Origin of the sequence: Streptomyces roseolus, from assembly GCF_014649855.1 — a bacterium.
In the GTDB taxonomy this organism is placed as follows: Bacteria; Actinomycetota; Actinomycetes; order Streptomycetales; family Streptomycetaceae; genus Streptomyces; species Streptomyces roseolus.
In genome coordinates this window covers 129,292-240,546 of the sequence record NZ_BMTV01000005.1, presented here as the reverse complement: position 1 = coordinate 240,546, position 111,255 = coordinate 129,292, and the positions used below count along the sequence as shown (strand labels likewise).

The window sequence follows — 111,255 nt, the reverse complement described above, 5'->3', positions numbered from 1 at the left end:
GTCCGCGCACCGCTTCGAGAAGGCCCGGGCGGCCCTCGGGGAGTGAACGGCCGGGCCGGGCGCCGCCGGTAGCCTTGCCCGCATGTTCGTACTGGAATTGACCTACACCGCGCCCGTCGAGCGGGCGGACGCCCTCATGGACGCGCACATCACCTGGCTGGACGAGCAGTACGCCGCCGGGGTGTTCCTCGCGTCCGGGCGGAAGAACCCGCGCGACGGCGGGGTGATCCTGGCGGCCGGGGTCGACCGGGCCGCGATCGAGCGGATCGCGGCGGCCGACCCCTTCAGCTCCGAGGGCGTGTGCGCCTACCGGATCACCGAGTTCTACGCGTCGAAGACGGTCGAGGGCCTGGCCGGCTACCGCGAGCAGCCGCCGGCCTGACCCCCGTCCCTCAGCCGCGGGCGAGCCGGGCGACGCGACCCTTCTCGCCGGAGGCCCAGCAGCCGCCGTCCGGGGCGCAGTCCACGGTGTCGTACGAGCCGGTGTCGACGGTCCGCCAGGTCCGGCCGCCGTCGCGGGTGAGGTCGGTGCCGGTGGGGCCGACGGCCAGGGCCGCCGTGCGGGAGTGCGGCAGCCACGCGACGCCGGAGCGGTACGCGGGCGGCGGCGTGCCGGCCGGGGTCCAGGTGCGTCCGCCGTCGGCGGTGACGGCGGCGGCCCGCGGCGAAGGCTGCCCCGGCCGGTAGTCGCCGCCGACGGCGAGGCCGTGGTCGCGGTCGCGGAAGGCGAGCGCGAAGACGCCCCGGGCCGGGCCTCCGGCCGGGACCGGGCCGTCGGTGACGGTCCAGGTGCGGCCCCGGTCCGCGGAGTGGAAGATCCGGGCGGTGGCGGCGCCGCCGGTCGCGAACCAGACGTCCTTCCCGCCGCCGGGGGCCGTGACGAGGCACTGCCCGCTCGCGGCGAAGCCCGCCTCGCCGGGGAGGGCGGCGGGCATCCCGGCGTCCGGCAGGACCTCCCAGCTGCGGCCGCCGTCGCGGGTGGCGAGGATGCGGAACCTTCCGTCGACGGGGTCGCTCAGGGCGAGGCCGTGGCGGCGGTCGAGGAAGGTGACGCAGTCGTAGAAGGCGCGCGGGTCGGTGTTGCGGAAGGCCTCGGTCCAGGTGGCGCCGCCGTCCTCGGTGCGCAGCAGCCGGGACGCCTCGCCCTCGCCGATGGCGAGGACGACGGCCCGGCGGGCGTCGAAGGCCTCGACGTCACGGAGCTCCAGGCCTTCCCCGCCGGGCGGCGAGACGTCGCGCCAGCCGCGGCCGGCGTCGGTGGTGCGCAGGACGGTGCCCCGCGAGCCGGCGGCCCAGGCGGTGCGGCGGTCGACCGCGGCCAGGCCCCGGAAGCGGACGTCGGTGCCGGTCGGGGTGAGCTGCCAGCCGGCCTCGGAGGTGGCGGCCGCGGGGGCCGCGGGGGTCTCCCCGGCCCGCGCGGGGGCCGCGAGGGCGAGCGCCAGTGCCGCCCCCACCAGTCCCGCCGTCATCGTGCGTCGCGCCGTTCGCATCTTTCGCACAGGTGTCATGGCGCCGGAAGCTAGCGGCGGCGGCCCGGACCCGTCCAGAGGGCCTCACGGCCCGCGCCGGAGCGCGGGGCGCGGCGGGCGTTCCCGGGCCGGGCCGGGCGCATGGCCGGGGGGACAGCGGAGCCGGACGCCGGGGCCCCGGTCGCCGGCGGGCCGCGGCCGAAGGAGTACGACGGTGAGGGCGTCACCGTCACGTTCGAGCCGCGCCGCCGTCCGCACGCGGCCGACCGCGTCCGCGGCCCGCCGGAGGTCTTCGGCCTCTCCCGCCGCCCGTGGGCGCGGCCGCCGCTCCTCCGTCGCGTCCCCCCTGTCCTTCGGTGACGCACCTCACGTGGGTCACCGGTGCACGTTCCGGCGGTTCCGCTCGTCTTCATGGGTGTCAGGTGCCCCGGTGTCGGGGAGACGCACAGGATCACAACCCGCGCGAGAGGAGTCCGCCGTGTCCGCCGTGATCGAGCAGCCCGTCCAGGCCCGTCTGGTCGCTTCCGCTCCCCGGATGGAGACCGTCCCCGCCACCCTCCGCTACGACCGCGAGGACCCCTACGCGGTCAGCATGGCCTTCCCGCCGCCGGCGACCCTGGAGGGCGTCGAGGTGTCGTGGGCCTTCGCCCGGGACCTGCTGGCCCAGGGGGTCGACCGGCCCGCGGGCGACGGCGACGTACGGCTGCGTCCGTACGGCTACGACCGCACGGTGGTCGAGTTCCACGCCCCGGAGGGCGTGGCGATGGTCCACGTGCGCACCTCCGAGCTGCGCCGCTTCCTGGAGCGCTCGGAGCACCTGGTGCCGGCCGGGCGGGAGCACCAGTACCTGGACTGGGACCGGGACCTGGCCGAGCTCCTGGGCGGGCTGCCGTAGGCCCGCCGCGGTAATTCGGTTGCCCGCTCCTCCGGGCGGCTTCTACGGTCGACGGGTCGCATCGCCTCCCGATCGGAGAAGGAACGTTGTTCATCTGAGGTCCCGAGACACCGTGCCGCGCGTGGCCCCCGTGCCCTGCGCGCCGTTCTCGACCTCGGTGGACGAGCCGTTCCCCACGCTGCCCGCGCCCCGGTGTCTCACGCGTCGCACCACGCCCACGCCCACACCCGTGCTCGCGGCACGCACCGGAGGCCCTCATGTCACATCGACCCGTCTTTCTCTCCGCCACCTCGCTCTCCTTCTCCTGGCCCGACGGCACCGAGGTCTTCGACGACCTCAGGATGACGGTCGGCCCCGGCCGCACCGGACTGGTCGGCACCAACGGTTCGGGGAAGTCCACCCTGCTCGAACTGCTCGCCGGGCGGCTCGCCCCCACCGGTGGTTCCGTCACGGCGTCCGGCGAGATCGGCCACCTGCCGCAGAACCTGGTCCTGGACACCGGTCGGCGGGTGGACGCGATCCTCGGGATCGACCGGAAACGGGCGGCGCTGCACGCCGTCGAGGCCGGGGATCCCGCCGAGGAGCACTTCGCCGTGATCGGCGACGACTGGGACGTGGAGGAGCGGGCCCGCGCCACCCTCGACCAGCTCGGGCTCGGCGCGATCGGTCTGGACCGCACGGTCGGCGAGGTGTCCGGCGGCGAGTCCGTGCTGCTGCGGCTCGCCGCGCTGCTGCTGGCCCGGCCGGACGTGCTGCTGCTCGACGAGCCGACCAACAACCTGGACCTGTACGCCCGTTCGCGCCTGTACGAGGCGGTGGAGGGCTGGTCGGGGGTGATGGTGGTGGTGAGCCACGACCGGGAGCTCCTGGAGCGGGTCGACCGGATCGCCGACCTCCACGACGGCGGGGTGAGCTGGTACGGCGGCCCCTGGTCGGCGTACGAGGAGGCGCTCGCCGCCGAACAGGAGGCGGCGGAACGGATGGTGCGGGTCGCCGAGGCGGACGTGCAGCGGCAGCGGCGGGAACTGTCCGAGGCCCAGATGAAGCTGGCGCGCCGCCGGCGGTACGCGCAGAAGAGCTTCGAGAACAAGGCCGTGCCAAAGGTGGTGGCCCACACCCGGCGGGGCCAGGCCCAGGTGTCGGCGGGCAAGCACCGCAATCTGCACGCGGACCGGCTGGCGGAGGCGCGGGAGCGGCTCGACGTGGCGGTGGAGGCGGTGCGGGACGAGGACGAGATCCGCGTCGAGCTGCCGCGCACCCAGGTGCCGCCGGGGCGCGAGGTGTTGCGGCTGACGGAGCTGGAGCTGCGGTACGGCGCCCGGGTCGAGGGCGGTTTCGAACTGAGGGGGCCGGAGCGGGTGGCGCTCGTGGGCCGCAACGGGGCCGGGAAGACGACGTTGCTGCGGACGGTCGCGGGTGAGCTGGAGCCGGTGTCGGGGGAGGTGGAGCGGCTGGTGCCGCTCCGTTTCCTGCCGCAGCGGCTCGACGTCCTCGACGACGGGCTGAGCATCGTGGAGAACGTCGCCCGGTTCGCGCCCGCGGCGTCGGGGAACGCGATCAGGGCGCGGCTCGCGCGGTTCCTGTTCCGGGGCGCCCGGGCGGACCAGCGCGTGGGCACCCTGTCGGGCGGCGAGCGGTTCAGGGCCACGCTGGCGGCGCTGCTGCTCGCGGAGCCGGCTCCGCAGCTGCTGCTGCTCGACGAGCCGACGAACAATCTGGACCTGGCGTCGGTGCGGAAGCTGACGGCGGCCCTCCACGCGTACGAGGGGGCGCTGGTCGTGGCCAGTCACGACCTGACGTTCCTGGAGTCGCTGGGGATCACGCGCCGGGTGCTCCTCGACGGCCGCCTGCGGCCGACGTCGGCGGAGGAGCTTCGGGCGCTGTCGGCGTCGACGGTGCGGTGAGGTCGACGCTGCGCTGCTGTCAGCGGTGCGGTGGGGTCACCCGGGTGGTGACGTCACCGGTGCGGTGAGGTCAACGGTGCAGTAAGGCCCAGGACTTGGTCCCGCCCTCCGCGGTGAGGGCGGGTGCCAGTCCCCAGTCACCGCCCTGTTCGCCGACCGCCGCGGCCAGCAGCCACATGCTGCGGCTGCGGCGTTCGCGGCAGCGTTCCGCCTCGTCCGGCCGCGGGTGGGCCGGATGCTGGTCGTAGAGGACGATCCGCAGGGCGTCGTACTGCCAGCGGACGCGCAGCGCCATCTCCCGGTCGGGGGTGAACCGGTAGGCGGCGCCGACCAGTTCGGAGACGGCGAGACGGGCGGTGTCGCGGAGTTCGGCGAGGCCGTGGCGGGCGAGGAGGCCGTCGACGGCCTGGCGGGCGAGGCCCGCGCAGTAGGCGCCACCGGGGAGCAGCATCGAGTAGCTGAGGTTCTCCGTGGCGGGGGGTATGGGCCTGGCCGCCGCGGTGACGGCGGCGGCCGGAAGGCAACGCAGGGCGCCCTTCATCGGATCGCTCACATTTCCTGTACGTGGGGGTGCTCTGCACACGGTCGCGGTCGCCCCGTGTGAGACTTGCGCTACCGACCGTAGCGCAGATGCGGAGCACGGTGCTACTACTTGCGGGTAGTGGCGCCGTTTCCGGCCAGGGGGCGATGCGGCGACGCGGGAGCGGGGACGGCAGGGGGCCGCCCCGCAGGACGAGGGAGAACGACGTGCCACCCAGGACCAGCCCCACCGCGCGCCAGCAGCGACTCGGGGCCGAACTGCGCAAGCTGCGCGAGCAGTCGGGGATGTCGGCCCAGCAGGCCGCCGCCCTCCTGGGCGTCGACCGCACCCGCATCCCCAACGTCGAGTCCGGCCGCTTCGGCATCAGCCCCGAGCGGGTGCGGACCCTGGCCTTCAACTACGGCTGCCCCGACACGGGCCTGGTCGACCTGCTCGCCGCCATGGCACAGGAGCGCGACCGCGGCTGGTGGGAGGAGCACCGGGGCCTCCTGCCGCCCGCCCTGCTGGACATCGCCGAACTGGAGCACCACGCGGCCGAGTTGGCGACGGCCGTGACCACCCACGTCCCGGGCCTGCTGCAGACCGAGGAGCACGCCCGGGCGGTCTTCGACACCGCCGTGCCCCCGCTGCCGAAGCCCGACCTGGAGGCCCGGCTCGCCCTGCGGCTGCGCCGCCAGGAGGTCCTGGACCGGCCGGTGCCGTACGAGGCGGTGATACACGAGGCGGCGCTGCGCATGCAGTTCGGCGGCCCGAAGGTGGCCCGCGCACAGCTGGAGCACATCCTGGAGCAGTCCGAGCGGGCGACCGTCACCGTGCGGGTGATCCCCTTCGCCGCCGGGGGTTTCCCCGGGGCCGGACAGTCGTTCACCTATGTGTCCGCGCCGGTGCCGCAGCTCGACACCGTGCAGCTCGACTCCTCGCACGGCTCGCTCCTGCTCGATGCCGACATGAAGCTGCGCCGGTACCAGGGGCTGCTGGAACGGCTGCGCGGACTCGCCCTGTCCACCGCCGACTCCCGCGCGTTCATCCGCTCGACAGCCCAGGACCTGTGAAGGACCCCCACCCATGGACGTCACCAGCACCCCCTCCTCCCCCGCCGCCGCCCGGATCGCCTGGGGCGACGCCTTCTGCAGCGAGGGGGCCAACTGCTTCCGCTTCGGCCTCGACGACGCCGGCCGCGCCTACATCGGCTCGACCCTCGCCCCCGGCGAGTACGTCAGCGACTCGGTGGAGGCGCTGCGCGCACTGATCTCCGCCGTGAAGTCCGGCGCCGCCGATCATCTGCTCTGAGTAGCCGATCAGTTGTTCTCGGGTGACCACCACCGAGGTGACCTGCGTCTCTTTTCCCGGCCCGAGCTGCGTACATAACGGAACGTAACCGGACAACGTTCGATCGGGGCTTGGACGCCGCCTTACGGAGCCTTAACCTACGGTCTCGTAACCTACGAGTCCGTAGGTAGTTCTGTTTGCCCTTCTCCGTCCCCCAGGAGTCCCCGTGACGCTCACCTCTCCCTCCCTCGGCAGCTCGGCAGGGTGGACCGACGCCCGCTTGCTGTACGCGCTGGAAGAGGTCGTGGAGAAGGAGCTCGACCGGCACCTCAAGGTCGCCAAGGACTGGATGCCGCACGAGTACGTGCCGTGGTCGGACGGCCGGAACTTCCCCGGCTTCTTCGAGGACGGAGAGGCCTGGGACCCGTCCCAGTCGAAGGTCACCGACATAGGGAAGACCGCCCTCGTGGTCAACCTCCTGACCGAGGACAACCTCCCCAGCTACCACCACGAGATCGCCAGCCTCTTCGGCCGCGACGGCGCCTGGGGCACCTGGGTGCACCGCTGGACCGCGGAGGAGGGCCGGCACGGCATCGTCATGCGCGACTACCTGCTCGCCTCCCGCGCCGTGGACCCGGACAAGCTGGAGCAGTTCCGGATGGCGCACATGAGCGAGGGCTTCGAGTCGGACAACCGCCACTCGATGCTGCACTCGGTCGCGTACGTGTCCTTCCAGGAGCTCGCCACCCGCATCTCGCACCGCAACACCGGCCACCAGTCCGGCGACCCCGTCTGCGACCGGATGCTCGCCCGCATCGCGCTGGACGAGAACCTCCACATGATCTTCTACCGCAACCTCCTGAAGGCCGCGCTGGAGATCGCCCCCGACCTCGCCATGCAGGCGGTGCGGGACGTGGTGGTCGGCTTCCGGATGCCCGGTCACGGCATCCCGGGCTTCGAGCGGGCCGCCGCGCAGATGGCGATCGGCGAGATCTACAACATGCGCATCCACCACGACGACGTCCTGGAGCCGGTGCTCCGCCACCTGAAGGTGCTGGACATCGACGGCCTGGGCCCCGAGGGGCTGCGCGCCCAGGAGGAGCTGGGCCTCTACATGAACGGGCTCGACGCGGAGGCCGCGAAGTTCGACGAGAAGCTCGCCGCCCGCAAGGCCCGGATGGCCGCCCGCGCCGCGGGCTGAGCCCCACCGCAGCGCCGGGTGCGCCGCGGGCCGAGCCCGGGAGCGGTTCAGGAGCGCCGCGTGCGCCGCAGCCTGAGCCGCTCCTTCTCGGAGAGCCCGCCCCACACGCCGAAGCGCTCGTCGTGCGCGAGCGCGTACTCCAGGCAGGCCACGCGTCCCTCGCAGGCTCCGCAGAGCTGCTTGGCCTCTCGGGTCGAGGAGCCCGGGGCGGGGAAGAAGAACTCGGGCCCGGCCTGGGCACACAGCGCGTCCTCGCGCCAGGCGAGGTCGGCGGCGGGGCGGGGGGCCGGGAAGGTCAGGACTGCGGTCTCGGTCTGCATGGCTCCACCCTGACGGGGGCCGCTAAACACACCGTCAACGTCCGATCAATGCGGCGCGTCGGGCGCGTCGGAACCGTTCCCGTCCGGCTTCCTCGCCCGGCTCGGCCGGACCCGCTTCGGCTCCCCGGGCATCTTCGGGTGCTCCGGCGGATAGGGCAGGTCCCCCAGGCCGTGCTCGGCCTCGTCGCGCCGGGCCAGTTCGAGCAGCGGCTCCAGGTCGAAGCGCTCGTCGTCCATGTCGGCGTGGACGTCGCCCCGTTCGGCGTACCGGGCCGGCATGGTGCGGATGTCGAAGTCCTCCGGCACCGCGTCGTCGATCTCCTCCCAGCGCAGCGGGGCGGAGACGGGCGCGTGCGGCTTCGGGCGAACCGAGTAGGCGGAGGCGATCGTGCGGTCGCGGGCCGCCTGGTTGTAGTCGACGAAGATCCGCTCGCCGCGCTCCTCCTTCCACCACTCCACGGTCACCCGGTCCGGCATCCGCCGCTCCAGCTCCCGCCCGACGGCGATGGCGGCACGGCGCACCTGGACGAAGGTCCAGTCGGGGCGGATGGGGACGAAGACGTGCAGCCCGCGTCCGCCCGAGGTCTTGGGCCAGCCGCGCAGCCCGTGCTCGCCGAGGACGGCGCGCAGTTCGTGGGCGGCGCGGACGGCGTCCGCGTAGTCGGTGCCCGGCTGCGGGTCGAGGTCGAGGCGCAGCTCGTCGGGGCGGTCGGTGTCGCCGCGTCGCACCGGCCAGGGGTGGAAGGTGACGGCCCCGAGGTTGGCGGCCCACAGCACGGCGGCCGGTTCGGTGGGGCACAGCTCGTCGGCCGAGCGGCCGCCGGGGAAGGTGATGCGCGCGGTGGGGATCCAGTCGGGCAGGTGCTTCGGGGCCCGCTTCTGGAAGAAGGACTCCCCCGTCACCCCGTCCGGGTAGCGCTCCAGGGTGGTGGGCCGGTCCCGCAGGGCGCGCGTGATGCCCTCGCCGACCGCGAGGTAGTAGTTCACCAGGTCCAGCTTGGTGTAGCCGGGCTCCGGGAAGTAGACCTTGTCCGGGTGGGAGACGCGGACGGTGCGCCCGCCCGCCTCCACTTCCACCGCTGCCGTCCCGCCTGCCATGAGCGCCACCCTAGGGCTCGCCCATATATGGCGCATGCCGGACAATTCGATCCATGGATCTGCCGGTGATGCCGCCCGTGAAGCCGATGCTCGCCAAGGTCGTGAAGAAGATCCCGTCCGGGATGCAGTACGAGGCCAAGTGGGACGGCTTCCGGGCGATCGTCCACCGCGACGGCCCCGAGCTCGTCATCGGCAGCCGCACCGGCAAGCCCCTCACCCGCTACTTCCCCGAACTCGTCGAGGCCCTGCCGGAGCGGCTGCCCGAGCGGTGCGTGGTGGACGGCGAGATCGTCGTCGAACACGGCGGGCGGCTCGACTTCGACCGGCTCGCCGAGCGGATCCACCCGGCCGGCTCCCGGGTCCGGACGCTCGCCGCGACCACCCCGGCCCGCTTCGTCGCCTTCGACCTGCTCGCCCTCGGCGACGACGCCCTCCTCGACACCCCGCTCGCCGAACGCCGCGCGGCCCTGGAGCGGGTGCTCGCCGGCGCCACCGCCCCGCTCCACCTCGCCCCCGCCACCCGGGACCCGGAGCTCGCCGCGCGCTGGTTCGAGCGGTACGAGGGGGCCGGCCTCGACGGGGTCGTCGCCAAGCCGCTCGATCTGCCCTACCGGCCCGACGCCCGGCTGATGTACAAGATCAAGCACGAGCGGACCGCCGACGTCGTCGTGGCCGGCTACCGCTTCCACAAGAGCGGCCCCGTCGTCGGCTCGCTCCTCCTCGGCCTGTACGACAGCCGGGGCGCCCTCCAGCACGTCGGCGTCTGCGCCGCCTTCACCGCCAAGCGGCGGGCCGAGCTGGCCGAGGAGCTGGAGCCGCTGCGGATGGACCCGCCCGACGGCCACCCGTGGGCGGCCTGGGCCGAGGAGGCCGCGCACGAGGAGGCCAGACTGCCGGGCGCGCCGAGCCGCTGGTCCGGCAGGAAGGACCCGTCGTGGGTGGCCCTGCGGCCGGAGCGGGTCTGCGAGGTGGGCTACGACCACATGGAGGGCGACCGCTTCCGGCACACCGCGCAGTTCAAGCGCTGGCGCCCGGACCGCACCCCCGGGTCCTGCGGCTACGCGCAGCTCGACGAGCCGGTCTCGTACGACCTGTCGGACGTCCTGGGCTGACGCTCCGGGAGACGGGCCGGCGGGACGGACCGACGGGGCCGGCCGACGGAACGAACCGACTGAACGAGCCGACGATCTTCCCGCTCCTGGCGTCCATGCGCCACGTGATTTCCTTCACACCGTTAGTGCCGTCATGGGTCTTGCGCGTCCCGCCGACGGGCCCGGCGCCGTCCCTCCGCACGCGCGATACGCAGGGTCCCTGCGCCCTGCGCCTGCGGCGACGCGCCCCGTACCTGCGGGAACGCCGCGACGGAAGATCACCGGGGTCACCCGGTCCGGGGCGGGTGCGCCCGCGCACCCCGTGCGGGGCGGGCGCCCCCGGCGCACTCCGGCACCGGGGCCGTACCGGAACCGCTCCCGCCATCCGGTACGTATGGAGGTGAGAGCCCTTCCCGTCCGCCCCCACGAACCGCTAGGACTGATCCGTGATCGCCTCGCCCTCCCCCCTGGTCCCCGTCCCGATCCCCGACCGCGTGGCCGCCCTCATCGGCGCCTGTCTGCCCGCGCACGTCCTCCAGGCGGAGATCGAGGCGGACTGCGCGGCGCGCGAGGTCTACCGCTTCCGGGGCCCGCTCTGCGCCGAGGACCTGGCCGACCGCGAGCACGCCCTCGCCGCGCTCGCCCGGGCCAACAAGATCCTGGCCAAGCACCACCCCACGCTGCCGGTACGGCCCTGAGGACCCGCCCGGGGGTGTCGCCCGTCCGGGTGCGTCCCACGAGCAGCGGAGGCGGCACGGTGTGACGCTGCGAACGTGACCACGACCAGCGACGCAGCACCCGCCGCCCCGGCCGCGCCCGCACCGCCCGTGCTCGACGGCCGCCGCCGCAACATCGTCTTCGGCACGATCATGCTCGGCGTGCTCCTCGCGGCACTCGACCAGACCATCGTGGGCACCGCCCTGCCCACGATCGTCTCGGACCTCGGGGGCGCCGCCCACATGTCGTGGGTCGTCACCTCCTACCTCCTCGCGGAGACCGTGGCGACGGTCCTGGTCGGCAAGTTCGGCGACCTCTTCGGCCGCAAGCTGATCTTCCAGATCTCCGCGGTCGTCTTCATCACCGGCTCCTTCCTCTGCGGCCTCGCCACCAACATGACGCTGCTGATCGTCTGGCGCGGCCTCCAGGGCATCGGCGCCGGCGGTCTCATGGTCACCTCGATGGCGCTGATCGCCGATGTGATCCCGCTGCGCGAACGCGGCAAGTACCAGGGCGCGATCGGCGCCGTGTTCGGCGTCTCCACGGTCATCGGGCCGCTGCTCGGCGGCCTGTTCACCGACCACGCCAGCTGGCGCTGGGCCTTCTACGTCAACGTCCCGATCGCGATCCTCGTCGTCATCGCCGCCGCCCGGACCATTCCCTCCGTGCGCTCGGCGAGCCGGCCCGTCATCGACTACCTGGGCATCGCGCTGGTCGCGATCGGCTCCAGCGCCCTGATCCTGGCGACCAGCTGGGGCGGCAACGAGTACGCGTGGGGCTCCGGCGTCATCATCGGCCTCTTCGCCGGCGGCCTGATCGCCCTCGTCCTGTTCTGTCTGGTGGAGCTGCGGGCCGCCGAACCCATGCTGCCCATGCGGCTGTTCCGCAACCCGGTCTTCACCGTCTGCTCGGTGCTGAGCTTCGTCGTCGGCTTCGCGATGCTCGGCGCCATGACCTTCCTGCCGACCTACCTCCAGTACGTGGACGGGGATTCGGCGACCGTCTCCGGCATCCGGACCCTGCCGATGGTCGTCGGCCTGCTGATCGCCTCGATCTACAGCGGCAACGTGGTCAGCAAGACCGGGCACTACCGGATCTTCCCGATCATCGGCTGCGCGGTGATGGGCGTCGGGCTCTACCTGCTCTCGCTGATGGACCGGAACACCGGCACCTGGCTGGAGTCGCTGTACATGTTCGTGCTCGGCGTCGGCATCGGCCTGTGCATGCAGGTCCTGACGATCGCCGTGCAGAACACCGTCGACTACGCCGACCTCGGCACCGCCACCTCCGGCGTCACCTTCTTCCGCACCCTGGGCAGCTCCTTCGGCACCGCCGTCTTCGGCACGATCTACGCCAACGCCCTCAGGCCCCGCCTCACCGACGGGGTCGCCGAGGCGTCCGCGCTCGCCGGGCCGGCGGGGCTCGACCCGGCGTCGGTGCCGGGGGCCGCGCAGAGCCCGCAGGGGCTGCACGGACTGCCGGACGGGGTCGCCGCGCCGATCGTCCAGGCCTATGCCGACACCCTGCACACGGTCTTCCTGTGGACCGTGCCGGTGGCCGTCGTCGGCTTCGTCGTCGCCCTCTTCCTCCAGCAGGTCACGCTGCGCGACTCGGTCCGGGAGACCGCCCCCGACATGGGCGAGGGCTTCGCCTCACCCACGGTCGGCGGCGACTCGGCGAAGCTCCTGGAACTCTCCGTGGGACGGCTGCTGCGCCGGATGGACATGGACACCGCCCGCCGGATCGTCGCCGGCTCCGACACCCGGCTGGACACGGCCGGCGCCTGGGCGGTGATGCAGGTGGAGCTGCACACCCGGACCGTGGGGCACGCGAGCCTCGGCCTGATCGCGGCGAGCCGCCGCCTGCCGCCGGAGGTCCTCCTCCCCGCCTTCGACCGGATGGTCGACGAGGGCTTCCTCACCCGGGACGGCAACCTCCTCTCGCACACGCCGGCCGGCGCCCGCGAGGCCGAGGTCATCACCCGCGCCTGGGGCGACTGGCTCTCCGCCCGCCTGGAACAGGAGCGCGGCCGGCCCAGCGGGCCCGAGCTCCGCGCCGCCGTCGACGCCATCGCGAAGAAGGCCGTCGCGGAGGACCTCTCCACCGGCGTCCCCGCCGGCCGCGCGGACGGCCGGACGGCGGTCGCGGCCCGGTCGTGACCCGCCCGGGGACCGAAGGGACCGCCGCGCGAGGGACGTCGGCGGCGGGGTCCCCGTCCGCCGGCACCGGCCGTCCGGCCGGTCAGTGCTCCGGGAAGTCGCCGTCGACGTAGACCCAGGCGCCGTCGTGGCGGGTGAAGCGGCTGTGCTCGGTGAGGGCGCCGGACTCGCCGCCGTGCGCGTACCGGGCGGTGAAGGTGACGGTGCCGCGCTGGTGGAAGGCGGTGCCGTCGGTGGTGCCGAGGATCTCCAGGCCCGTCCACCGCGTGCCGGGGTCGAGGTCGAGGGTGCCGGGGCGGGTCTCCGGGGCCCAGGTGCGCAGCAGATAGGCCGCGTCGCCGACGACGAAGGCGCTGTAGCGGGAGCGCATCAGCAGTTCGGCGGTGGGGGCGGTGGCTCCCGTACCGGCGTGGAAGCGTCCGCAGCAGGCTCCGTACGCGGCGTCGAGGCCGCAGGGGCAGGGCGTGTCGGCGGTGACGGCCGGGGCGGGCGCGGGCGTGCGGCGGGGGCCGGTCTTGCGTCGGGACATGCGGTCATTCTCCCCCAGGAGCCGGGCGGTCCCGCGGGCCCGGCCGAGTAGCGTACGGCCCATGCGACTGACGATTCTCGGCGGCGGCGGTTTCCGGGTGCCGCTGGTGTACGGCGCGCTGCTCGGCGACCACGCCGAGGGGCGGATCACCCGCGTCACCCTGCACGATCCCGCCGGGGACCGGCTGAGGGCCATCGCGCGGGTGCTCGCCGAGCAGGCCGAGGGGGTGCCGGACGCGCCCGTCGTCACGGCCACCACCGACCTCGACGAGGCGCTGCGCGGGGCGGACTTCGTCTTCTCCGCGATCCGGGTCGGCGGTCTGGAGGGCCGGGCCGCCGACGAGCGGGTGGCGCTGGCCGAGGGGGTGCTCGGGCAGGAGACGGTGGGCGCGGGCGGGATCGCGTACGGCCTGCGGACGGTGCCGGTCGCGGTCGCCGTCGCCCGGCGGATCGCCGCGCTCGCCCCGGACGCCTGGGTCATCAACTTCACCAACCCGGCGGGAACGGTGACGGAGGCGATGTCCCGGGTCCTGGGCGACCGGGTCGTCGGCATCTGCGACTCCCCCGTGGGGCTCGGCCGCCGGGTGGCGCGGGTCCTCGGCGCGGACCCGGACCGGGTGGGGATCGACTACGCGGGCCTCAACCACCTGGGCTGGCTGCGCGGGCTGCGGGTCGACGGGCGGGACGAGCTGCCCCGGCTCCTCGCGGACGACGCGCTGCTCGGCTCCTTCGAGGAGGGGCGGCTCTTCGGCACCGAGTGGCTGCGCTCGCTCGGCGCGGTGCCCAACGAGTACCTGCACTACTACTACTTCAACCGGGAGGCGGTCGCGTCCTACCGGGACGCGGAGAAGACCCGGGGCGCGTACCTCCTGGACCAGCAGGCCGGGTTCTACGCGGAGGCCTGCCGGCCGGAGGTGCGGGCCCTGGACGCCTGGCACCGCACGCTGGCCGACCGGGAGGCCACGTACATGGCGCACAACCGGGAGGCGGCCGGGGCCGGCGACCGGGCGGCGGAGGACCTGGAGCCGGGCGGCTACGAGAGGGTGGCGCTGGCGCTGATGCGGGCGATCGCGCGCGGCGAGCGGGCCACCCTGATCCTGAACGTGCGCAACGGCACGGCGCTGCCCGGGCTCGACGCGGACGCGGTGGTCGAGGTGCCGTGCCTGGTGGACGCGAACGGCGCCCGTCCGGTGGCGGTGGACCCGCTCCCGTACCACGCCATGGGCCTGGTGACGGCGGTGAAGGCGGTGGAGCGGGAGGTGCTCGCGGCGGCGGAGAGCGGCTCGCGGGCGAGCGCCGTGAAGGCCTTCGCGCTGCACCCGCTGGTGGACTCGGTGGGCGTGGCCCGGCGCCTGCTCGACGGCTACACGGCGGCGCACCCGGGGCTCGCGTACCTGCGGGCGTGAACGCGCGAGGCCCGGGGGGGTCCTCCCCGGGCCTCGCGCGGACGTACGGGTCAGGGCTTGCGGGCCACCGCGGCCCAGCCGGGGATCGGGTCGTCGCCCTGGACCGGCACCGGCTCGCCCAGCTCGGGGTGCCACTCGGCGGTGAGCGACACCCCGGGCTCGACGAACTCCAGGCCGTCGAAGAAGGCGGCGAGCTCGTCGCGGGAGCGGGGGCGCAAGGTCAGGCCGCGGGCCTTGTACATGCCGACGGCCTTCGCCGCGCCCTCGGGGTCGAAGTCCCCGGTGACGTGCGAGAGGACCAGGTAGGAGCCGGGGGCGAGCTGGTCGACGAGCTTGGCGACGATGTCCTGGGCGCCGTCCTCGTCCCCCAGGAAGTGGAGCAGGGCCAGCATCGACAGCGCGATCGGCTTGTCGAAGTCAAGGACCTTTCCGGCCCTTTCGAGGATCATCTCGGGGTCGCGGGCGTCCGCCTGGATGTACTCGGTGGCCCCCTCGGGGGTCGAGCGCAGCAGGGCGGCCGCGTGGGCGAGCACGATCGGGTCGTTGTCGCAGTAGACGACCCGGGACTCCGGCGCGGCCCCCTGCGCGATCTGGTGCAGGTTGGGCTCGGTCGGGATGCCGGTGCCGACGTCCAGGTACTGGCGCACGCCGTGGGCGCTGAGCCAGCGGATGGCGCGGTGCATGAAGGCGCGGTTGACCCGGGCCATGTCCCGGCCGCGGGCGTCGACGGTGAGGAGCTGGCGGGCCATCTCCTCGTCGACGGGATAGTTGTCCTTGCCGCCCAGGAACCAGTCGTACATCCGCGCGGGGTGCGGCTTGCTGGTGTCGATCCGAATCTCGCGGGATGCGGGGTCCTGGGTCATCGTCGGCTCTCCTCGTAGGGACGAACGGGTGGCGCTGCCACAAGAGTTACGTGACGGTAGGGGCGTGACGGAAGGGGTCAGGTGAGAAGGAAGTCAGCCTGGCCGGATTTGGCGCCCGCGATGAACGCGGCGATCTCTCCGTGGGTGTAGATGAGGGCGGGACCTTCAGGGTCTGCGGACTGTCGCACGGCGACCCTGCCGTCGGCCAGCTTCATGGCCTCCACGCAGTTGCCCCCGTTCCCGCCGCTCCAGGGCTTGTGCCATCCCTCGGCACCGAGCTCCGCGGCGGGCATGCCGTTGTATATGCGATCCATTCACAGCTCCTTGCGGAGATCCCGGAGGATCTCCTTCGTGCGTTGTGCAGTCGCGGCCTGCGCCGCCATACGGTCCATGACCTCCAGGTGGGACGCCACCTCGGGGCGCGCGTCGAGGTAGACCGCGCCGGTCAGGTACTCGCTGTAGACCATGTCCGGGAGTTCGGGCATGGCGAAGCGGAAGAGGACGAAGGGACCGTACGTGCCGGGGTGGTGGCCGGACGCGAACTCCGCGATCTGCAGGGTGACGTTCGGCAGCTCGGACACTTCGAGCAGCCGGTCGAGCTGGTCGCGCATCACCTCGGGCCCGTCGCCGACCGGCCGGCGGAACACCGTCTCGTCCATGATCACCCAGAACTTCGGGGCGTCCTCCCTGGTCAGCAGGGACTGACGCTCCATCCGCAGGGCTACATGCCGATCGATGTCCTCCTCGCGCGCGGCGTCACCGCCGCCGCCGACCGCTCCGCTGCGCAGAATGGCGCGGGCGTACTCCTCGGTCTGGAGCAGACCGGGGACGAACTGGGGTTCATAGGCGCGGATGAGGCTCGCGGCCCCCTCCAGGCTGACGTACATGGAGAACCAGCCGGGCAGCACGTCGTGGAACCGCTGCCACCAGCCGGGAAGGTTGGCCTCCTCGGCGAGGGCGACGAAGGCCTCCGCCTCGGGTCCTTCGATGCCGTACGCGGCCAGCAGCAGCTGGACGTACGGGATCTTCAGCGCGACCTCCGCGGTCTCCATGCGGCGGATGGTGGCCGGGGCGACGTGGAGGACCTTGGCGGCCTCCTCCCGCTTGAGGCCCGCGCGCTCGTGCAGGTCCTGCAGACGCCGACCGAGGACGACCTGTCCCACCGTGGGGGCGGACCGCGGCTCGCTCACTCTCAGACCTCCCCGACGCGCTGTTTCGACGAGTGTGCCACGAAGCCAGGCCAGAGAGAACAAGGCACTCTGCATTTTTCAGAGTGCCACTTGCCAAGTGTCCGAGTCAGGAGGACAGTGTTCCGGTGAACCAGTACGGACTGTCGCCGGTGCCCCCGGGCCCCGGCGACAGCGACGTACGGCAGCCCTGCCCACTGTTGTGAGGAACCGGTCGTGGCTTCTGGTAACGCGCAGCCCTCAGGTCTCATGAGCCCCAGAGTCATGGCCCAGCGCCCCAAGGCCCGCCACGATCCCGCCCACCGCTTCGCCTTCGAGCTGCCCGCCCGCACCGAGTCCGTGAGCCGCGCCCGCCACCTCACCGAGGAGCGGCTGCTGCTCTGGGGCCGCGGCCCCGAGATACGCGACACGGCCGCCCTGGTCGTCTCCGAGCTGGTCACCAACGCGGTGCTGCACACCGCCAGCAGCCGGATCGTCTGCGAACTCCGCCAGGGCGCCGACAGCCTCCGCATCGCCGTCCGCGACGAGGGCGGCCCCGCCGGCCCCCGGATACGCGACTGCGGCGCGGACGAACGCGGCCGCGGACTCCTCATCGTCGACGCGCTCTGCGAGGCCTGGGGCGCCGAGCGCACCGGCCACGGCACGGCGCAGATCGTCTGGGCGGAACTCCCGCACTCCCTGGGGGAGCCATGCTGAAGTCGATGGCCGGCCTCCTCGCCCCCCGCGCCCGCCGCTCCCCCGAGAACGGCCCCGGCCTCCGCCCCGCCGTCCCCGCCACCCGCCTCGCCGTGCCCACCGGTCTGACCACCGGCCTCGGCTGCGACGCCGTCGGCGTCCCCGCCCGCTTCGGCTTCAAGATCCTCTCCCGGCTCCCCGCCAAGGGCTGCGTGTACGCCGACACCGACTGGTGGTGGTGGCTGGTCCCGGCCGGCTCCGACCTCGACCTCGTCTGGCCGCTGCCCGCCTGCTACGCCCGGGGCGCCGAGATCCCCGACCGCGGGCCGCGCCTCATCCACCACCCGGACGGCACCTCGCCCTACACCCCGCCGATCCCCCTCTACCTGCTGACCTGCCAGCTCACCGGCATCGCCCCGGCCTGGCCGGCACCCCAGGTGCGCACCGCCCTGTGACGCCCCGGGCCCTCCGCCGCATAGAGTCGGCACCATGTTCACCCCGCAGGGCCCGACCCTCCGCGAACTGACCGTCCAGGCCCTCTCCTCCGTCGAGCACGGCTACGACCTCCTGGCGCCGAAGTTCGAGGCGACGCCCTTCCGCACCCCGGACCGGATCCTCACGGCGGTGGCCCGCGCCCTGGAGGAGCTCGGCCCCTTCGACACGGGCCTGGACGTCTGCTGCGGCACCGGCGCCGGCCTCCCGGCCCTCCGCGCGGTCTGCGCGGGCCGGGTCACGGGCGTCGACTTCAGTACGAACATGCTGGCCGAGGCGCGCCGCCGGCACCCCACCGCCACCCTGGTGCGCGCCGACGCCCGGGCCCTCCCCTTCACCGCCGCCTTCGACCTGGCGGTCAGCTTCGGCGCCTTCGGTCACTTCCTCCCGGACGAGCAGCGCACCCTCTTCGCCGGCGTCCACGCCGCCCTCCGCCCCGGCGGCACCCTCGCCTTCCCCCTCCCGGCCCCGCCCCCGGTCGGCTCCCGCGCCTACTGGGCCCTCTGGGCCTTCGACGCGGCGATGCGGGTCCGCAACGCGGTGTGGCGCCCGCCGTTCGTCATGTACTACCGCACCTTCCGCCTCGCGGACGTCCGCGCCCGCCTGGAGGAGACCGGCTTCCGCGTCACCCACCAGCCCCTGACCGCCTTCGGCACCCGCCCGGACGGCAGCCCGAACTGCCGGCTGGTGGTGGCGCGGAAGGAGTGACGGCGGGGTCTCAGGCGAGCTCGCCGGTCCAGTGGACGGCGTCACCGTCGAAGCCGACGCTCACGCCCATCTCCAGCGTGTTCCCCGCGCCGGGCGGGAGGTCGAAGCCGTACGCGGCGACGGTCCTGCGTCCCGGGAGGAGGTCTCCTTCCAGGGGCATGACCACCTGCTCCGGGTCGAAGACCTGGGCGGTCTCCCGGCCGTCGCCGTCCCGGCCCCGCACGACCACCGTCACGAGCTTGATCCGCTCGTCCGAGCCGTTGCGGACGGTCACGTCGACCTTCACGGCGACGTTCCCGTCCTTGTGCCCGGCCGACGACTGGGCGGGGGTGAAACGCTCGGGCGGCGACACCGTCACCTCGACCCCGCCCGCGAACCGGTGGGTCCGGCCGAACGGCAGCAGGCCCGCGCTCTCCGGCGGCGGCGTGCTGGACCCGCGGGCCGGGGACGCCGTCGGCGAGGCCGGCCCGGACGGGGTCCGGGCGGACGGTGGCGTCGAGGCCGTGCCGCCCCCTCCGCCGTCGGCGTCCCCGAACGCGCCCGCGCCGACGAGGAGGCCGGCGACGCCGACGGCGAGGACCAGCACCCCGGCCAGGACGAGCAGCCAGGTGCGGCGGTGCGGCGGCGTGGGGGCCGGTCCGCTCAGCGGGCCGGGCGGCGGGCCCTCGGGAGGGCCGTCCGGAACCGTTCGCGTCGCTCATGGCACGCCTCCGCCGTCCCCGAGGGGTTTTCCTCAGGGTAGGCGCGGCATGCGGAAAGCGCCGGTCGATGAGATCGACCGGCGCTTCCGTGTGGTGTCCGAGGGGGGACTTGAACCCCCACGCCCGATAAAGGGCACTAGCACCTCAAGCTAGCGCGTCTGCCATTCCGCCACCCGGACAGGGTGTGTGTCGTCCTCGGGGGTGTTCCCCGCGGCGACATGGATAACTCTACCAGGGGTTCGCGGGGGCTTTCACCGGCGTTTTCCGTGGTCAGTCGCGGGGTGGCCGGAGGGGGAGGTCCCGTGCGCCGGTGGACCCCGGGTCGTGACCGGACGCACGGGGACCGCCCATCCCCTGGAGGATGCCGCCGTGGCGGCCGGGAGCCGGGCGCCCCCCGACGCCCGCTCCGGGGACAACGATGGCTCCGAGGGGTTGGTCCAGGCCAGCCCGTGTCCGGAATACGTCAGGTCAGGCGCGGAGGCCGGTGAGGCGGGCGGAGACGACGACGTTTCCGGTGTAGCCGGTGGCGCGGGTGTAGGGGCCTCCGCAGGTGATCAGGCGGAGTTCGGGGGCGCGGGTGGAGGCGTAGACGCGGTCGGCCGGGAAGTCGTCCTTCGGGAGGAGTTCCACGGCGTGGACGGTGAAGACGGCCGTGCGGCCGTCGGCGCGGTGGACCTCCACGGTGCGGCCCCGGGTGAGGGCGCCCAGGGCGTGGAAGACGGCGGGGCCGGCGGGGGTGTCGACGTGGCCGGTGACGACGGCGGTCCCGGGTTCGCCGGGGGTGACCGAGCCCGCGTACCAGCCGGCGCGGCCGGGGTGTTCCGGCGGCGGGGCCTCCAGCCAGCCGTCCGCGTCCAGGCCGATCCGGGTGAGGGGGGCGTCGATGCCGATCGCGGGGATCGTGACGGCGAGCGGGGCCGAGGCGGGGAGGCCGGCGCGGGGCGGCGGCGGGGGTGCGGCGGGGGCCGGGGCGTCGGCCGCGAGGGGGCGGGGCGGGCCGGGGGCGGTGAGCTGCTGCGTACCGCCGCGGACGAGGTGGACGCCGACGAGGAGGAGGACCGCGACGAGGCCCCAGGCGCCGCGCCGGCCGTACGCGCTGTCCACCGCCTCGGGCCTCCTCTCCTCGGATGGGTGCTGGTCGCCCCTCCGTCCCGGACCTCGTCACACCGGGACGGAGGGGCCGTCTCAGGGGCGGCGGCGGGCGAGGACGAGCGCGGAGCCGGCCGCGGCGGCGATGAGGACGGCGCCGGCGGCCAGTTCGGCCGCGCCCAGCGCGTCGGAGCCGGTGGAGCCGCCGAAGCCGGCCTTCACGCCCTTGTGCGGGGGTGTCGGGTGCGCCGGGGTGACCGGCGCGGGCGGCGGGCCGGAGGCGCGGGCGACGGTCAGGGTGGTGGTGCCGCGCTCGCCCTTGCAGTCGAAGGCGATCTCGTACGCGGCGCCGGCCTCGGCGTCGAGGTCGACGGTCGCCCGGCCGGGGCGGCCCTCGGTGAGGGTCACCGTGTCGAAGACGCCGGACGTGACCGTCACGGAGGGCACCTCGCAGCCGTCCGCGGTCAGGGTGACGGTGCCGCCGGGGGCGACGGTGCGGGGCGTGACGGAGAAGCCGAAGGAGGTGATGCCCGCTCCGCTGCCGGCGCCCGGTCCGATGTCGGCTCCGGCGCCCGGGCCGGTGTCGGTTCCGTCGTCCGCGGAGGCCGCGGGGGCGGCGGACAGCGCCAGGGCCGCGGCGGCGGTCAGGGCGGCGGGAACGGTACGTATCGCGCGCATGCGGTCCTCCGGTTCGCGGCGCGGGCTCGGGCACCCCCACCGCGATCGAAGCTAGGCGCGCCCCGGGGGCGCCGCCACCGGGCTCCCCCTCGCACTCCGCCGAACGGGGTCGTTCAGGGCAGCCGGACGACCTGGCCGGCGTAGGAGAGGTTGCCGCCGAAGCCGAAGAGGAGGACGGGGGCACCGGACGGCAGCTCGCCGCGCTCGACGAGCTTGGCGAGGGCGAGCGGCACGGAGGCGGCGGAGGTGTTGCCGGAGTCGACGACGTCCCGGGCGACGACCGCGTTGACGGCGCCGATCTTCGCGGCGAGGGGTTCGATGATCCGGAGGTTCGCCTGGTGGAGGACGACGCCGGCGAGGTCATCCGGGACGATCCCGGAGCGGGTGCAGACCTCGCGGGCGAGGGCCGGGAGCTTCTGCGTGGCCCAGCGGTAGACGCTCTGGCCCTCCTGGGCGAAGCGCGGCGGGGTGCCCTCGATGCGGACCGCGTTGCCCATCTCGGGGACCGAGCCCCACAGGACCGGGCCGATGGCGCCGGTGTCCGTCTCCGTCGCCTCCACGATGACGGCGCCGGCGCCGTCGCCGGTGAGGACGCAGGTGGTGCGGTCGGTCCAGTCGGTGACGCCGGTCATCTTGTCGGCGCCGATGACCAGGGCGCGGCGGGCGGCGCCGGCGCGGACCGCGTGGTCGGCGGTGGCGAGCGCGTGGGTGAAACCGGCGCAGACCACGTTGAGGTCGAGGGTGGCGGGCGAGGCCATGCCGAGGCGGGCGGCGACCCGGGCGGCCGTGTTGGGCGAGCGGTCGATCGCGGTGGAGGTGGCCACGATGACGTAGTCGACGTCTCCGGGGGCGAGGCCGGCGGCGGCCAGCGCCTTGCCCGCGGCGTGCGCGGCGAGCTCGTCGACCGGCTCCTCGGGCCCGGCGACGTGCCGCGTGCGGATGCCGACCCGGCTGAGGATCCACTCGTCGCTCGTGTCGACCAGCTCGGCCAGGTCGTGGTTGGTCAGTACCTTGGCGGGCTGGTAGTGCCCGAGCGCGGCGATGCGAGTGCCCGTCATCCCGGGACCCCCTCGATGGTTCGTTCAGCGGCAGGAACCACCCAGTGTTGCCAGCGACTGATGGGTAACAGGTGACGTAAACCACCAAGATTCACCCGGATGGCTTGGCCGACCGTGACAAGGGGTCAGGCGGCGCACCGGATCCGGCGGCCCGGGCGGGGGTGGCGCAGAATGACACGGTCAGGGGCAGGAACACCGGAAGAATCGAAGGCGGCGGGGATGGGACGGGTCACCGAGCGACGGCGGGTCACACGCATCCGGGGCGGCGCGGTGAGCACGCGGCCGGACACGCTGGTGGCGGAGGAGCCGCTGGAGATCCGGCTGAACGGCAAGCCGCTCGCGATCACCATGCGGACGCCGGGCGACGACTTCGCGCTGGCGGCGGGCTTCCTGGTGAGCGAGGGCGTGCTGGCCTCCGCCGCGGACGTGCGGTCCATCGTGTACTGCGCGGGGGCGAAGGAGGACGGGACCAACACGTACAACGTGGTGGACGTGAAGCTGGCGCCCGGGGTCGCCGTCCCCGACATCACGCTGGAGCGGAACGTCTACACGACCTCGTCGTGCGGGCTGTGCGGCAAGGCGAGCCTGGACGCGGTGCGGACGACGGCCCGCTTCCCGATCGCCGACACCCCGCCGGTACGGGTCTCCCCCGCGCTCCTGTCCGGGCTGCCGGACCGGCTGCGGGCGGCGCAGAAGGTCTTCGACACGACGGGCGGGCTGCACGCGGCGGCGCTCTTCACGGAGGACGGCGAGCTGCTCGACGTACGGGAGGACGTGGGGCGGCACAACGCGGTCGACAAGCTGGTCGGCCGCGCGCTGCGGGAGGACCTGCTCCCCCTGGACCGCGCGGTCCTGCTGGTCTCCGGCCGGGCGTCCTTCGAACTCGCGCAGAAGGCGGTGATGGCGGGGATCCCGATGCTGGCGGCGGTCTCCGCGCCGTCGTCCCTGGCGGTCGACCTGGCGGCGGAGGCGGGCCTGACGCTCGTCGGCTTCCTCCGCGGGCCCGACATGAACGTCTACACGCACCCCGACCGCGTGATGGTGTGACGCGCCTGCGGCCGGGGCGGAACGACAGCTTCTGCGGGTGCCTCCGCACCTGCACCTGCACCTGGACCCGCACCGGTACGGCGCCGCACTCGGGGTGCGGGTTCAGGCGCAGGAAGCCTTGGCCCGGCAACGGGGCGCCCTCCCTGTGCCCACCCGTCCCGCCCTAGCGGGACGTATGCCCACAGGGACGGCGGGCGCGGTCGGCGCGCAAGGCCGGTTCCGCGTGCCGGGCCCGGTGTTTCGCCAGGGGGGCGCAGGTCATGAGTTGGAGCTGGTGGTAGAGCATCAGGGGGAGGACCGCGAGCGAGGCGTGCGGGCCGAAGAGGACGCTCGCCATGGGCAGCCCCGCGGCCAGGCTCTTCTTCGAGCCCGCGAACTGGATCGCGATCCGGTCGGCCCGGTCGAAGCCGAGGCGGCCCGCGCCGTACCAGGTCAGCGTCAGCATCACCGCCAGGAGGACGGCCTCCGCCGCGAGGAGGAGGGCGAGCCGGCCGGGGGTCACCAGGTGCCAGATGCCCGCGACCATGCCCTGGCTGAAGGCCGTGTAGACGACCAGCAGGATCGAGCCCCGGTCCACCTGCCCCAGCACCCGCTTGTGGCGGAGCAGGAAGCCGCCCAGGCGGGGCCGCAGGAGCTGGCCCAGGAGGAAGGGGGCCAGGAGCTGGAGGGCGATCCTGAGGACGGAGTCGGCCGACAGGCCCCCCGTGCTGCCGCCCAGCAGCGCCGCGGCGAGCAGCGGGGTCAGCACGATCCCGGCGAGCGAGGAGAAGGAGCCCGCGCAGATCGCGGCGGGGACGTTGCCGCGGGCGATCGACGTGAAGGCGATCGAGGACTGGATCGTCGACGGCACCAGGCAGAGGAAGAGGAAGCCGGTGTACAGCTCGGGGGTGAGGACCGTGGGCACGAGGGCGCGCGCGGCGAGGCCGAGCAGCGGGAAGACGAGGAAGGTGCAGCCGAGGACCGTGAGGTGGAGCCGCCAGTGGCGGAGGCCGTCGAGGGCCTCGCGGGTGGAGAGCCGGGCGCCGTAGAGGAAGAAGAGGAAGGCGACGACGGCCGTCGCGGCCGACTCGGCGACGGTGGCGCCCGTCCCGGAGGCGGGCAGCAGGACGGCGAGGCCGACCGTGCCGAGCAGCGCGAGGAGGTAGCCGTCGACCGGCAGCCAGGGAGGCGGGAAGGTGCGGCGGCGGGTCATGGCTCCACGGTGGTTCTCGGGGGGAGGGGGCGGTTCGGTGTCCATCCTGGTCCACGGCGGGGTCATCGGGAATCCCGTACAGCGCACTGACTGTCATCACGGATCGCGATAGCCTCGTCCCGTGTACGAGCCCGCCCAGCTGCGCACCTTTCTCGCCGTGGCGCAGACGCTCTCCTTCACCGGGGCCGCCCGCAGGCTCGGGGTGCGGCAGTCGACCGTCAGCCAGCACGTGCGACGCCTCGAGGAGGCGGTCGGGCGGCCGCTGTTCACGCGGGACACGCACAGCGTGGAGCTGACCGGGGACGGGGAGGCGATGCTGGGGTTCGCCCGGGCGATCCTCCGGGCGCACGAGCGGGCGGCGGCCTTCTTCGCGGGGACGCGGCTGCGCGGGCGGCTGCGGTTCGGGGCCTCGGAGGACTTCGTGGCGACCCGGCTGCCGGAGATCCTGGAGTCCTTCCGGCGGGCGCACCCCGAGGTGGACCTGGAGCTGACCGTGGAGCTCTCGGGGACGCTGGAGGCGCGGCTCGCGGCGGGCCGGCTCGATCTGGTCCTGGCGAAGCGGGGCGCGGGCGCGGACGGCGACGGCGGGCTCCTGGTGTGGAGCGACGTCCTGGTGTGGATCGGGGCGCCGGGGCTGCGGCTCGACCCGGAGCGGCCGGTGCCGCTGATCGTCTACCCGCCGCCGGGCATCACCCGCGCGCGGGCGCTGGCCGCGCTGGAGGCGGAGGGCCGGGCCTGGCGGATCGCGTGCACGAGTTCCAGCCTGAGCGCCAACGTCGCGGCGGCCCGCGCGGGGCTCGGCGTGATGGCCCACACGCGCGGCCTGGTGCCGCCCGGGCTCGTCCCCGTACCCGCCAGGGCCGGGCTGCCGGAGCTGGGCGGGGTGGACTTCGTGCTCCGGCACGGGCGGCGGGGCGGGGCGACGCAGGAGGCCGCGGACGCGCTGGCGGAGGCGATCCTGGAGGGCGGCGACGGCCTCCGGCGCCCCGACGAACGGCACCCGCCCGGCGTGTGACCGTTCGGCCCGTGACCGCCCGGCCCGAGCCGGAGGCCCGGGCGGCCGGGCCGGGCCGTCGGGCCCTCCGGCCCGGACCGGCTTCGTCGGATACCGGCCGGTCACGGCGGCGTGCGGGGGCGGTGGGGGTTCCGTGGAGACTTCGGGACGACCGGACCTACCGGACGGTACGCGACCGGGGACCTTCGCCGGTCACTTGCCCGCCCACCCGCCCTGACCTGTACGAACGGTGAATGTCGCGGCTTGGTGAAGGTCCTGCCGCGGGCCGCCCGGTTGGGGTACGGTCACGGCGCCGCAGCCGTCGCGGCGGCCCCTTTCAGCCACCGAGCCGTCGAGGGAGGAGCAGGTCCGTGCGTGAGTTCACCGTGCCACCCGTCGAGGCGGCCCCGCTCGGCGGCGGGCTCGCGGACGCCGTCTTCACCCGCGCCGACGCCACCCCCGACGCGATCGCCTTCGGGCGCCGCACGCCGTACGGGGAGTGGGAGGACGTCAGCTGCGCCCGCTTCCGGGACGAGGTGCTGGCGCTGGCGAAGGGGCTCGTCGCGCACGGGGTGCGGTTCGGCGACCGGGTCGCGATCATGTCCCGTACCCGCTACGAGTGGACGCTCTTCGACTTCGCGCTGTGGACGCTCGGCGCCCAGCCGGTGCCGGTCTATCCGACCTCCTCCGCCGACCAGGTCCACTGGATGCTGCACGACGCCGAGGTCACCGCCTGTGTGGTCGAGCACGAGGACCACGCCATGACCATCGGGTCCGTGGTGGACCGGCTGCCCAGGCTCCAGCGGCTGTGGCAGCTCGACCCCGGCGAGGACGCCGGTCCCGGCGCGGTCGCCGAACTGACCGCCGCCGGAGCGTCCATCGACGAGGACGTCGTGCACCGGCACCGGCGGGCCGTGACCCCCGAGTCGGTGGCGACGGTCATCTACACCTCGGGCACCACCGGCCGGCCCAAGGGCTGCGTGCTCCACCACGGCCACTTCATGGTCGAGACCGACGCCCTGCTCGCCGGCTGGGAACCGGTCTTCCGCTCGCGCCCCGGCGACCAGGCCTCCACCCTGCTCTTCCTGCCGCTCGCCCACGTCTTCGGGCGGATGGTGGAGGTCGCGGCGGTGCGCGGCGGGGTGAAGCTGGGCCACCAGCCGTCGATGACCGCCTCGGCGCTCCTGCCCGACCTGGTGTCCTTCCGGCCGAGTTTCGTCCTGGCCGTGCCGTACGTCTTCGAGAAGATCTTCCACGCGGCGCGCCGCCGGGCGGAGGCGGACGGCCGGGCCGGCGTCTTCGACAAGGCGGTGGACGTGGCCGTGAAGTACGCGGAGGCGCTGGAGCAGAAGGCGTTCGGCCTCGGCCCCGGCCCGTCGGCGGCGCTGCGGATGCAGCACCAGTTCTTCGACAAGACGGTGTACGGCAAAGTCCGCGAGACGCTCGGCGGGCGGATCCGGTACGCGATGTCGGGGGGTTCGGCGATGGACCGGCGGACCGGGCTCTTCTTCGCGGGCGCCGGCGTGACCGTCTTCGAGGGGTACGGCCTGACGGAGACGACGGCGGCGGCGACCGCGAACCCGCCGGGCCGGGTCCGGTACGGCACGGTGGGCCGGCCGGTGCCGGGCACGACCGTGCACATCGCGGAGGACGGCGAGGTGTGGATCCACGGCGGCCAGGTCTTCGCCGGCTACCTGGGCGACCCGGCCGCCACCTCGGCCGTCCTGAACGACGGCTGGCTCGCCACCGGCGACCTGGGCGCGCTGGACGCCGAGGGCTATCTGACGATCACCGGGCGGAAGAAGGAGATCCTGGTGACGTCCGGCGGCAAGAGCGTGGCGCCGTCCGGCCTGGAGGAGCGGGTGCGGGCGCACCCGCTGATCGCCCAGTGCCTGGTCGTCGGGAACGACCGTCCGTACATCGCGGCCCTCGTCACCCTGGACCAGGAGGCGGTGGACCACTGGCTGGCCATCCAGGGCCGGGCGCCGCTCTCCCCCGCCGAGCTGGTCCGCGACCCGGACCTGGAGACGGAGATCCGGCGCGGGGTGGTGGCCGCCAACACGCTCGTGTCGCAGGCCGAGTCGATCCGTACGTTCCGCATCCTCGCCCGGCCCTTCAGCGAGGAGCACGGGCTGCTCACCCCGTCGCTGAAGCTGAAGCGGAAGGCGATCGAGCGGGCGTACGCCGCGGAGGTCGAGGCGCTGTACGGCTGACGGAACGGCCGTACGGCCGTGGCGCGGTGGCCGGAATGATGTCGGGCGCGTGATCGTTGGGGTCGAGGGGCGGTCGTTCGCGCGCCCGCCCGCGCACGAGCCACGAGCACGACGACGTAAGGACCCATCCCACGTGAGCACGGACAGCAAGATCCCCTCGGTCACCCTGAACAACGGCGTGGCGATGCCGCAGCTCGGCTTCGGCGTCTGGCAGGTCCCGGACGACGAGGCGGAGAAGGCGGTGGCCACCGCGCTCGAAGCCGGCTACCGGTCCATCGACACGGCGGCGATCTACGAGAACGAGCGGGGCACCGGCAAGGCCCTGGCCGCCTCCGGGATCCCCCGCGAGGAGCTCTTCGTCACCACCAAGCTGTGGAACAGCGACCAGGGGTACGACTCCGCCCTGCGGGCCTTCGACGCCTCCCTGGAGCGGCTCGGCCTCGACGAGGTCGACCTGTACCTGATCCACTGGCCGACCCCGGCGAAGAACGCGTACGTCGACAGTTACCGGGCCCTGGAGAAGATCCTCGGCGAGGGCCGCGCCAAGGCGATCGGCGTCTCCAACTTCCTCCCCGAGCACCTGGAGCGGCTGACGGCCGAGACCGGCGTGGTGCCGGCGGTGAACCAGATCGAGCTGCACCCGCAGCTGGCGCAGGCCGAGTCCCGCGCGCTCCACGCCGAGCTCGGCATCGCGACGGAGGCGTGGTCGCCGCTGGGCTCGGGCCGCGGCCTGCTGGAGGTGCCCGCGATCGTCGCCGTCGCCCGCAAGCACGGGCGGTCCCCCGCGCAGGTGGTGCTCCGCTGGCACCTCCAGACGGGCAACGTGGTCATCCCGAAGTCGGTGACCCCGTCCCGGATCCGGGAGAACGTCGACGTCTTCGACTTCGAGCTGGACGCGGAGGACATGGCCGCGATCGCCGCGCTCGACGAGGGCCGGCGCCTCGGGCCGAACCCGGCCGAGTTCAACGCGGGCGCCTGAGGCCCGTGGTGCAGGGGAGGGTCGACGGGGGCACCGCCCCCGTCCAGGACGGGCTGTACCGGCTGCGGAACGTGGGCAGCGGCCTGGTCCTGGAGGTGTACGCGGGTTCGCGGCGCGGCGGTGCGAAGGTGCAGCAGGGCGCCGGGACGGACGCGCCGGGGCAGCGGTGGCAGGTGTCCGCGGTGCCGAACGGCGGCGGGCTCTACCACCTGGTCAACGCGGCCAGCGGGAAGCGGCTCGACGTCGTGAACGCCTCCACGGAGCCGGGCGCGCTCATCCAGCAGTGGCGGGCGAACAACTTCGGCGCCCAGGAGTGGATCATCGAGCAGGACGTCGAGTCGCCCGGGACGGTCACGCTGGTGAGCTTCATCAGCGGGCTGCTCCTCGAAGTGGCCGACGGTTCGACGGCCGAGGGCGCCGACATACGCCAGGGGGAGGACACCGACTCGCCGTTCCAGTGGTGGCGGCTGGAGCCGGTGCCCTCCTGAAAGCCCCCGGGCGGTCAGCCCTTGCGGGCGGTGTGGACCGTGTGCGCCGTCAGGTGGAACAGGTCCGTGCGGTGGTGCAGGGACTGCTCGTCGGCCGGGTCGAGGAGCCGGTCGAGGGTCGCCCGGTCCTCGGCGTCCAGGTGCTCGCCGAAGCCCTCGCGGAGCCGCCCGAAGTGACTGACGGCGAGCTCGCGCACGACCTGCGGGACGGGCGCGGGCACGTCCACCAGGAAGGTGCGGGTGCCGGCCGGGGTGAGGCCCGCGGAGACGAACAGGGCGCGCCAGTCGTCCGGTTCGCGCGTCGAGCCGGGCAGCTCGGCGCGCATCCGGGCGAACCAGTGGGCGTGCTCGGCGTCGAAGCGGGCCTCCAGGCCGGGGCGGCCGATGCCGATGTCGCGGGGCAGGTGGCGGGGGGTGAGCCCGCCCTCGACGAGGGCGATCAGGCCGCCCGGGCGGATCAGCTTCGCGAAGTCGGCGAGGGCGGCGCGCTGGTCGCCGATGTGGTGCAGGGAGTTCCCGGCCCACAGCAGGTCGGCCTCGCCGAGGCTGCCGGTCTCCTCCGGGAGCTCGGCCCGCAGGGTGCTGACGCGCGCGCCGAGGCCCTGGGCCTCGGCGCGGGCGCGGGCCCGCTCCAGGAGCTCCGGGGTGCCGTCGACGGCGACGGCCTCGGCGTACGGGAACGCGTCCGCGAGCACGGCGGTGATGACGCCGGGGCCGCTTCCGACGTCGAGGAGCCGGCGGACGCCGCTCGGGGGGACGAGGGTGCCGAGCCAGGCGGCGGCCTCGCGGTAGGCGCCGCCCGCCACCTCGGCCTGTGCCTCCAGGAGCGGCGCGAGCCGGCCCCAGTCGAGCCCGGTGTCGTGCCCGTGGGAGTGCGCGTGCGTGTGGCCGTGGGTGTGGGAGTGGCCGCCGTGGTCGCCGTGCGGCGCGTGGGTCTCGCGATGCTGGGTCATGGCACCAGCGTGCGCCGGGGCGGCCGGAAGCGCGAGAAAATTTGCCGGTACGGCAAACGTGTCGTGCCCCGTGAAAAAGGGCGGCGCCGGGACGCGGGGGGCTGTTAGCCTCGACGTATGGGTGCGTTCCACTACTACTTCCTCTGATTCCGGGTACCGGCCCGGCCGCCGTCGCGGCCGTGGGCCGGCTTCGTGTGCCCTGATTCCGCGAACCCACCAGAGGAACACCCATGCGCGAGCGCGCTCAGCTCACCCTCCGTCACGTCGGCGTCGCCTTCGGCGACCGTCGTGTCCTCGACCAGGTCTCGTTCACCGTCCGCCCCGGCGAGAAGGCGGTCGTCGTCGGCGAGAACGGCTCCGGCAAGTCCACCCTGCTCCGGCTGCTCGACGGCGGCCTGTCCCCCGACGAGGGCGAGGTCCTCGTCCGCTTCCCGGGGGCCGTCGCCCGGCTCGCCCAGACCCTGCCGGAGACGTACCCCGTCGGCCCCGACGACACCGTCCAGGACGTCGTCGACCTCGCCCTGCGCGAACTGCGCGCGATGGAGGCGGAGCTGCGGGCCGCCGAGGAGCGGCTCGGAGAGGCGGGCGCCGAGGAGCTCGCCGCGTACGGGGAACTCCTCGAACGCTTCGAGGAGCGCGGCGGCTACCGCGCCGACGCCGAGGTCGCCGCCTCCCTCCAGGCCCTCGGCCTCGGCCACGTCACCGCCGACCGGCCGCTCGCCGGACTGTCCGGCGGCGAGCAGGCCCGGCTGGCGCTGGCCTGCGTGCTCTCCTCCGGCGCCGAGCTGCTGCTGCTCGACGAGCCGACCAACCACCTCGACCGCGACGCCGTCGACTGGGTGCGCGGGCGGCTCGCCGCGCACCGGGGCACCGCGCTGGTCGTCACCCACGACCGCTCCTTCCTCACCGGTTTCGCCACCACCGTCCTGGAGGTCGACCGGGACCGGCGGACCGTGCTGCGGTACGGGGACGGCTGGGCCGGCTACCGGGCCGCGAAGGCGGCCGAGCGGCGCCGCCTGGCGCAGGAGCACCAGGAGTGGCGGGAGGAGGTGGCCCGCACGGAGGAGCTGGTGGCGGCGGCCGGGCAGCGGCTGGCGGTGACCGGGAAGGATCCGCGCCAGGGCTTCGGCAAGCACCGCCGCTCCAGCGAGAACAAGCTCTCCGGGCAGGTGCGGACGGCCCGCCGCCGCCTTGAGGAGCTGCTGCGGGAGCCGGTGGCCGCGCCGCCCGAACCGCTGCGGTTCGGCGGGCGGTTCACCGGGGACGGGACGCTCGCCGACGTGCTGGTGGAGTGCGAGGGGGTCCGGGTCGGCGAGCGGCTCGCCGTGGACGGGGTGCGGATCGGGGCCGGCGAACGGGTGCTGGTCTCCGGGCCCAACGGGGCCGGGAAGACGACCCTGTTGCGACTGCTGGCCGGTGAACTCGCCCCGGAGGAGGGGGTGGTGCGGCGCACCGGCCGGGTCGGTTACCTCGCGCAGGAGCTGCCGCACTCCCCCACCCGGCGGACCGCCCTCGCGGTCTGGGCGGAGGGCAGGCCCGGGCCGCCCGAGGAGCACGCCCCGGAGCTGCTGGCCCTCGGACTGCTGCGCGAGGAGGACCTCGCCGTCCCCGTGGCCGCGCTCTCCGCGGGCCAGCGCCGGCGCCTCGAACTGGCGCTGCTGGTCTCCCGCCCCGCGGACCTGCTGATCCTGGACGAGCCCACGAACCACCTGGCGCCCGCCCTGGTGGAGGAGCTGGAGGAGGCGGTGGCCGCCTTCCCCGGCACGGTCGTCGCGGTCTCGCACGACCGTGAGTTCCGCGACCGCTTCGGCGGCCGCCGGCTGGAGCTGGCCGGGGGGCGGGTGGCGGTCCAGGAAGGGACGGGCTTGGCGTAGGAGGTCAGGCGGTACTCCGGGGCCGGGCGGGGACGGGCCTGGTCCGGGAGGGCCGCCAGGGCGGTCGCCAGGGAGTCCGTCGTCGCCCGGTCGCCGCGGAACCAGGAGGCGTAGTGGCCGGCCCGGAGCTTGCGGGCGGTGCCTTCCGGGGTGGCGCCCTGGCCGTGGCCGGTGAAGGCGGTCGCGCCCGCGGGGGCGAGGCCGTGCGCGGCGGCGAGGGCCTCGACGCGTCCGGCCCGGTCGCGGGCGGCGCCGGACGCGCGGTGCGGGCGCAGCAGGGCGTCGATGTCGCTGCCGACGTCGTGGGCGGCGTCCTTGTCGACGGTGACGGCGAGGACGCCGCCGGGGCGCAGCACCCGCGCGGCCTCGGCGACGATCTCCTCGGTGAACGGCACCAGGTGCAGCAGCCACACCGCGCTGACCGCGTCGAGGCTCGCGTCGGGGAACGGCAGACGGCGGGCGTCGGCGCGCAGGACCCGGCCGGGGAGGCGCCGTCCGGCGGCCAGGAGCATGGCGTGGGCGGCGTCGACGCCGAGGACTTCGAGGCCGGGCCGGGCGATCCGTTCGGTGACGAGCCCGGTGCCGCAGGCGAGGTCGAGGAGGGTGCGGGCGCCGGGCGGCACCAGGCGCAGCACGGCCGCGGCCGCCGCCTCCGCCCGGGGCACGCCGCCGCGGGTCTCGTCGTAGTGGGCCGCCTCGGTCTCGTAGTCGAGCAGGGTGTCCGCCATGGCGGCGATCGTACGGGGTGGCTTCCCCGGGTGACGTCGCGTCAGTCGGCGGCGTGGCCGGGGGCGAGGGCCTCGACGCGCTCGGCGAGCGCGAAGTCCTTCTCCGTGAGGGCGCCGCCGGCCGAGTGGGTGTGGACGGCGAGGGCGACCGTGTCGTAGCCGAGCGTCAGGTCCGAGTGGTGGTTCAGCTCCTGCTGGACCTGGGCGATGTGGACGACGAGGGCGGTGGCCGCGAAGTGGTCGGGGAGCCGGTAGGAGCGGACCAGGCGGGCGTCCTCGACGGACCAGCCGGGGAGCTCCCGCAGGCGGTCCTCGATCTCCTTCTGCGACAGCGGCTGCGTGGACACAGGGGTGCTCCCTCCGGTCGGTCGTGCGCGGGGCGGGGTTCGTGGTGCGGACGCTCCCCAGGCGTACGTACCCGGGTCGCCCCTCTGGGATACCGTCTGCGCATGACGACAGTGGTGAGCGACACGGGCGTCGGGCCGCTGCTGCGCGGCTGGCGCGAGCGGAGGCGGCTCAGCCAGCTGGAGCTGGCGCTGCGCGCGGACTCCTCGGCCCGGCACATCTCCTTCGTCGAGACGGGTCGTTCGCGGCCGAGCGAGGAGATGATCCTGCGGCTCGCGGAGCACCTGGACGTGCCGGTGCGGGACCGCAACGCGCTTCTCCTCGCGGCGGGTTACGCGCCCCGGTACGCGGAGTCGACGCTGGACGCGCCGGAGCTGGAGACGCTGCGGGAGGGGATCGCGCGGCTGCTCCGGGGGTACGAGCCGTATCCGGCGCTCGTGGTGGACGGGGCGTACACGGTGGTGGCGGCCAACCGGGCGATCGGGCTGATGCTCGGCGGGCTGCCGGAGCACCTGCTGACGCCTCCGATGAACGTCATGCGGATCACCCTGCACCCGGAGGGCCTGGCGCCCCGGATCCACAACCTGCGGGAGTGGCGGGCGCACCTGCTGGCCCAGATGGAGCGGCAGATCGCCTTCGCCCGCTCGGACGCGCTGCGCGCGGTGTACGAGGAGGTGAAGGCGTATCCGCTGCCGGAGCCGCGTCCGGAGGACGTGCCGGACCCGGAGCCGTACCCGTACTTCGCGCTGCCGCTGCGGATCGAGCACGACGGCCGGGTGCTGTCCTTCGTGTCGTCGATCTCGACCTTCAACACGCCGATGGACGTGACCGTCGCCGAGCTGGCCATCGAGACGCTGCTCCCGGCGGACCCGGCGACGGTGGAGCACCTGAAGTCGCTGGACTTCTGACGGTTCTTCAGTCGGTGGCGGCGCGCAGCGCGGTCCACTGGAGGAGGGCGAAGCCGGCGACGGTGCCGGCCTGCATCGGGGTCCAGACGAGTCCGGCGGTGGTGGGCTCCAGCCAGGCGACGAGGGCGACCACGCTGAGGGCGGCCCACAGCAGGTTGGCGTCGACGACGAGCTTCACGGCGGGCGCCGGGGGCTGCGGGCGGCTCGCGAGCCAGGCGACGCCGGCGGCGTACGCGGTGAGGAAGAGGCCGAGTCCGAGGAGCAGTCCGGCGTCCACGCCGAGGAGTTCGCCGAGCGGGCCGGAGGCGAGGACGTAGGCGAGGCCGTTGGCGCCGGTGACGACGGCGTCGAGGGCGAGGAAGCGGCGGAGCGCGGTGGTCGGCCGGGTGGTGCGGGCGAGACCGGCGAGCAGGGTCTGGGACATGGCGGATCACCCTCCAGAGGGGTCGTCCGGGGACGGGGGCCCGGCGCCCGGGCGGAGTGCGCCGCCCGGGTTCCGGTGCTTCAGAGCTTGCCGCCGGGGGCCGGTGCGGGTCGATTACCTGAGAGGTCATGCCGGGGCGCCGGGGCCCGGGGGGCCGCCCGGCCGTCGACGGCTCCGGCGCCGTGGTGGTGGCCGTGCGGGCGTCGGGGCCGTGATGCCCCGAGGGGTCCGGCCGCCGGGCGACCGGACCCCTCGGGAGCCGGTCGGTCAGCGGGCCGGGCGGTCCCGGCGCGGGCGCGGGCCGGGTGCTTCGGGGGCGGGTTCGGGGGCCGGCGCGGGGGCCGGTTCGGGCCGGGGGTCGGCGGACCGGTGGCCTCGGGCGGCCTCGGCGCGCAGCAGGGCCTGGAGGACGGCGTACGGATCGGTGGGCATGGGGTGCTCCTCGCGGACGCGGGGTGGGGGTGGGTGCTGCTGGAGGCGGGGCCTGTCAGCAGCGCAGCACCACCCGGCGGTGCGAGGACGGGCGGGGAGCGGGGACGGGGACGGGGGCGCCGCCGCGCGGCACGCGGCGGCGGCGCGGGCCCGGCGGCACGGCGGTCCGGATCCTCGTCCGGCGGCGCCGGGTACGACCGGGCAGACCCGCTTCGGCGGCCCCCGGCTCGTACGTCTCCCCCGCGGGGTCGGGCAGGGCGGGCGCCCCGGCCGGCCGGGGCTCGACGCCGGGTCCGGCGAGCGCCCCCGCCGCCCCGGGCGCGCAGAGCGCGGCGAGGACCGCGACCACGGCGAGGACGAGGAGCATCCCGCGGAGCGGGGCCGGCACCCGCCGGGCGCGCGCCGGGTGCCCCGCCGGGGCGGCGGGGGCGGCGGAGGGCCGGGGGGCGGGGCTCACGGTGATCCGTACTGCCCCGCCCGCGGGGGGCGCGCTCCGGGCGGGCGGGAGATCCGCCCTCCTGGGCTACGCCTCCGGGGCCGGATTCACCGCCTCGGCCGCACCGGCGGCCGTCGCGCGCCGGCGGCCGGCCATCCAGGCGTACACGAGGACGCCGGCGAAGAGGAAGAGGACGCCCTGGTAGACGGCGGCGTAGCCGGAGCCGGCGACGAGCCAGAGGGAGAAGCCGAAGGCGGCGAGGGCGAGGACCGCGTCGCGGACCAGCCGGGGCCGGTGGACGCGGTCGGCGCGGCCGGAGAGCAGGAAGTAGATCTGGGCGGCGGCGGAGAGCAGGTAGGGGACGGTCGCGGTGAAGGTGGTGACGAGGACCAGCATCTCGAAGACGCCGCTCGGACCGGCCGTGTAGTTGTACACGGTCAGGAGGGAGGCGAGGACGACGGTCACGAGGACGCCGGCGGTCGGCACCCCGCGCCGCTTCACGGTGAAGACCCGCGGGAAGAGGCCGTCGCGGGCGGCGGCGTACGGGGTCTGGGCGCTGAGCAGGGTCCAGCCGTTGAGGGCGCCGACCATGGAGACCAGGGCCATGCAGGCGACGGCGGCGCCGCCCCACGTGCCGCCGAACATGAGGTTGACGGAGTCGGCGAAGGGAGCGCTGGAGGCGACGAGCGCGTCGTGCGGGACGGTGCCGAAGACGGAGACCATGGTGAGCAGGTACAGCGCGGCGGCGGCGAGGGTGCCGAGGACGGTGGCGCGGCCGACGTTGCGGCGCGGGTCGCGGACCTCGCCGGCGCTGACGGTGGCGGACTCGACGCCGAGGTAGCTGAAGAGCAGGATCGCCGCGGAGGCGGAGACCGCGCCGAGCGCGCTCTCGTCGCCGGCCCGGAAGGGGCCGAGGTTGGCGCTGTCGAAGAAGAAGAACCCGCCGACGGCGACGAGCAGCAGCGGCACGAACTTGAGCACGGTGGCGACGAGCTGGACGGCGCCGACGTACCGGGTCCCGGCGAGGTTGGCGAGGGCCGGCAGCCACTGGATCAGCAGGGCGGCGCCGATGGTGGCGGCCTTCGACCCGTGGAGGGGCACGAGGACGTCGAGGTAGCCGACGGCGGCGACGGCGAGGGCCGCGTTGGAGACCCAGGCGGTGATCCAGTACGACCAGGCCGCCAGGAAGCCGGCGAAGTCTCCGAAGGCCTCGCGGGCGTAGACGTACGGGCCGCCGGTCGTCGGGTGGCGGTGGGCGAGCCGGCCGAAGACGAGGGCGAGGGCGAGCGCGCCGAGGGTGAGGACGCCGAAGGCGACCAGGCTGATGGTGCCGAAGGGGGCGACGGAGGCGGGCAGCAGGAAGATGCCGCCGCCGATGATGTTGCCCATGACCAGGGCCGTCGCGATCGGGAGGCCGAAGCGGCGGGCGTGCCGCCGGCCGGGGTCGCCGGTCCCGTCCGTGCCGTCCGTGCCGTCCGTGGGGAGCGTCGGGGCCTGCGGGGCCGTGGGGGCCGTGCTCATGGGGTGGTGCGCCTTCCGTCGTGCGGTTCCGGACAAGCCTCCGGAACCGGACCATGGTCGGGTACGGCGAACACCCGTCCAAATCAGTGGTTTTTGTCCGGCGGGACCGGCCACTCCACCGGAATAACTGATTCCGTTTCCATCCCGGACGGGGAAATCTCCGGGGCGTCCACCGGGTCCGCGGACGGACCGAGCGGCACCTGGGGCCCCTCGTCCTCGCGCAGCCAGCGCCGCAGCACCCGGTGCACCCGCTCGGCGCCCACCAGCTCCTCCCCCTCCGCGACCGGCGGCGACAGCTCCGGCGGCGAGAGCAGGAAGGGGTGCGACTGCGCGCCGCCCAGACCGCCGTGCGAGCCGATCTGCTCCTCGAAGGCGTGCACGGTGCCGGTCTCCGGGTCGTACACCGAGTTCACCATGACGTCGGCGACGTGCGGGAAGCCGTCGGTGCGCCGCACCGCGTCGGCCGCGCCCCGGCCGAAGCCCGCCAGCGGCCCCTCGCCGTCGGCCAGCTCGGCCACCGGCACCTCGACGCCGTCCGCCGCCAGCACCACCGAACCGTGCGCGGCGCTCGCCACCAGCAGGAACCCGATCCCCGGATGCTGCGCGAGGGTCCGCAGCAGCGCCGGATGACGCCGGTCGATCTCCTCCCGCGTCATCCGGTGCGGCACGTCGGGGAAGGAGACCAGGCCCAGATTGCCCGAGGCGAGGACGACCGGCTCGGACGGCCGGGCGGGCAGCTCCCGCTCCGCCTCCTCGCCCGTCTCCACCGGCCGGTGCAGGGCGCTGCGCAGCGCGTCCCGGGCGGCGTCCCCGGCCTCCGCGCCGCTGCGGGTCCGGCCGGCCCGGCGCGGCACCGGCAGCCCGCAGCTCGCCCGCACCAGGTCCTTCAGCGTCAGCCCGTACGCGCCCTCGAAGGTCTCCCCCGGGCTCTGCCCGTGGTCCGAGAGGAGCACGATCCGGTACGGCCGCGGGGCGTGCTCGGCGACCCGGGCGATCAGCCCGACGGCGCGGTCGAGGCGGCGCAGCACCTGGTCGGTGTCGCGGCCGCTCGGTCCCGAGTGGTGCGCCACCTCGTCGTACGCGACGAGGTCCGCGTAGACGGCGGTGCGGCCGGCGAGCATGTCGCCCATCACCGCCGCGACCACCACGTCCCGCTCGACGACGGTCGCGAAGGCGCGCACGAAGGGGTACGTGCCGCCGCGCCGGATCCGGGGCGTCTCGCGGCGCAGCCGGGCCCGGGTCGACTGGGCCACCTCGCGGACCACCTCGTTGACGAGGGAGCCGGCGGTACGGACCGCGTTGGCCGGATCGGAGAAGTACGCGAAGTAGCCGGCGCGCGAGCGGTTGCGGCGGCCCCGGCGCGCGGCGACCGTCAGGACCAGCGCCACCTGGTCGGCGCCGCCGCTGAACAGGTTGCCCCGGGAGGCGCCGTCCAGGCTGAGCAGCCCGCCGTCGCCGGTGCGGCGCACCGCCCGCCGCTGCAGCTCCACGGCGCTCGCCGGCCGGTTCGACACCATCAGCCGTCCGGTGTCCTTCTCGTACCAGCGGAAGGCCGGTACGTCCTCGTTGCTGCCGTGCAGGATGCCGAGCTGGCTGGCACCGGTCTGGCTCGACCAGTCCGTCCGCCACGGGGTGAGCCGGTACCCGGCCTCCAGCCACCCCGCCACCGTCGGCATCAGGCCGTCGTCGACGGCCCGCCGCAGCACCTCGTGCCCGACCCCGTCGAGCTGCAGGAAGACCGTGCCGGGCGCGGGCTCGGGGGCGGACCGGGGGTCGCGGGGACGGGTCCGGCCCGTCAGGCGGTACAGCCGGCGGCGGTAGGCGTCGTCGTCGCGCACGGCGAGCGCGGTCGACGTCGCGGACGCCACGGCGGACATCACGGCGGCGACGACGACGGCCGTCTCCGGGTCCGCCGCTCCGCGGCCGTCCGGGATCAGCCACAGCGCGACGAGCAGCAGCGAACCGTTCAGGAAGAACACGAGCAGACCGAGCACCAGGGCGGGCACCAGCAGCAGGGCGCGGACGACGAGCGGCCAGACGAGCGCGGTCAGCAGGCCGAAGGCGCCGGCGGCCCAGGCGGCGGTGAGGGCCGTACGGGTGAAGGTGTCACCGCCCGGCGACTGCAGCTGGAAGTCGGGCAGGAGCCCGGCGAGCGCGAGGAGGGTGACGGTCGACACCGCCCACACGCTGACCACCCTGACGGCGGCCCGCCCCGCCCCGCGCCATCGCCCGTACCCCACGCCACCCGACCTTCCGCCCAAACGTCTCCCCACCCTGACATACCCACACAGGGGACGACACAGCCGGGCACGGGCCCGACAGGGGGGCGGCGGAGGTCAGGTGCCGTCGTAGCCGGCGGTGGGCATGGAGAGGCGGCGGTGGACGGCCGCCTTCGCCGCGGAGTCGTACCGGGGCGGGGGCCCGTCCGCCGTCTCGACCCGTACCCCCCGCCGCGCGCACTCCGCGCGGAAGGCCGGCACCGAGGTCAGCGCCCGCGCCAGGACCCGCTCGTTCGCCGCGACGAAGACGTCGACCTCGCCGGACTCGACGTCGGCCCAGAGCGCGTCGTGGTCGGGGCGGACGCCGTAGCAGTGGAGCTCGCGCGCGAGGACGTACCCCCGTTCCACCGCCCAGCGGGCGCACACCGCGTGCTGGCCGCGCGTGTCGACGAGGAAGGGGTCGGAATCGAGTTCTTCGAGCGGGGTCAGGCTGGCGATCGCCGCGACCCGGACGTCGTTCATGGGCAGACCCTACTGCCCGGCGCAGCCGCACGGGAGGGTCGGCGGGCCTCTACCCTCGGGAGGGAGAGCGCGCGGGCGAGGGAAGGGCGGCATGCCGGTGGAGGTCACCTGGTGGGGGCACGCGACCTGCACGGTCGAGGACTCCGGGGTCCGGTTCCTCACCGACCCGCTGTTCGCCCGGCGGCTCGCGCACCTGCGGCGGCGCCGGGGCGCTCCGCCGCCGCCGGAGGCGGCGGTCGCGGAGGCCGTGCTCGTGTCGCACCTGCACTCCGACCACCTGCACCTGCCGTCGCTCGCGCGCCTCGCGCCGGGCACCCGGCTCCTGGTGCCGCGCGGCGCGCCGGAGGCCGTACCGGGGCTGCGGCGCCTCGCCGGGGCGGGGCTGCGGCTGACCGAGGTCGCGCCGGGCGACGAGGTGGCGGTGGAGGGCGTGACCGTGCGGGCGGTGCCGGCGCGGCACGACGGGCGGCGGCTGCCGTTCGGCCCGCACCGCTCCCCCGCGCTCGGGTACGTCGTCGAGGGCGAGGCGCGGACGTACTTCGCCGGGGACACCGGGCTGTTCGACGCGATGGCGGAGGAGGTCGGACCGGTGGACGTGGCACTCCTTCCGGTCGGCGGCTGGGGCCCGTACCTGGGGCAGGGGCATCTGGACGCGGGGCGGGCGGCGGAGGCACTGGCGGCGCTGTCTCCTGCGGCGGCGGTGCCGGTGCACTACGGGACGTACTGGCCGATCGGCCTGGACGGGGTGCGGCCGCACGAGTTCCACGCGCCGGGCGACGAGTTCGCGCGCCACGCGGCGCGCCTCGCGCCGAAGGTGGCGGTGCACCGGCCGGCGCACGGCGAGCGGGTGCGGCCGGAGGTCGCCCGGTGACGGGTGCCCTGCTGGCGGCGGTCCGCGATCTGCCGCCGGAGTCGACGCAGCAGGCGGTCGGCTATCCGTCGCTGTTCCTCCTGGTGGCGCTGGGCGCGCTGGTGCCGGTGGTGCCGACGGGCGCGATCGTCAGCTCCGCGGCGGTGGTCGCCTTCCACCAGGCGTCGCCGTTCTCGCTGCTCGTCGTCTTCTTGCTGGCCTCGGCCGCCGCCTTCCTCGGCGACCTGGCCCTCTACTGGCTGGGGCAGCGCGGGGTGCGGTCGCGGAACGGTTCGCGCCGGCTGGCCGCCCTGCGCGCCCGGGTGACGGCGGACCGGCTCGCGCAGGCGCAGGAGCGGCTCGACACCCATCAGGTGTCGGTCCTGGTCCTGTCCCGGCTGGTCCCGGCCGGCCGCGTCCCGGTCATGCTGGCGTGCCTGCTGGCCCGGATGCCGCTGCGCCGCTTCGCCCGTGGCGACGCGGCGGCGTGTCTGGCGTGGGCGGCGACGTACCAGCTCATCGGCGTCCTCGGCGGTTCCCTCTTCCCGGAGCCCTGGCAGGGCGTGGTCGCCGCGGTCGGCCTGACCGTGCTGATCAGCGCGGTTCCGGCGGTGTGGCGGCGGCTGCGGGGCGACGGCCGGCGGGGGGACGGCGAGCGGCCGGGCGGGCTACGGCACGAGGACGCGTGAGCCGCCGACCGGGAGGGTCCACAGGTCGTCGGCGGGCAGGCCGGCGTGCGCCCAGGCGGCGCGGACCCGGGTGAGGGGTTCGAGGACGGGCTCGGAGGAGAGCACGAAGGTGGCCCAGTGCATGGGGGCCATCCGGCGGGCGCCCAGGTCCTGGAGGGCGCGGACGGCCTCCTCGGGGTCGGTGTGGACGTCGCGGAGCCACCAGCGGGGGGCGTAGGCGCCGATGGGGAGGAGGGCGAGGTCGATGCCGGGGTGGCGGCGGCCGATCTCGGCGAACCAGTGGCCGTATCCGGTGTCCCCGGCGAAGTGGACGCGGCGCCCGGCGGGGTCGGTGAGCACCCAGCCGCCCCACAGGGAGCGGCAGGTGTCCAGGAGGGTGCGCTTGGACCAGTGGTGGGCGGGGACGAAGTCGAAGCGCACGCCGTCGAGTTCGGCCGCCTCCCACCAGTCGAGCTCGGTGACCCGGGTGAAGCCGCGGCGGACGAACCAGCGGCCGAGGCCGGCGGGGACGAGGACCGGGGTGGCGCGCGGGAGGCGCCGGAGGGTGGGGGCGTCGAGGTGGTCGAAGTGGTTGTGGCTGATGACGACGGCGTCGACCGGCGGCAGGTCCTCCCAGCGGACGCCGACCGGGGTGAGCCGGGCGGGCGTGCCGAGGATCCGGCGGGACCAGACGGGGTCGGTGAGGACGGTGAGGCCGCCGATCCGGAGGACCCAGCTGGCGTGCCCGGCCCAGGTGACGGCGACCGTGGACGGCCCGGCGGGCGGCAGCGGCCCGGGCTCGAAGGGCAGCAGCGGAGCGTCCCGCAGGCCCTCGGGACGGGGCCGTACGGCCCCTTCGCGGGCGAGCCGCGCGAGCGCCCGCACACCGGGCAGCGGGGCGGTCAGCCGGTCGGCGAAACTGCGGGGCCAGTCCGTCCGCAACCGCCCGAGCGGCTGGAGCACGGAGGTGGGGAGCGCGGGGGCGCCGGCCGGACGTGGGGGCCCGGCGGGCGCGGCCGGGCCCCGGGGGTCGGCGGGCGCGGCCGGGTGCGGGGCCTGGGTGGCCGGGGCGGGGCGGGCCGTCCGTTCGGTCATCTGCGGGCTCCGTTCTGCGCGGCGGGGTGGGCCAGGTCGTCGAGGACGGCGGTGAGGGCGGCCAGGGCCCGTGCCGTCTGGGGCAGTCGTTCGGGCGTGCGGGAGGCGAGGGTCTCGGCGCGTTCGGGCGGGGTGGCGCCGAGCAGCGGGCCGGTGTCGAGGCGGACGCGCAGGGCGACGGGTTCGTCGCCGAAGCGGTGGCCTCCGGGGACGGGGGTGCCGAGCCGGTCGGTGAGGTACTGCTCCAGTTCCAGGGAGTCGGCGACGCCCCGGGCGGCGAGTCCGGCGCGGAGCGGTCCGAGGTCGGCGTAGAGGTGCCGGCCGGCCTGCGGGGGCCGGGCGAGGCCGCCGGCGGCGAGGACGGCCCGGTGTGCGGCGGCGGCAAGCCGGCCGTGGACGGCGGCGGCGCGCAGGGCCGGGACGAGGACGTCCTCGGGTTCGTCGAGGGCGTGGGCGGCGGCGGGCGCGACGGGGGCGGGGAGGACGGCGCCGAGGGCGGTGAGGACGTCGAGCGCGCGGGCGCGGGGATCGCCGTACCGGTCGGCGCGGTCGGGACCGGCGGGCGGGAAGCGGGCGACGGCGCAGGGCCAGGAGGCGGGAACGAGTCCGCCGCCGGCGAGGTCGGCGAGGACGGTGACGTCGTCGGGGCACATCTCGGCGGGGCTGACCAGGACGGTGTCGCGGGGGTGGTGGAGGGTGTCGCGCCAGGTCTCGTCGCTGATGACGTGGAGGCCCTCGGCGACGGCGGCCTCGCAGCTCTCGCGGACGAGTTCGGGCGGGGGGACGGTGGCGGTCGGGTCGTCGGCGACGGAGAGCAGCAGCACCCGGGGATCGCCGCCCTCGGCGCGGACCCGGCGGACGGTCTCCAGGAGGGCGTACGGGTCGGGGACGCCGCCGGCCTCGGCGGTGGTGGGCACGTGGTACGCGGGCCGGCCGAGGAGCCGGATCTGCGGGGCCCACCAGGCGGGGCAGGGCCGGGGCAGCAGCACGTCGCCGCCGTGCGCGGCGAGGAGGGCGAGGAGCAGGGCGGGGGCGCCGGGGGCGGCGAGGGCGTCCTCGGCGTGGCCGCGCAGGCCGCGGCGCCACCAGTAGCCGGCGGCCGCCTCCCGCAGGACGGGTCCGCCGCCGGGCGGTTCGGGGTCGGTCCGGCCGGCGGCGGCCGCGAGGAGGGCGGCGAGCCCCGGGGGGACGGGCCGGCCGCTCCCGGGCACGGGGGGTCCGTAGCGCACCGGGCCGCGGCCTTCCGGAGCCGTCTCCCGCATGTCCCGTACCTCCTGAGCGCGCGGGGCGCCGGGAACGGCGTCCCCGTGCCCTTTATACGGAGGTTCGCCCGGACCCGCCCGTTCAGGCGACGGTGATCGGGTGACGGACGACGGCGTCGAAGAGGTAGCCCTGGGTGTTGTGGACGGCGGTGGCGGGCTGGACGTTCCCGGCGGCGTCGGCGGTGCGGGAGAGGAGGGTGGCGGGCCCGGTGGCCGTGGGCCGCCAGGGCAGCGACCAGCGGACCCAGGCGCCGCGCCGGGGGCCGTCGTGGAGGCGGGCGGGGCGCCAGGTGCCGCCGCCGTCGGTGGAGACGTCGACGGAGCGGACGGGCGCGTGCGCGGACCAGGCGCGGCCCGTGAGCCGGTGGACCCCGCCCGCCTCCAGGGTGGCGCCGAAGGGCAGCTGGAAGCCGGATTTGAGGGTCTGGCGGGTGATCGGGGCGCTCCCGCCGGCCGGGTGGGGCTCCCCGAAGAGGCGGTACCAGTCGGTGGACCAGGGGCTGGCGAGGGGACGGGTGGCGACCTCGATGTCGCCGAGCCACTTGATCGAGGCGATGCCGACCCAGTGCGGCACGATGAGCCGGACGGGGTGCCCGTGGTCGTACGGGAGGGGCTCGCCGTTCATCTCGTACGCGAGGATCACGTCGTCCAGCGCCTTGGCGACCGGCAGCGGGCGGCGGACCCGGCCGTGGTCGGTGCCGCCGGAGACGTACGGGTCGTCCAGGCCGCGCGGCAGCAGGTCGACGGCGTCGTGGGCGAGTCCGGCGCGGCGCAGCACCTCGGCGAGGCGGACGCCGCGCCAGCGGGCGGCTCCGACGGCGCCGAGCGTCCAGGGGGTGCCGGAGACGGGCTGCCCCTGCTGGGTGGCGTAGAGGCTGCGGCCGTTGCCGGCGCATTCGACGAGGGCCGTCCGGGTGACGGAGGGCAGGTCGCGGAGCTGTCCGTAGGTGAAGTGGACGGGGGCGCGGCCGTGGAGTCCGTCGCCCCAGAGGGTGAGGCGCCAGTCGGCGGCGTCGAGGACGGGGGTGGAGGTGTGGTTGCGGACGAAGAAGCGGTCGGCGGGGGTGAGGGACCCGGTGTCGCCGAAGGCGTCGAACCGGGCCTCCGCGTTGGTTCCGCGCACGGTGAAGTACGCGTCGGGCAGTGACTTGACGATGCCGGGCGCGGCGGAGGCGACGGAGGCGGCTGCCGGGGCGGCGGGGGCGCCGAGTGCGACGGCGGCGGCCGGGGTGGCGGCGAGGGCCTTCAGGAGCGTTCGGCGGGCGGGCGCGGACGGGTGCGGCACGGGACTCCTCGGCACGGTCACGGGTCGGTCCGCCGGACGGCGGCGGGCCGATCGTAGGCGCGTGCGGGGCGCTCGGGCCGGGGTGGCGGAGGCCTGTTCACGAGGCTGTCACGAGAACGGCCGGAAAGACGCGGCGGCGGCCCGGTCTCCCCCACGGTCCGGGCCGCCCCGCGCGGTACGCGCCCCCGTTGCGCGTCCCCCCGCACGGAACGATATAGAAGTCGCTTCTAGAAACCAACTTCAATTCATCCGCTCCCCGTCACGACCTGGCGGGAACCCCTCCGAACTCCCCTCCTGCCAGCGAGCGTTCACGGCCCGCCCCCCTCGATTCTGTCCGCATCGCAAGACAGCAGTCTCACCATGCGGTGATCAGCCGTACGGTGGACCCACCACCCACACCGAGGGAGACGGTTCCATGACGCAGCAGCCCGTCGTCTACACCCATGGCCACCACGAGTCGGTCCTCCGTTCCCACACCTGGCGCACGGCCGCCAACTCGGCGGCCTACCTGCTGGGCGAACTGCGCCCGGGGCTCGACCTGCTGGACGTCGGCTGCGGGCCCGGCACGATCACCGCCGACCTGGCCGCGCTGGTCGCCCCGGGGCGGGTGACCGCCGTCGACACCTCCGAGGAGGTCCTCGCGAAGGCGCGCGCGACGGCGGCCGAACGGGGCCTGGAGAACGTGGAGTTCGCGGTGGCGGACGTCCAGGCCCTGGACTTCCCCGACGACTCCTTCGACGTCGTCCACGCCCACCAGGTGCTCCAGCACGTGGGCGATCCGGTGGGCGCGCTGCGCGAGATGCGCCGCGTCTGCCGGCCCGGCGGGATCGTCGCGGCCCGCGACAGCGACTACGGCGCGTTCGCCTGGTACCCCGAACGGCCGGTGCTGGACGGCTGGCTGGAGCTCTACCACCGGGTGGCGCGCGCCAACGGCGGCGAACCGGACGCCGGGCGGCGGCTGTTCGCCTGGGCCCGGAGCGCCGGATTCACCGACGTCGCCGTGACGACGACCGCCTGGACCTTCGCCACCCCGGAGGAGCGGGCCTGGTGGAGCGGGCTGTGGGCGGACCGCACCACCGCCTCCTCCTACGCGGACCTGGCGGTCGAGGGCGGCCACGCCACCCGGGCCGAGCTGGCGGAGATCGCCGCGGCCTGGCGCGAGTGGGGCACCCGGGAGGACGCCTCCTTCATGGTGCCGCACGGAGAGGTCCTCTGCCGCGTCTCCTGAACCGGGCGGTCCCGCCGTTTATTGGCGCGCGCCCGGCCCCGGCCCCTGCCTAGGGTGGAGGGCCGTCCGCCGCCGGGGCGGGCGCCGGGAGCGCCACGGGAGTACGAGAGATGGGCACGCCACACACCTACCGGGTCATCGTGCGGGGGACCTTCGACGGGCTGACGCCGGAGAGCCGGGAGCGGCTGCTCGCCGGGGTGGAGGAGCACGGCCTGGCCGCGATGCGGTTCACCGAGGAGGGCTCGCTCACCTACGACCGGGCGCTGAAGCACTTCTCGTACCGGCTGGTCGTCACCTCGGACGCCGAGGACGGCGACGAGATGGCCGGGGCGCTCGCCGAGGAGCGGGTGGAGGCCGCGCTGGCCGCGCTCGGCCACGGCTACCGGGGGCTGAAGTCCACGGTGACCGACCTCGACACGATGAAGATCAACCGCAAGGGTCGGTGATCGCCCAGCGCTCGTGGTCCCGCCAGGCGCCGTCGATGAACAGCATCGCGGGCGAGAAGCCCTCCAGGCGGAAGCCGGCCCGGCGGACCAGGGCGCGCGAAGGGGCGTTGCCCGGCTGGATGTTGGCCTCCAGACGGTGCAGTCCCATCGACCCGAAGGCGTGGGACAGGAGGAGGCCGAGGGCCTCTCCCATCAGGCCGCGCCCGGCGGCGTGCGCGAAGGCGCCGTAGCCGAGGGCGCCGCTGCGGAAGGCGCCGCGGACGATGTTGTTGACGGTGAGGAAGCCGGCGATGCGGCCCGCCTCCCCGTGCTCACAGACGAGGAAGCCGGCCCTGGCCGGCTCCTCGATGAGCGCGCCCGCGTACGCGGCGTAGTGCTCGGCCGTCCGGGGCGGGAACAGCCACGGCCGGTGCAGTGCGACGCTCTCCTCGGCCCGGGCGGTGAACTCCTCGGCGTCGTCGAGCGTGAACGGCCGCAGGCCCACGCGGGGCCCGGCCGTGAGGAACCGGTCGAGTTCGTCGGGCATGCGCCCAGGCTAACCCGGCCCGCGCGCGGGACTTCGGAGCCGTACGCGACCGGCCGCCGTACGGGACCCGCCACGAACACCCCGGTGCCGTACGCCCGGGTGCCGTACAGCCCGGTGCCGTACAGCCGGGTCCCGTACGCCCCGCCACGAACGATCCGGTGCCGTACAACCCGGTGCCGTGCGACCAAGTGCCGTGCGCCCGGGTGCCCACCCCCTCCTTCCGGTGTCCGGACGCCCCGCGGCCGCGCGCGCCCGCTCAGCGGCGGGCCGCCGTCACGCGGACCGGGCAGGGTTCGCCCTTGCGCAGGACGCCGATGACCACCGTCGTGCGGCGGTCGAGGCCCGTACCGGCGGAGGGGTACTGGGTGCAGACCCGCCAGCGCGGGGGCCACAGGACCCGCCGGTCCCGGCCGCTCGCGTCGTGGACGTCGAGCCGGGTGCGGTGGTCCAGGCGGGTGAAGACCCGCCACAGGCCCCCGCCCCGGAAGTCCGGCATCGGCGGCCACGCGCGGGCCGACGCCCGCCGGGCCCGCCGGGTGTCGGCGTCTCCCGCCGCCCCGGCCGCCACGGCCGCGAGGGCCAGCGCCGCGCCCGCCCCGATCAGTGCGCCGCGCTTCACCGGCCCCTCCGGGCCGCGTACCAGCCGCAGGCCGCGCCGAGCAGCGCGGTCGCCAGGAGGGCGAGGTAGAGCGGCATCGTCACCTCGGGGACGAGCAGCCGGATCTTGACGTCGCGGGTGTTCTCGAAGATGAAGACGAGCAGGAGGACCGCGACGACCGCCATCCCGATCCGTCCGGGGGTGAGGGCGCCGAACCTGTCACCTCTCCGCGTGCCCGCCGTGTCCTTGGGACTCATGCCCGCCGCCTCCTCCGTCGTCCGTCCCGGGCGTACCCGTGGGACCAGAATGGGGGGACCGGCACGTCGAGGGGGCGGTCGACGACGCCGTCCGGGTGACTTGTCAGACAACCAGGACCGTTACGGTGGTGGGGACCGGGCGCGGGACGAGACGGTACGAGGAGGGGCCTTGACGGCCAGCGGGCACCGGCGGCGACCTGTGGTGGCGCTCTACGAGCGGATCGCGGACGCCGTCCACGACGGCACCTATCCGCCCGGCTCCACCCTCCCCTCCGAGCCGAAGCTCGCCGCCGAGCTGGGGGTGAGCCGGCCCGCGCTGCGCGAGGCGCTGCTGCTGCTCCAGGAGGACGGGCTGCTGACCGTGCGCCGGGGCGTGGGCCGGACCGTGAACGCGCGGCCGCCGCGCCGGGGCTTCGAGCAGGTCCAGCCGCTGGAGGAGCTGATCGGCGGCGGCACCGGGCCGCGCGTGCGGGCCCTGCTGCGCACGGTGGAGGAGCCCACCGACTTCACCACCCAGCACCTGCTGGCCCCGGCCCGCGCCGAGCTGCGGTTCTGGGAGTCGGTGCTCGGCGGCGAGGCCGGGCCCGCGGCGCTCTGCCACGAGTGGGCCGCCGACGACGAGGTCCTGGACCGCGTCCACCCGGCCTTCGCCGCCGCCCTGCGGGAGTGCGGGTCCGCGCCGGCGGCGGGCCCCGCCGTGTCGATGCTGTCGGTCCTGCTCGGCGCCTCCCGCGAGGTCGCCCTGCACGCCCACAGCGGGATCACCGCCACCCTGCTCGGGCGGCGCCGCGGCGAGCAGCTGGGCCGCCCCGCCGACACCGCCGCCGTCCTGGTCACCCAGGTCGTACGGGTCGGGGACACCCCCGTCCTGGCCGCCAAGCACATGCTCCCCACGGGCGCGCCCGCCCTGCCGGTCCTCCAGTCCCACTGAGCCCCGCCCCGCCGCCCGGCACCCCGCCCCGGCGGGCCCGCCCGACCGCCCGGCGCTCCGTCCCGGCGGGCCCGGTCGGGTGCGGAACGCCCGCCCTCGGAGCCGTACGGAATCGTTCCTCCGGCATCCGCGTCCCCGCCGGGCGCGTCATGACGTACACTTCCCGGCCATGCACTTGTCTGACAACCCTGCCACGCCTGCCCGGCCCGCCGTCTCCGACTGGATCCGCCGCGCCCCGAAGGCCGTCCTCCACGACCACCTCGACGGCGGGCTCCGTCCCGCCACCATCGTCGAGCTGGCCGAGGAGTGCGGCTACACCGCGCTGCCGACCGAGGACCCGGCCGCGCTCGCGGTCTGGTTCCGGGAGGCCGCCGACTCCGGCTCGCTGGAGCGCTACCTGGAGACCTTCGCCCACACCTGCGCGGTCATGCAGACCCGTGAGGCGCTGGTCAGGATCGCCGCCGAGTGCGCCGAGGACCTGGCGGCGGACGGGGTCGTCTACGCCGAGGTGCGGTACGCCCCCGAACAGCACCTGGAGGCCGGCCTCACCCTCGACGAGGTCGTCGAGGCCGTCAACGACGGCTTCCGCGAGGGCGAGCGCAGGACCGGCGGCCGGATCACCGTCCGCGCCCTGCTCACCGGCATGCGGCACACCGACCGCTCCCTGGAGATCGCCGAGCTGACCGTCGCCCACCGCGACAACGGCGTCGCCGGGTTCGACATCGCCGGCGGCGAGATCGGCAACCCGCCGACCCGCCACCTGGCCGCCTTCCAGCACCTGAAGCGGGAGAACTGCCACTTCACCATCCACGCCGGCGAGGCCGTCGGCGCGGAGTCGATCCACGAGGCCGTACAGGTCTGCGGCACCGAGCGGATCGGCCACGGCGTGCGGATCACCGACGACATAGCGGAGGACGGCACGCTCGGCCGGCTCGCCGCCTACGTCCGCGACAACCGGATCGCCCTGGAGGTCTGCCCGACCTCCAACCTCCAGACCGGCGCGGCCGAGGACTACCGCTCGCACCCGATCGACGAGCTGCGCCGGCTCGGGTTCAGGATCACCCTGAACACCGACAACCGGCTGGTCTCCGGCACCACCATGAGCGAGGAGTTCCAGCACATGGCGGACGCCTTCGGATACGGCCCCGAGGTCTTCGAGGAGTTCACGGTCGCCGCCCTGGAGGCCGCGTTCCTGCCGCTGCCCGAGCGCGAGCGCCTGATCGAGGAGCTCGTGCGCCCGGGGTACGCGGCGCTCTGACGGGCCGGCCGCGCGGAGGGAGGGCGGCGGTCGCCGCCCTCCCCGGTGGAAGAATGGCGGCCATGACAGCTGCTGAGGAGTTCAGGCCCGAGTCGGAACGGATCACGCGCACCCTGCGCGACCAGATCATCGACGGGACCCGGGCCCCCGGCAGCCGGCTGGTGGAGCGGGAGATCGCGGCCGAGCTGGACGTGAGCCGGCTGCCGGTCCGCGACGCCCTGCGCGACCTGGTCAACGAGGGTCTGGTGACGCCCCGGCCGCGCACCTGGGCGGTGGTCCGCGAGTTCACCGCCTCCGACATCGCCGACCTCGTCGAGGTGCGCTCCGCCCTGGAGATCCTCGCCTTCCGGCTCGCCGCCCAGCGCCGCACCCGCGCGGGCCTCGCCAAGCTGCGCGCGGTCCTCGACGCCGAGCAGGCGGCGGCGGCCCGCGGCGACGGCGCGGAGGCGCGGCGGGCCGCGGCGGACTTCCACGAGACGGTCACCGAGCTCGCCGACAACGCCCTGCTCGACGAGTTGGAGGGCACCCTGCGCAGCCGGATGCGGTGGCTGCTCGGCCAGCACGACGACTTCGCCGTCGTGGCCGAGGAGCACGAGGAGCTGTTCCGCGCGATCGAGGCGCGGGACGTCGATCGCGTCGAGGAGCTGGCGCTGCGCCACCTGGAGACCAGCCAGAGCAAGGCGACCGAACACCGGCGCAGGCTGGCGGCGGAGTAGCCGGCCCGGCCGTCTCCGCCGCCCGGCACCCGGTTCCCACGGCGCCCCCGTCCCCCGTCCGGGGCGGGGGCGCCCGGCCGTGTGCCGGGGCGGTGGTCAGAGCAGGGCGGGTACGTCGAGGGCGAGCGTGCCCGCGTCGGCGTCGAGGACGGCCGGGACGCCGAGCGGCACGGTCGGCGCGGCGGGGTCGTGGCCGAAGCCCAGCCGCTCCACGACCGGCACGCCCAGGCCGCCGAGCCGGTCGGCGAGGAGCGCGCGGACCTCCTCGTACGGGCCGCACTCCTCCCAGGAGCCGAGGGCGATCCCGGCGACGCCGTCGAGCCAGCCGGAGCGGAGCAGTTGGGTGAGGATCCGGTCGAGGCGGTACGGCTCCTCCCCCACGTCCTCCAGGAGGAGCAGTCCGCCGCGGGCGGAGGGCCGGGCGTGCGGGGTGCCGAGGTCGGCGGCGAGCAGGCTGGCGCAGCCGCCGAGGGTGACGCCGGCGGCCCGGCCGGGCACCAGCGCGGTCCCCGTCGCCGGGGTCCGTACCGTCTCGGGCGCGAAGAGGGTGGCCCGCAGGGACTCCCGGGTGCGCGGCTCGCCGAGGAAGGCGGCGGTCGCGATCATCGGGCCGTGCAGGGTGGCGAATCCGGCGCGGACGGCGAAGGCCTCGTGGAGGACGGTGACGTCGCTGTAGCCGATGAAGGGCTTGGGACCGGCCGCGCGGATCGCCGGCCAGTCCACCAGGTCGACCATCCGCTGGGCGCCGTAGCCGCCGCGCGCGCAGACGACGGCGGCGACGGAGGGGTCGGTGTACGCCTCCGTGAGGTCGCGGGCCCGGGCCTGGTCGGCGCCCGCGAGGTGGCCGAGGGCCGGGTGGGCGTCGAGGACGTGCGGGGCGACCACCGGTTCGAGGTCCCAGCCGCGCAGCAGGTCGAGGCCGGTGCGGAGCCGCTCCTCGGGGACGGGGCCGCTGGGGGCGACGACGGCGATCCGGTCGCCGGGGCGCAGTCGGCCGGGCCGGGCGAGCGCGGGAACGCCGGCCGGGGCGGCGGCTCCGGAGGGCGGGATGCCGGGTCCGGGGGCGGGGGCCGTCATGTGCGCAGCTCCAGGGCCGGGACGTCGGGCCGCTCGAAGCCGAAGACGCGCGCGTAGAGGGCGAGTTCGGCCTCCAGGGCGCGGATCATGGTGTCGGCGTGCCGGAAGCCGTGGCCCTCGCCGGGGAAGGCGAGGTAGGCGTGCGGGACGCCCCGGCCGGCGGCGCGGGCGAGGAACCGCTCGGCCTGGGCGGGCGGGCAGATGACGTCGTCGAGCCCCTGGAGGAGCAGGAAGGGGGCGGTGATCCGGTCGACGTGCTCGATCGGGGAGCGCTCCGCGTACCGCTCCGGCACCTCGTCGAGGCGGCCGATGAGGCCGTCCAGGTAGCGGGACTCGAAGTCGTGGGTCTCGTCGGACCAGCCCGTCAGGTCGAGGACGGGGTAGATGATCGTGCCGCAGGCGTAGACGTCGGTGCGGACGAGGGAGGCGGCGCTGGTCCAGCCTCCGGCGCTGCCGCCGCGGATCGCGAGCCGGGCGGGGTCGGCGGTGCCCTCGGCGGCGAGGGCGGTGGCGACGGCGGCGCAGTCCTCGACGTCGACGACCCCCCACTCGCCGCGCAGCCGCTCGCGGTAGGCACGGCCGTAGCCGGTGGAGCCGCCGTAGTTGACCTCGGCGACGCCGATGCCCCGGGAGGTGAAGTAGGCGGTCTCCAGGTCGAGGACGAGGGCGGAGTGGCCGGTGGGGCCGCCGTGGGCGCGGATGACGTAGGGCGGGAGCTCGCCGGCGGGTCCGCCGGCGGTGGGATGGCGCGGCGGGTGGACGTGCGCGTGGATGTCGCGGCCGCCGGGCCCGGTGAAGGTGCGGACGACGGGCTCGGGGTAGTGGGCGGGGTCGACCCGGTCGGTGTGCGGGGAGCCGATGACCCGGGTGCGTCCGGTGCGGGTGTCGAGCTCGACGACCTCGTGGCGGCGGTGGGCCGCGGCGGCGACGCCGAGGACCCGGGTGCCGTGGACGGCGAGGGTGGCGGTCCAGACGGTCCAGGGCCCGGGGGCGTCGACGAGGGTGCCGGTGTCGGGGTCGAGGATGCCGAGGACGGCGTCGCCCCGGCCGTGGAGGACGGCGACGGGCCCGGTCTCCAGGGCCTTGAACCAGGTGAGCCCGGTCTGCCAGAGGGGCCCGGCGAACTCCTCCTCGCGGGGACAGAGCGCGGTGACCGGGCCGAGGGTGCCGTCGGCGGCGACCTCGGCCCGGTAGAGGTTCCACCAGCCGCTGCGGTCGCCGGCGAAGAGCAGCCGGCCCGCCGCGTCCCAGTCGGCCTGGGGCACCGACTCCTCCGGTCCGCCGGCGACGGTCCTGGCGCCGGCGAGGGTGCCGTCGGCGGTGATCTCGGCGAGGACGGCCTCCGTGCCGTCCCACGGCATCCGGGGGTGGTCCCAGCCGAGCCAGACGGCCCGTCGCCCGTCGGGCGAGATCCGGGGCCCGGTGACGAAGTGGTGGCGTCCGTCGGAGAGCTCGCGGACGGCGGCCCGGTCGTCGGCGGCGGAACCGTCGAGCGGGACGGCGGCGAGGACCCGGCGGACGTCGGTGGGTGCGGGGCCGGTGAACTCCTCCAGGACGCACCAGACCTCGCCGCGCTCGGGCACGAGCACCGGGTCGGTCCAGCGCAGCCCGCCGCCGAGCCCGGAGACGGGGGTGAGCGGCCGGGGCTCCGCGCCCGGCCCGGCGTCGGGCTCGTGGGCGTACAGCCGCTGGTCGGGGAAGTGGCCGAAGACCACGAGGGGCCCGCCGGCGGGCCGTTCGGCGGCGGCCCAGGGGCGGCCGCCGTACTCGAGGACGCGGTTGCGGACGTTCCACGGCGCGGGGAGCAGGGTCTCCTCGGTGCCGTCGGCGCGCCGCCGGACGAGGGTCCGGCGGCCGCCTTCGGCGGGCCGGGGCGCGGTCCACCACACCTCGTCGCCGACGGCGGCCACGTGGTCGGGCCGTCCGTCGTCGGCGGCCGCGAGCGCGGCGGTGACGGGCGACGGCCAGCTGCCGTGGGCGGCCGTGTTCTGCATCCTCGAATCCCCCCGGGGTTCCGGTCCGGTCGCACGCGGACGTCGGTGTCCGCGCGGTCTGCGGAGCGCTGTGCGGTCCGCGGAGCGCTACGCGGTCTTCAGGTAGTGGTCGAGCACCCGCACGCCGAAGTGCAGGGCGTCGACGGGGACGCGTTCGTCGACGCCGTGGAAGAGCGCGCCGTAGTCCAGGCCCGGGGGCAGCTTCAGCGGCGAGAAGCCGTAGCCGGTGATGCCGAGCCGGGAGAACTGCTTGGCGTCGGTGCCGCCGGACATGGTGAAGGGCAGGGCGTGCCCGTCCGGGTCGAAGCGCTCGACGGCGGCCCGCAGCTTGGCGAAGGTCGGGGAGTCGACGGGTGCTTCGAGGGGCACCTCGCGGTGGTGGAACTCCCACGCGACGTCCGGCCCGGTGAGCAGGTCCATGGTGGCCGCGAACTCGTCCTCGGTGCCGGGCAGCACGCGCCCGTCGACGTAGGCGACGGCCTGGCCCGGGATGACGTTGCACTTGTACCCGGCCTGGAGCATCGTCGGGTTGGCGCTGTTGCGGACGGTGGCCTCGACGAGGGCGGCGGCCGGCCCCAGCTTGTCGAGCAGGAGCGGCACGTCGGACTCCGGGTCCCCGGTGTCGGCTTCGACGCCGTGCAGCGCGGCCAGTTCGGCGAGGGCGGCGCGGACGGTGGCGGTGAGCCGCACCGGCCACGTGTGGGCGCCGATGCGGGCGACGGCGGCGGCGAGGCGGGTGACCGCGTTCGCCTCGTTGACCTTGGAGCCGTGGCCGGCCCGGCCGCGGGCGGTGAGCCTGAGCCAGGCGGTGCCCCGCTCCCCGGCCCCGATGGGGTAGAGCGTCATGCCGGGGTGCGGGTGGAAGCTGAAGGCGCCGGACTCGCTGATGCCCTCGGTGCAGCCCTCGAAGAGCGCGGCGTGCCGGTCGGCGAGGAAGCCGGAGCCGTCCTCGGCGCTGTCCTCCTCGTCGGCGGTGTAGGCGAGGACGATGTCGCGGCGCGGCCGGATCCCCTGGCGGGCCCAGGAGCGGGCGACGGCGAGGACCATCGCGTCCATGTTCTTCATGTCGACGGCGCCGCGCCCCCAGACGACGTCGTCGCGGACCTCCCCGGAGAAGGGGTGGACGGTCCACTCGGCCGGGTCGGCGGGCACGACGTCGAGGTGGCCGTGGACGAGGAGCGCGGGTGCGGTGGGGTCGGTGCCGGGAATGCGGGCGACCACGTTGGTCCGGCCGGGGGTGCGCTCCAGGAGGGTCGGTTCGATCCCCGCGTCGGCGAGCCGTTCGGCGACGTACTCGGCGGCGGGGCGCTCGCGGCAGTCGCCGCCGCCGCGGTTGGTGGTGTCGACGCGGATGAGGTCCGAGGTGAAGGCGACGACCTCGTCGAGCGCCTTCGCGTCGGGCCCCGCGAGGGACGACGCGTTGTCGGGGGACGTGCTGTCGGGGGACGTGCTGCTAGCCATACTGCTCCTCCACGGCGGCCGAGACGATCGTCGTGACCGCCTTGAACGTGCGGATCGCCTCGTACATCGTCGCGCTGGTGTAGGCGACGCGCCGCTCACCGCTGCGCGCCACGCCGGGAACCACCGTGGCGGCGGCGCCCAGGTGCTCGGCGTCGAACTCCACCTGGACGGTGTGCGGCCCGGCGTGCGCGGGCTCGTGACGGACGGCCAGGGCTGCGGCCTCACGGGCCGCGGCCCGGATGTCGGCGGCGGTGCGGGCCGGCGTCCGGCACACGGCCGCGTACCGCGAGACGTGGTCCTTGACGGCGACCTTGAGCGCCTCGGGGGCGTAGTCGAGGGCGTCCTCGCAGGTCAGGTCGTCGCCGGTGACGAGGACGACGGGGACGCCGTACTCGGCGACCACGTGCGCGTTGAGCACCCCCTCGCTCGCGCGGAGGCCGTTGAGCCAGACGCCGGTGATCGAGTTGGCGAGGTAGGTGTGGGCGAGGACGCCCTCGGCGCCGGCGCCCGTGTGGTAGCCGACGAACGCGATCCCGTCGACGTCACCGTGCTGGACGCCCTCGACCATCGACAGCGCCTTGTGCCGGCCGGTGAGCATCTGGACGCGGTCGTCGAGCCGCTCCAGGAGCAGGTTCCGCATCGTCCAGTGCGCCTCGTTCACCAGCACCTCGTCGGCGCCGCCGTCGAAGAAGCCGAGCGCCGCCGCGTTCACGTCCGAGGTGAACAGGGGCCGGCAGCGCTCCCACTGGGGCGTGCCGGGCAGCACGTCGGCCGGCCAGGTGACGCCGGTGGCGCCCTCCATGTCGGCGCTGATGAGGATCTTCATGGGGGGAACCGTACGCTCCGCCCGTCGGCCGTACCACCCCTGTGGACAACCGTCGTTGGAGTGGACCAATGGTGCTGCCGCGACGGCGGTACCGGCACGTCAGGGCCGTGCGGCGAGGGTCCGCGGATCCGTTTCGGACATGCGGCGCAGCGCGTCGGCGGCCCGTTCCACGGGCGGTCTGCCGCCGTCGGGAAGGTGCCACCGGAACTGGCGCGGGTGTCGAGCAGGAGGTGGGTGACGGTGTCGCGCGCCTCGTTGTACGGCATCCTACGCGGCGGGCGGGCCGCGTCGGGGAGGGGATGGCCGCCCCGGGGCGGCGGGCTGCCGGGTGTGGCGTCGCGCAGGCTCCTGGCGTACGGGGAGGGGGCGGGCGCCGGCCGCTGGTGCGGGGCGCTCAACGGGCGGGGCGGGGCTCGATTCGGTGGATCAGGGAGGCATGGTGCCGGTGGCCCTCCCGGGGCGCCGTCCCTTGTCTCCGACGGTCCGACTCCAGAATCGGGCCAAATATCGTCAAGGGGTGTGTATAGGCTGTCGGCCGCAGTTGTCCCGCCCGACCGACCGGAGTGCTCTCGGTGACCATCGCCCTCGATCCGTCCGACACCACCCCCGCCCCCGACTCCTCCGAGTCCTCCGAGTCCGGGGAGAACTTCTGGGTCCCGGAGGTCTCCGCCGCGCCGGAGGCGCCCGAGGAGGCCGCCGAGGAGGAGACCGGTGGGGAGGAGGCCGGCGGTGAGGAGGCCGCCGCCGACCGCGCCGACCACGACCCGGTCGTCGTCCGGGACGCGCGGGACTTCGGGGTGTACGCGCGAACCGGAGGCTGGACGTTCGCGCTCAAGGTGGCGCGCAGCGTGCGGCCCGGCGGCCAGCCGGCCGAGGGCACGGCGCGGAAGGTGTCGGCGCGGGCGTTCGCCGCGCTGGCCGGCTGCTCGGCGGAGCGCGTGATGCGCCACTACAAGGCGTGGGACATGGCGGCGGACGACGGTCTGGTGCCGCAGTTCGAGGTCCTGGAGCCGGGCGTCGACATCGAGCTCCCGGACGCCGACGCGTGGCTGTCGTACTACACCTCCCGCAACAGCGCCTCCTCCGTGCGCGGCCAGGCGATCAGTGCGGCGGCGGAGGCGGAGGGCATCCGGCCGACGAAGGCGCTGGAGGTGGCGGAGAACCCGACGGCGCTGCGGGCCGCGATCCTCGCCGACCCGGGGACGGCGGAGGCGGCGCGCGGGGCGCTCCTCGACCGGATGAAGGAGGACCCGGCGCTCCAGACGGAGATGGCCCGGGCGATCGCCCGCACCGACGACCTGAAGAAGGCGGTGGCGAGCGAGGCGAAGGTCGCCGACCGGGTCGGCTACGTCCGGCAGATCGTGGAGAGCGGGCAGGTCAGGACCCCCGCCGGGCAGACCGTGGCGGCCCCGGCCGAGGTGCGGGCGGAGGCCGAGCGCCATCTGTCGCTGATCGACGAGCTGGACGACTCGGAAGAGGCCGGCGAGTGGGCCGGCGAGGCGTACGAGTCGGTGAGGGGGCTCGTCGCCAAGGCCGTCGAGGAGGACCCGGCGCTGCGGGTGCAGGAGCGCAGGACCCGCTTCTACAGCTCCCTCCAGAAGGCAACGAAGGTCTTCGAGGAACTGACCCTCGACGAGGTGATGGAGGAGGAGATCTACGAGGAGGACATGCTCCAGCGCCTCGAAGCCCTCCAGGAGGCGATCGGCAGCTGCATCGCCGCCCTGCGCAAGGCCGCGCCGACCGCCTCCTGAACGACGTGAGGGGCGGTGCCGGGGTGACCGATCACGCGCCGCCCCTCACGGGCCCGCCCACACCACCTCAGGAGAGGGTGGCCGCAGCGTTCCTCGGGTCGCCTTCAAAACCCCCGCACGCCCGAAGCGTGCCGTGCACGACCGTGATCGTGTAGGAGCCCATCAGAGTCACCGGCTCCCTGCTGTCGTAGGGCTGCGGCAGGTCCGCCGCGGCGAGGACGTCGGGCCATCGGAAGGACCACTCGTTCTTTCCCTCGGGTACGGGGATCTCGATCTCCTCTCCCTTCGGGAGCTTCATGTAGACGGCGACCGGCTCATCCGCCAGCCGGTCCCCCGGCGTCCTCACACCGACCGTCGCCCGGGAGACGAACCGGTCGCGCGAGGCGAGCGGCCTGACGGAGACCGTGTAGGCGTCCGTGTTGCTCACCGGCAACCCCTCGTCGCCCATGCCGTCGCCTTCCAGGGCGCACTGACCCCGCACGGGGTTGAACGCCAGCGAACCGACGAGGGTCGCCACCCGGTCTTCCATCAGAGGGACCGTGGGCTCGTCCTCCGGGGTCTCGGACGGGGGCACATCGGCCGCCTGCTCGACGGGCGGGTCCGTTGTGGCGGCAGCCGCGTCGGGCATGGGGGCGGAGTCCGGCACCGACGGAGCCGCCACGGGCGTGCCGCCGTGGTGGTCGGGCAGGAGCCAGGGGCCGAGAGCCAGGCCGAGAGCCAGGGAGGCGGCCCCCACGGCGATGAGTGTCTTCCTGCTGCCCCGGGGGCGGTCCGCCCGTCCTGCGGCGACCGTGGGCGTGCCGCTCGCGGTCGTTCCGTCCGCGGCATCTGCTGCGGACGGGCGCCGGAAGGCCGCCACCGTTCTCTCGTGGCCGTAGGAGCGCAGCGACGTCAGGTGGGCGAGGATCGCGCTCAAGGGCGGCCGCTGCCGCGGGTCCTTGTCCATGCAGGCGGCGATCAGATCCCGCAGCTCTTCGGGAACCTCACCGAGCTGCGGCTCCTCGTGCACGACGTGGTACTGCGCGGTAAGGGGCGTGACCCCCCTGAAGGCGTGCCCTCCGGAGGAGGCGAAGGTCAGCACCGCCCCCAGGGCGAAGACGTCGGAGGCGGGGCTGACGGGCCTGGCCTGCACCTGCTCGGGGGAGAAGTAGCCGGGTGTGCCCAGCACGGCCCCGGTGTGAGTGGCCTGGCTGAAGTCGGTGGCGTACGCGAGCCCGAAATCGATGATCTTGGGGCCGGCATCCGTGAGCAGGATGTTCCCGGGCTTGAGGTCGCGGTGGACCAGGCCGGCCTTGTGGATCGAGGACAGTCCGAAGGACAGCCCCAGAGCGAGATCGACGACGGCCGGCAGCGCCAGCGGGCCACGCGTCTGTACGTGGTCCCTCAGCGAGGGCCCCTCGACGTACTCGGTGGCGAGCCACGGCTCGCTGCCCTGGGTGTCGAAACCCACCACGCGGACCGTGTACGGACTCCTCACCGAACTGGCCGCCGCGGCCTCCCGGGCGAACCGGCGCCGGAAGCCCTCCTCCATGGCGTGATCGCTCCTGATGGTCTTCACGGCCACGTGGCCGTCCCGCCCCTGCCGGGTGGCCAGGTAGACCGTTCCCATGCCGCCGCTGCCGAGCCGGGCGACCAAGCGGAACGAGCCTATCTCCGCCGGGTCGCCGTCCTCGAGGTCCCACATACGTCCGCTCCCTCACTCCGTGACGGGCGCAGACGATAGCCCGTCGCCGGGCGGCCGCATCGCGGTCGCCCGGCAACGGAGCCGTCTTGTGACGGAGTTGGACCGATCACCGACCGGAACACGCCACCCTGACGCGATGTCACCTACGTCAGGCGTTCCGGCCGAGGACGGGCTCGGGCCCGGGTCAGTCCTGGTGGCCGAGCTGGAGGTCGCGTTCGGTGCGGCCTCCGCCGGCCACCTGGAGGACGGTGGCGACGGGCGGGTAGCCGGCGGCGATGACGGTGTACTCGCCGGAGGACAGGTCGACGAAGCGGAAGGTGCCGTCGGGGCCGGTGGTGAGGGTGTCGACGACGTTGCCGGCCGCGTCGAGCAGGGTCACGCGGGCGTCCTCGACGGGCCTGCCGCCGCCGGCCCTGACCGTGCCGCGCAGGACCGCTCCGCCCGCGAGCTCGATGTCCTGGCGGGTCTCGCGGGAGGACTGGACGCTGACCGGGACGGCGGCGGGCCGGTAGGCGGGGGCGCTGGCCGCGAGGGTGTACTCGCCGGCGACCAGTTCGGTGATCACGTATCCGCCCTCGCGGCCGCTGCGGGTGGAGGCGACGACCTCGCCGCGGACGTCGGTGAGGGTGACGGCGGCGTCCCTGACGGGGGTGCCGTCGGCGGTGAGGACGCTGCCCGCCAGGCGGCCGGCGCCGCCGAGGACCACGTCGAGTTCGACCGGACGGTCGCCGACGGTCACGGAGACGGCCTGCGGCTGGTGACCGCCCGCGGCGGCGATGAGCACGTACGAGCCGCCGCCGGGCACGCTGAGCGCGTACCGGCCGTCCTCGCCGCTGGCGCCGCGTCCGATCTGGCGGCCGCCGACGTCGATGAGGGTGAGGGCGGCGCGCGGGACGCGGCTGCCGTCGTGGTGCCGGACGGTGCCGCAGACCGGCACCCCGGTGTGGGGCGGCAGGGCGACGGGGGCGGGGGCGGCGTGGCGGGCGTGCGGGACGGCCGGGCCGTGGCCGGTGTCGAAGGGGGCGTCGGTGGCCTCGGGGGCGGGGGTGGGGTGGGACACCAGCGGTTGCTCCTTGAGGAAGAAGGCGAGGACGAGGCCGAGCACGAGGACCGGCACGAGGTAGAGGAAGATCCGCGGCATGGCGTCCGCGTACGCCTGGACGTAGAGGTCGCGCAGGGCGGGCGGCAGCGCGTGGACGGTCCCTGGGGTGATCGCCTCGGCGGGCGGGATGGCGGCCCCCTGGACGCCGGGGTCCTGGACCGACGGGAGCCGGTCGGCGAGGGCGGAGTCGAGGCGGGCGGCGAAGACGGTGCCGAAGATCGCGGCGCCGACGCTGCCGCCGATCTGGCGGAAGTAGTTGTGGGCGCTGGTGGCGGTGCCGAGGTCGGCGGGGCGGACGCTGTTCTGCACGGCGAGGATGAGCACCGGCATGATCAGGCCGATGCCGGTGCCGAGGACCGCCTGCCAGAGGCTGTGGGTGAGGCGGGGGGTGCCGATGTCCATGCGGGAGAGCAGGCCCATGCCGAGGACGGCGAGGGCGGAGCCGAGCACCGGGTAGATCCTGTAGCGGCCGGTGCGGCTGATGAGCTGCCCCGAGACGACCGAGGCGACGACGATCCCGCCCATGAGCGGGAGCATCAGGAGCCCGGACTCGGTGGCGGTGGCGCCCTCGACCATCTGGAGGAAGCTCGGCAGGTAACTCGCGGCGCCGAAGAGGGCGATGCCGACGACGGCGCCCACGAGGGCGGTGACGGTGAAGACGGAGTCGCGGAACAGCCGCAGCGGGATGAGGGGTTCGGGCGCGAAGTGCTCGACGACCAGGAAGAGCAGGACCGTTCCGGCGGCGCCGCAGCCGAGGCCGATGATGACCCGGTCGTCCCAGTCGTACTCCGTCCCGCCCCAACTGGTCAGCAGGACCAGGCAGGTGGAGGCGGCGGCGAGGAGCAGGGTGCCGAGGACGTCGAAGCGGGCGCGGGCCTTCGGCTTGGGCAGCTTGAGGACGACGGCGACGACGGCGAGGGTGACGAGCCCGAAGGGGACGTTGAAGTAGAAGCACCAGCGCCAGGAGACGTGGTCGGTGAAGAAGCCGCCGAGGAGGGGTCCGGCGACCGAGGCGAGACCGAAGGCGGCGCCGATCAGGCCCATGTAGCGGCCGCGTTCGCGGGCCGGGACGATGTCGGCGATGATCGCCTGGACGCCGATCATGAGGCCGCCGGCGCCGACGCCCTGGAGGGCGCGGAAGGCGATGAGCTCGTCCATGCTGCGGGACCAGCCGGCGAGTCCCGAGCCGATGACGAAGACGACGATGGCGAAGAGGAAGACGCTCTTGCGGCCGAGGAGGTCGCCGAGCTTGCCGTAGACGGGCAGGCCGATGGTGGAGGTCAGCAGGTAGGCGGTGATCGCCCAGGACATCCGGTCCAGGCCCTGGAGTTCGCCGACGATCTTCGGCAGGGCGGTGGCGACGATCATCTGCTCCAGGGCGGCCAGGAGCAGCGCGAGCATGAGGCCGAAGAAGACGAGCCGGACGCGGCGGGGGTCGAGCGGGGTCTCGGCCGGGGCGGGCGGCGGGGGTCCGCCGGGCGGGCCGTCCTCGGGGAGCGCGGGGGCTCCCCCGGCGTCCTTCACCAGCGCGATCGCACCCACGTACGGCTCCCCTCGTCATGGCGTCGCCCCCGGCGCGGCGGCCTCGGCGCGAAGGCGCCCTCGGGGACGCGCCATTCTTCGCATCAGGCGCGAAGCGGGAGCAAGTCGGGCGCAGGGGGCGGGAGGTGGCCCTGCGACGGGCCGCGGGGGGCGTGCGGCGGGGCACGGAGGGGTGCGTGCGGCGCTCATCAGCGCGTTTGCGGAACTCCCCGCGCCCCCTGGGCACTTCGGGCGCCGGTACGGGGGCGGCGGGGAATCCACTCGAATCGGTGAACGCCCTGGGCGTTACTTCTCGGTCTCGGCCGCGAGGTTGGCGAGGATCGCGTCGTAGATCCGGGCGAGGCCCTTGGGGGCGAAGGCGCGCTCGAAGAAGCCGCCGACACCGCCGGCGCCGCTCCAGACGGAGGTGACGACGGCGCGGGACTTCCCCTCGCCGGCCGGGGTCACGGTCCAGGTGGTGACCATGGAGGAGTTGCGGTCCTTCTCGACGAGCTGCCCGTCGGTGGGCTCGGTGACCTCCAGCAGGCAGTCGCGGACGCGCTTGCTGGTGGCCTGGAGCTTCCAGTGGACGAGGGTGCCCTCGCCGTCGCCGCCCTCGCGCACCTCGTACTCGCTGAAGTGCTCGGGCAGCAGCTTCGCGCGCGCGCCGCTGTAGTCGGCCAGCGTGTCGAACACGGTCTCCGCGTCCGCCGCGATGATCCGTTCCGTCGTGGCCTCGACCTGCGCCATCGCATTTCCTCCAGCTCATGGTTCTTCGGGGGTGTTTCGGGGCTGCGGGCCAAGCGAACCACGAGCCCCGCGGCGGGCGAAATCGGGGTCGCGACGATCAAGGGAACAGTTGTTCTATTCTAGTCCCCACAGAAGTCGAACATGCGAACGAAGTCGATCGAGGAGGCGCCCATGCGCTGGGACCATCTGGGCGACACCCCGTCCGCGCCCGCCGACGCCGCCCTGTTCGGCGCGGACGCGGTCACCACCCGGACCTTCGACACGCCCGAGTTCCGCGGCATCACCTTCCACGAGGTCCGGGCCCGGTCGATCCTCAACCGCGTCCCCGGCGCCTCCCGGATGCCCTTCGAGTGGACCGTGAACCCGTACCGCGGCTGCACGCACGCGTGCGTCTACTGCTTCGCCCGCAAGTCCCACGGCTACCTGGACCTCGACACCGGCCTCGGCTTCGACACCCAGATCGTGGTGAAGACCAACGCCCCCGAGCTGCTCACCCGCCAGCTCGCCTCCCGCCGCTGGCAGGGCGCGCACATCGCCATGGGCACCAACGTCGACTGCTACCAGCGGGCCGAGGGCCGCTACCGCCTGATGCCCGGCATCCTCACGGCGCTGCGCGACCGGGCCAACCCGTTCTCCCTCCTCACCAAGGGCACGCTGATCCTGCGCGACCTGGAGCTGCTCACCCAGGCCGCCGAGGTCACCGAGGTCGGCGTCTCCGTCTCGGTCGGCTTCACCGATGAGGAGCTGTGGCGGACGATCGAGCCCGGCACCCCCTCCCCGCGCCGCCGCCTCGACGTGGTCCGCACGCTCGGCGACCACGGCATCGGCTGCGGCGTCCTCATGGCCCCCGTCGTCCCCTTCCTCGGCGACTCCCCCGAGCAACTGCGCGCCACCGTCCGCGCGATCGCCGAGGCCGGCGCCGTCTCCGTCACCCCGCTCGTCCTCCACCTGCGGCCGGGCGCCCGCGAGTGGTTCACGAGCTGGCTCGCCCACCACCACCCCGACCTGGTCGGCCGGTACGAGCGGATGTACGCCGGCGGGGCCTACGCGCCGACCTGGTACCAGCGCCACATCACCCGTCAGGTCCACGAGCTCGCCGCCGAGTTCGGCATCGGACCGGCCCGTCGGGACGCCCCGCGCCGCATCGCGCGCCCGCGCGAGGACCCGCCGGACGCCGCGGCGAGCGGACCGGAGCAGCTCACCCTCCTCTGAGCCCGCCGACACGCCGCGAGGTCACCTGACACGCCGTCGGCGCGCCCTCCGTTCGGGTCGTTCCCGGGCACAACAGGTCGTGTCCCGCGCCCGGCGGGGCACTCCAGGCTCCATGACCACCCGCGCAGGAATGCTGATCGCCGCTGGGGCGCTGGTCGCCGGGACGGTCGCCGTCCTGCCCGCGTCCGCCGCGGGCACCGGTGAACCGGTCCCCCGCCCCCTCCCCCCGCTCACCTGGACCGACTGCGGCACCAAGGCGTACCCGAAGCTCCAGTGCGGCACCCTGAAGGTGCCGCTCGACCACGACGACCCGGCCGGCCGGAGCATCACGCTCGCGCTGACCCGGATCCCGCACACCGCGAAGACCTTCCAGGGCCCGCTCCTGGTCAACCCCGGCGGCCCGGGCGGCAGCGGCCGCGGCATGGCCGGCTACGTCGCCGCCTCGCTGCCCGCGAAGGTCGCCGCCCAGTACGACGTCATCGGCTTCGACCCGCGCGGCGTCGGCAGGAGCGAGCCCGCGCTCGACTGCCGGCCCGGCCACTTCGACCCGGTGCGCCCCGACTCGGTGCCGCGCGGCGCCCGGGCCGAGCGGACCGCCCTGGAGCGCGCCCAGGCCTTCGCCGCCGCCTGCGACAAGAAGCACGCCGACGTGCTCCCGCACATCGACACCGTCTCCGCCGCCCGCGACCTCGACCTGATCCGCGCGGCGGTCGGCGCCGAACGGATCAACTACCTCGGCTACTCGTACGGCACCTATCTGGGCGCCGTCTACGCCCGGCTGTACCCGGAGCGGGTGCGGAGGATGGCGCTGGACTCCGTGGTCAACCCCCACGGGGTCTGGTACGAGGACAACATCGCGCAGGACTACGCCTTCGACACCCGCCACAAGGACCTCATGGCCTGGGTGGCGAAGCACGACGACGCGTACGGGCTCGGCAAGGATCCGGCGGCGGTCGAGGCCGCCTGGTACCGGATGCGCGAGGAGCTGCGCGACGCGCCGGCGGGCGGCAAGGTCGGGCCGGGCGAGCTGGAGGACACCTTCCTGCCCGGCGGCTACTACGACGGGTACTGGCCGAAGCTCGCGAGCGCCTTCTCCGCGTACGTGAACGAGCGGGACACCGCCCCGCTCGTCGCCGCCTACGAGAAGTACGGCGAGGCCGACTCCGCCACCGACAACGGATACTCCGTCTACACGGCCGTCCAGTGCCGGGACGCCGCCTGGCCCAAGGACTGGAACGTCTGGCGGAAGGACAACTGGGAGGTCCACGCCAAGGCGCCCTTCTCGACCTGGAACAACGCCTGGTACAACGCGCCGTGCGCGTTCTGGCCGGTGGAGCCGCTCACCCCGCCGGACGTCACCAACGACCAGCTGCCGCCGGTCCTCGTCCTCCAGGCCACGGACGACGCCGCCACCCCGTACGAGGGCGGGCTCGCCCTCCACCGGATGCTGCACGGCTCCAGCCTGGTCGTCGAGCAGGGCGGCGGGAACCACGGCGTGACCCTGGCCGGCAACGAGTGCCTCGACGGGCACCTGAGCACCTATCTGGCCACCGGCACCGTGCCGCGCGGCGAGGGCGGGTCGGAGGTGGACGCGGTCTGCGCCGCGCTCCCGGCCCCCGAGCCCGCCCCGGCCCCGAAGCCGAAGACCGGGAAGGAGACCGGCAAGGAGACGCGGGAGCGGGTCGCGGCCGTCGACGGGACGGCCCTCGGGACCACCCTCCACGGGCTGCTCGGCCACGTGCGCTGATCCGTGGCCCCCGTCGCTCCCGGCGCCCGCGCCCCGGAAGGGCGCGGGCGTCGTCGGTGACGCGGGCGGCGGGCGGTCAGGCCCCCGGGCCGCCGAGGAGGGTCAGGGAGCGTTCGGCGGCCCGGCCGAGGCGGGGATGCGGGAGGGCGGCTTCGAGGACGTCCCGGGCGGCCGGGTCGCCGAGGGCGCCGAGGCCCTCGACGCAGGCGAGGCCGACCCGCCAGTGCGGGTCGCCGGCCACGAGGCGGCGCTCCAGGACGGTGACGAGGGCGGGGACGGACTCCGGCGCGCGCAGGTCGGCGAGGAGCCGGACCGGCAGGAGGGCGTAGGCGGCCCGGAGTTCGTTGGTGGCGAGGGCGGCGGCGGCGCGTGCGGTGCGCGGGTCGCCGAGCCGGACGAGGGCGTGGGCGGCGGTGACGCAGCGCTCGGGGTCCCGGTGGTTGAGGAGGAGGACGAGGGCCTCGAAGGCGCGCGGGTCGCCGGCCGTGCCGAGCCGGTAGGCGGCGATCTCGCGGGCCCAGAGCGGCTGCCCCGGCGCGGTGAGGAGCCGGTGGAGTTCCTCGGGGTCCGCGGTGCGGGCGAGTTCTCCGAATGCGGGAGGGAGCTTTCCTTCTTCGTTCTCGATCTGATCCCTCAATCGATCGATCATCGAGCAGAATTCCGGATCTCCGGAGTCGATCTCGGAGTTGCCCTCGGCGATTTCCATGAAACCGAGGCTATCCGCGATCCACATCACATTTTCTCGACTTCCCAGGACTGGCGCGCTCGTTACCGGCCGGTTAATCTCAAGTGAGCGGGGAACCCCCGCACTTCTCGCCGCGGCCTGGTGACGCAGCCGTGGCGAGCGCTGGTCGGTTCGGCAGTTCTCGACGTGGCTCAGGGACAGAGCCCGCGTCCTCCCTCTTTTCCCAAGGCCCTCACCGCCGTGTGCACCGGGGCCGCATCCCCGTACACGGCGGAGCCGTCTCCGCGTTCCGTGGCGCCGCCCTCCGTGCGGCCGGCCGCGTTCCCCGGCATTTCCCGCGCCCTTTTCCCCGTGCGCGCGCACCGCCTTCAGTCGTCACTCTTCCTCCCAGGAGTCCCCTGATGGACACCCCTCTCTCCACCATCGCCGTCGTCGGTCTCGGCACCATGGGCACCGGTATCGCCGACGTCCTCGTCCGGGCCGGCCGTGAGGTCGTCGGCATCGACGTCAGCGAGTCCGCGGCCGCCCGTGCCGTCGCCGCCCTGGAGGCGTCCACCGCCCGCGCCGTGGCCCGTGGGCGCATCACCGAGGACGAGCGGCAGGACGCGCTGGCGCGCTTCCGGGTCTACTCGGACCTCCAGGCCGCCGCCGCGGCCGACCTCGTCATCGAGGTGGTCCCGGAGACGTACGAGACCAAGCAGGAGGTCTTCCGGGCGCTCGACGGGATCGTCCGGCCGGACGCCATCCTCGCGACCGGCACCAACGCCCTCTCGGTGACCCGGCTCGCCGCCGACTCCGCCCGCCCGGAGCGCGTCCTCGGCCTGCACTTCTTCGCGCCGGTCCAGGCGATGAAGCTGGTCGAGGTCGTCTCCTCGGTGCTGACCGACCCGCGGGCCGTGGAGGCGGTCACCCGGCTCGCCGAGGACCTCGGCAAGGAGCCGGTGGCGGTCGGCGACCGGGCGGGCTTCATCGCGGACGGGCTGCTCTTCGGCTACCTCAACCAGGCCGCCGCCATGTACGAGGCCCGCTACGCCTCCCGCGAGGACATCGACGCCGCCATGAAGCTGGGCTGCGGCCTGCCGATGGGCCCGCTCGAACTGCTCGACCTGGTGGGCATCGACACCGCCCGCACCGTCCTGGACGCGATGTACCAGGCCTCCCACGACCGGCTGCACGCCCCCGCGCCGATCCTGAAGCAGCTCTCGGAGGCCGGTCTCACCGGCCGCAAGGCGGGCCGCGGCTTCTACACCTACGCGGCGCCGGGTTCGGCCGAGAAGGTCGCCGACGCGCCGGCCCCGGCGGCCGCGGGCGCCGGCGGCACGGGCCGCGAGGTCCGCTCGGTGGGCGTGGCCGGCTCGGGCACGATGGCCTCCGGCATCGCCGAGGTCTTCGCCAAGGCCGGGTACGACGTCGTCCTCGCCGCCCGCTCGCAGGAGAAGGCGGACGCGGCCAAGGCGTACATCGCGAAGTCGCTGGCCCGCTCGGTGGCCAAGGGCCGGATGACCGAGGAGGCCCGCGAGGAGACGCTGGCCCGGATCGCCCCGGCCGGTTCGCTGGACGCCTTCGCCGAGGTCGACCTGGCGGTCGAGGCGGTCGCCGAGGACCTGGCGGTCAAGCAGGAGCTGTTCGGCCGGCTCGACAAGATCTGCAAGCCGGGCGCGGTGCTCGCCACCACGACCTCCTCGCTGCCGGTCGTGGCCTGCGCGAAGGCGACGGACCGTCCGCAGGACGTCATCGGCATGCACTTCTTCAACCCGGCGCCGGCGATGAAGCTGGTCGAGATCGTCCGGACGGTCCTGACCGCCGACGACGTGCACGCCACCGTCCGCGAGGTCACCGCGAAGATCCGCAAGCACGGGGTGGACTGCGGCGACCGGGCCGGCTTCATCGTGAACGCGCTGCTGTTCCCGTACCTGAACAACGCGGTCAAGATGGTCCAGGAGCACTACGCGACGCTGGACGACATCGACACCGCGATGAAGCTGGGCGGCGGCTACCCGATGGGGCCGTTCGAGCTGCTCGACGTGGTCGGCCTGGACGTCTCGCTGGCGATCGAGAAGGTGCTGCACCGCGAGTTCCGCGACCCGGGTCTGGCCCCGGCGCCGCTCCTGGAGCACCTGGTGGCGGCCGGCTGCCTGGGCCGCAAGACGGGGCGCGGCTTCCGCGAATATGCCCGGCGCTGAGCCCGAGGAGCCCGCGCGGGGGTGGGGAGGGCTCCTGGAGCCCTCCGGCGGTCCGCCCCCGCGGGCGCGCCTTCCTGCACGGATGCAGTACGTTCGGGTCATGCCCAAGGCCGTGAAGACACCCCGTGCCACCTCTCCGTCCGACGCTCAGGAGAGCGCGGCGGGGACCCGTGCCGCCGCACAGCGGCTGAAGATGCGGCGGGAGCTGGCGGCCGCCGCGATGGAGCTCTTCGCGACGAAGGGGTACGAGGCCACCACCGTCGACGAGATCGCGGCGACGGCCGGGGTGGCCCGGCGGACCTTCTTCCGCCACTTCCGGTCCAAGGAGGAGGCGATCTTCCCGGACCACGACGACACGCTGGTGCGGGCGGAGGCGGTGCTGAACGCGGCGCCGCCGCACGAGCACCCGCTCGACACCGTGTGCCGGGGCATCAAGGAGGTCATGAAGATGTACGCGGGCGCGCCCGCGATCTCCGTGGCCCGCTACCGGCTGACCCGCGAGGTGCCGACGCTGCGGGAGCGCGAGATCGCCTCGGTGGCCCGCTACGAGCGGCTCTTCACCCGCTATCTGCTCGGCCACTTCGACGAGCGGGACCACCACGACGGCAACGACGACCCGCTGCTCGCCGAGGTGGCGGCCTCGGCGGTGGTCACCGCGCACAACCACGTGCTGCGGCGGTGGCTGCGGGCCGGCGGCCAGGGGGACGTGGAGACCCAGCTGGACCACGCCTTCGCGATCGTCCGGGAGACCTTCGGCTCGGGCATAGGCGCGGGCCGTCCGGCCCCCTCCCACCCCTCCTCCCCCGCCGCCCCGCAGGCCGTCAGGCCCCCGCAGGAGGCGCCGGCGGCACGGGTCTCCGCGGCGGGTGACGTGGTGGTCGCCGTGGCACGTACCGACGCTCCGCTCGACGAGGTCATGCGGACCATCCAGCAGGCACTCACGAAGGGCTGAGACCCGCTTCTCCCGCACCTTCGAAGGTCTGGCACGAGGGCCGCCCCCGGTTTCCCGGGGGCGGCCCTCTTCGCGTTCCCGCAGCTCAGAGCGGCATTCGATCGATCATCGCTCATCCGTGAGCACCTTTTCGCATCTGAGAGAAATTGTTGGCACGCAGTGCCTTGTCACGTGACACGGCGTGCCATACGTTGATCTCGTCCGGGTGGCCGGAGCACCGGGAAAGCCCGCGCTCCGGCTGTCCCCACGGCCCCACGGCCGTGCGCCCGGACGCCTGCGTCACAGGCACCCCTCGCGCCCCACCGGGCGCCGCCACAGCACCACCCGAGCCGAACCGACGGCACACCTCCACAGCAGCAGCACTCCCCGACGTAACCCTCAGGCGTCCGGTCCCCCGGACGCTCTCCGCCGGAGGCACACCGTGAAGGAAATCCTGGACGCGATCCAGTCGCAGGACGCCACGTCCGCCGACTTCGCGAACATCAAGCTCCCCGAGTCGTACCGGGCCGTCACCGTCCACAAGGACGAGGCCGAGATGTTCGCCGGAGTCGCCAGCCGCGACAAGGACCCCCGCAAGTCGCTCCACCTGGACCAGGTCCCGCTCCCCGAGCTCGGCCCGGGCGAGGCCCTCGTCGCCGTCATGGCCAGCTCCGTGAACTACAACTCGGTCTGGACCTCGATCTTCGAGCCCGTCTCCACCTTCGGCTTCCTGGAGCGCTACGGGCGGCTCTCGGAGCTCACCAAGCGCCACGACCTGCCGTACCACGTCATCGGTTCCGACCTCGCGGGCGTCGTCCTGCGCACCGGCCCGGGCGTCAACGCCTGGACCCCCGGCGACGAGGTCGTCGCGCACTGCCTCTCGGTCGAGCTGGAGTCCTCCGACGGCCACAACGACACGATGCTCGACCCCGAGCAGCGCATCTGGGGCTTCGAGACCAACTTCGGCGGCCTCGCCGAGATCGCGCTCGTCAAGTCCAACCAGCTGATGCCGAAGCCGAAGCACCTCAGCTGGGAGGAGGCCGCCGCCCCCGGCCTGGTCAACTCCACCGCCTACCGCCAGCTGGTCTCCCGCAACGGCGCCGGCATGAAGCAGGGCGACAACGTCCTCATCTGGGGCGCCTCCGGCGGCCTCGGCTCGTACGCCACCCAGTTCGCCCTGGCCGGCGGCGCCAACCCGATCTGCGTCGTCTCCTCCCCCGAGAAGGCCGACATCTGCCGGGCCATGGGCGCCGAGGCGGTCATCGACCGCAACGCCGAGGGCTACAAGTTCTGGAAGGACGAGCGGACCCAGGACCCGCGCGAGTGGAAGCGGTTCGGCTCCAAGATCCGCGAGTTCACCGGCGGCGAGGACATCGACATCGTCTTCGAGCACCCCGGCCGCGAGACCTTCGGCGCCTCCGTCTACGTCACCCGCAAGGGCGGCACCATCACCACCTGCGCCTCGACCTCGGGCTACATGCACGAGTACGACAACCGCTACCTGTGGATGTCGCTGAAGCGGATCATCGGCTCGCACTTCGCCAACTACCGCGAGGCGTGGGAGGCCAACCGCCTGATCGCCAAGGGCAAGATCCACCCCACGCTCTCGAAGACGTACTCGCTGGAGGAGACCGGCCAGGCGGCGTACGACGTCCACCGCAACCTGCACCAGGGCAAGGTCGGCGTCCTCGCGCTCGCGCCCCAGGAGGGCCTCGGCGTGCGCGACGAGGAGCTGCGGGCCAAGCACATCGACGCCATCAACCGCTTCCGCAACATCTGAGCCGGGGACCGCACATGACTGAGCGCCAGAAGGACCGGCCGTGGCTCATGCGGACCTACGCCGGTCACTCGACCGCCGAGGCGTCCAACGAGCTGTACCGGCGCAACCTCGCCAAGGGGCAGACCGGCCTGTCGGTCGCCTTCGACCTGCCGACCCAGACGGGCTACGACCCCGACCACGTCCTCGCCCGCGGCGAGGTCGGCCGGGTCGGCGTCCCGGTCTCGCACCTCGGTGACATGCGCCGGCTGTTCCAGGACATCCCCCTGGAGCAGATGAACACCTCGATGACCATCAACGCCACGGCGATGTGGCTCCTGGCGCTCTACCAGGTGGCCGCCGAGGAGCAGGGTGCGGACATCACCAAGCTCCAGGGCACCACCCAGAACGACATCGTGAAGGAGTACCTGTCGCGCGGGACGCACGTCTTCCCGCCCGGCCCCTCGCTCCGCCTCACGACGGACATGATCGCGTACACGGTCAACAACATCCCGAAGTGGAACCCGATCAACATCTGCAGCTACCACCTGCAGGAGGCGGGGGCCACTCCGGTCCAGGAGATCTCGTACGCGATGTCCACCGCCATCGCGGTCCTCGACTCCGTCCGCGCCTCGGGCCAGGTGCCCGAGGAGCGGTTCGGCGAGGTCGTCGCCCGCATCTCCTTCTTCGTGAACGCGGGCGTCCGCTTCATCGAGGAGATGTGCAAGATGCGCGCCTTCGGTCGCATCTGGGACAAGATCACGCTGGAGCGGTACGGCATCCAGGACGCCAAGCAGCGGCGCTTCCGCTACGGCGTCCAGGTCAACTCGCTCGGCCTCACCGAGGCCCAGCCGGAGAACAACGTCCAGCGCATCGTCCTGGAGATGCTGGCCGTCACCCTCTCCAAGGACGCCCGCGCCCGCGCCGTCCAGCTCCCGGCCTGGAACGAGGCCCTGGGCCTCCCCCGGCCCTGGGACCAGCAGTGGTCCCTGCGCATCCAGCAGGTCCTCGCCCACGAGTCCGACCTCCTGGAGTACGAGGACATCTTCGCCGGCTCCCACGTCGTCGAGGCCAAGGTCGACGCCCTCGTCACCGAGTGCCTCGCCGAGATCGACCGGATCCAGGAGATGGGCGGCGCCATGGCCGCCGTCGAGTCCGGCTACCTCAAGGCCCAGCTGGTCTCCTCGCACGCCGAGCGGCGCGCCCGGATCGAGTCCGGCGAGGACAAGATCGTCGGCGTCAACGTCTTCGAGACGACCGAGCCCAACCCGCTCACCGCCGACCTCGACACCGCCATCCAGACCGTCGACCCGGCCGTCGAGGCCCGGGTGGTCGAGGCCGTCACCCGCTGGCGCGCCGAGCGGCAGGAGTCCACGGACCGCCAGGGCAACGGCGACCCGTTCGTCTTCCCGACCACCCAGCAGGCCCTGGAGCAGCTCAAGGAGGCCGCGCGGGGCACCGAGAACCTCATGGAGGCCACCCTGGAGTGCGCCCGCGCCGGTGTCACCACCGGCGAGTGGGCCGGGGCGCTGCGCGAGGTCTTCGGCGAGTACCGCGCCCCCACCGGCGTCTCCTCCGCCCCGGTCGCCGTGCCGGCCGAGTCCGGGTCGCCGCTGGCCGAGGTCCGCCGCAAGGTCGACCGGACCGCCGAGGACCTGGGCATCGGCAAGCTCCGCTTCCTGGTCGGCAAGCCGGGCCTGGACGGGCACTCCAACGGCGCCGAGCAGATCGCCGTGCGGGCCCGCGACGCCGGCTTCGAGGTGGTCTACCAGGGCATCCGGCTGACCCCGGAGCAGATCGTGGACGCCGCCCTGGAGGAGGACGTGCACGCCGTCGGCCTGTCGATCCTCTCCGGCTCGCACGCCCAGCTCGTCCCGGACGTCCTGGACCGGCTGAAGCAGGCCGGCGCGACCGACATCCCGGTCGTGGTCGGCGGCATCATCCCGAACGCCGACGGCGAGGAACTGCGCCGCGCGGGCGTCGCGGCGGTCTTCACGCCGAAGGACTTCGGCATCACGGAGATCATCGGCCGTATCGTCGACGAGATCCGGAAAGCCAACAAGCTCCGCCCCGTGGAAGAAAACGAAAGTACGGAGGTCCCCGCATGACCAGCCCCGCGTCCCCGGTGAACCGGCTGCGCCCCCGCCGCTCCTGCCTCGCGGTGCCCGGCTCCAACCCGCGTTTCCTGGAGAAGGCCCAGGGCCTCGCCGCCGACCAGGTCTTCCTCGACCTGGAGGACGCCTGCGCCCCGCTGGCCAAGCCCGAGGCCCGCCACACCATCGTGAAGTTCCTGAACGAGGGCGACTGGACCGGCAAGACCCGCGTGGTCCGCGTCAACGACTGGACGACCCACTGGACGTACCGCGACGTCGTCACGGTCGTCGAGGGCGCCGGCCAGAACCTCGACTGCATCATGCTGCCGAAGGTCCAGGACGCCCAGCAGATCGTCGCGCTCGACCTGCTGCTCACCCAGATCGAGAAGACCATGGGCTTCGAGGTCGGCAAGATCGGCATCGAGGCGCAGATCGAGAACGCCCAGGGCCTGAACAACGTCAACGCGATCGCGCAGGCGTCCCAGCGCGTCGAGACGATCATCTTCGGCCCGGCCGACTTCATGGCCTCCATCAACATGAAGTCCCTGGTCGTGGGCGAGCAGCCGCCCGGCTACCCGGCGGACGCGTACCACCACATCCTGATGAGCATCCTGATGGCGGCCCGCGCCAACAACCTCCAGGCGATCGACGGCCCCTACCTCCAGATCCGCAACCAGGAGGGGTACCGCGCGGTCGCGCAGCGCGCCGCCGCCCTGGGCTTCGACGGCAAGTGGGTGCTCCACCCGGACCAGGTCGCCGCCGCGAACGAGATCTTCTCGCCCTCGCAGGAGGACTACGACCACGCCGAGCTGATCCTCGACGCGTACGACTACTACACCTCCGAGGCGGGCGGGAAGAAGGGCTCCGCGATGCTCGGCGACGAGATGATCGACGAGGCCTCCCGCAAGATGGCCCTGGTCATCTCCGGCAAGGGCCGCGCCGCCGGCATGCAGCGCACCAGCAAGTTCGAGATCCCGGAGGCGTAGGGCCATGCAGTTCGGACGTACCTATGAGGAGTTCGAGGTCGGTGCCGTCTACAAGCACTGGCCCGGGAAGACGGTCACCGAGTACGACGACCACCTCTTCTGCCTCCTCACCATGAACCACCACCCGCTGCACATGGACGTGAACTACGCGGAGAACACGACCGACTTCAAGCGGAACGTGGTGGTCGGCAACTACATCTACTCGCTGCTGCTCGGCATGTCCGTGCCGGACGTCTCCGGCAAGGCCATCGCCAACCTGGAGATCGAGTCGCTGCGGCACGTGGCGCCGACCTTCCACGGCGACACGATCTACGGCGAGACCACCGTCCTCGACAAGACCCCGTCGAAGTCGAAGACGGACCGCGGGATCGTGTACGTCGAGACCAAGGGCTACAAGCAGGACGGCACCCTCGTCTGCGTCTTCCGCCGCAAGGTGATGGTCCCGACCGCCGAGTACACCGACGCGCGCGGCGGCGAGCAGCCCGGCCGCCCCGAGCTCATCGAGCCTTCCAAGAAGTCGGAGAAGTAGTCATGGCGCGACTCGCCCAGACCCACGGTCTGACCGACGTCCAGCAGGAGATCCTCGCCACCGTGCGGGACTTCGTCGACAAGGAGATCATCCCTGTCGCGACCGAGCTGGAGCACCGCGACGAGTACCCCCAGCAGATCGTGGACGGGCTCAAGGAGCTCGGCGTCTTCGGCCTGATGATCCCCGAGGAGTACGGGGGCCTGGGCGAGTCGCTGCTCACCTACGCGCTCTGCGTGGAGGAGATCGCCCGCGGCTGGATGTCGGTCTCCGGCATCATCAACACCCACTTCATCGTCGCGTACATGCTGAAGCAGCACGGCACCCAGGAGCAGAAGGAGTACTTCCTTCCGCGGATGGCGGCCGGCGAGACGCGCGGCGCGTTCTCGATGTCGGAGCCGGGCCTCGGCTCGGACGTGTCGGCCATCACGTCGAAGGCGGTGAAGGAGGGCGACGAGTACGTCCTCAACGGCCAGAAGATGTGGCTGACCAACGGCGGCACGTCCACGCTGGTGGCCGTGCTCGTCCGGAGTGACGAAGGCCACCCGGAGGGCACCGCGCCCCACAAGTCGATGACGACCTTCCTCGTCGAGAAGGAGCCCGGCTTCGGAGAGGTCCGCCCCGGCCTCACCATCCCCGGCAAGATCGACAAGATGGGCTACAAGGGCGTCGACACGACCGAGCTCGTCATGGACAACCTGCGCATTCCGGCCAATCGGGTTCTCGGCGGGGTCACCGGCCGAGGGTTTTACCAAATGATGGACGGTGTCGAGGTGGGCCGCGTGAACGTGGCGGCCCGTGGTTGCGGCGTCGCTCAGCGTGCTTTCGAACTGGGCGTCCAGTATGCCCAGCAGCGTCAGACTTTCGGAAAGCCGATCGCCCAGCACCAGGCCATCCAGTTCAAGCTGGCCGAAATGGCTACCAAGGTCGAGGCCGCCCATGCCATGATGGTGAACGCAGCACGCAAAAAGGACTCCGGGGAACGAAACGACCTCGAAGCGGGGATGGCGAAGTACCTCGCCTCCGAATACTGCAAGGAGGTCGTGGAGGATGCCTTCCGCATTCACGGCGGCTACGGGTTCTCGAAGGAGTACGAGATCGAGCGACTCTACCGCGAGGCGCCGATGCTGCTCATCGGTGAAGGTACCGCCGAGATCCAGAAAATGATCATTGGCCGCCGCCTCCTGGAGGAGTACCGGTTCCAGGGCTGATTGTCGGTTTTGAGTTGATTCGGCCGCGAAGAAGATCACACCCCGTGTTCGTCTTCCGGCCGTCGACTCGGTTCCTGGCTTGCCCAGTTGCGCCCCGCAACCGATAGCATCGCCGGAAAGCCGCCGTCCCCCCGTTGCCAGCGCGGCATCATCCGCTACGAAGGTCATCCATGCCCCACAGCCCAAACTCTGCACACCGCGACAGCCTCAAGGGCGCACGCATCGCACGCGGAGCATCGCCGTGGCTCCTGCCGACCGTCGCCACGGCGGCGCTCAGCCTCGCGCGCTCCGGCCGTTCGAAGCGCGCCCGCGCGATCGCCGTGCCGACCACCGCGCTCGCGGCCGGCATGCTGTGGTTCTTCCGCGACCCCGAGCGCGAGATCGCTCAGGGCCGGGTCATCTCCCCCGCCGACGGCGTGGTGCAGAGCATCATGCCGTGGAAGGACGGGCGCACCCGGGTCGCCATCTTCATGAGCCCGCTGAACGTGCACGTCAACCGTGCGCCGATGGCCGGCACGGTGACCTCGGTGGAGCACGTCCCGGGTGGCTTCGTCCCGGCCTTCAACAAGGAGTCCGAGAACAACGAGCGCGTCGTCTGGCACTTCGACACCGAGCTCGGTGACATCGAGATGATCCAGATCGCGGGTGCCGTGGCGCGGCGCATCGTGCCGTACATCCCGCAGGGGACGAAGGTCGAGCAGGGTGACCGCATCGGTCTGATCCGCTTCGGCTCGCGCGTCGACATCTACCTCCCGGAGGGTGTCGAGGTCGCCGTCGAGGTCGGGCAGACCACGACCGCGGGGGTGACTCGCATTGACCGTGATTGATCCCGACACACGAGCCGCCGACTGGGCCGCCGACGCCGAGGCGCGGGCGGCCGAAGAGGCGGAGGAGATGCCGCTGTCGCTGAGGCTGTCCATAGCGGACGCCCTCACGCTCGGTAACGCCACGTGTGGCTTCATGGCGGTGTACTTCACCACCACGGGCATCCTGATCCCGCACCTCACCGGCAGCACGGAGACCGGGATGGCGCGCAACAGCGCGGCCACCGCGGTGATACTGATGCTGTGCGCGGCGATCTTCGACCTCTTCGACGGCATCGTGGCGCGCAAGCTCCGCAGCTCGCCGATGGGCGCCGAGCTCGACAACCTCTCGGACCTGATCAGCTTCGGTCTGGCCCCGGCGTACTTCGTGCTCGTCTACGGCATGGTCGCGGACGACGCGCAGCAGAAGGTCTCGGCGGTCGCCGCGATCGTGGTGCTGCTCGCGGTGGTGCTGCGCCTCGCGCGGTTCTCCTGCGTGACGATGAAGGACGGCATGTTCCAGGGCATGCCGAGCCCCTTCGGCGCGCTGACGGTCGTCTCGATCATCCTGCTTGAGCTCCCCTTCATCCCGACGCTGCTGGCGATCATCGGCACCGCGTGGCTGATGGTGAGCCGGGTCGAGTACCCCAAGCCGCGGGGCGTCCTCGCGGCGGCCATGCTCAGCTGGATCGTCGGGGCGATGGCCATGCTGGCCGCGTGGGCCTTCGACGCCCCCGGCGGTCAGTTCCTGCTCCAGACCGGGTGCGCCCTCCAGGTCGTGCTGGGCGCCGTGATCCCCCTCTTCGCGACGGCCCGCCGGGTGAACACCTTCCGCGGCAACCGCCGCGAGAGCCGGGAGGCGCGGCAGGCGGAGGCGGCGCAGCTGCGCTGACCCCCCGTCCTACGGAACGGCCGAAGGGCCCGGAAGCACCGCGCTTCCGGGCCCTTCGTCATGCCGCCAGGACCTTGTAGTAGAGGGTCGTGGGGCGCAGGACCCCGGCCGGGTCGGCGGCGTACTCCGGGATGGTGCCGGCCACCGTCCAGCCCGCTCCCCGGTACAGCCGCTCGGCGGGGCTGCCGGTCTGGGTGTCCAGGACGAGGAGGGTGAGGCCGGTGGCGGCCGCGTGGGCCTCGGCGGCGGCCAGGAGCCGGCGGCCGAGCCCCCGGCCGCGGGCCGAGCGGTGGACGAGGAGCCGGGCTATCTCGCCGCGGTGCCGGCCGTTGGCGGTGCCGGTACGCAGGAGGGTGACGGCCCCGGTGACGGCGCCGTCCGGCCCGAAGGCCGCCCACACGTCCCGGGTGCCCGCGGTCCCGGCCCACCAGGCGGCCGCCTCGGCGGGCTCCACGGGCGCCAGGAAGCCCACGGAGGCGCCGCCGTCCACGGCGTCCACGAGGAGCGCGGCGAGCCCCTCCGTGTGCCGCCGTACGGCGTCGGGGCCGAGGAACTCGACGCGGTCGCCGGGGGCGAGGCGCTTCTCCAGGCACAGCAGCCCGGGGCGGTCGTCCCAGGACGGGGCGGGCTCGAAGCCGAGCTTGCGGTAGAGGGCGAGGGGGCCCCGCCGCCACTCCCAGACGGTGAGCCGGACGCGCTCGGCCCCGGCCGCGGCGGCCCGGCGCAGCGCCTCGCCCATCAGCGCGCCGGCGAGTCCCCGGCCGCGGGCCTCCGGTTCGACCCACACCCGCTTGACCTCGGGCACCGGCCCGGCCTTCAGGACGAGGCAGCCGACGGCCTCGCCCGTCTCCGGGGCGGTGGCGAGCAGCACGGTGTCGGCGGCGAAGGCGGCGACGGGGTCCTCGGCCTCGGCGCGGCGGGCGGCCGGGAGGTCGGCGGGCCCGGTCACCGCGGCGCCCTTCTCGGCCTCGGTGGCCAGGTGGTAGGCGGTGAGCAGGGCGGGCAGGCCGGCATGGGCGGCGTTCTCCTCGATCAGGACGTTCATCGTCCGAGCATCACACCGGGAGGTTTCCGCCAGGTGACACGCCCGCGGGGGGAGGACGGGCCCCGTCCTCCCCCCGCGGGCGTGTCGGCGCCGGTCAGGGGGCGTAGGTCTCGGCCGCCTCCGCGGCGAAGGGCTGGCGGACCGTACGCATCCCGCCGGGGACCTTCTTGTCGGGCTGGAGGATGACGGACTGGCGCGACGACGGGGCCTTCGGGTCGCTGAAGTCGTGGGTCATGCCGAAGCCGGGGTCGTGGGCGCTGAGGATGAGGAGCGCCTTGGCGACGCCCTCGCGGCTGAGGTCGCCCTTCTCGCACGCCTTCCTCAGGATCTCGCCGAAGGCGGACACGGCGGTCCAGCCGGCGACGACGCCGTTGTCGAGGCCGTCGTCCGGGTAGGCGGCCGCGTAGTCGGCGGCGAGCTTCTTCGCGACCGGGGTGTCGGCGCCGATGGGGAGGCTCGGGGAGGCGAACCAGTACATCTTCTCCAGGGCGGGGCCGGCCTGGGTGCCGAGGAGCTGGGGGGCGAAGGCGGAGTTGTTGCCGACGACGGGGACGCGGAGGCCGGTCGCGGCGGCCACGCCGACCAGGGAGGCGGCCTGGCGCGGTCCGGCGCTGACGAGGACGGCCTTCACGCCGGCCTGCTTGAGGGCGGCGACCTGCGCCGACATGTCGTTGTCGGTGGGCTTGATCTTCTGCTCGACGACGGTCAGACCGGTCTTCTCGGCGGCGTGCTTCGAGCCCTTGAGGGCGTTCTCCCCGTAGTCGCCCTCGAAGTAGACGTGCCCGAGCTTGTCGCCCTTCTTCAGGCCCTTCTCGGTGACGAGGAAGTCGACCGCGTTGATCGTCTCGACGTCGTAGGTGGCGCCGAGGACGCGGATGTACGGGGAGCCGAGGAGCGAGGCCGACCAGGCCTGCGGCATGACCAGGCCCTTGTCCTGGCCGTCGACGCGCTGCTTGACGGCGGCGACGAACGGGGAGCCGATGAACTGGGGGTAGCCGACGACCTTGGGCTCCAGCTCGGTGTAGGCGGCGAGCGCCTTCTGCGGGTCGTAGCCGTGGTCGCGGACGGTCAGCTCCAGCTTGCGGCCGCAGATGCCGCCGGCGGCGTTGACCTGCTTCACGTACAGCTGCTGGGCCTGGGTGACGCTCTTGCCGAGGGTGGCGTACACGCCGGTCATGTCGGTGAGCGCGCCGAGGGTGATGGTGGTGTCGGTGACGCCCTCGCCGGTCTTGATCCCACCGGCGCCGGTCTCCTTGCCGTCGCCGGTCTTCGCCTTGGAGCTGCATCCCGCCGCGGTGAGCGCGACCAGGGTGGCGAGCGCCGCGGCGAGGCCCCGCACGGCCGCCTGTCGTCTGTGGGTCATCGAGTCTCCCCTGAGGGTCGGTGGATCGGGGTTCGCACGACGAGCCTCGCGAGGCCGCCGGGCAGGAAGAGGACGGTGCCGACGACGGCGGCGCCGTAGAGGTAGCGGGCGGCCTCGCCGGGGGCGATGCCGCCGGTGCCCGGGGCGGAGACCAGGGGCAGGGCTTCGGCGTACCGGTTCAGGAGCTGGGGCAGCAGGGCGACGAAGATGCCGCCCGCGACGGCTCCGGCGACGGAGCCGAGGCCGCCGATGACGATCATCGCCAGGTACTCCAGGGAGAGCGCCATGCCGAAGTACTCGGGCACGGTCCGCTGGAAGACCAGGGCGAGCAGGACGCCGGCGAGGCCCGCGTACATGGAGGACAGGACGAAGACGGCGGCGCGGTGCCGGGCGACCGGGATGCCCATGACGCCGGCGGCGATCCGGTGGTCGCGGATGGCGTTCATGGCGCGCCCGGGGCGGCCCCTAAGCACCCCGCGGGCGAACAGCACCCCGCCGAGGAGCAGCGCCAGTCCGAGGTACCAGAGCTTCTCGACGGCGCCGAAGGGCACCTGGGCGACGAGGACCTCGGTGTCGTCGAAGGTGAGGCCGAAGAGGTTCAGCGGCGGGACGGCGCGGCCGTTGTAGCCGCCGGTGAGGTCGTGGGCGTTGAAGAGGACGTGCTGGCCGATGAAGATCAGCGCGAGGGTGGCGATGCCGAGGTAGGCACCGTGCAGCCGGCCCGCGATGGGGCTGAACGCCCCGCCGGCGAGCCCCGCGAGGCCGACGGCGAGGACGGCGGCGAGCCAGCCGGGCAGGCCGAGGCCGGCGAGCCCGTCTCCGCCGTCGCCGGCGAGGGCGCAGTAGCCGTAGGCGCCGACGGCGAGGAAGAAGGCGTGGCCCATGGAGAGCTGGCCGGTGGCGCCGGTGAGGAGGTTGATGCCGACGGCGCCGATGGCGGCGGCGATGGCGAAGAGCCCGGCCTGGAGCCAGAAGCGTTCCAGGTAGAAGGGGAGGAGGAGGGCGACGATGCCGCCGAGGCCGGTGGCGGCCCAGGCGTACGCCCTGGCGGGGGTCCTGCGGCGCTCAGACACGGGCGAGCTCCTTCGTGCCGAAGAGGCCGGCCGGGCGGATCAGCAGCACGGCGACCATCACCAGGTAGGGGGCGAGGTCGCCGATCCCGCGGCCGAGGAAGGCCAGGTCGGACTGGTAGCCGGTGGCGAGGGACTCGGTGACGCCGACGATCAGTCCGCCGGCGAGCGCGCCGGTGGTGGAGTCGAGGCCGCCGAGGATCGCGGCGGGGAAGGCCTTGAGGGCGGCGAGCGAGGTGCTCTTCTCCAGGCCGGGGGTGGGGAAGACGGTGAGGAAGAGCGCGGCGACGGCGGCCAGGCCCCCGGCGACCGCCCAGGCACCGAGCGAGACCCTGCCGAGCCGGACGCCCATCAGGGCGGCGGTCTCCTGGCTCTCGGCGGCGGCCCGCATGGCCACGCCCCAGGAGGTGTGCCGGAAGGCGAGCAGGAAGGCGGTGATGAGGAGGGCGGCGGCGAGCAGGGCGGCGATCCGGGTCTCGGCGATCGTCACCGGGCCGAGGGTGACGACGGCGTCGCCCCACGGGTCGCCGAGGGCGAGGATGTCGGTGCCGATCCGGCGGGTCAGCTCGGTGGCGAGGAGGATGTCGACGCCGATGGTGACGATGGCGAGGACGCTGTGGTCGGTGCCCCGGTGGCGGCGCATGACGAGGAACTCGACGGCGGCGCCGACGACGGCCGCGCCCGCGACGCCGGCGGCCAGCGCGGGCCAGAAGCCGAGCGGTTCGTGGAGGACGGCGACGAGGTAGCCGCCGGCCAGGAGCAGTGAGGCGTGGGCGAAGTTGACGACCTCCGTGGCGCGGAAGATGACGACGAAGCCGAGGGCGATGAGGGCGTAGACGGAGCCCAGGGAGAGCCCGTTGATGAGGAACTCCGCGAAGGTGCTCACGCGGCGGTCTCCTCTCCGAGGTAGGCGCGGACGACCGCCGGGTCGTTCTGTACGTCGGCGGGGCTGCCGTCGGCGATGCGGCGGCCGAATTCGAGGACGGTGACGGAGTCGGCTAGCCGCATGACGAGGCCCATGTCGTGCTCGACGAGGAGCACGGAGATGCCGAGGCCGTCGCGGACGCCGGCGATGACGGCGGCGGTGCGGCGGCGTTCGTCGGCGGTCATGCCGGCGACGGGTTCGTCGAGGAGGAGCAGGGTGGGCTCCATGCAGAGGGCGCGGGCCAGCTCGGCGAGCTTCTGCTGGCCGTACGGGAGCGAGCCCGCGGGTTTCGTCAGCTGGTCGCCGAGGCCGACGAAGTCGGCGATCTCGCGGACGCGGGCCCGGTGCCGGGCCTCCTCGCGGGCGGCGGAGGGCAGCCGGAGCCCGGCGGCGAGGAAGCCGGTGCGGGTGAGCCGGTGGCGGCCGAGCATGAGGCTGTCCTCGACGGTGGCGCGCGGCGGCAGCGCCAGGTTCTGGAAGATCCGGCCGACGCCGAGGTCGGCGATCCTGTGCGGGGGCAGTTCGGTCAGCTCGTGGGTGCCGAGGCGCACGGAGCCGGAGGTGGCCCTGTACACCCCGGAGAGCACGTTGAAGCAGGTGGACTTGCCGGCGCCGTTGGGCCCGATGAGGGCGTGCACGGTGCCGGGGCGGACGGTGAAGTCGACGCCGTCGAGGGCGGTGAGCCCGGCGAAGCGGACGGTGAGGCCGGTGACGGTGAGGGCGGGGACGTCGTCGCGGGCCGGTGCGGCGCCGGGGGCGGGGGTGCGCGGGGCGGGCACGGTCGGCTCGTCCGGGGTGGTCATCTGGGGGTCTCCTTGCGGCGCGGGCCGCGGGCGGGGGCCCGGGCCGCTTCGTCCCAGCGGGACAGGACGGGGTGGGCGGCGCGGGCGCGGGCGGCGTCCTCCGCCGCCTCGGCGTCCACGACGCCGAGGTAGCGGCGGCGGACCTCGTCGGAGGCGGCGAGTTCGTCGGCGGGGCCGGAGAGGGTGACCTCGCCGACCTCCAGGACGTACGCGTGGGAGGCGAGCTTCAGTGCCAGTGCCGCGTTCTGCTCGACGAGGAGGACGGCCGTGCCCTGGGCGTTGATCTCCCGGACGGCGTCGGCGATGCGGGCGGCCATCAGGGGGGCGAGCCCGAGCGAGGGCTCGTCGAGGAGGAGCAGTTCGGGGGCGGCCATGAGGGCGCGGCCGACGGCGAGCATCTGCTGTTCGCCGCCGGAGAGCAGCCCGGCGGGCTGCCGGGCGCGCTCGGCGAGGACGGGGAAGAGCTCGTGGACGCGGCGCAGGGCGGCGGCCTTGGCGGTGCGGTCGCCGCGCCGGGCGAGGCCGCCGGCCCGCAGGTTGTCCTCGACGGTCATGCGGGCGAAGACCTGGCGGCCCTCGGGGACCTGGCAGACGCCGGCGGCGACGACGCGGTCGGGCGGCAGCCCGTCGAGCGGCCGGCCGGCGGCGGCGACCGTGCCGGAGACCACGGCGCCGCCGTGGAACCGCAGGGTGCGCGAGACCGCCCGCAGCAGTGTGGACTTGCCGGCGCCGTTGCCGCCGAGGACGGTGACGACGGCCCCGGCGGGCACGGTCAGCGAGACGCGCCGCAGCGCGTGCACCGGTCCGTATCCCGCCGTCAGGTCCGTCACCGTCAGGGCGGGTGCGGTACCTCCCATGACTCCCCTTTCCCCGGCCGCCGTTGTTACCCGTGCGTGCTACTCGGCCGTTCGGTCGCTCACCCCAGCACCGTGCCGGAGGGTCCGTCCACGTCCGGCGCCGCAAACGCTGCCGGTGACCAGCGGGGCCGCCGGAGGGCTGTGCACGCGCACAACACCGCGCGTCAGGGCGTTGCCGTGGGGGCGCCAGGCGGTGGATGCTCCCGGCATGGGACGGCGCAGACGGCGGACCGGTGACGACTGGAAGGTGCTCGCCCACGCGTGCACGGCGCTTCTGGAGCGGGTGCCGGAACTGGTGGACGAGCATCTGGCGGAACTGCACGCGTACGAGCCCGCCTACGGGCGGATCGTGCCGTACGACCAGCACTGGCAGGAGGCGCACGAGGCGATCAGGATCGGCATCGAGATGATCTCGGCTCCCCGGCACTCGCCCCGGCGGGACCTGGAGCACGCGGAGCTGATGGGCCGGCGGCGGGCCGAGCAGGGCATGCCGCTGGAGCTGGTGGTGCACGCGTACCGGCACGCGGGGCACCTGGTGTGGGACGCGCTGATCGAGGGCGCGGGCCCGGACGCGGCCCAGCTGGCGGCGCTGATGCAGTCGGCGACGACCGTCTGGTCGGCGGTGGACGCGCAGGCGGACCGGGCCTCGGAGGCGTACCGGGCGACGGAGGCGGAGCTGCGGCGGCGCACGGACGAGCAGCTCCAGGCGCTCCTCGACGCCCTCCTCGAAGGCGAGCGGACGCCGGAGATGGTGGCGCGGGCGGCGGCGGGCCTGGACCTGCCGGAGCTGGGGCGGTACGCGGTGGTGGTGCTGCGGCCGGACCGCCGGGAGGATCGGGAGCCCTTCCACCGCCAGGTGCGGGCGGAGGGGCTGCGGTTCCTGTGGCGGATGCGGGCGGACTGCGAGATCGGGGTGGTGGCGCTCGCCGACGGCACGGGCCTCGACGCGCTGGCGGATGTCCTCGACGGGCGGGCCCCGGGCCCGGGCGGCATCAGCCCGGTCGTCACGGGCCTGACGGAGCTGGGCCGCGCCCGCCGCCTCGCCGAACTCGCCCTGCGCACCTGCCCGCCCGGCAGCCGGCAGGTGGTCCGCCTGGACCGGCGGATGGCGGGCGCCCTGATCGTCGGCCGCCCCGACCTGGCCGAACTCCTCGTCACGGACGTCCTCGGCGGCCTCCTGGAACTGGACCCGGCGGACCGCGCGGTCCTCCTGGAGACCCTGGACGCCTGGCTGGACTGCGAGGGCTCGGCGGGCCGGGCGGCCGGCCGCCTCTACTGCCACCGCAACACGGTCTTCAACCGGCTGCGGCGCCTGGAGCAGCTGACGTCCCGGTCGCTGTCCCGCCCGCGGGACCTCACCGAGATGACCCTGGCGCTGGACGCGTTCCGGCTGACGGCGCAGGGGTGAGACGTCGGGGCCGGGCCCCCGGGGGCGCCCGGCCGTGCGAGGACTACGCCAGGAAGTCCCGGGCGATGTCCGCCGCGACCCGCTCCAGGAGGGGGCCGGCGTTCGGGATGGACCTGGCGGGGTCGGGCTCCAGGGCGGAGAGGGGGTAGGCGCGGCGGATGCCGGCGGCGCCCAGGGTCTCCGGCGGGAGGGCGAGGCGGCCGCAGACGGCGACGACCTCCTTGCCGGCCGCGCGGGCGGCGGCGGCGACGCCCGCGGGGGCCTTGCCGTGGAGGGTCTGCTCGTCGAGGGAGCCCTCGCCGGTGATGACCAGGGTGGCGCGCTCCAGGGCGGGGGCGAAGCCGAGGACCTCCAGCATCAGCTCGATGCCGGGGCGGAAGCTCGCGCCGAGGAGGAGGGCGCCGTAGCCGATGCCGCCGGCGCCGCCGGCGCCGGGCGAGGCGGCGAGCTCGGTGGCCTTCGGGCCGATCGCCTTCTCCAGGACCTGGGCGTAGTGCGCGAGGGCCGCGTCCAGGGTGTCGACGTCCTCGGGCGTGGCGCCCTTCTGCGGGCCGTAGACGGCGGGCGCGCCCTTGGGGCCGGTCAGCGGGTTGTCGACGTCGCTGGCGAGGATGAACTCGACGCCGGCGAAGCGCGGGTCGAGGGCGGTCAGGTCGGCGGAGGCGAGCTCCGCGAGGGCCGCGCCGCCGGGGCCGACGGGCTCGCCGGCCGCGTCGAAGAAGCGGGCGCCGAGCGCGGCGAGCATGCCGGCGCCGCCGTCGGTGGTGGCGCTGCCGCCCACGCCGAAGACGATCGTGGTGGCGCCCGCGTCGAGCGCCGCGCGCAGCAGCTCGCCGGAGCCGTACGTCGTGGCGGTCAGCGGGGCGAACGTACCGGCGGGGAGGAGCTGGAGGCCGGACGCCTCCGCCATCTCGACGACCGCGGTGGTGCCGCGCAGCGCGAACGCGGCGGTGACCGGATCGCCGACCGGTCCCGTGACCCGTACCTCGTGGCGGTCGAAGCCCGCCGCGACGGCCGCCGCGACCGTGCCGTCGCCGCCGTCGGCGACGGGCAGGGCCTCGACCGAGAGGCCGGGGACGACCTTCCGGAGCCCCGCCGTGACCCGCTCCGCGACCTGCACGGCCGTGAGCGAGCCCTTGAACTTGTCGGCCGCCACGAGCACGTGAGCGACCTGAGTTGCTGCTCCGTCCGTCACCTTGCATCCCTTGCTTTCGAACAGGCAGTCGCGCCAGGGCCGACCCTATCCGTACGGCCAGACGGCGTGCCACCCCCGGATAAAGCGAAATGTCCCACCATAGTGGGCTCACATGAGCACGGATATGAACGAGGCGCCGTCTCCGGATCACGTACCGGAACGGCACACGCCCGACGCGCAGGTCATCGGGATCGGCGTGGCCGCCGTCGTCGGGGTGGTCGGCTGGGCGGCGCTCGGCAAGGACTCCTTCGACAGCGCCTCCTCCGCCGCCCTCTCCTGGGTCCTGTCCAACTTCGCCTGGCTGTTCGTGGTCGCCGCGGACGCCTTCCTGGTGCTGTGCGTGGTGCTCGCCCTGAGCCGGTACGGCCGGATCCGGCTCGGCGCGGACGACTCGGAGCCGGAGTTCACGAACCTGGCGTGGATCGCGATGATGTTCAGCGCCGGCATGGGCATCGGCCTGATGTTCTACGGCGTCGGCGAGCCGCTCCAGCACTTCCTGAGCCCGCCGCCGGACAGCGGCGCCCCGGCCGGCACGGGCGCAGCGGCCCGGACGGCGATGGAGTACTCCTTCTTCCACTGGACGCTGACCCCGTGGGCGATCTACGGCATCGCCGGCCTCGCCCTGGCGTACGCGGGCTTCCGCAAGGGCCGCGGCAACCGGCTGAGCAGCGCCTTCGTGCCGCTCCTCGGCGAGCGCCGGGCCGCGTCCTGGCAGGGCAGGGCGATCGACCTGCTCGCGGTCTTCGCGACCGTCTTCGGCACGGCGACCAGTCTGGGCCTGGGGGCGCTCCAGGTGGCGGAGGGGCTGAACCTCACGCTGGGCGTCGAGGACTCCACGGCCACCGAGCTGATCATCATCGCCTCGCTGTCGGCGGCGTTCGTCCTGTCGGCCTTCTCGGGCCTGCACAAGGGCGTGAAGTGGCTGTCGACGCTGAACATCGTGCTCGCCGCCTGCCTGGCGCTCTTCGTCTTCCTGCTCGGCCCGACCGTCTACGTCCTGGACACCGTCCCGGCCTCGGCCGGCGGCTACCTCCACGAGCTGCTGCCGATGGCGAGCCGCACCGGCGCGTTCACCGACCGCGACTGGCTGGGCGCCTGGACGATCTTCTACTGGGCGTGGTGGCTGTCCTGGGCGCCCTTCGTCGGCACGTTCATCGCCCGGATCTCGCGCGGCCGGACGATCCGGGAGTTCCTGATGGGCGTGCTGCTCGTGCCGTCCGGGGCGACGGTCGTCTGGTTCTGCGTGATGGGCGGCACCGCGATCCGCCTGGAGTCGACCGGCGAGGCCGACCTGGCGACGGCGGTGAAGGACGGGGCGGAGGCCTCGCTCTTCGCGATGCTGGAGGCGCTGCCGCTCGGCACGGTCACCTCGGTCGTGGCGATGCTCCTGGTGATGACCTACTTCGTCACCAGCGCCGACTCGGCCTCGCTCGTCATGGGCTCGCTGACCAGCCGCGGCTCGCTGCACCCGCCGACCTGGCTGGTGGTCACCTGGGGCGTGCTCATGGCGGCCGTCGCGGCGGTGCTGCTGGTCGCGGGCGGCCTGAACTCGCTCCAGACGGCGACGATCCTGGTGGCCCTGCCGTTCGTGGTGGTCATGCTGGTGCTCTGCTGGGCGCTGGTGCGGGAGCTCCGCGAGGACCCGGGTGCGGGCCCGGCCCGCCACCACGCCCTGCACGGGATGCGGGACGCGGTGCGGGCCCTGGTCGGCGAGGCGATGACCGAGCAGGGCGGCGGCTCCCGGCACCACCGGCTGCGCCGCGCGGCCCGCTCCCGCGCCGACGTGGAGGGCGGCGAGCCGCCGCGGGAGGGCGGGGCGTGACGGGCGGCGCGACCGCGGATCGGCCGTCGGCCGCCGGACCCGGCCTCGCCTACCGGATCCTCGGCGGCCGGACCGGTCGCCGGGGTGCCGTGCGGGGCGGCGGCGATCCCGCCGCGGCGGCCGGAGCCGCCGCGCGACCGGGTGCGCGGCGCGACCGGGTGCGCGGCGCGACCGGGTGCGCGGCGCGGTGGACGGCTTCGACGGGGCGAGTGTCCGCCAACCCGCCGGGCGGACGCTCCGCCTGGCTACGCTGGCGCCGTGACTGTCACCGATTACGCCACGTACATCGCCGGCCTCCCCCGGGTCCTCGCCGGTGCCGCCGTGCTCTTCCGGGACGGCCGGGGGCGGATCCTCGTCGTGCGGCCGACCTACCGCGAGGGCTGGGTCCTGCCGGGCGGCACGGTCGAGTCCGACGCGGGCGAGACGCCCCGGCAGGCGGCCCGCCGGGAGACCCTGGAGGAGATCGGTCTGGACGTGCCGCCGGGGCCGCTGATCGCGGTGGACTGGGCGCAGGGACCGGCCCGGCCGCCGGTGGTGGCCTACCTGTACGACGGCGGGGTGCTCTCCGAGGAGCGGTTCGCGGAGATCCGGCTCCAGGAGGCCGAGCTGGTCTCCTGGAAGCTGATCGAGCCGTCCGAGGTGCCGGGCCACCTCCAGGGCAGCCTGGGCCCCCGGGTGCTGGCCGGCCTGCGCGCCCTGGCCGACGGGAGCGGTCCGGCGGAACTGGTGAACGGCCTGCCCGCCGACGCCTGACGTCCCGTCACCGAGGCGCCGCGGGGCGGATGTGGGGCCTTCCCCGTCCCGGTCGTGGGAGCTCGTGACCGCCGCGGGCGTCAGCGGCGTCGCGAAGGCCGCCGGCGGGATCCCGGCGGCGAGGACGCCGGAGCAGCCGCCGGTGACCGGCCGGGCGCGCCGGTCCGGTCCCGGTCCGCGGGGCGGTCATCCCTGCGGGGGCTCCGGGGGCAGCATCTCGCCGGTGCGGTTCGCCTCGTCGCGGGTGGCGGTCCTCGCCTCCGTGCGGTGGCCGCGCGCGATGTAGTCGCGGACGACGGCCTCCACGGCGTCCTGCGGGCTGCCGACGCCCGCCAGGACCATGACTTCCACGACGAGTTCGGCGTCGAGCGCGATGTTCACCTTGGCCATGTGCGGAACCTAGCACCGGGAAACCCGGTCGCGGGAGCCGGTCCGGGGTGCCTACCCTCCCGCCATGACGATGGTCGCGATCCTCAGCGGTGCCGGTATTTCCACGGACTCGGGCATCCCGGACTACCGGGGGCCGAACGGCCTGTGGCGGCGGGACCCCGAGGCCGAACGGCTGGTCACCTACGGGCCGTACATGGCCGATCCGGAGGTCCGCCGCCGCTCCTGGCTGATGCGGCGCGACGCCCCGGTCCTGACGGCGGAGCCCAACGCGGCGCACCGCGCGATCGCGGCGTACGAGCGGACCGGGAACGCGCTGCGGGTGATCACGCAGAATGTGGACGGTCTGCACCAGGCCGCCGGGGTGCCGGACCGCAAGGTGTTCGAACTGCACGGCACCGCCCGGTCGGTGGTGTGCACGGCCTGCCACGCCCGCTCGCCGATGGCCGAGGCCCTGGAACGCCTGGACGCCGGCGACCCGGACCCCGCCTGCCGGGACTGCGGCGGGATCCTGAAGCCGGCGACCGTGATGTTCGGGCAGCGGCTCGACCCGGTGGTCCTCGGCAACGCGATGTCGGTGGCCAAGGCGGCCGAGGTGTTCGTCGCGGTCGGCACGAGCCTCCAGGTGCAGCCCGCGGCCTCGCTGGCCGGGATCGCGGCCGAGCACGGGGCCCGGCTGATCATCGTGAACGCCGAGCCGACCCCGTACGACCCGCTCGCCGCCGAGGTCCTGCGCGAGCCGATCGGCACGGCCCTGCCGGCGCTCCTGGAGCGGCTGGGCTAGGGCCTGTCCGACCTTTGGCGTCGGATCAGGCCGGGTCGTCCGGTGTGTGCGCCCGGCGTGCGGCCGGGGCGTCCTCGTAGCGGAGCTGCTTGGGCGTTTCTGCCGTGCGGCGAGCGTGCGCGCCGGGCGGGCCGGACCCGACGGGAACGGTCGGACAGGCCCTAGAACAGCGCGTCCGGGGCGGCGGCGCCCGACTCGAAGGCGAGCAGCCGCTGCTTGCGCTCCAGGCCGCCGCCGTAGCCGGTGAGGCTGCCGCCGGAGCCGATGACGCGGTGGCAGGGGACGATGACGCTGACGGGGTTCTTGCCGTTGGCGAGGCCGACCGCGCGGGAGGCGCTGGGGCTGCCGAGCGCCTCGGCGAGTTCGCCGTACGTGCGGGTCTCCCCGTACGGGATGAGCCGGAGCTGCTCCCAGACGCGCAGCTGGAACGGGGTGCCCTCCAGGTGGAGCGGCAGGTCGAACTCGGTGAGCTCGCCGTCGAAGTAGGCGTCGAGCTGGCGGATCACCTCGCCGAACGGGCGGGGGTCGCGCGCGCCGAAGCTCTCCTCGGGCGGGCGGTGGCGCTGGCCGGTCATGTGGACGCGGCTGAGGACGCCGTCGACGGCCACCAGGGTCAGCGGCTCGTAGGGGCTGTCCACGACCGTGTGCACGACCGTGCGGGACGTGGTGGTGCGGGGCATGGCGGAACTTCCTTACGCGGGGAGGTGGTTGATGGGGTGGCTGTCGGTCGCCCACAGGTACTGGACGGCGTACGCGCGCCAGGGCGCCCAGTCGGCGGAGCGGGCGGTGAGCGCGCCGGGGGTGCCGGGCAGGCCGAGTCCCACGGCGGCGCGGCGGATTCCGAGGTCGCCGGGAAGGAAGGCGTCGGGGTCGCCGAGCGCGCGCATGGCGATGATCTCGGTGGTCCAGGGGCCGAAGCCGGGCAGCGCGAGCAGCCGGGCGCGGGTCTCGGCCCGGTCGGTGTCGGGGCCGAGGGAGAGGGTGCCGTCGGCGAGCGCGCCGACGAGGGACAGCAGGGTGGCGCGGCGGCTGCGGGGCAGGGCCAGGGTCTCGGGGTCGAGCCCGGCGAGCGCGCCGGGGGTCGGGAAGAGGTGGGTGAGGCCGCCCTCGGGGTCCTCGACGGGCACGCCGTGGGCGGTGACGAGCCGGGCCGCGTGGGTGCGGGCGGCGGCCGTGGACACCTGCTGGCCGAGGACGGCCCGGACCGCGAACTCGGCCGGGTCGACGGTGCCCGGGACGCGCCGGCCGGGTGCCCCGTCGACGAGCGGGGCGAGCAACGGGTCGGCGCGCAGCCGGTCGTCGACGGCGACGGGGTCGGCGTCGAGGTCGAGGAGGCGGCGGCAGCGGCTGATCGCGTGGGTGAGGTCGCGGGGGTCGGTGAGCGAGAGCCGGCAGGCGACGTGGTCGGGGCGCGGGGTGAGGGCGACGATCCCGTGCCCGTACGGAAGGGCGAGGGTGCGGCGGTAGGCACCGTCGCGCCACTCCTCGACGCCGGGGACGGCGGTGGCGGCGAGGTGGCCGAAGAGGTTGGACGGCTCCAGCGGGGCGCGGAAGGGCAGCCGGAGGCTGATCACGCCGGGCGGGTGGGGCGCGGCCGGCCCGGCGGCGCGGGCGCGCAGTTCGCCGGGGCTGAGGTCGAAGACCTGGCGGACGGTGTCGTTGAAGGAGCGGATGGAGGAGAAGCCGGCGGCGAAGGCGATCTCGGCGAAGGGCAGCGCCGTCGTCTCGACGAGGGTGCGGGCGGTCTGGGCTCGCTGGGCGCGGGCCAGGGCGAGCGGGCCCGCGCCCAGCTCGGCGAGGAGCTGGCGCTCGACCTGCCGGGTGGACCAGCCGAGCCGCCGGGCGAGACCGGGGACGCCCTCCCGGTCGACGACCCCGTCCTGGATCAGGCGGACGGCGCGGGCGACGGCGTCCGCCCGCACGTTCCACTCCGGGGAGCCGGGGCTGGTGTCGGGCCGGCACCGCTTGCAGGCCCGGAAGCCGGCCCGCTGGCAGGCGGCGGCGCTGGGGTGGAACTCCATGTTCTCGGGCTTGGGCGGGACGGCCGGGCAGCTGGGACGGCAGTAGATCCGGGTGGTGCGGACCGCGGTGAAGAAGACGCCGTCGAAGCGGGCGTCCTTGGACTGGACGGCCCGCACGCAGCGCTCGGTCTCGGTGTGCATGGATCCAGGATCGAGGGTGCGCGGACCCTCGGGCTGGCAGAAAAACGACATGGACGTTCAGCCGGAGACCGGCACCGTCCGGAAGTGGGTGGTGATCCGCCCCGCGTCGTCGAGGACGTGGAAGGCGACACCGGGCGGGGTGTCCAGGTGGACGTGCGGGCTGTCGGGGCCCGGGTGCTCCCAGGGCAGCCGGATGGTGGAGGCGGTGCCGGGGGCGACGAGCAGCGGGCGGCCGGCGAAGGTGGTGGCGGCGGCGGTGTGGGCGTGGCCGGCGAGGAAGGCGGTGAGGTGGGGGTGGCGGGCGGCGAGCGCGGCGAGCCGGTCCTCGCCGTACTGCCGGATCTCGTCGACGTACGGGGTGTGCAGCGGCACCGGCGGGTGGTGGAAGGCGACGAGGACGGGCGTGTCGCGCGGGGTGTCGGTGAGGACGCGGTCCAGCCGCTCCAGGGTGGTGTCCTCCAGGTGGCCGTCGTGCTTGCCGGGGATCGAGGAGTCGCAGACGGCGAGGACGAAGCCGTCGCCGCGCAGCACCTGGTCGACGGGGGCGGTGGGTGCCGGGTCGCCGTCCTCGTGGAGCAGCGGCGCGAGGCCGGCCCGGAAGGCGGCGCGGTCGTCGTGGTTGCCGGGGCAGACGACGAGCGGGTGGCGGCCGGTCAGGAGCGCGCGGGCGGCGTCGTACTCGGCGGGGGCTCCGTGGTCGGCGATGTCGCCGGAGACGAGGACGGCCGCCAGGTCGTACGGGAGCTCCTCCAGGTGGCGCAGGACGGCGCGGGTGCGCGCGGTGGCGCGCTCCTCCGCGTCGATGTGGGTGTCGCTGACGTGGGCGATGACGATCACGGGTGGGCCTCCGGCGGTCGGGGTGAACGGTGGTTCACCCGACCGACCGTACGGTGATCACGACGGGGCGCGTAAGGGCCACCGCCCGGCGGGACGGCCCTTCCGGCTCACGCGAAGCGGGTGGGGTCCCCGGCGCCGACGCGGACGATCTCGGGATCGCCGCTGGAGAAGTCGACGACGGTGGTGGGGACGGTGCCGCAGTCCCCGGAGTCGAGGACGGCGTCGACCTGGTGGTCGAGGCGCTCCTTGATCTCCCAGCCCTGGGTGAGCGGCTCCTCCTCGTCGGGCAGCAGGAGGGTGCTGGAGAGCAGGGGTTCGCCGAGTGACGCGAGCAGCGCCTGGGTGACGACGTGGTCGGGGATGCGGACGCCGACGGTCTTCTTCTTCGGGTGGAGGAGCTGCCGGGGCACCTCCTTGGTGCCGGGCAGGATGAAGGTGTACGCGCCGGGGACGGCGGACTTGACGGCCCGGAAGACCCGGTTGTCGATGTGCACGAGCTGGCCGAGCTGGGCGAAGTCCGCGCACATGAGGGTGAAGTGGTGCCGGTCGTCGAGGCGGCGGATCTCCCGGATGCGGGTGAGCCCCTCGTGGTTGCCGATCCGGCTGCCGAGGGCGTAGCAGGAGTCGGTGGGGTAGGCGATGAGCCCGCCCTTGCGGATCGAGTCGGCCACGCCGTCGATGATGCGCGGCTGCGGGTTCTCGGGGTGCACGTCGATGTACTTCGCCATGGGCCGAGTCTAGGTTCCCCGGCCGTCGAGGGTTCTGAGGTGGCGCCAGACGGCCTTGGCGGCGTTGTGCCCGGACATGCCGTGGACGCCGGGGCCGGGCGGGGTGGCGGAGGAGCAGAGGAAGACCGCGGGGTGGGGGGTGCGGTACGGCCAGGGAGAGAGGGTGGGGCGCAGCACGAGCTGGAGGCCTCGGGCGGCGCCGCAGGCGATGTCGCCGCCGATGTAGTTGGCGTTGCGCGCGGCGAGTTCGGGCGGTCCGGCGGTGGCGCGGGCGAGGATCCGGTCGCGGAAGCCGGGGGCGAAGCGCTCGATCTGCCGCTCGATCGCGTCGGTGAGGTCGCCGCGCCAGCCGTTGGGCACGTGGCCGTACGCCCAGAAGACGTGCTTGCCCCCGGGGGCGCGGGACGGGTCGACGAGGCTGGGCTGGGCGGTGATGAGGAACGGCGTGTCGGGGGCGGAGCCGGAGGAGGCCTGGCGCAGGGCGGTGTCGATGGCGCGGGCGGTGGGCCCGACCTGGACGGTGCCGGCCCGGCGGGCGGCCTCGGCGGTCCACGGCACGGGCCCGTCGAGGGCGTAGTCGATCTTGAAGGCGGAGGCGCCGTACCGGTAGTGGGCGTAGTGGTGGGCGCCGAAGCCGGTGATGCGGGCGAGGGCGGTGGGCGAGGTGTCGAAGAGGTAGGCGCGGGCGGGCGGCAGGTCGTCGAGGCGCTTGACCTCGTAGCCGGTGTGGACGGTGCCGCCGAGCTCGGTGAGGTACGCGGTGAGGGCGTCCGGGATCGCCTGGGAGCCGCCGCGGGGCACGGGCCAGCCGACGGCGTGCGCGGCGAGCGCGAAGACGAGGCCGACGGCGGAGGTGGCGAAGCCGTCGAGCGGCGCGATGACGTGGCCGACCAGGCCGGCGAAGAGGGCGCGGGCCTTCTCGTCGCGGAAGCGGCGCAGCAGCCAGGTGGAGGGCGGCAGTCCGGTGAGACCGAAGCGGGCGAGACCGACCGGGTCGCGGGGCAGCGCAGTGAGCGGCAGCTGCATGAAGTCGCGGAAGAGCGTCTCCCAGCGGCCGAGGAAGGGGGTGACGAGCCGGCGGTAGGCGCCGGCGTCGCGCGGCCCGAGGGAGGCGGCGGTCTCGGCGACGGAGCGGGAGAGGACGGCGGCGGTGCCGTCGTCCCAGGGGTGCGCCATGGGCAGTTCGGGGTGGAGCCACTCCAGGCCGTACCGGTCGAGCGGCATGGTCCGGAAGACCGGCGAGCCGGCGCCGAGCGGGTGGACGGCGGAGCAGGGGTCGTGGCGGAAGCCGGGGAGGGTCAGTTCCTCGGTGCGGGCTCCGCCGCCGACGGTCTCCTTCGCCTCGAACACGGCCACCGAGTGGCCGCGGCGGGCCAGCTCCACGGCGGCGGTCAGTCCGTTGGGCCCGGCCCCCACGACGACGGCGTCGAGCAGTGACGTCACCTCGGGCTCCTCACGTCGGCCGGCGGTTCGGCAGGGCCAGGATAGGCCCGCCCGCTCCGGCGGTGGCGGCTCGGCTCCGGCAGCGGCCGGCGGCGCGGCCGGCCCGGCCTCGTGACCACCCGTCAGTCCCCGGCCGGGGCGGCGGCGAGGAGGGCGCGGACGCGCTCGGCGGTGGCGGCGTCCCGGGCGGCCGTGAAGGGCAGCGCGTTGCCCCCGGCGATGCGGAACGGCTCGCCGGCGACGGTGGTCTGCGCGCCGCCCGCCTCCGCGACCAGCAGCAGTCCGGCCGCGTGGTCCCAGGCGTACTCCCAGCCGAAGGCGGTGGCGTCGAGCGCGCCCCGGGCGATCGACAGGTACTCCAGGCCGGCCGAGCCGCACGGCCGGGGCCGGACGCCCTCGGTGACGAGCCCGAGGAGGGCCCGCTTCTGCTCGGGCGTGGAGTAGTCGGGGTGCGAGGTGGCGACCTCCAGGACGGCGCCCGGGGCGGGCGAACCGGACCGGATCCGCGTCCCGTTGAGCACCGCGCCGCGCCCCCGGACGGCGACGGCCAGCTCGCCCAGGGCGGGCGCGAAGGTCCAGGAGGCGAGGAGCTCGCCGTGGTGGGCCAGGGCGACGAGGGTGCAGAAGGCCGGGTCGCCGTGGACGAACTGGCGGGTGCCGTCCACCGGGTCGACGATCCAGACCGGGGCGTCGCCGCGCAGCGCGTCGTACAGGCCCGGGTCGGCGTGGACGGCCTCCTCGCCGACCACGACGGAGCCCGGCAGCAGCGCGGTCAGCGCCCGGGTCAGGTGCTCCTCGGCCGCCCGGTCGGCGACCGTCACCAGGTCGTACGGCCCCTTCTTCTCGACGATCTCGTGGTCGGCGAGCTGCCGGAAGCGCGGCATGACCTCCTCCGCGACCGCCTTGCGGACCGCCTCCTCCACCTCCGTCGTACCGCCGTCGAGAACGTGCTCAAGGAAGGACTCGATCATGTGTCCAGCTAAGCACGCGGGTCCGACAACCGGTACCGCGCCGTGGTCCTGCCCGGCCTGACGAGAACCTGGGCCCTCGTCAGGCCGCGGACCGGGCGGGCCGGTCGGGGGGCGCCCCCCGGGCGGGCGTGGCCGGCCGGGGATGGGACTGCCCGCCGGGTGAGGGAGCCGACGCGTGTGCCTGGCGCGGCCCCCTCCGGCCCGGTCCCTCCCAGGAGGACACCCTGAAGCTCCCCGGCCGCCTCCCGTCAGGGCGACGGCCCGGGAGGAGCGTGTGTCTGGCTAGGATCACCATCACCTGCGGAAAGGGGACGAAACGGTGCACGGTGAGTACAAGGCGCCCGGCGGCAAGCTCGTCGTCGTCGATCTGGACGTCGAGGACGGGGTGCTCCGCCACGTCCGGGTGGCCGGGGACTTCTTCCTCGAACCCGACGAGGCGATCCTCTCCATCGACCGCGCCCTGGAGGGCGCGCCCGCCGACACCGACGCCACCGGGCTCGCGGCCCGGATCGAGGCGGCCCTGCCGCCCGGCACGCGGATGTACGGACTCACCGCCGAGGGCGTCGGGGTGGCGGTCCGCCGGGCGCTCGCCCACGCCACCGACTGGACCGACTACGACTGGCAGCTCGTCCACGAGCCGCCGCGCTCCCCCGCCCTGCACATGGCGCTCGACGAGGTGATCACCGCGGGGGTCGCGGAGGGCCGGAGGCCGCCGACGCTGCGGGTCTGGGAGTGGGGCGCGCCCGCCGTCGTCATCGGCAGCTTCCAGTCGCTGCGCAACGAGGTGGACCCGGAGGCCGCCGAGCGGCACGGCATCCAGGTGGTGCGCCGGATCAGCGGGGGCGGCGCCATGTTCATCGAGCCCGGCAACACCATCACGTACTCGCTGTCGGTGCCCGACGCCCTGGTGCAGGGCCTGTCCTTCGCCGACAGCTACGCCTACCTCGACGACTGGGTCCTCGCCGCGCTCGGCGACCTGGGCGTGAAGGCGTGGTACCAGCCGCTCAACGACATCGCCACCGAGGCGGGGAAGATCGCGGGCGCGGCGCAGAAACGGATGGTGACGGGCGCGGGCGCGGTGCTGCACCACGTGACGATGGCGTACGACATCGACGCCGACAAGATGACCGAGGTGCTGCGGATCGGCCGCGAGAAGCTCTCCGGCAAGGGCACCACGAGCGCGAAGAAGCGCGTCGACCCGCTGCGCCGCCAGACGGGACTGCCGCGCGAGGCGGTGATCGAGCGCATGATCGCCTCCTTCCGGCAGCGCTACGGCCTGACGGAGGGCCGGGTCACGGAGGAGGAGCTGTCCGCCGCGAAGGAGCTGGCGGAGAGCAAGTTCTCGTCGCCCGAGTGGACCGCGCGGGTCCCCTAGGGTTCCTCGCATGCGTGTGGGATCACCGGCGCGGGCCGGGCTGCGGATGGAGTGTGCCGACGGGCGGCGCCTCGTGCTCGTGCAGGAGTCGGGCGGGCGGGGGGCGGTGCCGGTGCTCTTCGCCCGGCAGCGGGTGACGCACCGGGGCCTGCACTACGCGCGGACGGGCCGGTACGTGTCGCCGCTGGCGCCGCTGCGGGCCGGACGGGCGCGCGCCCACGCGGAGTTCGCGGAGCCCGGCGGGCGGGCGTGGACCGGGCGGTGGGCGGCGCACGCGGAGGCGGAGCTGCGGGGGGCGGCGGCCGGGCCGCTGCACGAGGGCGCGTGGCGGCTGGCCCCGGACGCCACGGACTGGTTCGTCGAGAGCCACTGGCCGCGCCTGCTGACGCACGACACGGACCGGGGGCACCTCACCTGGTTCGGGTACGGCGACCCGGACGGCGACGCCCGCGACCTGCTGCCGCTGCGGGACCTTTCCGCCGTGGAGGCGCCCCGGGTGAAGGCGTACCGCCGGCTGTACCGGGAGGGCGCGCTGCCGCCGGTCTTCGCCTGGTGGATCAGCGGCCTGAACGTCCCCGTCGTCCTGGACGGCCACGACCGGCTGACGGCGGCGCTCGCGGAGGGCGGCCGGCCGGAGGTGCTGATCCTGTCCCGGGCGGCCGACCCCGCGTGGACGGCGCTGCTGTCGGAGCGTCCGGTGGTGGCGTACGAGGAGCGGATGGCGGCGCTGGAGGACGGCCCCCTGCGGGCGGTCCGGGCGTCGGGCGAGGCCCGCCGCCTCGCGCGCGAGCTGGCCGCGGCCGCCGACGTCCCGGCCCTGACCCGCGCCTGGCCCTTCCCGGGCGGTGTCGCGGGCTGGGAGGCGGCGGCCGCGGCGTACGTCCCCGGCTGGCGGCCCGACGCGGAGCGGTGACCTGCCCGTCGCCGGCTCGTTGACGTCAGGGACACGCGGGGTCGACGGCCAGGGAGGGCACAGTGGGACGGGTGAGGACGGTGGCGGCGGTGCTCGCGGGGGCGGCCCTGGCGGCGGTGTCGGCCGCGCCGCGCGAGGCGGCGGCCGTCGTGGGCGGGCAGGAGGCGGCCCCGGGGGCGTACCCGTACGTGGCGGCCCTCGTCGACGTCGAGCGGCACCGGCAGTTCTGCGGCGGCGCGCTGATCGGCTCCCGGCACGTGCTGACGGCCGCGCACTGCCTGACCGGCGCGTACGCGGACACCGGCCGGGTCGCGGTGCTCCTCGGCGACCACGACCTGCGCACGGCGGCGGAGTCCCGGCACGCGCGCGTGGCCCGGCCGGTCCGCTTCACCGTCCATCCCGGCTACGACCGCCGGACCCAGCACGACGACCTGGCCGTGATCACGCTGTCGGCCCCGGTCCGCGCGGACGCCGGCGTGCGCCCGATCGCCCTCCCCGCACCTGCAGAATCGTTCGACCACACCCGTCTGGAAGCCGTCGGCTGGGGCGCGACCGCCTTCGGCGAGGGCCCCTCCCCCGTCCTGCGCACGGTCACCCTGGACACCGTCCCCCACGCCGAATGCGCCCGCAGGGGCGCCGGCCCGCTCACCCCGGCCCAGCTCTGCACCTGGACCCCCGGCCGCGACACCTGCGTCTACGACTCCGGCGGGCCCCTCGCCCACCGCACCGGGACGGGCCGCCGCGTCCTGGCGGCCCTGGTCTCCTACGGCCGCGGCTGCGCCACGGACACCCCGGCGGTGAACACCAGGATCACCTCCCACCTGGCGTGGATCGCCCGGACGACGGGCGTCCGCCCGCCGGCCCCCTGAGCACCGCCCCGGCGGTCTTCTCCCGGCACACGAGAACGAGCCGCGCGGTCCGGTTCGCACCGGCCCGCACGGCTCGTCGTCGATCGTGTCCGAGGGGGGACTTGAACCCCCACGCCCGATAAAGGGCACTAGCACCTCAAGCTAGCGCGTCTGCCATTCCGCCACCCGGACAAGGTGTTGGTCCCCGCTGGTTTCCCTCGCGGCGACGAACATCAATCTACCAGGTGTTCGAGGTGCTTCTCACCCACGTTTCCGGTGGTCAGGGCGGGGGCGGGGCGATCGGGAGGACGGCCGGCGGGGTGCACCGTCCGGACGGCGCCGACCCCGCCGGTGCGGGTCGGGGCCGCTGGGATGATCGGCGCATGAACCTCACCAGCAGGCGTACCCTCCTGACCTCCGTCGCCGCGGCGGCGGCCACCCTCCCGCTGCTCGGCGACCTCGCCGGGAACGGCGGCACCGCCGTCGCGGCGACCGCCGCGGACCGCTTCCCGACGAACACGGCGCTGTACAGCAGCACCGAGTACCAGGAGGGCGTCCACTGGATGCGGCGCTTCCGCACCCACCCCCAGGGCCTCCTCCTCGACAACACGAGCGCGAGCAGCGGCGCCGTGCGCAGCACGGCCGTCCTCGCGCCGCACGGCGGCGGCATCGAGGCGGGCACCAGCGAGCTCTGCCTCACCCTGGCCGGGTACGCGCGCGTCGGCGCCGGGACCGACCCGGCGGCGGACGCCTCCGTGCCGCAGCGCGACTACTGGATGTTCGAGGGCCTGGCGTCCTCCGGCTCCCTCCACGTCACCTCGACCCACTGCGACGACCCCGCCGCCCTGGCCGTCTGCGGCGCCAACCTGTACGCCGTCTCCCTGCACGGCTTCACGCCGGACGCCGGCACGCCGGCGAAGCAGATACTCATCGGCGGCCGGGACGCCCGTCTGATGCGCAACCTCGCCGCGGCCTTCGCCGGCCACGGGCTCACCACCGGACACTCCGACCCGGCGCTCGACGTGACGGTCACCGTCGCGGGCGTCGACAGCCCCCTGAACGGCGACGACCCGGACAACATCGTCAACCGCACCCGCACCGGCGCCGGTGCGCAGCTGGAGCTCTCCACCGAACTGCGCAGGGCGATGTTCGGCGACTTCTCCGGCGCCTCCGGCCGCCGGACGACCGCCGGCGTGGGCTCCGCCCACGAGGCCCGCTTCTGGAACGGCTTCATCGACGCCGTCCGCGAGGCCGTGGACCGCCACGAGCGCGGCCTCGACGCGCTCTGAGCCGCCCACCGGGGCCCTGCAGCAGGGGCGCGCCCACGGGGCGCCCGGTGGACTCGCGTGCCACGAGGCGCGGAGCCAGGAGCTCGGAGCGGACGTCCTCGCCGGCGATGCGGCGCAGCAGGAGGTCCACCGGGGGCGTCAGCCTCCCATGCGGGCGCTCAGGAGCCGCTTGCCGAGTTCGGCGCCCTTGCGGCTGTCGGCCTGGGCCTTGCGGAAGAGTTCGGCGACCTCGTCGTCGTTCTCGCGTTCCGCGTCCTGGATGTACGTCTCCAGCCGCAGGGCGTTGGCCAGGCAGCTCTCGACGTACCAGATGAGGTTGTAGTCCTTGTCCTTGGTGCCGGTGATCCCGCCGGTCTCGGTGCCGCCGGCCGTTCCGTCCGCCATGGTGCCTCCTCGGTCGTTCCGTCTCGGGGCCGCCGGGGCGGCCCCCGCCCTGGGCCGGTGTACCGGGCCCACGGTTGGCCGGTACCCACCCTTTCGCCCCGTATGCGAATATGCGTGCCGACACGGCCACGGCCGGTCCGGGCCGTCGCCGTGGCGCCGGACCCGCCGCCGGAGGCGGTGCGGGGCGGCACCGGGGACGTGCCGTTCCGCCGGCTCCGCCCCCGGTGGCCGCGGCACCGTCCCGCCGCCGCAACTCGCCTCCGCCGAGGGTCCGTTCGACTGCGGGGGCGATCGCGGGTTTCGTACAGTTCGGGACATGAACCGTGCCGAACTGCCTCCGACCGCCGCCCGGGCGAGCTCGGTCGACTCGTCCCCCGTCCGCGACATCCTGGCGCTCACCGCGCGCCCCGAGGTGATCTCGTTCGCGGGCGGTCTGCCGGCTCCCGAACTCTTCGACGGCGAGGGCCTGCGGCAGGCCTTCGCGGACGTGCTCGCCGAGGCGCCGCAGCAGGCGCTCCAGTACTCGCTCACCGAGGGCGACCCCGCGCTGCGCGAGGCGACCGCCCGGCGGCTGACCGGGCGGGGGCTGCCGACGGATCCCGGCGAGCTGCTGATCACCACGGGGTCGCAGCAGGCGCTCACCCTGATATCCACCGCCCTGCTGGAGCCGGGGGACGTGGTCCTGGTCGAGGACCCCGGCTATCTCGCCGCCCTGCAGACCTTCGCGTTCGCGGGCGCGCGGGTCGTGCCGGTGCCCACCGACGACGACGGGCTCGACCCGGTGGCGCTGGAGGAGATCGTCCGCCGCGAGCGGCCGAAGCTGCTGTACCTGGTGCCGACGTTCCAGAACCCCACGGGTCGCACCCTGCCCCCGGGGCGGCGGCGGGCCGTCGCGGAGGCAGCCGGGCGGCACGGCTTCTGGATCGTCGAGGACGACCCGTACGGGGAGCTGCGGTACGACGGCGAGCCGGTGCCGTGGATCTCCTCGGAGCCGCCCGCGGCGGACCGGACCGTGCTGCTCGGCTCGTACTCCAAGATCATGGCGCCCGGTCTGCGGCTCGGCTTCCTCCGGGCGCCCGCCGCCCTGCGCCGGATCTGCGTGGTCGTCAAGCAGTCGACCGACCTGCACTCCTCGACCGTCGACCAGGCCGCGGCGGCCCGGTACCTGCGGGACCGCGACCTCGACGCCCATGTGGAGGTGATCCGGCGCGCCTACCGGGAGCGGCGGGACGCCCTCCTCGCGGGCCTGCCCGACGCGCTGCCCGCCGGCAGCGTCTGGAACCGGCCGGAGGGCGGCATGTTCGTCTGGGTCCGCCTCCCGGACGGGCTCGACGCGATGGAGCTGCTGCGGTGCGCGGTGAAGCACGACGTGGCGTACGTGCCGGGCGCGCCGTTCTACGCGGGCGAACCCGATCCGGCGGCGCTGCGGCTGTCGTTCGTGACGCATCCGCCGGAGGAGATCGGCGAGGGGGCGCGGCGCCTGGGCGAGGCGGTGCGCGAGCTGCTCGCCTAGGCGGTGTCCGCCCGGTCCTCGGCTGCCGGCGGGGGCCGGTCCGGGCTCAGGCGTCGCGCAGGGCGAGGGCCTTGGCCTCCAGCTCGGGGGCGAGGCCCTCGGCGAGCGGCGGTTCGGCGTCCGGGGGGAGGGAGGCGAGGTGGGCCCAGGTGTCGGCGACCGTGTCGAGGAGGGGGCGGCGGCGCAGGCCGGTCGCGAGGGCCTTGGTGGCGTCGCCGCCGTGGACGGCGCCGTGCAGCTCGCTGCCGGGCGGGGCCCAGAGGGGCAGGTCCGTCCAGCCGGAGACGCCGGCGGCGTCGAGGACGGCCGGGTCGGTCCAGCGGAGTTCGGCGTCCGATCCGGTGACGCGGAGGCAGGTGTCGAGGAGTTCGCCCATCGTGGCGCCGCCCGCCGGGCCGACGGTGTTGTACGCGCCGTGCAGGCCCGCCGTGAGGGCGTCGGCGATCCACGCGGCCAGGTCGCGCGCGTCGACGTACTGGAGCGGGGTGTCGTACGGCCCCGGGGCGAGGACCCGGCCGCCGCGGGCGACGCGGCGCAGCCACCAGGGGAGGCGGCCGGAGTTCTCCCGCGGGCCGAGGATCAGGCCGGGCCGGGCGAGGAGGGTGCGGTCCTCGCCGTACTCCCGGAGCACGGCCAGTTCGCCGCCGCGTTTGTCGGCGGCGAAGTCGGTGGCCCCGGCGTCCGGGTCGCCGTCGGCGAGCGGCCCGTCCTCGGCGAGACCGGGCGCGGCGGGCCAGGCGTACACGGAGCGGCTGGAGACGAAGACGGAGCGGCCGACCCGGCCCGCGAGCAGCCGGGCGGCGTCGCGGACCACGCGCGGGGCGCCCGACCAGGTGTCGACGGCGGCGTCCCAGGTGCCGGTGGCGAGGGCGGCCAGGCCGCCGGGCTCGGTGCGGTCGCCGTGGAGGGCGCGCACGCCGGGCGGCGGGGGGGTCTCGCCGCGGTGGAAGACGGTCACGTCCCAGCCGCGGTCCCGCGCGGTCTCGGCGAGGGCGCGGCCCGCGAAGTCGGTTCCGCCGAGCAGAAGCAGCCTCATCGGTGGTCGTTCTCCTTCGTTCGGTTCACAGCAGGCGGAGCAGGGACAGGGGTTCCTCGACGAGGTCGGCGACGCGCCGCAGGAAGCCGGCGGCCGTGCCGCCGTCGCAGACCCGGTGGTCGAAGGTGACGGAGAACTGCCCTATGTCGCGGATCTCGGGCCGTCCGTCGACGGCCCAGACCCGGGGGACGATCCGGCCGATGCCGAGCATGCCGGCCTGGGGGTGGTGGAGCAGCGGGGTGGAGCCGTCCACACCGAGGGCCCCGAAGTTGTTGAGGGTGAAGGTGGAGCCGGAGAGCTCGGCGGGGGTGAGCCGGCCCTCCCGGGCCGCGGTGGTGAGCCGCTCGGTCTCGGCGGCGAGCTCCGGCAGGGTGCGGCGGTGGGCGTCGCGGATCACGGGGACCACGAGCCCGCGGTCGGTGTGGGCGGCGAAGCCGAGGTGCACGGCGGAGAGCCGGACGATCTCCCGCCGCTCGGTGTCCACGCGGGAGTTGAGCGCGGGGAACTCCGCCAGGGTGGCGGTGCAGACGCGGGCGAGCAGCCCGAAGAGGGAGACGCGGGGGGACGCCCCGGGGCCTTCCGCGGCCGCCGCTCCCCCGGTGGCCGTGGCGGCGAGCCTGCGGCGGGCCTCCAGGAGCCGGGTGGCGTCGACGTCGACCCAGGCGGTGGCGGCGGGGATCTCCCGGTGGGCGCGGGTCAGGGTGTCGGCGACCGTCCCGCGCAGGCCGCGCAGCGGGATCCGGACGGCTTCCGGCTCGTCGGCGGGGGCGGGGGCGGCGCGTTCGACGTCCGCGCGCAGGATGAGGCCGTCCGGGCCGGTGCCGCGCAGCGTGCGCAGGTCGACGGCGCGTTCGCGGGCCAGGCGGCGGACGACCGGGGAGACCACGCGGACCTGTTCCGGCCGCCGGTCGTCGCCGGCCGTCCTTCCGCGCCGGCGGGGCGACGGAGGGGTGCCGTAGCCGACGAGGACGTGGCCGGAGCCGTCGTCCCCCGGGTCCGCCGCTCCGCCCGCGGCCGTGACCGGAGCGGGAGCGGGAGCCGGGTCGGCGGTCTCGGCCCCGGCCGGAGCCGGGTCGGCGGGAGCGGTGGTGGCCGGGGCCGCGTCGGCGGACGTGCCGGTGGCGGGAGCGGCGCCAGCCGGAGTCGCTTCGGGGGGAGCGCCGGTGGCGGCGACGGACAGCAGCGGGGTGCCGACCCGGAGGGTGGTGCCCGGCTCGCCGCACAGGCGGGTGACGACGCCGGCGTACGGGCAGGGCACCTCGACGACCGCCTTGGCGGTCTCGACCTCGACCACCGGCTGGTCGACGCCGACTTCGTCGCCGACGGCGACGAACCAGCGGACGACCTCCGCCTCCGTGAGGCCCTCGCCGAGGTCCGGGAGGGCGAAGTCCAGGACGGTTCCGGGCGTGTTCACAGGGCCTCCCCGGCCGGGTCGGTGTCCCACTGGAGGCGGGCCACGGCGTCCAGGATCCGGTCGGGGTCCGGGAGGTGGTGCTGCTCCAGCAGGGGCGGCGGATAAGGGATGTCGAGTCCGGTGACCCGCAGCACCGGGGCGTGGAGGTGGTGGAAGCAGCGCTCGGTGACGCGCGCCGCGACCTCGGCGCCGAAGCCGGCGAAGCCCTGCGCCTCGTGGACGACGACGGCGCGGCCCGTGCGGCGGACGGAGGCGCAGACCGTCTCGTCGTCGAAGGGCACGAGGGACCGCAGGTCGACCACTTCGAGGTCCCAGCCCTCGGCGCGGGCGGCCTCGGCGGCGGCCAGGCAGACGGGCACGGACGGGCCGTAGGTGACGAGGGTGGCGGAGGTGCCGGGCCGGCGGACGGCGGCCGTGCCGATCGGGGGGACGGGCCGGGCCGGGTCCAGGAGGTCCTTGGCCCAGTAGAGGCGCTTGGGTTCGAGGAACACGACGGGGTCGTCGGAGGCGATCGCGGCGCGCAGCAGGCCGTATGCGTCGGCGGGGGTCGCGGGGGTGACGACGTGGAGGCCGGGGGTGTGGGCGTAGTAGGCCTCGGAGGCGTCGCTGTGGTGCTCGACGCCGCCGATGCCGCCACCGTACGGGACGCGGACCGTGAGCGGCATGGGCAGGGCGCCGCGGGTGCGGTTGCGCATCTTGGCGACGTGGCCGGCGAGTTGCTCGAAGGCGGGGTAGGCGAAGGCGTCGAACTGCATCTCGACCACGGGGCGGAGGCCGTACATGGCCATGCCGACGGCGGTGCCGAGGATGCCGGCCTCGGCGAGCGGGGTGTCGGTGACGCGGTCGTCGCCGAAGGCGGCGGCGAGGCCGTCGGTGACGCGGAAGACGCCGCCGAGGGTGCCGATGTCCTCGCCCAGGAGGTGGACCCGGTCGTCGGCGGCCAGGGCGTCGTGGAGGGCCAGGTTGAGGGCCTTGGCGAGGGTCGTCTCCCGCGCCCCGGTGGTGGCGGTGCTCGCCGGGCTCATCGGTTCGTCTCCCCCGTGTCCGGCCCGGCGGCGCTTTCCCGCTCCAGGAGGGCGCGTTGTGCGCGGAGTTGGGCGGTGGGCCGCCGGTAGACGTGGTCGAAGAGGTCCGTCGGGTCGGGCCGCGGGTCGACGGCGAGGGCGGCGCGGAGGGCGGCGGCCATGGCCTCGGCCTCCGCGGCGGCCCGCTCGGCCTCCGCGTCGTCGAGCAGGCCGCGTTCCCGCAGGTGCCGTTCCATCCGGGCGAGCGGGTCGCGCCGCCGCCAGGCGGCCACCTCGCCGTCGTCCCGGTAGCGGGTGGCGTCGTCGGCGTTGGTGTGGGCGTCGATCCGGTAGGTGAGGGCCTCCACGAGGGTGGGGCCGTGTCCGGCGCGGGCCCGGTCGGCGGCCTCCCGGACGGTCTGGTGGACGGCGGCCACGTCGTTCCCGTCGACGAGGAGGCCCGGCATGCCGTAGCCGACGGCCTTGTGGGCGAGCGAGGGGGCGGCGGTCTGCTTGGCGAGGGGCACGGAGATCGCGTACCCGTTGTTCTGCACGAGGAAGACCACCGGCGCCTTCCACACGGCGGCGAAGTTCAGCGCCTCGTGGAAGTCGCCCTCGCTGGTGGCACCGTCGCCGACCATGGCGAGCGTGACCACGTCGTCGCCCTTGAGACGGGCCGCGCGGGCGAGGCCGACGGCGTGCGGCAGTTGGGTGGCGAGCGGGGTGCACAGGGGGGCGGTGCGGTGCGCGAGCGGGTCGTAGCCGCTGTGCCAGTCGCCGCGCAGCAGGGTGAGGACCTCGACGGGGTCGACTCCCCTGGCCAGGACGGCGAGGGTGTCGCGGTACGTCGGGAAGAGCCAGTCGCGGTCCTCCAGGGCGAGGGCGGCGCCGATCTGGCAGGCCTCCTGGCCGGTGGTGGAGGGGTAGACGGCGAGCCGGCCCTGCTTGGTGAGCGCGGTGGCCTGCTGGTTGTAGCGGCGGCCGCGGACGAGCCACCGGTGGAGCCGGAGCAGCAGCGCGGGGTCGAGCGGTGCGGTGCCGTGCGGGGCGTCCAGGAGGGTGCGGGGCTCCGGGCCGGGAAGGAGGGCGACGGCGCCGGGGGCGTCGTGGGGGCGGGTGCCGAGGGTCGTCATCGGGCGGTCCGGTCCCGGTAGGCGGCGAAGCGTCCGGCGAGCTCGCGGGCCCGGTCCTCGGCCTCGTGCAGGGGCAGTTCGACGCAGGCGTAGCCGAGTTCCTCGGTGAGGATCTTCATGGCGGCGTCCCCGAAGACGGTGGTGCCGTCGGGGCGGATCTCGGCGATGCCGTCCGCCTCCTGGCCGGAGACGTTGACGGCGTGGGCCTCCTCCGGGGTCATGCCGCCGGGGAGCCGCAGCCGGATCGTGCCGGCCTCCAGGGCGACCGGGTAGCCGCCGGTCAGGCCGTCGGGGCCGGGGGCGTGGACGAGGGCGTCGCGGCCGTCGACGAGGGGTTCGAGGACGCTGAGGGCGGAGGCCGCGGTCATGGCGTGGCCGCCGAGGCCGCCGGTTCTGCGGTAGTCGACGGGGAGGCGGCGCAGCAGGCCGGGGACGTCGAGCTCGGCGGTGACATCGCGGCCGTCGCGGAGGACGGCGAGGCCCATCTCGGCGGGGCCGCTGTCGCCGGCCCGGGACAGCCGGTGGGAGACGTAGTGGTGGGCGACGAGGCGTACCTCGATCTCCTCGGGGCCGCAGCCGAGCCGGTCGGCGGCGGCGGCCTGGATGCCGGGGACGTTGTTGGCGACGTTGCCGATGCCGATGTCCGGGGAGAGGCCGATCGCGGAGAGCGCGGGGTGCACGGCGTCCGGGTAGGCGGCGTTGGCGATGACCGCCCGGGTGCCGGAGAGGCGGACGGCCTCCATGGCCTTCATCACGGGGACGAGGTGCATGGGCAGCCAGGGGCCGTAGTTCGCCGCGTAGAGGCGCCGGAAGTTCTCGTCGGGGAGGGTGGAGATGACCCACCAGGACTGGTAGCTGACGGCCAGGAAGAGGACGTCGGGGTCGAAGGCCGCGATGGTCCCGGCGGTGCGCGCGGTGTCGGTGACGTCGGTGACGGCGTGGTCGACGGCGGGGGCGAAGCCGCGCTGCAGGGCGCAGAAGCGGGCGAGGTTGGCGGCCCGGAGCACGACCTCCTCGTCGCGGCCGGCGAGCCGGACGTGGCGGGGGGCGGCGCTCTGCGCCAGTTCGTGGAAGACGCGGCGGCCGATGTCCCCGGCGCCCAGGACCATGACCTTGCGGGGACCGTTGCTCATGACCTGCCTCCGGGGCGTACGGGGTGGGGAGCGGACGCGTAGTGGTGCCGGACCAGGTCCGGCAGGTCGTGCAGGGAGGGGAAGACCCGGGCGCCGGGGCGGTGGGGGCCGGTCCCCGGGTCGGGCGCGTACTGGAGGACGGGCATGCCGGCGCCGAGGGCGGCGTCGACGCCGACGGCGCTGTCCTCGACGACGAGGCAGGCGGCGGGGTCGGTGCCGCACTCGGCGGCCGCCCAGAGGAAGAGCCCGGGATCGGGCTTCCAGGCGGACACGTCGTACGCGGAGAAGAGCCGGCCGCCGAAGGGGTGCAGGATGCCGGCCTTGCCGAGCCGGCGTTCGATGATCTCCCGGGGGCTGTTGGACGCCACGCACAGGGTGAGGCCGGTCCCGGACAGGGCGCGCAGGGCGGGGACGACGCCGTCGACGGGGTCCATCCGGTCGCCGATGAGCTCCTCGCACCGGGCCCGCGCGAGGGCCGTGGCGTTCGCCGGCGGGGCGGTGCCGGTCAGCTCCTCCATGAGGTCGAGGCACTCCTGCATCTTCTTGCCGGAGAAGAGGGCGTCGCGTTCCTCGCGGCCGAGGGTGAGGCCCATGAGCTCGCCGACGTGGGCGAGGGCGCCGTTCTCGGCGTCCTGGGTGTCGACGAGGACGCCGTCCAGGTCGAAGATCACGAGGGGGCGGGGGGCGGCCGGGGCGTCAGTGGTCATAGTCGATCCAGTCGGCGTTCTCGATGGCGGCGACGGTCGCGGCCAGTTCCTCGTGGCTGTCGGCGGTGCCGAGGACGGCGGCCACGTTGCCGCGCGCGCCGATCCGCCAGTCGACGTCGGCGCCCGGCTCGGCGAGGACGGAGACCCGCCGCACGCGGGGCAGGCGGCGCAGGGCGCCGACGTCGCGGATGGCGCGGACCCGGCGGGCGCCCTTGGGCGGGACGATCAGGTAGTGGAAGGCGATCGGCCCGTCCTTCTTCACGTCCGGGGTGTCGTACGGGAGGCCGAGCGCGGCCCGGACGGCGACCCCGGCGGGGTCCGAGGTGCCGGAGCGCACGGCCAGGTCGTCCACCCAGGCGCCGAGGCGGCCGTTGACCTCGATGACCCGGGGGCCGGCGGGGGTCAGCTTGATCTCGACGTCGGCGACGCCGTGGACGTTCAGGGCGCGTACGGCGCGGCAGGCGAGCTCGCGGATCCGGCGCTCCTCGTGCTCGGGGACCACGGAGAACCCGCCGTAGCCGCCGCGTTCGCGGAAGGGCTCGGCGAGGCCGAACTTGCTGGTGACGAAGACGGGGCGGACGTCGTCGCCGCGGGCGACGCAGTCGACGGCGATGTAGTCGCCCCAGGGGTCCTTCTCGGGGCGGCCGACGAGGAGTTCCTCCAGCATCACGGCGGTCTCGGTGGGGCCGCCGGCGGACCGGTCGAACATGGCGGCGAGGGCCGCCCGGCACTCCTCCTCCGTGGTGACGGCGACGGTGTTGCGGCTGGACGCGCCGATGACGGGTTTGACGATGGCGGGCAGGCCCACGGCGGCGACGGCCTCGTCGGCCTGGTCGGGCGAGGTCACGGTGCGGAAGCGGACGGTGTCGACGCCGGCCTCGGCGAAGCGCAGTCGCTGCTGGTCCTTGTGGGTGATGGCGGCGAGGTCGGCGGGCCGGTGGTAGGGCAGGCCGAGCGCCTCGGCGAGCCGTACCGTGGCGGCGATCCGGAACTCGCTGAAGGTGAGGATGCCGGCCGGAGCGAGCCGCGCCAGTTCGCGCAGGACGTCGGACTCGGTGCGGCCCGCGGTGTTCACCACGGAGCCGACCATCTCCAGGGTCGGGATCATCTCCTGGGCGTGGTCGGTGTCGGCCGTCACGAAGACGAGCCGGCAGTCGTTCTGCCGCGCGGCCTCGGCGAGGCGGGTCGGGGCGAGGCTCCCGGTGTCGTAGACGACGAGCAGGACCGGCGTGTGGCTCATGGTCACCCTCTGGGGTCGGGGGCCGGGTGCGGCGCGGGGAAGGCGCACCACGGCGTGGGGAGGAGTGCGGAAGCGGCGCGGGCGGTCCGCGCCGCGGGGATGCGGGCGGGGGCTCGGGCGGGTCGGGGCTCGGGCAGGTCGGCTCGGGCGGGCGGGCGGCCCGCCCGGGGCCGCCCGCGGGGGCCGGGGCGCGGGGGGTCCGCGCCCCGGGTTCCGTGCGGGTCGGGTCAGACGGCGACGGGACCGCCGCTCCTGCGGGCGGTGGTGAGCGCCTTCGCGAGGGCCTCGACGGTGGGGTGGGCGAAGAGGGCCCGGACCGGGACCTCCAGGGCGAACTCCCGTTGCAGGCGCAGCGCGACCCGGGTGGCGATGAGCGAGTCCCCGCCGAGGTCGAAGAAGTCGTCGTGGGCGCCGACCTCGTCGACCCACAGCGCCTCGGCCCAGCTGCGGGCGACGGCCCGCTCCGCCGGGGTGCGGGGGGCGACGAACGCGGCCTCCAGGCCGGCCCGGCCGCCGTCCGGCGCGGGCAGCGCCGTGCGGTCGGTCTTGCCGCTGGTGGTGAGCGGCAGCCGGTCGAGGAAGACGAAGGCGGCGGGCACCATGTGGCCGGGCAGGGTCCGTCCGCACCAGTCGCGCAGGGCGCTCACGCCGGGCGTCCGTCCTTCGGCGGGGACGCAGTACGCCACGAGGGCCTTCTCGCCGGGGACGTCCTCGCGGACGACGACCACGCAGGAGGCGACGGCCTCGTGCGCGGTCAGCACGGACTCGACCTCTCCCGGTTCGATGCGGAAGCCGCGCACCTTCACCTGGTGGTCGAGCCTGCCGAGGAACTCCAGGTTCCCGTCGGGCAGCCAGCGCACCAGGTCGCCGGTGCGGTAGACGCGTGCCGCCGGGTCGGTGGAGAAGGGGTGGCGGACGAAGCGCTCGGCGGTCAGGTCGGGCCGGCCCAGGTAGCCGCGGGCCACGCCGCTGCCGCCGACGAGGAGTTCGCCGGGGACGCCGACGGGCACGGGCCGGTCGGCGTCGTCGACGACGTACACCTCGGTGTTGGGCGTGGGGCGGCCGATCGGCACGGGGC

At 74.6% G+C, this 111,255-nt stretch carries 107 protein-coding genes, 2 tRNA genes and 1 pseudogene (2 of these 110 cut by a window edge); 49 read left to right on the top strand and 61 right to left on the bottom strand.

Features of this window, described 5'->3' with window-relative positions; all coding sequences use genetic code 11:
• Both IE245_RS08180 and IE245_RS08175 read left to right on the top strand, forming a co-directional pair.
• A protein-coding gene (locus IE245_RS08180; protein WP_229851137.1) for an SMI1/KNR4 family protein crosses the window boundary here: on the top strand, positions 1-46 show its end. It extends 515 nt beyond the left edge of the window; 46 of the gene's 561 nt are visible here — the last part of the coding sequence; its start codon lies beyond the left edge, outside the window; the stop codon is at positions 44-46.
• A 36-nt stretch (positions 47-82) separates the two neighbouring features.
• Positions 83-382: a YciI family protein gene (locus tag IE245_RS08175; RefSeq protein ID WP_189946075.1), complete on the top strand. Its 300-nt coding sequence runs from the start codon at positions 83-85 to the stop codon at positions 380-382.
• Positions 383-392: 10 nt separating this feature from the next.
• On the opposite strand, the gene IE245_RS08170 is transcribed toward IE245_RS08175, so the two are convergent.
• On the bottom strand, positions 393-1,469 hold the full coding sequence (locus tag IE245_RS08170; protein ID WP_189946151.1) for a WD40/YVTN/BNR-like repeat-containing protein: 1,077 nt from the start codon (positions 1,467-1,469) through the stop codon (positions 393-395).
• A gap of 478 nt (positions 1,470-1,947) precedes the next feature.
• On the opposite strand from IE245_RS08170, the gene ssgD reads away from it, so the two are divergent.
• Together ssgD and IE245_RS08160 are read left to right on the top strand one after the other, a co-directional pair.
• Complete coding sequence (gene ssgD, locus IE245_RS08165) at positions 1,948-2,364, top strand: spore wall synthesis regulator SsgD (RefSeq protein ID WP_189946074.1); 417 nt, start codon at positions 1,948-1,950, stop codon at positions 2,362-2,364.
• Between the two features lie 257 nt (positions 2,365-2,621).
• On the top strand, positions 2,622-4,268 hold the full coding sequence (locus tag IE245_RS08160) for an ABC-F family ATP-binding cassette domain-containing protein (protein ID WP_189946073.1): 1,647 nt from the start codon (positions 2,622-2,624) through the stop codon (positions 4,266-4,268).
• 70 nt (positions 4,269-4,338) lie between these two features.
• On the opposite strand, the gene IE245_RS08155 is transcribed toward IE245_RS08160, so the two are convergent.
• A complete protein-coding gene (locus IE245_RS08155; protein ID WP_229851136.1) occupies positions 4,339-4,821 on the bottom strand; it encodes an ATP-binding protein in 483 nt (160 codons plus the stop codon).
• A 194-nt stretch (positions 4,822-5,015) separates the two neighbouring features.
• Between IE245_RS08155 and IE245_RS08150 the strand changes: the two genes are divergently transcribed.
• The 3 genes from IE245_RS08150 to IE245_RS08140 all read left to right on the top strand — a co-directional run bounded on the left by IE245_RS08150 (position 5,016) and on the right by IE245_RS08140 (position 7,279).
• Positions 5,016-5,861, top strand: coding sequence for a helix-turn-helix domain-containing protein (locus IE245_RS08150; protein ID WP_189946072.1), 846 nt, complete (start codon positions 5,016-5,018; stop codon positions 5,859-5,861).
• 13 nt (positions 5,862-5,874) lie between these two features.
• Positions 5,875-6,099 carry a hypothetical protein gene (locus tag IE245_RS08145; protein WP_189946071.1) on the top strand — a complete coding sequence of 75 codons (225 nt, stop codon included), beginning with the start codon at positions 5,875-5,877 and terminating at the stop codon, positions 6,097-6,099.
• A gap of 205 nt (positions 6,100-6,304) precedes the next feature.
• Positions 6,305-7,279, top strand: a complete 975-nt coding sequence (locus IE245_RS08140; RefSeq protein WP_189946070.1) for an acyl-ACP desaturase — start codon at positions 6,305-6,307, stop codon at positions 7,277-7,279.
• 47 nt (positions 7,280-7,326) lie between these two features.
• Here IE245_RS08140 and IE245_RS08135 read toward each other — a convergent pair whose 3' ends face one another.
• Both IE245_RS08135 and ligD read right to left on the bottom strand, forming a co-directional pair.
• Positions 7,327-7,599, bottom strand: a complete 273-nt coding sequence (locus IE245_RS08135; protein WP_189946069.1) for a WhiB family transcriptional regulator — start codon at positions 7,597-7,599, stop codon at positions 7,327-7,329.
• A gap of 45 nt (positions 7,600-7,644) precedes the next feature.
• A complete protein-coding gene (gene ligD, locus IE245_RS08130) occupies positions 7,645-8,697 on the bottom strand; it encodes a non-homologous end-joining DNA ligase (RefSeq protein WP_189946068.1) in 1,053 nt (350 codons plus the stop codon).
• Positions 8,698-8,750: 53 nt separating this feature from the next.
• Here ligD and IE245_RS08125 point away from each other — a divergent pair, with 53 nt between their 5' ends.
• The 3 genes from IE245_RS08125 (at position 8,751) to IE245_RS08115 (ending at position 12,664) form a co-directional block, all read left to right on the top strand.
• Entirely contained in the window at positions 8,751-9,809 is a 1,059-nt protein-coding gene (locus tag IE245_RS08125; RefSeq protein ID WP_189946067.1) for an ATP-dependent DNA ligase, read from the top strand.
• A gap of 428 nt (positions 9,810-10,237) precedes the next feature.
• Positions 10,238-10,486 carry a hypothetical protein gene (locus tag IE245_RS08120; protein ID WP_346768364.1) on the top strand — a complete coding sequence of 83 codons (249 nt, stop codon included), beginning with the start codon at positions 10,238-10,240 and terminating at the stop codon, positions 10,484-10,486.
• A gap of 75 nt (positions 10,487-10,561) precedes the next feature.
• The gene (locus IE245_RS08115; RefSeq protein WP_189946066.1) at positions 10,562-12,664 is read left to right on the top strand and encodes an MDR family MFS transporter; all 2,103 of its coding nucleotides are present in this window, start codon (positions 10,562-10,564) and stop codon (positions 12,662-12,664) included.
• An 82-nt stretch (positions 12,665-12,746) separates the two neighbouring features.
• On the opposite strand, the gene IE245_RS08110 is transcribed toward IE245_RS08115, so the two are convergent.
• Entirely contained in the window at positions 12,747-13,193 is a 447-nt protein-coding gene (locus tag IE245_RS08110; RefSeq protein WP_189946065.1) for a YchJ family protein, read from the bottom strand.
• Between the two features lie 61 nt (positions 13,194-13,254).
• On the opposite strand from IE245_RS08110, the gene IE245_RS08105 reads away from it, so the two are divergent.
• Positions 13,255-14,598 (top strand): 6-phospho-beta-glucosidase, encoded by a 1,344-nt coding sequence (locus IE245_RS08105; RefSeq protein WP_189946064.1) that lies wholly within the window; start codon positions 13,255-13,257, stop codon positions 14,596-14,598.
• Positions 14,599-14,648: 50 nt separating this feature from the next.
• Here the strand turns inward: IE245_RS08105 and IE245_RS08100 are convergent, their stop codons facing one another.
• The 3 genes from IE245_RS08100 to IE245_RS08090 form a co-directional block, all read right to left on the bottom strand.
• The gene (locus IE245_RS08100) at positions 14,649-15,461 is read right to left on the bottom strand and encodes an SAM-dependent methyltransferase (protein WP_189946063.1); all 813 of its coding nucleotides are present in this window, start codon (positions 15,459-15,461) and stop codon (positions 14,649-14,651) included.
• 77 nt (positions 15,462-15,538) lie between these two features.
• Positions 15,539-15,775, bottom strand: coding sequence for a DUF397 domain-containing protein (locus tag IE245_RS08095; protein ID WP_030495614.1), 237 nt, complete (start codon positions 15,773-15,775; stop codon positions 15,539-15,541).
• Positions 15,776-16,651 carry a Sco1979 family transcriptional regulator gene (locus IE245_RS08090; RefSeq protein WP_189946062.1) on the bottom strand — a complete coding sequence of 292 codons (876 nt, stop codon included), beginning with the start codon at positions 16,649-16,651 and terminating at the stop codon, positions 15,776-15,778.
• Between the two features lie 261 nt (positions 16,652-16,912).
• On the opposite strand from IE245_RS08090, the gene IE245_RS08085 reads away from it, so the two are divergent.
• Genes IE245_RS08085 through IE245_RS08075 form a run of 3 tightly spaced genes read left to right on the top strand, consistent with a single transcriptional unit; the run spans position 16,913 to position 18,523 of the window.
• On the top strand, positions 16,913-17,344 hold the full coding sequence (locus IE245_RS08085) for an ATP-binding protein (protein WP_189946149.1): 432 nt from the start codon (positions 16,913-16,915) through the stop codon (positions 17,342-17,344).
• Positions 17,338-17,778 carry a hypothetical protein gene (locus IE245_RS08080; RefSeq protein ID WP_189946061.1) on the top strand — a complete coding sequence of 147 codons (441 nt, stop codon included), beginning with the start codon at positions 17,338-17,340 and terminating at the stop codon, positions 17,776-17,778. Before IE245_RS08085 ends, IE245_RS08080 begins: the two co-directional genes overlap by 7 nt.
• Positions 17,779-17,812: 34 nt before the next feature.
• A complete protein-coding gene (locus IE245_RS08075) occupies positions 17,813-18,523 on the top strand; it encodes a class I SAM-dependent methyltransferase (protein WP_189946060.1) in 711 nt (236 codons plus the stop codon).
• Positions 18,524-18,533: 10 nt separating this feature from the next.
• Here the strand turns inward: IE245_RS08075 and IE245_RS08070 are convergent, their stop codons facing one another.
• The 5 genes from IE245_RS08070 to IE245_RS08050 all read right to left on the bottom strand — a co-directional run bounded on the left by IE245_RS08070 (position 18,534) and on the right by IE245_RS08050 (position 22,049).
• Positions 18,534-19,109 (bottom strand): DUF4352 domain-containing protein, encoded by a 576-nt coding sequence (locus tag IE245_RS08070; RefSeq protein ID WP_189946059.1) that lies wholly within the window; start codon positions 19,107-19,109, stop codon positions 18,534-18,536.
• Positions 19,110-19,315: 206 nt separating this feature from the next.
• Positions 19,316-19,403 (bottom strand) — tRNA-Leu (locus IE245_RS08065).
• Positions 19,404-19,692: 289 nt separating this feature from the next.
• A complete protein-coding gene (locus IE245_RS08060) occupies positions 19,693-20,328 on the bottom strand; it encodes a class F sortase (protein WP_189946058.1) in 636 nt (211 codons plus the stop codon).
• An 81-nt stretch (positions 20,329-20,409) separates the two neighbouring features.
• The gene (locus IE245_RS37665) at positions 20,410-20,991 is read right to left on the bottom strand and encodes a hypothetical protein (RefSeq protein WP_189946057.1); all 582 of its coding nucleotides are present in this window, start codon (positions 20,989-20,991) and stop codon (positions 20,410-20,412) included.
• A gap of 113 nt (positions 20,992-21,104) precedes the next feature.
• Positions 21,105-22,049 carry a beta-ketoacyl-ACP synthase III gene (locus tag IE245_RS08050; protein ID WP_189946056.1) on the bottom strand — a complete coding sequence of 315 codons (945 nt, stop codon included), beginning with the start codon at positions 22,047-22,049 and terminating at the stop codon, positions 21,105-21,107.
• A gap of 219 nt (positions 22,050-22,268) precedes the next feature.
• Here IE245_RS08050 and fdhD point away from each other — a divergent pair, with 219 nt between their 5' ends.
• Positions 22,269-23,096, top strand: a complete 828-nt coding sequence (fdhD, locus tag IE245_RS08045; protein WP_189946055.1) for a formate dehydrogenase accessory sulfurtransferase FdhD — start codon at positions 22,269-22,271, stop codon at positions 23,094-23,096.
• A 163-nt stretch (positions 23,097-23,259) separates the two neighbouring features.
• Here the strand turns inward: fdhD and IE245_RS08040 are convergent, their stop codons facing one another.
• Positions 23,260-24,288 (bottom strand): bile acid:sodium symporter family protein, encoded by a 1,029-nt coding sequence (locus IE245_RS08040; protein WP_189946054.1) that lies wholly within the window; start codon positions 24,286-24,288, stop codon positions 23,260-23,262.
• A 121-nt stretch (positions 24,289-24,409) separates the two neighbouring features.
• Here IE245_RS08040 and IE245_RS08035 point away from each other — a divergent pair, with 121 nt between their 5' ends.
• The 4 genes from IE245_RS08035 to IE245_RS08020 all read left to right on the top strand — a co-directional run bounded on the left by IE245_RS08035 (position 24,410) and on the right by IE245_RS08020 (position 28,962).
• On the top strand, positions 24,410-25,303 hold the full coding sequence (locus IE245_RS08035; protein WP_189946053.1) for a LysR family transcriptional regulator: 894 nt from the start codon (positions 24,410-24,412) through the stop codon (positions 25,301-25,303).
• 350 nt (positions 25,304-25,653) lie between these two features.
• Positions 25,654-27,495, top strand: coding sequence for an AMP-dependent synthetase/ligase (locus IE245_RS08030; RefSeq protein WP_229851134.1), 1,842 nt, complete (start codon positions 25,654-25,656; stop codon positions 27,493-27,495).
• A 184-nt stretch (positions 27,496-27,679) separates the two neighbouring features.
• A complete protein-coding gene (locus tag IE245_RS08025) occupies positions 27,680-28,474 on the top strand; it encodes an aldo/keto reductase (RefSeq protein WP_189946148.1) in 795 nt (264 codons plus the stop codon).
• Between the two features lie 5 nt (positions 28,475-28,479).
• Positions 28,480-28,962, top strand: a complete 483-nt coding sequence (locus tag IE245_RS08020) for an RICIN domain-containing protein (protein WP_229851133.1) — start codon at positions 28,480-28,482, stop codon at positions 28,960-28,962.
• Between the two features lie 14 nt (positions 28,963-28,976).
• Here IE245_RS08020 and IE245_RS08015 read toward each other — a convergent pair whose 3' ends face one another.
• The gene (locus IE245_RS08015; RefSeq protein WP_189946051.1) at positions 28,977-29,915 is read right to left on the bottom strand and encodes a class I SAM-dependent methyltransferase; all 939 of its coding nucleotides are present in this window, start codon (positions 29,913-29,915) and stop codon (positions 28,977-28,979) included.
• Positions 29,916-30,145: 230 nt separating this feature from the next.
• On the opposite strand from IE245_RS08015, the gene IE245_RS36780 reads away from it, so the two are divergent.
• Complete coding sequence (locus IE245_RS36780; RefSeq protein ID WP_229851132.1) at positions 30,146-31,789, top strand: ABC-F family ATP-binding cassette domain-containing protein; 1,644 nt, start codon at positions 30,146-30,148, stop codon at positions 31,787-31,789.
• On the opposite strand, the pseudogene IE245_RS36775 reads toward IE245_RS36780, so the two are convergent.
• Positions 31,780-32,505 (bottom strand): annotated as a pseudogene (locus IE245_RS36775) (class I SAM-dependent methyltransferase); the annotation flags it as partial. The gene IE245_RS36780 and the pseudogene IE245_RS36775 overlap by 10 nt on opposite strands.
• 53 nt (positions 32,506-32,558) lie before the next feature.
• Entirely contained in the window at positions 32,559-32,864 is a 306-nt protein-coding gene (locus IE245_RS08005; protein ID WP_189946050.1) for a 4a-hydroxytetrahydrobiopterin dehydratase, read from the bottom strand.
• Between the two features lie 102 nt (positions 32,865-32,966).
• Here IE245_RS08005 and IE245_RS08000 point away from each other — a divergent pair, with 102 nt between their 5' ends.
• Positions 32,967-33,770: a helix-turn-helix domain-containing protein gene (locus IE245_RS08000; protein ID WP_189946049.1), complete on the top strand. Its 804-nt coding sequence runs from the start codon at positions 32,967-32,969 to the stop codon at positions 33,768-33,770.
• Between the two features lie 7 nt (positions 33,771-33,777).
• On the opposite strand, the gene IE245_RS07995 is transcribed toward IE245_RS08000, so the two are convergent.
• The 6 genes from IE245_RS07995 to IE245_RS07970 form a co-directional block, all read right to left on the bottom strand.
• Entirely contained in the window at positions 33,778-34,194 is a 417-nt protein-coding gene (locus IE245_RS07995) for a hypothetical protein (RefSeq protein WP_189946048.1), read from the bottom strand.
• 267 nt (positions 34,195-34,461) lie between these two features.
• Positions 34,462-34,626, bottom strand: coding sequence for a hypothetical protein (locus IE245_RS07990; protein WP_189946047.1), 165 nt, complete (start codon positions 34,624-34,626; stop codon positions 34,462-34,464).
• A gap of 55 nt (positions 34,627-34,681) precedes the next feature.
• The gene (locus IE245_RS07985) at positions 34,682-35,083 is read right to left on the bottom strand and encodes a hypothetical protein (protein WP_189946046.1); all 402 of its coding nucleotides are present in this window, start codon (positions 35,081-35,083) and stop codon (positions 34,682-34,684) included.
• Positions 35,084-35,149: 66 nt separating this feature from the next.
• A complete protein-coding gene (locus IE245_RS07980; protein WP_189946045.1) occupies positions 35,150-36,583 on the bottom strand; it encodes an amino acid permease in 1,434 nt (477 codons plus the stop codon).
• A gap of 83 nt (positions 36,584-36,666) precedes the next feature.
• Positions 36,667-38,823, bottom strand: a complete 2,157-nt coding sequence (locus IE245_RS07975) for a phage holin family protein (protein ID WP_189946044.1) — start codon at positions 38,821-38,823, stop codon at positions 36,667-36,669.
• A gap of 96 nt (positions 38,824-38,919) precedes the next feature.
• Positions 38,920-39,324, bottom strand: coding sequence for a recombinase family protein (locus IE245_RS07970; protein WP_189946043.1), 405 nt, complete (start codon positions 39,322-39,324; stop codon positions 38,920-38,922).
• Between the two features lie 91 nt (positions 39,325-39,415).
• On the opposite strand from IE245_RS07970, the gene IE245_RS07965 reads away from it, so the two are divergent.
• A complete protein-coding gene (locus IE245_RS07965) occupies positions 39,416-40,195 on the top strand; it encodes an MBL fold metallo-hydrolase (protein ID WP_189946042.1) in 780 nt (259 codons plus the stop codon).
• A complete protein-coding gene (locus IE245_RS07960) occupies positions 40,192-40,863 on the top strand; it encodes a DedA family protein (protein ID WP_189946041.1) in 672 nt (223 codons plus the stop codon). The genes IE245_RS07965 and IE245_RS07960 overlap by 4 nt, the downstream gene beginning before the upstream one ends.
• Here IE245_RS07960 and IE245_RS07955 read toward each other — a convergent pair.
• From IE245_RS07955 to IE245_RS07945, 3 genes are all read right to left on the bottom strand, one after another.
• Positions 40,843-41,937, bottom strand: a complete 1,095-nt coding sequence (locus IE245_RS07955; RefSeq protein WP_189946040.1) for an MBL fold metallo-hydrolase — start codon at positions 41,935-41,937, stop codon at positions 40,843-40,845. The genes IE245_RS07960 and IE245_RS07955 overlap by 21 nt on opposite strands.
• The gene (locus IE245_RS07950) at positions 41,934-43,199 is read right to left on the bottom strand and encodes an aminotransferase class I/II-fold pyridoxal phosphate-dependent enzyme (RefSeq protein WP_189946039.1); all 1,266 of its coding nucleotides are present in this window, start codon (positions 43,197-43,199) and stop codon (positions 41,934-41,936) included. Before IE245_RS07950 ends, IE245_RS07955 begins: the two co-directional genes overlap by 4 nt.
• 82 nt (positions 43,200-43,281) lie before the next feature.
• Positions 43,282-44,484, bottom strand: a complete 1,203-nt coding sequence (locus tag IE245_RS07945) for a sulfite oxidase (protein ID WP_189946038.1) — start codon at positions 44,482-44,484, stop codon at positions 43,282-43,284.
• A 415-nt stretch (positions 44,485-44,899) separates the two neighbouring features.
• Between IE245_RS07945 and IE245_RS07940 the strand changes: the two genes are divergently transcribed.
• Together IE245_RS07940 and IE245_RS07935 are read left to right on the top strand one after the other, a co-directional pair.
• Positions 44,900-45,712 carry a methyltransferase domain-containing protein gene (locus IE245_RS07940; RefSeq protein ID WP_189946037.1) on the top strand — a complete coding sequence of 271 codons (813 nt, stop codon included), beginning with the start codon at positions 44,900-44,902 and terminating at the stop codon, positions 45,710-45,712.
• Between the two features lie 110 nt (positions 45,713-45,822).
• Positions 45,823-46,158 carry a DUF6204 family protein gene (locus IE245_RS07935; protein WP_189946036.1) on the top strand — a complete coding sequence of 112 codons (336 nt, stop codon included), beginning with the start codon at positions 45,823-45,825 and terminating at the stop codon, positions 46,156-46,158.
• On the opposite strand, the gene IE245_RS07930 is transcribed toward IE245_RS07935, so the two are convergent.
• From IE245_RS07930 to IE245_RS07920, 3 genes are all read right to left on the bottom strand, one after another.
• Positions 46,139-46,684 (bottom strand): GNAT family N-acetyltransferase, encoded by a 546-nt coding sequence (locus IE245_RS07930; protein WP_189946035.1) that lies wholly within the window; start codon positions 46,682-46,684, stop codon positions 46,139-46,141. The two genes, IE245_RS07935 and IE245_RS07930, sit on opposite strands and share 20 nt — an antisense overlap.
• A gap of 256 nt (positions 46,685-46,940) precedes the next feature.
• Positions 46,941-47,303 (bottom strand): hypothetical protein, encoded by a 363-nt coding sequence (locus IE245_RS07925; RefSeq protein WP_189946034.1) that lies wholly within the window; start codon positions 47,301-47,303, stop codon positions 46,941-46,943.
• The gene (locus IE245_RS07920; RefSeq protein ID WP_189946033.1) at positions 47,300-47,539 is read right to left on the bottom strand and encodes a lipopolysaccharide assembly protein LapA domain-containing protein; all 240 of its coding nucleotides are present in this window, start codon (positions 47,537-47,539) and stop codon (positions 47,300-47,302) included. The genes IE245_RS07925 and IE245_RS07920 overlap by 4 nt, the downstream gene beginning before the upstream one ends.
• A gap of 169 nt (positions 47,540-47,708) precedes the next feature.
• On the opposite strand from IE245_RS07920, the gene IE245_RS07915 reads away from it, so the two are divergent.
• From IE245_RS07915 to IE245_RS07905, 3 genes are all read left to right on the top strand, one after another.
• A complete protein-coding gene (locus IE245_RS07915) occupies positions 47,709-48,470 on the top strand; it encodes a GntR family transcriptional regulator (RefSeq protein ID WP_189946032.1) in 762 nt (253 codons plus the stop codon).
• A 169-nt stretch (positions 48,471-48,639) separates the two neighbouring features.
• Positions 48,640-49,728 (top strand): adenosine deaminase, encoded by a 1,089-nt coding sequence (locus IE245_RS07910; RefSeq protein ID WP_189946031.1) that lies wholly within the window; start codon positions 48,640-48,642, stop codon positions 49,726-49,728.
• 62 nt (positions 49,729-49,790) lie between these two features.
• Positions 49,791-50,444 carry a GntR family transcriptional regulator gene (locus IE245_RS07905; protein WP_189946030.1) on the top strand — a complete coding sequence of 218 codons (654 nt, stop codon included), beginning with the start codon at positions 49,791-49,793 and terminating at the stop codon, positions 50,442-50,444.
• Between the two features lie 96 nt (positions 50,445-50,540).
• On the opposite strand, the gene IE245_RS07900 is transcribed toward IE245_RS07905, so the two are convergent.
• From IE245_RS07900 to IE245_RS07885, 4 genes are all read right to left on the bottom strand, one after another.
• A complete protein-coding gene (locus IE245_RS07900; protein ID WP_189946029.1) occupies positions 50,541-51,521 on the bottom strand; it encodes a S66 peptidase family protein in 981 nt (326 codons plus the stop codon).
• On the bottom strand, positions 51,518-53,515 hold the full coding sequence (locus tag IE245_RS07895; protein ID WP_189946028.1) for a S9 family peptidase: 1,998 nt from the start codon (positions 53,513-53,515) through the stop codon (positions 51,518-51,520). The genes IE245_RS07900 and IE245_RS07895 overlap by 4 nt, the downstream gene beginning before the upstream one ends.
• 87 nt (positions 53,516-53,602) lie before the next feature.
• Entirely contained in the window at positions 53,603-54,976 is a 1,374-nt protein-coding gene (locus IE245_RS07890; protein WP_189946027.1) for a M20/M25/M40 family metallo-hydrolase, read from the bottom strand.
• Complete coding sequence (locus IE245_RS07885) at positions 54,969-55,802, bottom strand: M55 family metallopeptidase (RefSeq protein WP_189946026.1); 834 nt, start codon at positions 55,800-55,802, stop codon at positions 54,969-54,971. Before IE245_RS07885 ends, IE245_RS07890 begins: the two co-directional genes overlap by 8 nt.
• Before the next feature lie 572 nt (positions 55,803-56,374).
• Between IE245_RS07885 and IE245_RS07880 the strand changes: the two genes are divergently transcribed.
• Positions 56,375-57,553, top strand: a complete 1,179-nt coding sequence (locus tag IE245_RS07880) for a hypothetical protein (protein ID WP_189946025.1) — start codon at positions 56,375-56,377, stop codon at positions 57,551-57,553.
• A 67-nt stretch (positions 57,554-57,620) separates the two neighbouring features.
• On the opposite strand, the gene IE245_RS07875 is transcribed toward IE245_RS07880, so the two are convergent.
• From IE245_RS07875 to IE245_RS07865, 3 genes are all read right to left on the bottom strand, one after another.
• Positions 57,621-59,237: a serine/threonine-protein kinase gene (locus tag IE245_RS07875; RefSeq protein WP_189946024.1), complete on the bottom strand. Its 1,617-nt coding sequence runs from the start codon at positions 59,235-59,237 to the stop codon at positions 57,621-57,623.
• A 184-nt stretch (positions 59,238-59,421) separates the two neighbouring features.
• Positions 59,422-61,881: an MFS transporter gene (locus IE245_RS07870; protein ID WP_229851131.1), complete on the bottom strand. Its 2,460-nt coding sequence runs from the start codon at positions 61,879-61,881 to the stop codon at positions 59,422-59,424.
• Positions 61,882-62,166: 285 nt separating this feature from the next.
• Complete coding sequence (locus IE245_RS07865; RefSeq protein ID WP_189946023.1) at positions 62,167-62,610, bottom strand: SRPBCC family protein; 444 nt, start codon at positions 62,608-62,610, stop codon at positions 62,167-62,169.
• Between the two features lie 171 nt (positions 62,611-62,781).
• Between IE245_RS07865 and IE245_RS07860 the strand changes: the two genes are divergently transcribed.
• Both IE245_RS07860 and IE245_RS07855 read left to right on the top strand, forming a co-directional pair.
• Entirely contained in the window at positions 62,782-63,822 is a 1,041-nt protein-coding gene (locus IE245_RS07860; RefSeq protein ID WP_189946144.1) for an Rv2578c family radical SAM protein, read from the top strand.
• A gap of 112 nt (positions 63,823-63,934) precedes the next feature.
• Positions 63,935-65,569 carry an alpha/beta hydrolase gene (locus IE245_RS07855; RefSeq protein ID WP_189946022.1) on the top strand — a complete coding sequence of 545 codons (1,635 nt, stop codon included), beginning with the start codon at positions 63,935-63,937 and terminating at the stop codon, positions 65,567-65,569.
• Between the two features lie 76 nt (positions 65,570-65,645).
• Here IE245_RS07855 and IE245_RS07850 read toward each other — a convergent pair whose 3' ends face one another.
• Positions 65,646-66,275: a HEAT repeat domain-containing protein gene (locus IE245_RS07850; RefSeq protein WP_189946021.1), complete on the bottom strand. Its 630-nt coding sequence runs from the start codon at positions 66,273-66,275 to the stop codon at positions 65,646-65,648.
• A 380-nt stretch (positions 66,276-66,655) separates the two neighbouring features.
• Here IE245_RS07850 and IE245_RS07845 point away from each other — a divergent pair, with 380 nt between their 5' ends.
• From IE245_RS07845 to pssA, 9 genes are all read left to right on the top strand, one after another.
• Entirely contained in the window at positions 66,656-68,437 is a 1,782-nt protein-coding gene (locus tag IE245_RS07845) for a 3-hydroxyacyl-CoA dehydrogenase family protein (RefSeq protein WP_189946020.1), read from the top strand.
• Positions 68,438-68,519: 82 nt separating this feature from the next.
• Positions 68,520-69,389: a TetR family transcriptional regulator gene (locus IE245_RS07840; RefSeq protein WP_373305291.1), complete on the top strand. Its 870-nt coding sequence runs from the start codon at positions 68,520-68,522 to the stop codon at positions 69,387-69,389.
• A 421-nt stretch (positions 69,390-69,810) separates the two neighbouring features.
• On the top strand, positions 69,811-71,148 hold the full coding sequence (gene ccrA, locus IE245_RS07835; protein ID WP_189946018.1) for a crotonyl-CoA carboxylase/reductase: 1,338 nt from the start codon (positions 69,811-69,813) through the stop codon (positions 71,146-71,148).
• A gap of 14 nt (positions 71,149-71,162) precedes the next feature.
• Positions 71,163-73,232 (top strand): ethylmalonyl-CoA mutase, encoded by a 2,070-nt coding sequence (locus IE245_RS07830; protein ID WP_189946017.1) that lies wholly within the window; start codon positions 71,163-71,165, stop codon positions 73,230-73,232.
• Complete coding sequence (locus IE245_RS07825) at positions 73,229-74,203, top strand: HpcH/HpaI aldolase/citrate lyase family protein (RefSeq protein WP_189946016.1); 975 nt, start codon at positions 73,229-73,231, stop codon at positions 74,201-74,203. Before IE245_RS07830 ends, IE245_RS07825 begins: the two co-directional genes overlap by 4 nt.
• A 4-nt stretch (positions 74,204-74,207) precedes the next feature.
• Positions 74,208-74,732: a MaoC family dehydratase gene (locus IE245_RS07820; protein ID WP_189946015.1), complete on the top strand. Its 525-nt coding sequence runs from the start codon at positions 74,208-74,210 to the stop codon at positions 74,730-74,732.
• Positions 74,733-74,734: 2 nt separating this feature from the next.
• On the top strand, positions 74,735-75,940 hold the full coding sequence (locus IE245_RS07815) for an acyl-CoA dehydrogenase family protein (RefSeq protein WP_189946014.1): 1,206 nt from the start codon (positions 74,735-74,737) through the stop codon (positions 75,938-75,940).
• 170 nt (positions 75,941-76,110) lie between these two features.
• A complete protein-coding gene (locus tag IE245_RS07810) occupies positions 76,111-76,767 on the top strand; it encodes a phosphatidylserine decarboxylase (protein WP_169089696.1) in 657 nt (218 codons plus the stop codon).
• Complete coding sequence (gene pssA, locus IE245_RS07805; RefSeq protein WP_189946143.1) at positions 76,760-77,635, top strand: CDP-diacylglycerol--serine O-phosphatidyltransferase; 876 nt, start codon at positions 76,760-76,762, stop codon at positions 77,633-77,635. Before IE245_RS07810 ends, pssA begins: the two co-directional genes overlap by 8 nt.
• A gap of 58 nt (positions 77,636-77,693) precedes the next feature.
• Here pssA and IE245_RS38030 read toward each other — a convergent pair whose 3' ends face one another.
• The 6 genes from IE245_RS38030 to IE245_RS07775 all read right to left on the bottom strand — a co-directional run bounded on the left by IE245_RS38030 (position 77,694) and on the right by IE245_RS07775 (position 83,698).
• On the bottom strand, positions 77,694-78,680 hold the full coding sequence (locus IE245_RS38030; protein WP_189946013.1) for a GNAT family N-acetyltransferase: 987 nt from the start codon (positions 78,678-78,680) through the stop codon (positions 77,694-77,696).
• 94 nt (positions 78,681-78,774) lie between these two features.
• Entirely contained in the window at positions 78,775-80,043 is a 1,269-nt protein-coding gene (locus IE245_RS07795; RefSeq protein WP_189946012.1) for an ABC transporter substrate-binding protein, read from the bottom strand.
• Positions 80,040-81,116, bottom strand: coding sequence for a branched-chain amino acid ABC transporter permease (locus tag IE245_RS07790; protein WP_189946011.1), 1,077 nt, complete (start codon positions 81,114-81,116; stop codon positions 80,040-80,042). Before IE245_RS07790 ends, IE245_RS07795 begins: the two co-directional genes overlap by 4 nt.
• Positions 81,109-81,999, bottom strand: a complete 891-nt coding sequence (locus IE245_RS07785; protein WP_189946010.1) for a branched-chain amino acid ABC transporter permease — start codon at positions 81,997-81,999, stop codon at positions 81,109-81,111. The genes IE245_RS07790 and IE245_RS07785 overlap by 8 nt, the downstream gene beginning before the upstream one ends.
• A complete protein-coding gene (locus IE245_RS07780; protein WP_229851130.1) occupies positions 81,996-82,841 on the bottom strand; it encodes an ABC transporter ATP-binding protein in 846 nt (281 codons plus the stop codon). Before IE245_RS07780 ends, IE245_RS07785 begins: the two co-directional genes overlap by 4 nt.
• Positions 82,838-83,698 carry an ABC transporter ATP-binding protein gene (locus IE245_RS07775; protein ID WP_189946009.1) on the bottom strand — a complete coding sequence of 287 codons (861 nt, stop codon included), beginning with the start codon at positions 83,696-83,698 and terminating at the stop codon, positions 82,838-82,840. Before IE245_RS07775 ends, IE245_RS07780 begins: the two co-directional genes overlap by 4 nt.
• 208 nt (positions 83,699-83,906) lie before the next feature.
• Here IE245_RS07775 and IE245_RS07770 point away from each other — a divergent pair, with 208 nt between their 5' ends.
• A complete protein-coding gene (locus IE245_RS07770; protein ID WP_189946008.1) occupies positions 83,907-85,106 on the top strand; it encodes a PucR family transcriptional regulator in 1,200 nt (399 codons plus the stop codon).
• A gap of 43 nt (positions 85,107-85,149) precedes the next feature.
• Here the strand turns inward: IE245_RS07770 and IE245_RS07765 are convergent, their stop codons facing one another.
• Positions 85,150-86,301, bottom strand: a complete 1,152-nt coding sequence (locus tag IE245_RS07765; protein ID WP_189946007.1) for a glycerate kinase — start codon at positions 86,299-86,301, stop codon at positions 85,150-85,152.
• A gap of 112 nt (positions 86,302-86,413) precedes the next feature.
• On the opposite strand from IE245_RS07765, the gene IE245_RS07760 reads away from it, so the two are divergent.
• Together IE245_RS07760 and IE245_RS07755 are read left to right on the top strand one after the other, a co-directional pair.
• The gene (locus tag IE245_RS07760) at positions 86,414-88,123 is read left to right on the top strand and encodes a BCCT family transporter (RefSeq protein WP_189946006.1); all 1,710 of its coding nucleotides are present in this window, start codon (positions 86,414-86,416) and stop codon (positions 88,121-88,123) included.
• Between the two features lie 258 nt (positions 88,124-88,381).
• The gene (locus IE245_RS07755; protein ID WP_189946005.1) at positions 88,382-88,876 is read left to right on the top strand and encodes an NUDIX domain-containing protein; all 495 of its coding nucleotides are present in this window, start codon (positions 88,382-88,384) and stop codon (positions 88,874-88,876) included.
• A gap of 186 nt (positions 88,877-89,062) precedes the next feature.
• On the opposite strand, the gene IE245_RS07750 is transcribed toward IE245_RS07755, so the two are convergent.
• Entirely contained in the window at positions 89,063-89,266 is a 204-nt protein-coding gene (locus IE245_RS07750; RefSeq protein WP_030497067.1) for a type II toxin-antitoxin system VapB family antitoxin, read from the bottom strand.
• Between the two features lie 64 nt (positions 89,267-89,330).
• Here IE245_RS07750 and IE245_RS07745 point away from each other — a divergent pair, with 64 nt between their 5' ends.
• Positions 89,331-90,047: an SIR2 family NAD-dependent protein deacylase gene (locus IE245_RS07745; RefSeq protein WP_189946004.1), complete on the top strand. Its 717-nt coding sequence runs from the start codon at positions 89,331-89,333 to the stop codon at positions 90,045-90,047.
• Positions 90,048-90,208: 161 nt separating this feature from the next.
• Here IE245_RS07745 and IE245_RS07740 read toward each other — a convergent pair whose 3' ends face one another.
• The 6 genes from IE245_RS07740 to IE245_RS07715 form a co-directional block, all read right to left on the bottom strand.
• A complete protein-coding gene (locus IE245_RS07740; RefSeq protein ID WP_189946003.1) occupies positions 90,209-90,727 on the bottom strand; it encodes a methylated-DNA--[protein]-cysteine S-methyltransferase in 519 nt (172 codons plus the stop codon).
• 12 nt (positions 90,728-90,739) lie between these two features.
• A complete protein-coding gene (locus IE245_RS07735; RefSeq protein WP_189946002.1) occupies positions 90,740-92,209 on the bottom strand; it encodes an AlkA N-terminal domain-containing protein in 1,470 nt (489 codons plus the stop codon).
• A 57-nt stretch (positions 92,210-92,266) separates the two neighbouring features.
• Positions 92,267-93,046, bottom strand: coding sequence for a metallophosphoesterase (locus IE245_RS07730; protein WP_189946001.1), 780 nt, complete (start codon positions 93,044-93,046; stop codon positions 92,267-92,269).
• A gap of 107 nt (positions 93,047-93,153) precedes the next feature.
• Complete coding sequence (locus tag IE245_RS07725) at positions 93,154-93,774, bottom strand: L-threonylcarbamoyladenylate synthase (protein WP_189946000.1); 621 nt, start codon at positions 93,772-93,774, stop codon at positions 93,154-93,156.
• A gap of 9 nt (positions 93,775-93,783) precedes the next feature.
• Positions 93,784-95,217 (bottom strand): phytoene desaturase family protein, encoded by a 1,434-nt coding sequence (locus IE245_RS07720; protein WP_189945999.1) that lies wholly within the window; start codon positions 95,215-95,217, stop codon positions 93,784-93,786.
• 122 nt (positions 95,218-95,339) lie between these two features.
• Positions 95,340-96,188, bottom strand: a complete 849-nt coding sequence (locus IE245_RS07715; protein WP_189945998.1) for an inositol monophosphatase family protein — start codon at positions 96,186-96,188, stop codon at positions 95,340-95,342.
• A 319-nt stretch (positions 96,189-96,507) separates the two neighbouring features.
• On the opposite strand from IE245_RS07715, the gene lplAB reads away from it, so the two are divergent.
• The 3 genes from lplAB to IE245_RS07700 all read left to right on the top strand — a co-directional run bounded on the left by lplAB (position 96,508) and on the right by IE245_RS07700 (position 99,345).
• Positions 96,508-97,563 carry a lipoate-protein ligase LplAB gene (gene lplAB / locus IE245_RS07710; protein ID WP_189945997.1) on the top strand — a complete coding sequence of 352 codons (1,056 nt, stop codon included), beginning with the start codon at positions 96,508-96,510 and terminating at the stop codon, positions 97,561-97,563.
• Between the two features lie 10 nt (positions 97,564-97,573).
• Positions 97,574-98,476, top strand: coding sequence for a hypothetical protein (locus tag IE245_RS07705; protein WP_189945996.1), 903 nt, complete (start codon positions 97,574-97,576; stop codon positions 98,474-98,476).
• A 62-nt stretch (positions 98,477-98,538) separates the two neighbouring features.
• Positions 98,539-99,345, top strand: a complete 807-nt coding sequence (locus IE245_RS07700) for a S1 family serine peptidase (protein WP_189945995.1) — start codon at positions 98,539-98,541, stop codon at positions 99,343-99,345.
• An 86-nt stretch (positions 99,346-99,431) separates the two neighbouring features.
• Here IE245_RS07700 and IE245_RS07695 read toward each other — a convergent pair.
• Positions 99,432-99,516 (bottom strand) — tRNA-Leu (locus tag IE245_RS07695).
• Between the two features lie 191 nt (positions 99,517-99,707).
• Here IE245_RS07695 and IE245_RS07690 point away from each other — a divergent pair.
• On the top strand, positions 99,708-100,613 hold the full coding sequence (locus tag IE245_RS07690) for a poly-gamma-glutamate hydrolase family protein (RefSeq protein ID WP_189945994.1): 906 nt from the start codon (positions 99,708-99,710) through the stop codon (positions 100,611-100,613).
• Between the two features lie 138 nt (positions 100,614-100,751).
• Here IE245_RS07690 and IE245_RS07685 read toward each other — a convergent pair whose 3' ends face one another.
• A complete protein-coding gene (locus IE245_RS07685; RefSeq protein WP_189945993.1) occupies positions 100,752-100,997 on the bottom strand; it encodes a hypothetical protein in 246 nt (81 codons plus the stop codon).
• 316 nt (positions 100,998-101,313) lie between these two features.
• Between IE245_RS07685 and IE245_RS07680 the strand changes: the two genes are divergently transcribed.
• Positions 101,314-102,510, top strand: coding sequence for an aminotransferase-like domain-containing protein (locus IE245_RS07680; RefSeq protein ID WP_189945992.1), 1,197 nt, complete (start codon positions 101,314-101,316; stop codon positions 102,508-102,510).
• 46 nt (positions 102,511-102,556) lie between these two features.
• Here the strand turns inward: IE245_RS07680 and IE245_RS07675 are convergent, their stop codons facing one another.
• The 8 genes from IE245_RS07675 to IE245_RS07640 all read right to left on the bottom strand — a co-directional run.
• Complete coding sequence (locus IE245_RS07675; protein ID WP_189945991.1) at positions 102,557-103,546, bottom strand: NAD-dependent epimerase/dehydratase family protein; 990 nt, start codon at positions 103,544-103,546, stop codon at positions 102,557-102,559.
• Between the two features lie 25 nt (positions 103,547-103,571).
• Positions 103,572-104,960, bottom strand: a complete 1,389-nt coding sequence (locus IE245_RS07670; RefSeq protein WP_189945990.1) for a dihydrolipoamide acetyltransferase family protein — start codon at positions 104,958-104,960, stop codon at positions 103,572-103,574.
• Positions 104,957-105,985: an alpha-ketoacid dehydrogenase subunit beta gene (locus IE245_RS07665; protein WP_189945989.1), complete on the bottom strand. Its 1,029-nt coding sequence runs from the start codon at positions 105,983-105,985 to the stop codon at positions 104,957-104,959. The genes IE245_RS07670 and IE245_RS07665 overlap by 4 nt, the downstream gene beginning before the upstream one ends.
• A complete protein-coding gene (pdhA, locus tag IE245_RS07660) occupies positions 105,982-107,097 on the bottom strand; it encodes a pyruvate dehydrogenase (acetyl-transferring) E1 component subunit alpha (RefSeq protein ID WP_189945988.1) in 1,116 nt (371 codons plus the stop codon). Before pdhA ends, IE245_RS07665 begins: the two co-directional genes overlap by 4 nt.
• Entirely contained in the window at positions 107,094-108,230 is a 1,137-nt protein-coding gene (locus IE245_RS07655) for a hypothetical protein (protein ID WP_189945987.1), read from the bottom strand. The genes pdhA and IE245_RS07655 overlap by 4 nt, the downstream gene beginning before the upstream one ends.
• The gene (locus tag IE245_RS07650; protein ID WP_189945986.1) at positions 108,227-108,937 is read right to left on the bottom strand and encodes an HAD family hydrolase; all 711 of its coding nucleotides are present in this window, start codon (positions 108,935-108,937) and stop codon (positions 108,227-108,229) included. The genes IE245_RS07655 and IE245_RS07650 overlap by 4 nt, the downstream gene beginning before the upstream one ends.
• Complete coding sequence (locus IE245_RS07645) at positions 108,927-110,177, bottom strand: ATP-grasp domain-containing protein (protein WP_189945985.1); 1,251 nt, start codon at positions 110,175-110,177, stop codon at positions 108,927-108,929. The genes IE245_RS07650 and IE245_RS07645 overlap by 11 nt, the downstream gene beginning before the upstream one ends.
• Positions 110,178-110,404: 227 nt before the next feature.
• On the bottom strand, positions 110,405-111,255 hold the 3' end of the coding sequence (locus IE245_RS07640; protein WP_189945984.1) for a non-ribosomal peptide synthetase. Its footprint extends 1,663 nt past the window's final position; the window shows 851 of its 2,514 coding nt (coding positions 1,664-2,514); the start codon falls outside the window, past its right edge; its stop codon occupies positions 110,405-110,407.

Excerpts from the sequence above, each read along its gene's own strand:
- fdhD (WP_189946055.1), top strand. The coding sequence starts at position 22,269 with ATGGGACGGGTCACCGAGCGACGGCGGGTCACACGCATCCGGGGCGGC.
- IE245_RS07685 (WP_189945993.1), bottom strand. The coding sequence starts at position 100,997 with ATGGCGGACGGAACGGCCGGCGGCACCGAGACCGGCGGGATCACCGGC.
- IE245_RS38030 (WP_189946013.1), bottom strand. The coding sequence starts at position 78,680 with ATGAACGTCCTGATCGAGGAGAACGCCGCCCATGCCGGCCTGCCCGCC.
- IE245_RS07760 (WP_189946006.1), top strand. The coding sequence starts at position 86,414 with ATGAGCACGGATATGAACGAGGCGCCGTCTCCGGATCACGTACCGGAA.
- IE245_RS08135 (WP_189946069.1), bottom strand. The coding sequence starts at position 7,599 with ATGCAGACCGAGACCGCAGTCCTGACCTTCCCGGCCCCCCGCCCCGCC.
- IE245_RS07725 (WP_189946000.1), bottom strand. The coding sequence starts at position 93,774 with ATGGCGAAGTACATCGACGTGCACCCCGAGAACCCGCAGCCGCGCATC.
- IE245_RS08160 (WP_189946073.1), top strand. The coding sequence starts at position 2,622 with ATGTCACATCGACCCGTCTTTCTCTCCGCCACCTCGCTCTCCTTCTCC.
- IE245_RS08000 (WP_189946049.1), top strand. The coding sequence starts at position 32,967 with ATGACGACAGTGGTGAGCGACACGGGCGTCGGGCCGCTGCTGCGCGGC.
- IE245_RS07680 (WP_189945992.1), top strand. The coding sequence starts at position 101,314 with ATGAACCGTGCCGAACTGCCTCCGACCGCCGCCCGGGCGAGCTCGGTC.
- IE245_RS07970 (WP_189946043.1), bottom strand. The coding sequence starts at position 39,324 with ATGAACGACGTCCGGGTCGCGGCGATCGCCAGCCTGACCCCGCTCGAA.
- IE245_RS07665 (WP_189945989.1), bottom strand. The coding sequence starts at position 105,985 with ATGAGCCCGGCGAGCACCGCCACCACCGGGGCGCGGGAGACGACCCTC.
- IE245_RS08080 (WP_189946061.1), top strand. The coding sequence starts at position 17,338 with ATGCTGAAGTCGATGGCCGGCCTCCTCGCCCCCCGCGCCCGCCGCTCC.
- IE245_RS07810 (WP_169089696.1), top strand. The coding sequence starts at position 76,111 with ATGCCCCACAGCCCAAACTCTGCACACCGCGACAGCCTCAAGGGCGCA.
- IE245_RS08095 (WP_030495614.1), bottom strand. The coding sequence starts at position 15,775 with ATGGATCGCATATACAACGGCATGCCCGCCGCGGAGCTCGGTGCCGAG.
- IE245_RS07875 (WP_189946024.1), bottom strand. The coding sequence starts at position 59,237 with ATGTGGGACCTCGAGGACGGCGACCCGGCGGAGATAGGCTCGTTCCGC.
- IE245_RS07910 (WP_189946031.1), top strand. The coding sequence starts at position 48,640 with ATGCACTTGTCTGACAACCCTGCCACGCCTGCCCGGCCCGCCGTCTCC.
- IE245_RS07735 (WP_189946002.1), bottom strand. The coding sequence starts at position 92,209 with ATGCACACCGAGACCGAGCGCTGCGTGCGGGCCGTCCAGTCCAAGGAC.
- IE245_RS07655 (WP_189945987.1), bottom strand. The coding sequence starts at position 108,230 with ATGAGCAACGGTCCCCGCAAGGTCATGGTCCTGGGCGCCGGGGACATC.
- IE245_RS07745 (WP_189946004.1), top strand. The coding sequence starts at position 89,331 with ATGACGATGGTCGCGATCCTCAGCGGTGCCGGTATTTCCACGGACTCG.
- IE245_RS08110 (WP_189946065.1), bottom strand. The coding sequence starts at position 13,193 with ATGTCCCGACGCAAGACCGGCCCCCGCCGCACGCCCGCGCCCGCCCCG.
- IE245_RS07840 (WP_373305291.1), top strand. The coding sequence starts at position 68,520 with ATGCAGTACGTTCGGGTCATGCCCAAGGCCGTGAAGACACCCCGTGCC.
- IE245_RS08175 (WP_189946075.1), top strand. The coding sequence starts at position 83 with ATGTTCGTACTGGAATTGACCTACACCGCGCCCGTCGAGCGGGCGGAC.
- IE245_RS07930 (WP_189946035.1), bottom strand. The coding sequence starts at position 46,684 with ATGCCCGACGAACTCGACCGGTTCCTCACGGCCGGGCCCCGCGTGGGC.
- IE245_RS36780 (WP_229851132.1), top strand. The coding sequence starts at position 30,146 with ATGCGCGAGCGCGCTCAGCTCACCCTCCGTCACGTCGGCGTCGCCTTC.
- IE245_RS07820 (WP_189946015.1), top strand. The coding sequence starts at position 74,208 with ATGCAGTTCGGACGTACCTATGAGGAGTTCGAGGTCGGTGCCGTCTAC.
- IE245_RS07715 (WP_189945998.1), bottom strand. The coding sequence starts at position 96,188 with ATGATCGAGTCCTTCCTTGAGCACGTTCTCGACGGCGGTACGACGGAG.
- IE245_RS07815 (WP_189946014.1), top strand. The coding sequence starts at position 74,735 with ATGGCGCGACTCGCCCAGACCCACGGTCTGACCGACGTCCAGCAGGAG.
- IE245_RS07705 (WP_189945996.1), top strand. The coding sequence starts at position 97,574 with ATGCGTGTGGGATCACCGGCGCGGGCCGGGCTGCGGATGGAGTGTGCC.
- IE245_RS08125 (WP_189946067.1), top strand. The coding sequence starts at position 8,751 with ATGGATCTGCCGGTGATGCCGCCCGTGAAGCCGATGCTCGCCAAGGTC.
- IE245_RS07780 (WP_229851130.1), bottom strand. The coding sequence starts at position 82,841 with ATGACCACCCCGGACGAGCCGACCGTGCCCGCCCCGCGCACCCCCGCC.
- IE245_RS08050 (WP_189946056.1), bottom strand. The coding sequence starts at position 22,049 with ATGACGGGCACTCGCATCGCCGCGCTCGGGCACTACCAGCCCGCCAAG.
- IE245_RS08075 (WP_189946060.1), top strand. The coding sequence starts at position 17,813 with ATGTTCACCCCGCAGGGCCCGACCCTCCGCGAACTGACCGTCCAGGCC.
- IE245_RS07990 (WP_189946047.1), bottom strand. The coding sequence starts at position 34,626 with ATGCCCACCGATCCGTACGCCGTCCTCCAGGCCCTGCTGCGCGCCGAG.
- IE245_RS07775 (WP_189946009.1), bottom strand. The coding sequence starts at position 83,698 with ATGGGAGGTACCGCACCCGCCCTGACGGTGACGGACCTGACGGCGGGA.
- IE245_RS07950 (WP_189946039.1), bottom strand. The coding sequence starts at position 43,199 with ATGCGGGAGACGGCTCCGGAAGGCCGCGGCCCGGTGCGCTACGGACCC.
- IE245_RS08040 (WP_189946054.1), bottom strand. The coding sequence starts at position 24,288 with ATGACCCGCCGCCGCACCTTCCCGCCTCCCTGGCTGCCGGTCGACGGC.
- IE245_RS07795 (WP_189946012.1), bottom strand. The coding sequence starts at position 80,043 with ATGACCCACAGACGACAGGCGGCCGTGCGGGGCCTCGCCGCGGCGCTC.
- IE245_RS07850 (WP_189946021.1), bottom strand. The coding sequence starts at position 66,275 with ATGGAAATCGCCGAGGGCAACTCCGAGATCGACTCCGGAGATCCGGAA.
- IE245_RS07940 (WP_189946037.1), top strand. The coding sequence starts at position 44,900 with ATGACGCAGCAGCCCGTCGTCTACACCCATGGCCACCACGAGTCGGTC.
- IE245_RS07825 (WP_189946016.1), top strand. The coding sequence starts at position 73,229 with ATGACCAGCCCCGCGTCCCCGGTGAACCGGCTGCGCCCCCGCCGCTCC.
- ligD (WP_189946068.1), bottom strand. The coding sequence starts at position 8,697 with ATGGCAGGCGGGACGGCAGCGGTGGAAGTGGAGGCGGGCGGGCGCACC.
- IE245_RS07935 (WP_189946036.1), top strand. The coding sequence starts at position 45,823 with ATGGGCACGCCACACACCTACCGGGTCATCGTGCGGGGGACCTTCGAC.
- IE245_RS07650 (WP_189945986.1), bottom strand. The coding sequence starts at position 108,937 with ATGACCACTGACGCCCCGGCCGCCCCCCGCCCCCTCGTGATCTTCGAC.
- IE245_RS08025 (WP_189946148.1), top strand. The coding sequence starts at position 27,680 with ATGCCGCAGCTCGGCTTCGGCGTCTGGCAGGTCCCGGACGACGAGGCG.
- IE245_RS08100 (WP_189946063.1), bottom strand. The coding sequence starts at position 15,461 with ATGACCCAGGACCCCGCATCCCGCGAGATTCGGATCGACACCAGCAAG.
- IE245_RS07690 (WP_189945994.1), top strand. The coding sequence starts at position 99,708 with ATGAACCTCACCAGCAGGCGTACCCTCCTGACCTCCGTCGCCGCGGCG.
- IE245_RS07900 (WP_189946029.1), bottom strand. The coding sequence starts at position 51,521 with ATGACGGCCCCCGCCCCCGGACCCGGCATCCCGCCCTCCGGAGCCGCC.
- IE245_RS07995 (WP_189946048.1), bottom strand. The coding sequence starts at position 34,194 with ATGTCCCAGACCCTGCTCGCCGGTCTCGCCCGCACCACCCGGCCGACC.
- pdhA (WP_189945988.1), bottom strand. The coding sequence starts at position 107,097 with ATGACGACCCTCGGCACCCGCCCCCACGACGCCCCCGGCGCCGTCGCC.
- IE245_RS07855 (WP_189946022.1), top strand. The coding sequence starts at position 63,935 with ATGACCACCCGCGCAGGAATGCTGATCGCCGCTGGGGCGCTGGTCGCC.
- IE245_RS07750 (WP_030497067.1), bottom strand. The coding sequence starts at position 89,266 with ATGGCCAAGGTGAACATCGCGCTCGACGCCGAACTCGTCGTGGAAGTC.
- IE245_RS07675 (WP_189945991.1), bottom strand. The coding sequence starts at position 103,546 with ATGAGGCTGCTTCTGCTCGGCGGAACCGACTTCGCGGGCCGCGCCCTC.
- IE245_RS07905 (WP_189946030.1), top strand. The coding sequence starts at position 49,791 with ATGACAGCTGCTGAGGAGTTCAGGCCCGAGTCGGAACGGATCACGCGC.
- IE245_RS08015 (WP_189946051.1), bottom strand. The coding sequence starts at position 29,915 with ATGACCCAGCATCGCGAGACCCACGCGCCGCACGGCGACCACGGCGGC.
- IE245_RS07895 (WP_189946028.1), bottom strand. The coding sequence starts at position 53,515 with ATGCAGAACACGGCCGCCCACGGCAGCTGGCCGTCGCCCGTCACCGCC.
- IE245_RS07955 (WP_189946040.1), bottom strand. The coding sequence starts at position 41,937 with ATGACCGAACGGACGGCCCGCCCCGCCCCGGCCACCCAGGCCCCGCAC.
- IE245_RS07865 (WP_189946023.1), bottom strand. The coding sequence starts at position 62,610 with ATGGCGCAGGTCGAGGCCACGACGGAACGGATCATCGCGGCGGACGCG.
- IE245_RS07830 (WP_189946017.1), top strand. The coding sequence starts at position 71,163 with ATGACTGAGCGCCAGAAGGACCGGCCGTGGCTCATGCGGACCTACGCC.
- IE245_RS08085 (WP_189946149.1), top strand. The coding sequence starts at position 16,913 with ATGGCCCAGCGCCCCAAGGCCCGCCACGATCCCGCCCACCGCTTCGCC.
- IE245_RS07980 (WP_189946045.1), bottom strand. The coding sequence starts at position 36,583 with ATGAGCACGGCCCCCACGGCCCCGCAGGCCCCGACGCTCCCCACGGAC.
- IE245_RS07885 (WP_189946026.1), bottom strand. The coding sequence starts at position 55,802 with ATGAAGATCCTCATCAGCGCCGACATGGAGGGCGCCACCGGCGTCACC.
- IE245_RS07920 (WP_189946033.1), bottom strand. The coding sequence starts at position 47,539 with ATGAGTCCCAAGGACACGGCGGGCACGCGGAGAGGTGACAGGTTCGGC.
- IE245_RS07845 (WP_189946020.1), top strand. The coding sequence starts at position 66,656 with ATGGACACCCCTCTCTCCACCATCGCCGTCGTCGGTCTCGGCACCATG.
- IE245_RS07740 (WP_189946003.1), bottom strand. The coding sequence starts at position 90,727 with ATGCCCCGCACCACCACGTCCCGCACGGTCGTGCACACGGTCGTGGAC.
- IE245_RS07890 (WP_189946027.1), bottom strand. The coding sequence starts at position 54,976 with ATGGCTAGCAGCACGTCCCCCGACAGCACGTCCCCCGACAACGCGTCG.
- IE245_RS08145 (WP_189946071.1), top strand. The coding sequence starts at position 5,875 with ATGGACGTCACCAGCACCCCCTCCTCCCCCGCCGCCGCCCGGATCGCC.
- IE245_RS08170 (WP_189946151.1), bottom strand. The coding sequence starts at position 1,469 with ATGACGGCGGGACTGGTGGGGGCGGCACTGGCGCTCGCCCTCGCGGCC.
- IE245_RS08105 (WP_189946064.1), top strand. The coding sequence starts at position 13,255 with ATGCGACTGACGATTCTCGGCGGCGGCGGTTTCCGGGTGCCGCTGGTG.
- IE245_RS07770 (WP_189946008.1), top strand. The coding sequence starts at position 83,907 with ATGGGACGGCGCAGACGGCGGACCGGTGACGACTGGAAGGTGCTCGCC.
- IE245_RS07860 (WP_189946144.1), top strand. The coding sequence starts at position 62,782 with ATGCGCTGGGACCATCTGGGCGACACCCCGTCCGCGCCCGCCGACGCC.
- IE245_RS07965 (WP_189946042.1), top strand. The coding sequence starts at position 39,416 with ATGCCGGTGGAGGTCACCTGGTGGGGGCACGCGACCTGCACGGTCGAG.
- IE245_RS07645 (WP_189945985.1), bottom strand. The coding sequence starts at position 110,177 with ATGAGCCACACGCCGGTCCTGCTCGTCGTCTACGACACCGGGAGCCTC.
- IE245_RS37665 (WP_189946057.1), bottom strand. The coding sequence starts at position 20,991 with ATGCGCGCGATACGTACCGTTCCCGCCGCCCTGACCGCCGCCGCGGCC.